The following is a 110,767-nucleotide window of genomic DNA, read 5'->3' as shown; positions in this document are numbered from 1 at the left end:
GGCGGTCGCGATTATGCCGACAGCCAGTTCAACCGCGCCGTCAAGGCCAAGCGCCAGCCGGGCTCCTCGTTCAAGCCCTTCGTCTACGCGACCGCGCTGGAAAAGGGCCTGACGCCGTTCACCGTCTTCAACGACGCACCGATCCGCATCGGTGACTGGACGCCGGAGAACTACGAGAAGAAATACAGCGGCCAGGTGACGCTGGCGACGGCATTGGCGAAATCGCTGAACACGGTTGCCGCCCAGCTGGTGATGTATGATGGCCCCGATCAGGTGATCAAGCTGGCACATCGTCTCGGTATCGAGTCCGAACTGCAGCCGAATGCCTCGATCGCGCTCGGCACCTCGGAAGTCTCGCTGATGGAACTGACCGGCGCCTATGCCGCCTTCATGAATGGCGGCTACAAGGCGACGCCGCATGTGATCCGCCGGGTGACGACGGCCGACGGCAGCAAGGTTCTCTACGAAAACACCTATGACAGCCCGCCGCGCGTGCTGTCCGAAGCGATCGCCGCCAACATGAACGCCATGATGATGGGCGTCATCGACCAGGGCACCGGCCGCAGCGCCAAGCTGCCGGGCTGGCAGGCGGCCGGCAAGACCGGCACCACGCAGAATTCCCGCGATGCGCTGTTCGTCGGCTTCACCAGCAACCTGACCACGGGCGTCTGGTTCGGCAATGATGACGGCAAGCCGATGAAGAAGGTGACGGGCGGTGGCCTCCCGGCCAAGGCCTGGCAGGAATATATGATCGCCGCCCACAAGGGCCTGTCGCCGGCGCCGCTGTTCGGCGGCGGCCAGTTCGTCAATCCCGGCGCGCCGGTCGATAACGGCCAGCCGATGGCGTCTGCCGATCCGAATGCGCCAGTTAACATGAACGGTAACATGAACGGCAACATGACCGGCACCGCCGGCGGCATGCAGCAGCCGGTCGAGGAGCCGAGCACCATCGGCAGCATCATATCCGGCGTTTTCGGTGGCTCGGGCGATGAGCAGAGCCGATATCCGCAGGCGCCGGTGCGCCCCGATCGCCAGCAGCTGGCGCCGTCCAATGGCGGTCCGGTGCCGCCGGCCGATGTCGCGGAAGACGATGGCTACGGCTATGGCAGCGCGCTGCCGCCCGGCGATATCGGCGGTGAGCAGCAGCAGGTGCAACCCCGTCCGAAGCGCACGACGCTTCTCGACCTGATCATGGGCCAATAAGCACTTAGTCGCGCAACAAAAAACGCAGCTTTTGGCCGACGACGAAAATTAATTGCTGTTGGCTTCTTTTGCTGGTTTTCAGGCCATTTCCCGCCTTGCAGTCGAGAAAACTGCTCCTTATATACGCCCCATCACCGCAATCACGATTGCGTTTAATCCGAAAGACCCATCCCGTAAGGGGCTGTCATTGAAATGCCTTCCCGGGGTTCAGACAGCTTGCTTCAAGGAGAGAATGACATGGCAAAAGTAATTGGTATCGACCTTGGAACGACGAATTCCTGCGTCGCAGTCATGGACGGCAAGGACGCGAAGGTCATTGAGAACGCCGAAGGCGCGCGCACGACGCCTTCGATCGTTGCGTTTTCCGAAGATGGCGAACGCCTCGTCGGCCAGCCTGCCAAGCGCCAGGCAGTCACCAACCCAACGGACACGCTGTTCGCAGTGAAGCGCCTCATCGGCCGCCGCTACGACGATCCGACCGTTGCCAAGGACAAGGGCCTCGTTCCCTTCGAAATCGTCAACGGCGACAATGGCGACGCCTGGGTCCAGGCACGCGGCAAGGGCTATTCCCCTGCACAGATCTCCGCGATGATCCTTCAGAAGATGAAGGAAACCGCTGAATCCTATCTCGGTGAAAAGGTCGAAAAGGCCGTCATCACCGTTCCGGCCTACTTCAACGACGCACAGCGCCAGGCAACCAAGGACGCAGGCCGCATCGCCGGCCTCGAAGTTCTACGCATCATCAACGAGCCGACGGCAGCCGCGCTCGCCTACGGTCTCGACAAGAAGGACGGCAAGACCATCGCCGTTTACGACTTGGGTGGCGGTACCTTCGATATCTCGATCCTCGAAATCGGCGACGGCGTCTTCGAAGTGAAGTCGACCAACGGCGACACCTTCCTCGGCGGTGAAGACTTCGACATGCGTCTGGTCGAATACCTCGTCGGCGAATTCAAGAAGGACAACGGCATCGACCTCAAGGGCGACAAGCTCGCTCTGCAGCGCCTCAAGGAAGCGGCTGAAAAGGCCAAGATCGAACTGTCCTCCGCACAGCAGACCGAAATCAACCTGCCGTTCATCACCGCTGATGCCACCGGCCCGAAGCACCTGACGCTGAAGCTGACCCGCGCCAAGCTCGAAAGCCTGGTCGACGATCTGGTCCAGCGCACCATTGCTCCGTGCAAGGCTGCTCTGAAGGACGCTGGCGTCACGCCTGCTGAAATCGATGAAGTGGTTCTCGTCGGCGGCATGAGCCGCATGCCGAAGGTCCAGGAAGTCGTCAAGCAGCTGTTCGGCAAGGAGCCTCACAAGGGCGTCAACCCTGACGAAGTCGTGGCACTCGGCGCCGCCATCCAGGCCGGCGTTCTGCAGGGCGACGTCAAGGACGTTCTGCTTCTCGACGTAACCCCGCTGTCTCTCGGCATCGAAACGCTGGGCGGCGTCTTCACCCGTCTGATCGAGCGTAACACCACGATCCCGACGAAGAAGTCGCAGAGCTTCTCGACCGCTGACGACAACCAGCAGGCCGTCACCATCCGCGTCTCGCAGGGCGAGCGCGAAATGGCTGCCGACAACAAGCTGCTCGGCCAGTTCGACCTCGTTGGCCTGCCGCCTGCACCGCGTGGCGTTCCGCAGATCGAAGTCACCTTCGATATCGACGCCAACGGCATCGTCCAGGTTTCGGCCAAGGACAAGGGCACCGGCAAGGAACAGCAGATCCGCATCCAGGCCTCCGGTGGTCTGTCTGACGCCGACATCGAAAAGATGGTCAAGGACGCCGAAGCCAATGCGGAAGCCGACAAGGCCCGTCGCGAAGGCGTTGAAGCCAAGAACCAGGCCGAAAGCCTCGTTCACTCCAGCGAGAAGTCGCTGAAGGAATATGGCGACAAGGTCACCGAAGCCGACCGCACCGCGATCTCCGATGCGATTGCCGCGCTGAAGTCTGCAACGGAAGCCTCCGAGCCGGACGCTGAAGACATCAAGGCGAAGACCCAGACCCTCATGGAAGTCTCCATGAAGCTTGGTCAGGCGATCTATGAAGCACAGCAGGCCGAAGCCGGCCCTGCCGATGCCTCTGCCGAAGCCGGTGACGACAATGTCGTCGATGCCGACTACGAAGAAGTCAAGGACGACGATCGCAAGAAGACCGCGTAAGCGGGCCGAAGCGCTCACGTTCGACACTGACATTCCGGCTGCTTACCATGGCAGCCGGAAATCCATTTCCGGGGTCTGATCCTTAATGGCAAAAGCCGATTTTTACGAAACGCTGGGTGTCGCCAAGACGGCGGACGAAAAAGAGCTGAAAAGCGCTTTCCGCAAGCTGGCGATGAAGTTCCATCCGGACAAGAATCCGGATGATCACACCGCCGAGCACAAGTTCAAGGAAATCAACGAAGCCTACGAGACGCTGAAGGATCCGCAAAAGCGCGCGGCCTATGACCGCTACGGTCATGCAGCATTCGAGCATGGCGGCATGGGCGGCGGTGGCGGCGGTTTTGCCGGCGGCGGCGGTTTCTCCGATATCTTCGAAGACATCTTTGGCGAGATGATGGGCGGCGGCCGGCAGCGGCAGCGCTCGGCAGGCGGTCGCGAACGCGGCGCCGATCTTCGCTACAACATGGAAATCTCGCTGGAAGAATCCTTCGCCGGCAAGACCGCGCAGATCCGCGTACCGACGTCGATCACCTGCGATGTCTGTTCCGGTTCCGGCGCCAAGCCCGGCACCCAGCCGAAGACCTGCGGCACCTGCCAGGGCTCCGGCCGCGTGCGCGCGGCACAAGGCTTCTTCTCCGTCGAACGCACCTGCCCGACCTGCCACGGCCGCGGCCAGATCATTCCCGACCCCTGCACCAAGTGCCAGGGCCAGGGCCGCGTCACCGAGGAGCGTTCGCTCTCCGTCAACATCCCGTCGGGCATCGAGGACGGCACCCGCATCCGTCTGCAGGGCGAAGGCGAAGCCGGCACCCGCGGTGGTCCGGCCGGCGATCTCTATATCTTCCTGTCGGTCAAGCCGCACGAGTTCTATCAGCGCGATGGCGCCGATCTCTATTGCGCCATCCCGATCTCGATGACGACCGCAGCGCTTGGCGGCACCTTCGACGTGGCGACGCTCGACGGCACCAAGTCGCGCGTCACCGTTCCCGAGGGCACCCAGGCCGGCAAGCAGTTCCGGCTGAAGGCCAAGGGCATGCCGGTGCTGCGCTCCAGCCAGACCGGCGATCTCTACATCCAGATCCAGATCGAGACGCCGCAGAAGCTTTCCAAGCGTCAGCGCGAGTTGCTGCAGGAGTTCGAGGAACTGTCTTCGAAAGAAAACAATCCGGAATCGACGGGCTTCTTTGCCCGCATGAAGGAATTCTTCGAAGGCTGATCGAGATCATCCATGGTTTTCAAGGGCCCGGTTGCTTGCAACCGGGCTTTTGTATTTTGCATAGGAATAAACCTATGTGTGGTTGCTTAAGAGACTCGACAATTGTATTTTTAATCTCTCTATTAGCGACGCAACATTCTGCCTGTATTGGGCTCCATAAAAAGACTAGACTTGCATTCCCCTTTGGTTAGCCAGTGCCGAGGTAAACTTGGAACGCCGTCTTGCAGCTATTCTCGCAGTGGATATCGTCGGCTACAGCCGGATGATGGGTGCCGACGAGCAGGGAACACTGGATGCGGTGAAGCTTTGCCGTAGCGAGATCGTCGATCCCCGCATCGCCCAGGGCCGCGGCCGCATCGTCAAGTTGACCGGCGACGGCATGCTGGTGGAGTTCTCCAGTATCGTCAACGCGGTGTCCTGTGCCCACCAGGTGCAGCAGGCGATGGCCGAGCGCAACAGGGCCGAGCCGGACGAGCGGCGCATCGAGTTTCGCATGGGTGTCCATCTCGGCGACGTGATCGTCGAGGAAGACGATATCTTCGGCGATGGCGTCAACGTCGCGGCGCGGCTGGAGGCGATCTCCGAGCCCGGCGGCGTGGCGCTCTCGGCCTCGGCGAGGGATCATGTCGGCACCAGGCTCGACCTGTCGTTTCAGGATCGCGGCATGTTCACGCTGAAGAATATCGAGCAGCCGGTCCGGGTCTATGCGATCTCGGCCAAGCGCGCCTTGCCGCTGAAGGTCAACGAGGCAGCCCTTGCCGCGGCCCGTGAAAAGCAGAAGCCGCTGGTGGCCGTGCTTCCCTTCACCAATATGAGCGGCGATCCCGAGCAGGAATATTTCTCCGACGGCATCACCGAGGATATCATCACCGACCTGTCGAAGATCTCCAATCTCTACGTCGTCGCCCGCAACACCGCCTTCACCTACAAGGGCAAGTCGGTGCAGGTAAAGCAGATTGCCGCCGAGCTCGGCGTCCATTTCGTGCTTCAGGGCAGCGTCCGCAAGGCCGGCCAGCGGGTGCGGATAACAGGGCAGCTGATCGACGCCCGCAATGGCACCCATCTCTGGGCCGACCGCTTCGATCGCGATCTCACCGATATCTTTGCGGTCCAGGACGAGATCACCCATGCGATCGTCGACCAGTTGAAGATCCAGCTCCTGCCGGAGGAGCAGAAGGCGATTGCCGCCGAGCCGACCACCAATGTCGAGGCCTACACCTATTACCTTCGCGGGCGGCAGTTCTCCCACAGCTTCACCCGGCATTACCTCTTGATGGCGCGGCGCATGTTCGCCACAGCCGTCGCGCTCGATCCCGATTACGCCCAGGCCTATGCCGGCATTGCCGATTGCGAATCGACGCTGCGCGACTGGCATGCCGGCGATTATACGCTGAAGGGCATTCTCGAGCTCACCGCCAAGGCCCTGGCGCTCGATCCCAACCTGGCCGAAGCGCATGCCTCGCGCGGCCTGGCGCTGCATCAGGATGGCCGCGACGACGAGGCCGTTGTCGAGTTCGAAAGGGCGCTGGAACTGGAGCCCGACCTCTATGAGGTGAACTTCCAGTACGGCCGCTTCCTGTTCATGCAGGGCAAGTTCGAGGGCGCCGTCACCTTCTTCACCCGCGCCACCGAGATCCGCCCGGATGACTACCTCTCGCCGATCCACCTCACCAGCGTCTGCCGCTCGCTGGGTCGCTCGCAGGAGCGGGAGCATTGGGCACGGGTCGGCATCGAGCGCGCCGAGCGGGCGCTGGAACTGCATCCCGAAAACTCCAGCCCGGCACACCGCGGCGCGCTGGCGCTGGCGCATATGGGCGAAACGGAGCGCGCCCGGGAATGGGCGAGGCGCGCGCAGGAGATCGATCCGGATGATGTCGTCGCCCAGTACAACATCGCCTGCGTCCATGCGCTCCTCAACGAACGCGAAGAAGCGCTGGATATGCTGGAGGCACTGCTGCCGCAATCATCCTGCTACCAGATCCTCTGGTTCAAGCATGATTCCGATCTCGATTCGATCCGCGACCATCCGCGCTTTCGCAGCATGCTCGACGCGATCGAGGCCTGCACCTTCCCGCAGGATGGCTTTCGCGTCGCCTCGCAGTAGCCCGTGGATGGCGCTCTGCGCCATTTTGAAACACCCGATATTAGCGATCTGTCTTATGTTAACGCACCTGATGGAAGCCGCTTTGCAGCGGCGGCAATTATATTCAATATGTTCGAAGGGGAATAAACACACACCGAGAGCAACTCCCATGACGGTAGCCGCCCTGCCTTTTCAGTCTGATGATGTCGATGTACTCGCCGGCGCGCTCTACACCTGGTGCGCAGAGCGCAATATCAAGCTCCGCAGCCAGCAGGGGCTGTCGATCGCCAGCATCGCGATCGATCTCTATCACGCCGGCCACCACACGCAGGATCAGCTGCTGGTCGCCCTGCACGATACCGAAATCCACTGAACGGACGTTATGCGCTAGGCTCTGCGTGATAGAGAGACGACGTCAGAGCCCGCGCATGTCTGCCTGTTTTCTCAGGCGTAGGCCTCGCCACTCATCAATGTCACGATGGTCTTGACCGCTTCCTTGCCCGCGGTCGAGCGCAGCTTGTCGTAGGTCACGGCTAGCTCGTAGGCCTCCGCACTCAGGCCCGGCCGCGCCGTCGTATCGGCACCTTCGAACAACGCCGAAATATCGACGCCGAGAAAAACCGCGATCTGGTGAAGCTTGCTTGCCGAGACGCGGTTGGTGCCTTTTTCATACTTCTGGATCTGCTGGAATGTCAGTCCAAGTGCGTCGCCCAGTTCCAGTTGGGAGATCCGTCGTTTCGCGCGCAACGTTCGGACGTTCTGGCCGACAATAATATCCACCGGATCGGGCAATTCTAATGTTTCCTTTTGAGGCAATAAATTATGAAAATCACTATGCAGAGGTTTGAGAATATCTCAACCCAAGAGTTGCAAATTTCAACTGGCTTTTTCGCCAGTTTTGGGCGTTTCCCAAAAATATAAAATACGAAATATACCTTAACGTGCATAAAGAACATCGCTCTATTTTATGTGCGTGCTTCAGCGTTACTAGGAAAATCCACGAACCGATCTGGATAGACATCGGCGGCGATATGTCGATCTCGCAAGGCAGCGCAGGCTTGACCAACAGCCCGCGACATCCTATTTTAGAATTATTCTAAAATGAGGCTCATATGCTGAATCGGCTTTTCAGATCCCCCAAACGTTCCTTCGACAGCCTGTCCGAGCAGGAAATCCTGGCGCTCGCCATCGGCTCCGAGGAGGACGATGCCCGCATCTACCTGGCCTATGCCGACCGGCTGCGCGGCGACTATCCGGCATCGGCAAAGGTCTTCGAAGACATGGCCGAAGTTGAAAACACCCACCGCAGCTCGCTGATCGCTCTTTACCGGGAACGCTTCGGCGAGCGCATCGCCTTGATCCGCCGCGAGCATGTCCAGGGTTTTTATGACCGCAAGCCGGACTGGCTGCGCGCCAACCTGCCGCTGGAAAAGATCCGCAACGAGGCCGAAGCCATGGAGCAACAGGCCTATCGCTTCTACATCGAAGCGGCCGGCCGTGTCAGCGACGCCAGGACCCGCCAGCTGCTCGGCGATCTCGCTCTGGCCGAGCAGGGCCATGAGGACATCACCCGCATGCTCGGCGAGAAGCATGCGCCGGAAGAGGTCCGCGAGGAGGAGGACCAGAAGCAACGCCGGCAATTCGTCCTGACCTACGTGCAGCCCGGCCTTGCCGGCCTGATGGATGGCTCGGTCTCGACGCTTGCCCCGATCTTCGCCGCCGCCTTCGCCACCCAGGACACCTGGCAGACCTTCCTCGTTGGCCTCTCGGCCTCCGTTGGCGCCGGCATCTCCATGGGCTTCACCGAAGCTGCCCACGATGACGGCAAGATCTCCGGACGCGGCTCGCCGATCAAGCGCGGCCTCTCCTGCGGCATCATGACGGCGCTCGGCGGCCTCGGCCACACGTTGCCCTATCTGATCGCCGATTTCTGGACGGCAACGACGCTGGCCGTCATCATCGCCGTCTTCGAACTCTGGGCCATCGCCTTCATCCAGAACCGCTTCATGGAAACCCCCTTCCTGCGCGCCGCCTTCCAGGTCGTCGTCGGCGGCGGCCTGGTGCTCGGCGCCGGGATATTGATCGGCAGTGGGTGAGGTGGCGATCGCTGCGGTCGCAGGGGGGCGCCCAGCTGGCGAGGCTGTAGATTTGCTTGCGGCTATGGAGATCTGGCTCGTTCAGATATCAGAATATCAAGTAAAAGGGGAAGACGCGAGACGCTAAAGTTCAGGCTCCATGAGCAAGGAACGCACTCGCTGCAGCCATTCTTGGCCGCTCAGTCCGTCAGTTTGGTAATAGTATTCACATCCCCAAGCCGTCAAAAGCTCTTCAATTTTCGATGCGTCTCCCGTGAATAGCTGCAATATGTGGTCAATCTCAGCGATCGTGACTTCAATCCGTTTGACAGGCTCCGTTCGCTGGAAAGCCGAAATGACCTCCGCGTCGTTGGCTCCCTCCACATCCCAGTCTTGATGGAAATATCCGCCCAGCAAATGCTCTAAATTCTCGAAGTTCTTGGCCACAAAAATGGGAATCCTTCGCGTATGACCTGAGCTCAAAGTGCGTTTCGAGCAAAAGGCCGTAGGGACTTTTGGTTCCTGAAGACCGCTTGCGTGTTCTGGGTCATCCATAGCCTGCGCGCTCCGGGAGTTACGCCCTCCCTCGGCGAGTACGCAGTCGCTCGCATTCAATTAGGTCCATACGCTTGACCGCTGTGACGTTCACAGCGGTAAGGGAGTCGTTGGGGTTTGCGCGAGAGAGAGGACAAGCTACTTCAGCGCGCCGACCAGCACGTCGCGGCCGTTTTCGATGGTGACCCAGCGGCCGGCATTGGCGCTCGACTGGCGCTTGATGAAGGAATAGTTGGTGTCGAACCATGGCTTGACTGTCGATGCCAGGTTGTCGAGCACGAAGTCGCCCCGGGTGGTGCGCAGCGTCAGGATCGCATGACCTTCGCCATCGGGCTTGCGCACGACGGTCATCAGCAGGTTGGCCGGCGAAAAGCCGCGCTGGATCAGGATGCGGCGCTTCAGCAATGCGAAGTCTTCGCAGTCGCCGGCGGTGGTCGGATAGGCCCAGACCTCGTCCTTGCCGTAGATTTCCTTGTCGGTCATCGGCGTGATCGTGGTGTTGACGACATTGTTGACGAAGCGGACAAGTTCCCACTTGGCATCGGTCATATCGACGGAATTGACGTTGCGGTTTGCGCCGCATTCGTTGCGATGGCTCTGGCAGAATTCGTAATGGCCGATCGGCTGAGACGTGGCGGCGCCGGTGACCATCGACAGGGTGTTGGTCGCGGCCGGCGTTGCGGCAGTCGACATCGCAAACGTGGCCATCATGGCCAACAGGAAACCCTTGATCCGCACGCCCAGTATCCTTGCATCGCCCTTTATTTATTAACAAAAAGTTAACGGAGAGGGGCGCGCAGAGTCAATCACTACTTATGAGGAGGGGGTGAGAAGCGGTGAACATAGTTAAAATGCGTTAGGACTTTTCAGCCGCGATCAACGCTGCGCTCGCCATATGCCAGGCAATAGGCGAGCCAACGGTTTGAAATCGCTTGAAAATCAGGCAGCGTTCGCGCGGTGTACCGTCCGGGCGTCAGCGAACAAGCGTTTTGACGGCCAGAAGCATGCGCTCGATATCCTGCGGGCGCGACAGCCGGTGGTCTCCATCACGAATAAATGTCAGCACCACGTCGTCGGCCGGAAGGTGCTCGATCAGTTTCATGGCGTGCTGGTATGGCACATCCGGGTCCTTCATCCCCTGCAGGATATGAACCGGGCACCCGGTCTCGATCATCCCGGTCAGCACCCGGTTCTGCCGGCCGTCCTCGATCAGCGCCCGGGTGAAGATGTTCGGCTCCGGGCTGTAGTCGGAGTGCTCCTCGAAGAAACCGCGCTCGGCAAGCGAGGCCTGTTCCGTCTGCGTCAGGTTCGGCTCGATCAACTCATAGGTGAAGTCGGGCGCCGGCGCGATCAGCACCATTCCATCGAGTCTGGGGCCCTCGAGTCTGGGCCCCTCGAGTCTGGGGCCCTCAAGTTTGGGGCCCTCAAGTTTAGGCCCCTCAAGTTCGGGTGCGCCTGCCGCCCTGGCCGCCAGTTCCTGCGCCAGCCTGAGCGCGATCCAGCCGCCCATCGACGATCCGACGAGGACGACGCGCGCGGGCGCCAGATGCAGAAGCACGGCCAGCGCCTCCTCGAGCCAGCGCGAAATCGTCCCGTCCCGAAAGACGCCGCCGGAAAGGCCGTGGCCGGAATAGTCGAGACGGATGCAGGCAAGCCCCTCTTCCGCCGCCATCCGGTCGAGTTCGACCGCCTTGCTGCCGCTCATGTCGGATCGGTACCCGGATAACCAAACGAGCGTCGGCGCGCTGGCGCCCTTCGTGCCGCAGCGATTGATATAGGCGATCTCGCGCGCGGCGGCGCCATCGCCGACGGTCAGGAATTGATGCTCGGGGGCGGGATTGGCGTCGGACATGGCGGAACTCCGTTTGTTTTCGCCTATAAAACAGATTCTTGAGAGGCTGACAGCAGGTGATTTTTCCGCTAAAGCGTGCTAATGACTTGGCTGCAGCGATGGCGAAACTAGGTTTGTCCTCCTTATATAGAGGCGACCCGCTGCAGCAATCCGAAACAACGCGAGGAGAATACGACCATTCGCAGACCTTTTAAAACCGACGCGCCCGTGAAGGATGGGCCGCGCTCGAACCGGGACATTCGCATTCCCAAGATTCAGCTGATCGATGCTGAAGGACAGAATTTAGGCGTCGTGGCGACCGACGAGGCATTGAAGATGGCGGAAGACGCCGGCCTCGATCTGGTGGAAATTTCCCCGAATGCCGAACCGCCTGTGTGCAAGATCCTCGATCTGGGCAAGCTGAAATACGCGAACCAGAAGAAGGCCGCCGAGGCGCGCAAGAAGCAGAAGATCGTCGAAGTCAAAGAAATCAAGATGCGCCCGAACATCGACACCCATGACTATGAGGTGAAGATGAAGGCGATGGGTCGCTTCTTCGAAGAAGGCGACAAGGTAAAGGTGACGCTGAAGTTCCGTGGCCGCGAAATGGCCCACCAGGAACTCGGCATGAAGCTTTTGCAGCAGGTCAAGGCCGACACGTTGGAATATGCCAAGGTCGAAGCCGAGCCGAAGCTTGAAGGCCGCCAGATGATGATGGTTCTCGCGCCGAAGTAACGCGCGCCCGTCCTCAGTGCATCAAAGCCGTCCGCAAGGGCGGCTTTTGTATTTTGTGCCATGCCGGTTTCACGCGGTTTAGGCGCGACCAGGCGGCAAAGATGCTGCCTGCGACCGTCGATCGAGAATCCTTGCTCCGCCCCGTTGCACTTTTGTGACGCTGCGGTTATAAGCGCGCGTCCGAACTGACCGGCAGGGCATGCCGTGGCAGTTTCGAATGCTTGCGGAACGGTTCATCACCGGAGCCGCAGATCAACAACAAACGCTCCCGCACTTGTTGCGACGACCGGGAAACCGGGCATCGCGAGAAGGCTTCTTTTGAAGCGAGTCTTCTGAAAGGCGGTCGGGGGATCAGAAATGGAGTAGCAAAATGCCCAAGATGAAGACGAAGTCCTCTGCCAAGAAGCGGTTCAAGATCACCGCAACCGGCAAGGTCAAGGCCGCCGCTGCTGGCAAGCGCCACGGCATGATCAAGCGCAGCAACAAGTTCATTCGCGATGCACGCGGTACCATGGTTCTGGCGAAGCCGGACGGTATCAAGGTCATCAAGAACTATTTGCCGAACGGTCGCTAAGACCCTTCGCCCGCTGTATATTAAGGAGATCATGACATGGCACGCGTAAAAAGAGGCGTTACCGCCCACGCCAAGCACAAGAAGGTTCTGAAGCAGGCCAAGGGCTTCTACGGCCGCCGCAAGAACACCATCCGCGCCGCAAAGGCTGCGGTTGACCGCTCCAAGCAGTACGCTTACCGCGACCGCAAGATCAACAAGCGCAACTTCCGCGCTCTGTGGATCCAGCGCATCAACGCTGCTGTCCGCGAATTCGGCCTCACCTACGGCCGCTTCATCGACGGCCTGAACAAGGCTGGCATCGAAGTTGACCGTAAGGTTCTGTCCGACATGGCAATCCATGAGCCGGAAGCATTCGGTGCCCTCGTTGCAGCCTCCAAGAAGGCTCTCGAGTACCTGAAGGATGCCGGCACGAAGAACGAGTTTGAAGCAGCGGTCAACTAAGCCGGCGCTCTCAGAACATTCGCTTCGATGATTTGAAACCCGCGCTGGCCAGGCTTGCGCGGGTTTTTTCGTTTTGACCAGGATGAGGACGCCAGGACCATGGCGAACGATTTCGACAATCTGTCGGCCGATCAGGACCTGCTCCGAGATCGGGGCTTGCGCGAAGAGGACGTTCCGGTCCTGCTCGCAGCGCTGCTCAGCGGCTCCAAGCGGGTCGAGCGCGTGGCCCTGTCGAGCGGCGCGGTCTGGATCAAGCGCTATGGCACGGAGAGCGCGCCGCGCTGGGTGGCGCTGCAGCGCATGCTCGCCAATCTGATCCGCGCGCCCTTCCTGCGCCCGTCGCCGCTCTTGGCCGATGAAGGCATGGCGGCGCGGGAAATCCGCCGTATCGGCCAGTTCGCGGCAAAGGACGTACCGACCGCCCGCGTCATCTATTCCTCCGGTGCTGCCGTGGTCTTCAGTGATGCCGGCGATACCGTTGACAGCCAGCTTTGGGCGGTCCGCGAGCAGGATCCGCAAGCCCATGACGACATGCTGGTGCATTGCGCCGCCGATCTCGGCCGGCTGCATCAAAAGGGCCTGTGTCACGGCCGGCCCTATCCACGCGACATGTTCCTGAAGGATGGTCGCATCGGCTTCATGGATTTCGAGGAAGAGCCGGACAGGGTGATGCCGCTGGAAGTGGCGCAGGCGCGTGATATCTGGCTGCTGTTCCTGCAGGTGGCGACCCGTGCCAAGCTCGGCAAAAAGACCCATGACCGGGCCTACAATGCCTGGGCCGAAACCGCGCCGCCGCAGGCGATTGCCGAACTGCGCAAGCTTACCGGCTTCCTCGGGGCGTTTTTGTCAACTGCCCGGTTGATTGGCCGCCTGCACATGGGTAGTGATCTGCGACGTTTCATCGTGGCGACCAGCTATCTCAAGCATGTTTCGTGAACAATCGACAAGACTGACGCATTTCAAAGACCGACGCCCCTAAGGCAGGAAAACATGACCGAACTCGCAACTCTGGAAAAGCAACTCCTGTCCGACGTCGCAGCCGCGACAGACGAACCCGCCATCGAGGCGGTGCGCGTCGCAGCGCTCGGCAAGAAGGGCTCGGTGTCCGAACTGTTGAAGACGCTCGGCGCCATGTCGCCGGAAGAGCGCCAGACCCGCGGGGCGCAGATCAACGCGCTGAAAACAGTGGTGACCGAGGCGATCAATGCCCGCAAGGCGGACCTCAAGAAGGCGGCAATCGATGCCCGGCTGAAGGCCGAGACCGTCGATGTGTCGCTGCCGGTGCGCTCGTCGCCAGCCGAGCGCGGCCGCATCCACCCGATCAGCCAGATCGTCGACGAGATCACCGCGATCTTCGGCGATATGGGCTTCTCGATCGCCGAGGGTCCCGACGTCGAGACCGACTATTATAACTTCACGGCGCTGAACTTCCCCGAAGGCCACCCGGCCCGCGAGATGCACGACACCTTCTTCTTCAACCCGGATGAGAATGGCGAGCGCAAGGTTCTGCGCACCCATACCTCGCCGGTGCAGGTGCGCACCATGGAAGCCCAGAAGCCGCCGATCCGCATCATCATCCCCGGCAAGACCTACCGCCAGGACAGCGACGCCACCCATTCGCCGATGTTCCATCAGGTCGAGGGCCTGGTCGTCGACAAGAAGGCCAATGTCGCCAATATCCGCTGGGTGCTGGAAGAATTCTGCAAGACCTTCTTCGAGGTCGACAGCGTCACGATGCGCTTCCGCCCGTCCTTCTTCCCGTTCACCGAGCCATCCTTCGAAGTCGACATCCAGTGCGACCGCACCGGCCCGATCGTCAAGTTCGGCGAAGGCACCGACTGGATGGAGATCCTCGGCTGCGGCATGGTGCACCCGAACGTGCTGCGCGCGGGCGGGCTCGATCCGGACGAATATCAGGGCTTTGCCTGGGGCATGGGGCTCGACCGCATCGCCATGCTGAAATACGGCATGCCCGACCTGCGCGACTTCTTCAACGCCGACGTCCGCTGGATGACCCATTACGGCTTCCGCCCGCTCGATATGCCGACGCTGTTCGGCGGGTTGAGCGCCTAAGACGATGCCGACCTTGCTGATCTGGCATGGCTACAAGTTCAGGTTCTACGCACTGGACGTAGGCGAACCACCGCATGTCCATATCGTCAAGGATGGAAAGTCCCTGAAGGTCTGGTTGAAGAGTTTGGAAGTCGCGCAGAACAAAGGGTATACTGATCAGGAAATCGGCAGGCTACTCACGGTGGCATCTGAGCATCGTGACGAATGGGATGACTTCTTTGGCCTTTGAAACCGACGAAATGAAACCAGTCCGCGCTTGGTGCGCCGACGGCGAAGTCTACGTTGCTCTCGCTGACGGCCGCGTCATCGCAACGCCGCTTTGGTGGTATCCCTTTCTTTCGGAACTCGACGCTGGCGAACTGAACGACATCGAACTGATGTACGAAGGAATTTGGTGGACCGCGATCGACGAGGGTATTTCGGTTAAAAGCATGTTCCTGGGCATCAAGGCTCCCGGCGCGACGGCCCCGGAAAAAGCTGCCTGACCGACCAATTGATGATTTTTGAGACGAGAACAACACAATGAAATTCACACTCTCCTGGCTCAAGGATCACCTTGAAACCGAAGCCACCCTCGATGAAATCTGCGTGCGCCTGACCGAGATCGGTCTTGAGGTCGAGGATGTCGATGACAAGGCGGCGTTCAAGCCCTTCGTCATTGCCAAGATCCTCACCGCCGAAAAGCACCCGCAGGCCGATCGGCTCAAGGTTCTCTCGGTTGACACGGGCAAGGGCGCCCCCGTCCAGGTCGTCTGCGGCGCACCCAATGCGCGCGCCGGCCTGATCGGCGCCTTCGCGGCACCCGGCGTCTACGTTCCCGGCATCGACGTGACGCTCGCCGTCGGCAACATCCGTGGCGTCGAGAGCCACGGCATGATGTGCTCGGAAAAGGAACTGCAGATCTCCGACAGCCATGACGGCATCATCGATCTGCCCGAGGATGCACCTGTCGGCGAGAGCTATGCCGCTTACGCCCATCTTGACGATCCGGTCATCGAGATCAACCTGACGCCGAACCGCCCGGATTGCACCTCGATCTACGGCATCGCCCGCGATCTCGCCGCATCCGGCCTCGGCACGCTGAAGACGATGGCCAAGCCGACCTTCACTGTCGAAGGAGAAACCACCACCAGAGTGACGCTCGATCTCGACGACGCAAAGCTCTGCCCCGGCTTTGCGCTCCGCCTCGTGCGCGGCGTCAAAAACGGCCCGAGCCCGAAATGGGTGCAGCAGCGCCTGCTCGCCATCGGCCTGCGCCCGATCAACGCACTCGTCGATATCACCAATTACATGACCTTCGACCAGGGGCGGCCGATGCACGTCTTCGACGCCGCCAAGGTCAACGGCAACCTCACGGTTCGCCGCGCGAAAGACGGCGAGACGGTGCTGGCGCTCGACCAGCGCGAATACAAGCTCGGTCCCGGCAATGTCGTCATCGCCGACGACAACGGCATCGAATCGATCGGCGGCATCATGGGCGGCGAGCATTCCGGCTGCGATGAAAACACCACCGACGTGCTGATTGAATCGGCTCTCTGGGACCCGATGAACATCGCCAAGTCCGGCCGCGGCCTCGGCATCATCACCGATGCCCGCTACCGCTTCGAACGCGGCGTCGATCCCGAATACATGATCCCCGGCCTCGAGCGCACCACCGAACTGGTGCTCGAATTCTGCGGCGGCACAGCTGCCAAGGCGGAAGTCGTCGGCTACAAGGGCTACGAGCCGAAGATCGTCGATTTCCCCTTCTCGGAGGTCAAGCGCCTGACAGGCCTCGAGGTCTCCACGCAGGAGAGCATCGAGATCCTGAAACGCCTCGGCTTCAAGGTCACCGGTTCCGGTGCCAATGCTGACGAACGCGTCTCGGTCGCGGTTCCCTCCTGGCGTCCCGATGTCGATGGCAAGGCCGATCTCGTCGAAGAAGTCATGCGCATCCACGGCGTCGACAACATCAAGCCGGCGCCGCTGGAAAGCCATGTCGCCATCAACGGCAAGATCCTGACGACGCTGCAGATCCGCACCCGCACCGCCAAGCGGGCACTGGCCTCGCGCGGCATGCTGGAAGCGGTCAACTGGTCGTTCATCTCCGAAGATCAGGCCAAGCTGTTTGGCGGCGGCGCGCCGTCGCTGAAGCTTGCCAATCCGATCGCATCAGACATGTCGGACATGCGCCCGTCGCTGCTGCCGGGCCTGCTGACCGCCGCCCAGCGCAATGCCGACAAGGGTTTTGGCGACGTCGCCATCTTCGAAGTCTCCGGCACCTATGAGAACGACAGGCCGGAAGGCCAGCGCCGCGTTGCCGGCGGCATCCGTCGCGGCACCGCTTCGATGAACGGGTCCGGCCGCATGTGGTCGAACGCGGCCAAGGGCGGCGGCAAGCCGGTCGATGTCTTCGACGCCAAGGCCGATGCGCTGGCCGTGATCGAAGCCTGCGGCCTGCCGATGACCAATATCCAGGTCGAGCAGGGCGGCCCCGAATGGTACCACCCCGGCCGTTCCGGCACCATCAAGATGGGCCCGAAGGTCGTGCTCGGCTATTTCGGCGAGTTCCATCCCTCGACGCTGGAGGCGCTCGACGTTTCCGGTGCGCTCTGCGGCTTCGAAGTCTATGTCGATGCCATGCCCGAGCCGAAGAAGAAGGCCACCCGCACCAAGCCGGCGCTGGAACTTTCGCAGTTCCAGGCGGTCAAGCGCGACTTCGCCTTTGTCGTCGACAAGGCGGTCGAAGCCGGCGCCATCATCAAGGCGGCGTCCGGTGCAGACCGCAAGCTCGTCGCAGGCGTCAACGTCTTCGATATCTTCGAGGGTGCGTCGGTTGGCGAAGGCAAGAAGTCGGTGGCCATCGAAGTGCAGATCCAGCCGGTCGAGCGCACGCTGACCGACGAGGATTTCGAGGCGCTGACCCAGAAGATCGTCGCCAACGTCACCAAGGTCACCGGCGGCGCCCTGCGCGGCTGAGGATAGCGAGGCAGGCCGGCGCGAAGGTCGCCGGCTTGGAGCGCCGTCTTCGGTGGGGGTATGTGATTCAGCGGGCTCGCCGACAAACGCCTGCCTTGCGTCCATTGCAGCCGTTCGTTCACAGGAAGTGAGCGGAAGAACAGCCACGTTTTTCGGCCTAACGTGCTGAAAAATGTGAGCAAGCAGCTTGCTGATGGCATGGGTCGGGCCTGCGCAATTCGCAATGAGCCGCCGAGACGCGTCCAACGGAAGCAGAGAATATTTGAATTTTCGCTTGCGCTGCTGATCGGATGGTCGCAAAGGCATGTTGGAATGCGCCGCAGTGGCGTACAAACGACATCGACTTGTTAAAATCGGAAAACGAAGGCCTATTCATGCCCCCCAAGCTGTCTCTCGCGCGCGACCGAATTTCCGTACTTCTGCTGGAAGGCATCAACCAGAGCGCCGTGGACTATTTTTCGTCCTGTGGATACACCAACCTCGTGCATCTGCCGAAAGCACTGGATGACAAGGATCTCAAGAGCCATATCGCCGATGCGCATATCATCGGCATTCGCTCTCGGACGCAGCTGACAGAAGAGATTTTCGAATCCGCCAAGAAGCTGATTGCCGTCGGCTGTTTTTCCGTCGGCACCAACCAGGTCGATCTGGAAGCGGCACGCCGCCGCGGGATTCCGGTGTTCAACGCGCCCTATTCGAACACCCGCTCGGTGGCCGAGCTTGTGATCGGCGAGATCATCATGCTGACGCGGCAAATCTTTCCGCGTTCGGCCTCTGCGCATCAGGGCGGATGGGAGAAATCCGCAGAAGGCAGCCGCGAAGTCCGCGGAAAAACCCTCGGCATCGTCGGCTACGGCAATATCGGCTCGCAGCTGAGTGCCCTTGCGGAAAGCATGGGCATGGTGGTGCGCTATTTCGATCTGTCCGACAGGCTGCGCCGCGGCAATTCGGAATCCATGGCGTCGCTCGGCGAGCTTCTGGAAATCTCGGATTATGTGACGATGCACGTCCCGGAAACCGCATCGACGCACAACATGATCACCGAAGTCGAACTGCGCCGCATGAAGAAGGGCGCCATATTCATCAACAATTCCCGCGGCACCGTGGTCGATCTCGACGCGCTCGCCAAAGTCTTGAAAGAAGGCCACCTGGCCGGGGCTGCGGTCGATGTGTTCCCCAAGGAACCGGCATCGAACAAGGAGCGTTTCGAAACGCCGCTGCAGGGCCTGAGCAATGTCATCCTGACACCGCATATTGGCGGCTCGACGGAGGAAGCGCAGGAGCGCATCGGCGGCGAAGTCTCCAGAAAGCTGGTTGAATATTCCGACATCGGCTCGACGATGGGCGCCGTCAACTTTCCGCAGGTCCAGTTGCCTGAGCGCCCGAACGGTACGCGCTTCATCCACGTTCACGAAAACCGCCCCGGTATTCTCATCCAATTGAACGAGATCTTCTATTCGCGCGGGCTGAATATCGTCGCCGAATTCCTGCAGACCCATGGTGATACCGGCTATGTGGTCATCGAAGCCGAGGACGTATCCGAAGCGGCTGACGACATCCTTCAGGCGCTACGCGAGATACCGGGAACGATCAGAACGCGATTGGTCTACTGACGCATCCAGCAATGGTGCATCATCATTGAGATTGGCAGGCGTGTCACGGCGCCTGCCTTCTGCGCCACAGCGTCATCTTGCTTCGAAATCAGCGAAGAATATCTCCGTCCCGGCAGGAAAATGCTGAAACATGGCGCTATCGCCGCTCTGCGTCCGACGGTCGAAGCCTGGTGACAGGCCGCGCTGAGGGTGAGCCTGTCAGCCGCGAGACCGCGGCCTGTCTGCCATGACTGCGGGCGTCACTTCGCCGAAAATTTCACCGTTACTCCGCGCTGCCGAAAGTAGGCCTGCATCAGCTTCCTGCCGGAACGATTGTTCTGCACGAGCCTCGCGGGGTCGAAATCGGCCTCTTTCAAACCCTCCCGCGCCAACGCTGCCTTGAGGGTCGCGATATGCGCGTCGATATCGGCATTGTCTGCCTGGAGCGATTCGTAAATGCGGTTCGTTGCATCGGCTATGGTCGGTTCGCTCACGGTTGCACTCCTGTCGTTGCTTGGCTGGCGCTTACCACATTTTTCGGCTTGGCCCTATCGTTGGGACGAATGTCCACGACAATAAGTGACGATGGCGTGAAACGCGGCGGGCGCAGGCGCGGCACCGCAAGCACGCGTGCGGGACTTGGCGCGTGCGGCCAACACCGGATAGCATCTTCGCGCCAACAGGAGACATTGCGATAGCAAGTGGTCTTGATAGATTATTCTCATGACGCAAGACCATGAAGTTCCACTTGAGTTTCACATCGCCCGGACCTCCGGTTGGTCGGTGAACCATCGCGTGAATTCCGCGCTGCCCGGCTACCTCATCATCGCTTCAATCAAAGTAACGAATGAACTGAGCGATCTGTCTGCTGAGTCACTATGTTCAATGGGGACTGTGTTCGCGACGGTCCAGCGTGTACTGACGGCGCTTGGCGCGAGAAGAGTTTACATCGCTCGTTATGGTCACTCTCCTGGGTATCCGATCCATTTCCACGCGATCCCGATATATGGTTGGGTTGAAGACCTTTTCTGGCAGGATAACCGTTACCGGTTGCTCGAACAGTTTGCAGATGGTCCCGGAGAGACGCCGACTGACGGAGCGGAGCTAACCTTCTTTGTTTGGCGCGAATTCTGCGAACGGATTAATCCGCCCCCAATCACAGGGCCATCGGTGGCGGATACTATCGCGATCCTACGTCAAGCAATCCAATTTTGATGCGACCGGATGTCGGCAACGGGCCGAGAGCAGTCAGGCTGCCCCGCCATCAATGCCCCACACGGGTTCCCGCTTTGTCGCCCGCAGCCGGCCCGCCGGCCACAGCCTCACGCCGCCCGGTAGACCCGCGCCACCGCACCACCCGGAAAGGCCCTCGCACGTTCCAGCTTCAGAGACATCGGCGCGGCAAGCTCGGAGAACACAGGCAGGCCGTTGCCCAGCGCCACGGGATGCACCAGCAGCACGAACCGGTCGATCAGTCGCGCGGCAACCAGACTGCGGGCGAAGCGCGCACCGCCATGGGCGATGATCGGCTTTCCCCCTTGGGCTTTCAGTGCCGTGATTTCCGCCGCCAGCTCGCCGCTCGCCACATGGGTCTGCGCCCAGCTCCCGGCACCGGGCTGCAACGCCGCGGACGATGCGGTCCCGGTCCCGGCGCCGGCATCATCGCGCGCGGTCTTGACGCTCGTCAGGATCGCCTGCCCCTGACGCGAGAACACCGCCTTCGGGATCTCGTTCATCGGCGGCGCGAACATGTCGGTGGCGGTCGGCCAGTGGGCGGCCATGTCGCGGAAGGTGCGGCTGCCCATGATGTGCAGTCCGGCGGTCCACAGGGTCTCGACGCTCCAGGCCTTCGCCTCCGCATCGCCGCCGAACATCCATCTGTTTCGGCCCTCCAGATCGCTGACGAAACCGTCGATCGATATCGACATCTTCAAGATCAGCTCTCTCATGGCTTCCTCCTCGCTGCGATGCTCAACCAAGGACGGCCCGGATCGCCAGGTCCCGACAGTGCTTGCTCAATTTTCGTGATAGCCTTTGCCGTCGAGGGCGGTGTGGCAGAGGTGGCAAGCCAGGGCACAGTGCCAAAGCGCGCAGGCGCTGCGATGGCTTGTTGCCGCTGACCCCAGACTCTCCCCTCATTCTCGCCCTGTGGCGGGAACCCAGCGCATTCAAGTCCTTGAATGCGAAAGACCCTTTTCACCACGCAGACGCGTTTCGGCTGGATTCCCGTGACATCGCTCGGGCGTAGCCTGCGCACAGGTGGAAGAGGCACGGCCGAGGACACATCCAGTGCGCGCGATGCAAGACCTCATCGCCTATTCTCACGCGTGCAGATAGTACACCTTGTTGACGATCGTCCACCGCCCATCGATCTTCAGCATCGACAGGTAGTCGGTAAAGCGCATGCCGGCGAAGTCGTCGCTGACCCGCACGCTCGCCGCATCGCCGACGACATCAAGCGTCTGGATGTCCATGTGCGGCTGGGTGCCGGGCGGTGCCGAGCCCTCGGAGACGATCGCGGCGATGAATTCATCGCGCGTCGACCATTCCACGGTATTTTCATAGTGGCCGATGACAGCGCATTGCGGATGAAACGCCTTTCGCAAGGCCGCTTCATTGGCGAAGGTCATGCCTTCGACATAGAGATGCACCACTGCTTCGATCGCCTGCCGGTCACTCATGGTTTTCACCCTGCTCGCATCGATGCCGCATTATAGCGCCGGGCGGCAGGCCCGCAAGGCGCCCAAAGAGATGATCAGTGCCTGCTTGGAAAAAGTGCCGTCATCGCCGTGCCGAGCAGCTCTTCGGCATAACTCTGTGCGGTTGTGGAAGCCTCGTCAGAAAGGCCCATCTCAGTGCATTTGTTATCGACCGCGTCGCGGATCATATGCAGCACATTGCGGCCCATCGTACTGTCGTCGTCCCGGCCGGATGTGTCGAGAACCAAAGCCAGCGACGTCATCGCCACCACCTCCAGCACCAGCAGTCGCCCTTCCATTTCCGAGAGGCCGGCGCGGACTTTCTGTTGTTCGTCCCGTTTCGCGGCTGGCATTGTCGTTTCCTTCCTTTGCAACGGAAGGTTTACCTAGCGCTTCCACGTTGAATGAGAAGGTCTGGCCTGCCACAAAGCGGCCAGCCATCCGGGCGATCTCGTCCACCACCGCTGCATCAAGCGCAGCCTTATGCAGGTGCTGGTGGGCTGGTGCCCGCCATACCCCGGCCCATTCCTCTACTACCCCAGCCGCCGCCAGATGCGCCGGGCGCTCCGCGCCTTCATCGATGTCTTCAAATTTGCACCATAGCAGTTGACGGAATCGGGTTGCGCCGAGGTCATTTGCGCGAAAGGATCGGGCGTGGATGGAGGGCATAGCCGCATGAAAAAGCCGGGATCGATGAAGGGGCTGGAGGATCTCGGCCGGGTGCGGCTGTCGCAAAATTTCTTCCTGCGTGATTTCCTGCATTCCGAGATCGCCGATTTCTATCGTATCCCGAATATCCCCGATGACCCGGATCTCGCCATCGAGGCAGGCACGCGGCTGTGCGAGGAACTGCTGGAGCCGTTGCAGCAGGCATTCGGCCGCCTGCATATCCGCTCCGGCTATCGCTCCGCCGAGGTCAACCAGTTCGGCAACCGCAACAAGCTCAACTGCTCGACAAACGAAAGGACGGCGGCCGATCACATCTGGGATCGCCGCGACGCCGAAGGTTTTATCGGGGCGACGGCCTGCGTCGTCGTGCCCTGGCTGGTCGATCATTATCGGGACGAGCAGGATTGGCAGAGGCTGGCCTGGTGGATCCATGATCACCTGCCTTACGCCTCGCTCTGCTTTTTCCCGAAGCTGTGGGCCTTCAACATCCAGTGGCACGAGCGCCCGCGCCGGATCATCCAGAGCTATGTCAGTCCGCGCGGCATCCTCACCCGGCAGGGCATGGCCAACTGGGAGGGCGACCATTCACAATTCTATGGAGGCTTCCCGCCGCTCAGAAATTGATGCGGTAGCGGATATGGCCGTCGCTCTTGACGTAGCTGTCATAGAGCGCCTGGGCGCGCGTGTTGCTCTCGCTGGTGTGCCAGTAGAGCCGCGTCCAGCCCTCGGCCTTCGACAGCGCAACCAGATCGTCGAGCAGCGCCCGACCGACGCCCTTGCCGCGCGCTTCCGCATCGACATAGAGATCCTCGAGATAGCAGTCCTTGCCTGCAATCCAGGTGCCTTCATGGGTGAGATAGAGCGCAAAACCCATCAGTACCCCATCGACTTCGCCAACCCGCATTCCGATGGCCGACGCCGGATCGAAGACCCGGCGCCAGGTGTTGTCGGTGATATCGGGCGCGACGGTGACCTCGTAGAAGGCGAGATAGCCGTCCCAAAGCACGCGCCAGCGGGCTTCGTCGTCGGGTCTCGCTTCGCGGATGATCACGGTCATGCCTTGCTCCCTATCTTGGCCCTATCTTGGCCCCATGTTGGCGCCCCATCTTGGCGTGCTGTCAGGCGCCTGCCTTATCGAGCAGCGCCATCGCATCGTCTGACAGCGTGAGGCTTGCCGATTTCGTCAGGCTCTCGAGCTGCGACAGACTGGTAGCACTGGCAATCGGCGCCGTCACCGCCTTCTTGCGCAGCAGCCAGGCGAGCGAGATCTCCGCAGGCTTGGCGCCAGTTTCGGCCGAAACCGTGTCGAGGGCGGCGAGGATCTTCAGCCCCTTGTCGTCGAGGTAGCCGGCCGCCTTGCCGCCGCGCGCCTTGCCTTCGGTATCCGCCTTGCTGCGGTACTTGCCGGAGAGAAAGCCGGAGGCGAGGCTGTAATAGTTGATGACGCCGATATCCTCTTTGACGCAGAGGTCGGCCAGCGGCCCTTCGAACGTGGCGCGGTCGTAGAGATTGTATTCCGGCTGGATCACGTCGTAACGCGGCAGCCCGGCCTTTTCAGCGGCATCGAATGAGGCCTGCAACTGCGAGGCATCAAGGTTCGAGCAGCCGATGGCGCGGATCTTGCCCTGTTGTTTCAGCTTGGCGAAAGCGCCCAGCGTTTCTTCGTGCGGCGTCTCGGGGTCCGGCCAGTGCGAGAGGTAGAGATCGATATAGTCGGTCTGCAGCCGCTTCAGCGACGCCTCGACCGCCTGCAGGATATACTGCTCTTTCAGGCCCTTCTTGCCCGGTCCCATCTCGGAGCCGACCTTGGTGATGACAACCGCCTTGTCGCGGGAAATCTTCCCCTGCTTCAGCCACTTGCCGATGATCTCCTCGGAATCGCCGCCCTTGTTGCCGGGCACCCAGGCGGAATAGACGTCGGCGGTATCGATGGTGTTGAAGCCGGCATCGAAGAAGGCGTCGAGAATGCCGAACGAGGTCTTCTCGTCGGCCGTCCAGCCGAACACATTGCCGCCAAACACGATCGGCGCGACCGAAAGGCCGGTTTTTCCAAGACGACGCATCTCCATGATGCACTCCCTAAAATGTTGAATGGATTGAAATCGATGACACGGCAGAACGCCGCCACCCCTAACGTAGTGCGCTAACGGTCAGATGGAAACCAGCGCCGCGAATTGTGATCGTGCCATTGCGCCGCAGCCAAGCGCTCTCTAAGCTTGGCCAAAATCAGTCCCAAAAATCAATCTAGGAGAGGCTCAAGCCATGCTGCGTTTCGGTATCATCTCGACCGCCAAGATCGGCCGCGACCTTGTCGTTCCCGCCATTCAGGACGCGGAAAACTGTGTCGTCACCGCCATTGCCAGCCGCGACCTGTCGAAGGCCCGCGCCATGGCCGACCGCTTCTCGGTGCCGCACGCCTTCGGTTCCTACGAGGAAATGCTGGCCTCCGACCTGATCGACGCCGTCTATATTCCATTGCCGAGCTCGCAGCATGTCGAATGGTCGATCAAGGCGGCGGACGCCGGCAAGCATGTGCTTTGCGAAAAGCCGATCGCCCTGAAGGCCAATGAGATCGACAGCCTGATCGCCGCCCGCGACCGCAACAAGGTGCTGGTCACCGAAGCTTATATGGTCGCCTACACCCCCGTCTGGCACAAGGTCCGCGCGCTGATCGCCGACGGCTCCATCGGCACGCTGCAGCATGTCCAGGGCGCCTTCACCTATTTCAACCGCGACGCCAGCAACATGCGCAACATCCCCGCGCTCGGTGGCGGCGCCTTGCCCGATATCGGCGTCTACCCGACCATTGCCACCCGCTTTGCAACGGGCCAGGAGCCGCTGCGCGTCCAGGCGGTCACCCGCCGCGACCCGGAATTCGGCACAGACATCTATTCGAGCGTCAAAGCCGATTTCGGCGGCTTCGAGCTGAGCTTCTATATCGCCACCCAGCTGGCCAACCGCCAGCTCATGGTGTTCCACGGCACCGATGGTTTCATCGAGGTGAAGTCGCCGTTCAATGCCGATCGCTGGGGTGCCGAGGAGATCGAGCTGACCAATCGCGGCCACAACCAGTCCACCATCTTCCGCTTCCCGGACAGCCGCCAGTACAAGCGCGAGGTCGAGGCGTTTGCCCGCGCGGCGATGGGAGAGGACCAGGAGATCGTCACGCTGGAAAGCTCGAAGCTCAGCCAGGCGTTCATCGACGCCATCTATCGCGCCAGTGAAAAGGACGGCTGGGAGACGGTCTGACTATTTGTCGCGGAAGACGAAGCGCGAATATCCGAAGAAGCTGAGGAACATCGACGCGGCGGTGGCAAACACCATCGCCGCCAGCGGCTGCAGGTCAGGAATGGCGAGCAGCAGCGCCGCGTAGAGCCCGTAATTGACCAGCGCCGCGGTGATGCCGACCGAGCCATAGCGAAACCCTTCCACGGCAACCGAATGGCTCGACCGACCGAAGGTGAAAGTGCGGTTGAAGGCCCATGTGGTGGCCATGGCAAGCGCGATCGCAATCAGCCGTGCCAGGAATGGACCGAGTGGCGTCGTGTGCAGCAGCAGCGCCAGGATGCCAGCATCGACGACAAAGCCGAGCCCGCCGGCGATGGCGAATCGGATCAGCTTTTTCACGCGGCACCGGCGCGGGGCAGCTGGTGCTGGCGCACGTCGATCTCTTCGACATCAGACGCGAATCCATCGTTGAGAAGATGCGGCGCCTGAAGGCCCATATAGTGGATGCGCAGCTGTTCAGCCCGCGAGCGCGCCACGGAGTCGAGGATCACGCCGGCGGTGAACATCATGAACGCGATCATCATCAGCGTCACCGACAGCACCCATGTCGGCATCCGGCTAACCAGGCCGGTGTGAAAATATTCGAGCAGGACAGGGGTCATGAAGCCGAGGCTGAGCGCCATGAATGTGCCGGTGACGATCCCGAAGAAGGCAAACGGTCGCGTTTCCTTCATCAGCATCGCAAACATCCAGAGGATCTTGGCGCCGTCCTTGAAGGTCGAGAGCTTCGAATGCGAGCCCTCCGGCCGGCGGCCGTAATCGAGCTCGAGTTCGCTCACCGGCAGCTTCAGCCGCGAGGCGTGCACCGACATCTCGGTCTCGATCTCGAAGCCGGCGGACACTGCCGGAAAGCTCTTGACGAAGCGGCGCGAGAACACCCGGTAGCCGGAGAAGATATCGGTGAAATCGGTGCCGAAGATACTGCGGTAGAGGATGTTGAAAATCCGGTTGCCGAAGGCATGGCCCTGCCGGCCGGCGTCGTCGTGCACGCCGCGGCGGGTGCCGACCACCATGTCGGCGCGCTCGCAAAGCAGCGTGCGGATCAGTTCCTCGCCGTCTTCGGGCGCATAGGTGCCGTCGCCATCGGCCATGATGTAGATGTCGGCCTCGATATCGGAAAACATCCGCCGCACCACATGGCCCTTGCCCTGCCGTCGTTCGCGCACCACGTGGGCACCGGCCAGCATCGCGTGAAGTGCTGTGCCATCGGTGGAGTTGTTGTCGTAGACATGGATCTGCGCGCCGGGCAGCGTCGCCCTGAAGCCACGCACCACGGCGCCGATCGTCGCCGCCTCGTTGTAGCAGGGCAGCAAGACGGCAATGGTCAGATTGTCGATACGCGATCCGGTCATGATCACACCTGTCAGGAAGAAGTTGCGCCAACTCTAAAGGATGGCCGTTAACAACGTCCTATGCGGCCGGCCGGGAACCACGGCAGAGGCCGCGCAAACGGGAATCACGCTTTACGCTTTCTTGATATGCCCGTCGTAAGCTCTCGCCGCATTCAATGATGAGATATGCTTCATGGCGACTGTTGCCCCGATGATTGGCGAAACAACATCCATGTCTGTACGCCAAAGGCTGCAGACGGCCATGGCAAGGCTCTGGCCTTCTGTCATCGGCTACAGCCTGTTGCTGATGATCGCGATCGTCGCGTTGAAGATCCCCGATGCCAAGGACTATGTCGGCGCCGATAATGACGACGGCATGCGCCTCGTCGAGGTGCGCGATTTCCTCAACGGCCAGGGCTGGTTCGACCTCATGCAGTATCGCATGGGCCTCGGCCAGGGCACGCTGATGCACTGGTCGCGGCTGATCGATCTGCCGATCGCCACGCTGATCAGGTTCTTCGGTCTATTCCTGGCGCCGCAGCGCGCCGAAGCTGCAGCGCTGCTGATCTGGCCTTTCTCGCTGATCATCCCGAGCCTCTGGGGCATGGGCCTCGCCGGCCGGCGCGTCGGCGGCGTCTTCGGCATGCACATCGCATTGGGGCTGGCGAGCTTCCTGCTCGTCACCAGCAACCGCTTCCTGCCGGGTTCGATCGATCATCACAACGCCCAGTTTGCCCTGGTGGCAATCATGACCGCGATGCTGCTCGATGAGGATCACAAGCCGCTGAGCTACGCGATTGCCGCCTTCTGCGCAGCGCTGGCCATTGCCATCGGCGCCGAAACCACGCCTTTCGTCGCCGGCGTCTGCCTGGTTGTCTCTCTCGCATGGGCCTGGGATGGCGAGACATTTGCGCCCGCCGCCAAGGCTTTCGGCCTGACGCTGGCGCTGTCGATCAGCCTGTTCTTCTTCGGCACCGTGCCGCCGCGGCTTTACGCATCGGTCACCTGCGACAACCTCTCGCTTGGCTATTACAGCCTGGCGGCGATCGGCGGTGGCCTTCTGTTGTTTGCCGCAGCCTTTGCCAGCCGCGCCAGCCGTCTTGTCCGCTTCGGTGCATTGGCAGGCGTTGGCGCCGCAGTGCTCGCCTCTGCCCTCATCATCGCGCCGCAGTGCCTGCACAATCCGCTGGCCGATCTCGATCCGATGCTGATCGAGCTGTGGCTGAACAAGGTTCAGGAAGCGCAATCGATTTTCGTGGCCAATCGTGACGACCCCTATACCACAGGGTTTTTCTACGCGACCGGCGTGTTTGCCATCGCCGTCTGCCTCTTCCGCCTCGTCTATGCCGACCGGGTCCGCATCCATCTGATCCTGCTGTTCCTGCTGCTGATCAGCTGGTCTATCGCGGCGATACAGATCCGCGGCGCGATGTTCTCCAATCTTCTCGCCGTCTTCCCGCTGGCGCTGCTGATCATCGATATCCGCCGTGTCTCCAATGCCGATAGCGACAATGGCGCGGCGGCCCTCAGCTACATCCTGACGGTTCTCCTCAGCGTCGCCGCTGTCTGGGGGCTGGTCGGTGGCTTTATTGGCGCGCATCTGAACAGCAGCCTCGCCGCGGCGCAGGCACAGGCGAAGGACAAGCCGAGCTGCGCATCGCGCGAGATGATCGCACCATTGGCAGCGCTGCCGCCCGGTCTTGTCGCCGCACCGTCCGAGATGGGTGTCTCGATCCTGCGCTTCACCGACAATCGCATTCTGGCTGCCCCATACCATCGCAATCAGGGTGGAATGCTGACGGAAATGCATATCGGCCTTGCCGATCCCGCCGAGGCCGAGGCCTTTCTGCGCGGCACAGGTGTGACGGTGCTGGCCTTCTGCAAGGATTTCTCGCAGACACTCCAGATCGCCAAGCTCAAGCCCGATGGCCTCTACGCACAGCTGGAAAAGGGCGACGTGCCGTCCTATCTGAAGCCGCTGCCGAAGCCCGATGGCGCGCCGGTCCAGTTCTTCCGCTACGTCCCGTCTGGCAGCTGACCGTCAGACCAGTCCGACGATAGCGGCGGCGGTCGTCCCGGTCGCCAGCACGCGCGATACCCGCACCGGCAACAGCGCGCCATCGGCCACCGCCTCGAACGTCAGCGCCACGCCGGAGACCATCTCCACGGCGAGGCTGCCACCACTGCCGACAAACAGCGCCCGCGTGGTTTCCGGCAGCAGCAGCGTATCGTCGGGGACAATGGCAAAGCCGGAACTGGCGGGACCGGTGAGGGAAGGGGCGTGCGAGGCAAAACGATCGGACATGGGAACTCCTTGGGTTGTCCCGACATGATCGCGTTGAATGGGGAAACGGGGAAAATTGACGGAGGTATGTTGCTATTGCGTGCGCGAATTACTCAGTTAAGATGTTGAAAAATATGTGTAGTTATGGATGCATGTACCGCTTTGGCGAAATTAACATGTCCCCACACGCCGCTGCTGATATCCGAGCGATGGTCCTTTAGCCAACAATCGTTCCTTGATGAAACGCAATTCGCCAGCTGCCGCGTTCGCGTCGCCAAAGCGTGACCCGGCGCGTCGTACGATTGGGCTCACTCAGTGTGTAGGAAACCAGGAAAAGTGACTCTGCCAGGCATTGGATCGAGAAGTTCCGGCACGGCCACTCATGTGGCTCGGGCGCATTGTAGCGTTCGAGTAGGCTGGCAATGACGAATTCTCGTGTGTAGATCTGCCCACTGGCCCCGATCTCCCAGAAATCCTCGCAGGTCATCTGCTCCAGCGCTACGCAATCTGTACCAAACTGCCGACGATGAAAGATCGGTTCGCGCTCTTTCAATTCATTCAGTATCTGCTCAAGCGCATCGGCGTCCATTCGATGACTTTCTGCTGAAATTGATTGCGCCCGAAGATATTACGATCGAACTGACGATCTCGAAACTATCCCTGAGCCTCGCAAAATAACGCCGTCGCTTCAATGCGTAAAGCATAGGCTTAGTCAATATTCTCAAGCCATGTTCCTCCCCACCCACAGGGCTGCACTTGCCCTCGTCTTCGGCTAGAATTGTGCCATGAGCAGCATCTTCGACAATGATTCGCAAAGCAATCTCACCGAATATTCGGTGTCCGAGCTCTCCGGTTCGATCAAGCGGACCGTCGAGACGGCGTTCGATCAGGTCAGGGTGCGCGGCGAGATTTCCGGCTATCGCGGGCCGCACTCGTCCGGTCATGCCTATTTCTCGCTGAAGGACGACCGCTCCCGCATCGATGCGGTGATCTGGAAGGGCACGTTTTCGAAGCTGAAGTTCCGCCCGGAAGAGGGCATGGAGGTGATCGCGACAGGCAAGGTGACGACGTTCCCCGGCTCGTCGAAATACCAGATCGTCATCGAAACGCTGGAGCCCGCCGGCGCCGGCGCGCTGATGGCGCTGATCGAGGAGCGCAAGCGCAAGCTCGGCGCCGAAGGCCTGTTCGATCCCGCCCGCAAGCGGCCGCTGCCCTTCATGCCGAAGGTGATCGGCGTCGTGACCTCTCCGACCGGCGCCGTCATCCGCGACATTCTCCACCGCATCGCCGATCGATTTCCCGTTCACGTCATCGTCTGGCCGGTCAAGGTGCAGGGCGAGGGCTCCGGCGAAGAGGTGGCCAACGCCATCCGCGGCTTCAACGCCTTCGAGCCTGCCGGCGCGCCCAATGGCGCAATGCCGCGCCCCGACGTGCTGATCGTCGCCCGCGGCGGCGGCAGTCTCGAGGATCTCTGGAGCTTCAACGACGAGATCGTCGTGCGCGCCGCCGCCGAAAGCCGCATACCGCTGATCTCCGCCGTCGGCCACGAGACAGACTGGACGCTGATCGATTATGCCGCCGACGTCCGCGCCCCGACCCCCACAGGCGCTGCCGAAATGGCCGTGCCGGTGAAGGCGGAGCTGGAAGCGCAGCTTTCGACGCTGGGCGCCCGCCTGCAGGGCAGCACGCTCAGGCAGATGGACTATCGCCGGCAATCGGTGCGCGCGCTGATGCGCGCGCTGCCCTCGCTCGACCAGCTGCTGGCGCTGCCGCGCCGCCGCTTCGACGAGGCTGCGTCCGGCCTTGGCCGCGGGCTCGAGCTCAACACCCTCAACAAGCGCCGCAGCTTCGAAAGGACCGCAGCGCATCTGCGCCCCGACATGCTGTCGAACCGCATCGCCGAACGCCGCCAGATGCTGGCCGAGCGGATGACCCGGGCCGAGCGCACCGTCGAGCGGTTGATCGATCGCTCGAAATCGCGCGTCGGCCGCGCCGACGCCGTCTTCGCCTCGCTGCCATCGCGGCTGAAAACCCAGACCGCCCGCATGCGCGAGCGCCTCGCCAACCTGTCGCGCAACGCCGACACCGCCGTCCGCCACCAGCTGACACGGGCCCGCGGCGATCTCCTGGCCCAGGAACGCATCCTGCAATCGCTGTCCTACAAGAACGTGCTGAAGCGCGGCTATGCCGTCATCCGCGACGAGGACGACCGCCCGGTCTCGGCGGCGGCGATGGTGTCTTCGGGATCAGGCATCTCGATCGAGTTCTCCGACGGCCGCATCGGCGCTATCACCACCGAGGGCGGCGAGCCGCCGGCCGGTGCGAAAAAGCGGGGCGTAAAGCCTGCCGAGCCCGGCGCGCCACCCAAGCAGGGCAGTCTGTTCTGAAGTGTGATCGGGGGCCTCCGAAGTGCCTGTTTAAAAACGCACTTCGACACGCTATCTAGACCGATAGACGCAGCGGCGAGGCCCGGGTTTTCGGGCCGTCATCGGCCTGTACGAGGCGGCGCAAGCCGTGCTTTTGGAGAGAATGCAATGAAGAGACTGTCGCTTACCCTTGTGTCCATCGGGATGATGGTCGGCGTGTCGTCCGCCCCGGTGCTCGCCGAACAGTCGCGGCTGTCGGAGGTTATTTTCGGCAAGGCCTACAATGACGGCGTCACGGCGATCCGCATCACCCATTGGTCGCGGCGCGACCAGCAGCTGCCGCTGTCGGTGATGTACCCGATGGCCTCGACCATCCGCGCCGCACAGTCCAAGGTCCGCGGCGACCGGCATCTGATGCAGGCGATCGCCGATCGCGGCATCGCACTTCACAATGTCGTCGAAGTGCAGACCGCGCTCAACGGCGGCCACGTCATCTATTACCGCTGACCTCGATGCGGCTGGAGCGGCTCCGGCCGTGATCACTCGAATGCGGCGAGGAACTTTCGCAGCAGCGCATCGAGCGCCGTCTTCTCATCCTCGTCGAGCGTTGCCGTCAGCCGCTTCTGATTGGCGACATGGGCGCCGACCGCCTCGTCGATCACGGCCAGTCCCTTCTCCGTCAGCGCGATCAGCACGCTGCGGCGATCCTCCGGGTTGACCACGCGCGCCACGAAGCCCGATTTCTCCAGCTGGTCGATCCGGTTGGTCATCGTTCCCGAACTCACCATCGTCATCTCGAGCAGATCACCCGGCGACATAAGGTAAGGCTGGCCGGAGCGCCGCAGCGTCGCCAGCACGTCGAAGGCCGATGAGGAGAGGCCATGGCTCTGCAGCACCTGCTCCACCTCGCGGGCGAGATGCGTCGTCAGCCGCCCCATGCGGCCGAGAAGGCCCATCGCCTCGGTGTCGAGATCCGGCCGCTCCTTGGCCCATTGCGATAATATCCTATCGACGCGATCCATGTGCACTCTCTCCTGAATTGTCAGGTTTGCCCAAAAACTATCTTGACGTCAAGATAAAGAGGTGTAGGTTTTGTTTATCTTGAGGTAGAGATAATTCAGATGAACAAGAATCCGAGCCACATCACCGATGTGCTGATCACAGCACTTGCCCCGGCCGTCTGGGGCAGCACCTATTTCGTCACCACTGCTTTCCTGCCGCACGGCTATCCGCTGACCGTCGCCCTGCTGCGGGCGCTGCCGGCCGGTCTGCTGTTGTTGGCGATCGTCCGCAAGCTGCCGGAGGGCATCTGGTGGTTTCGCGCCTTCGTGCTCGGGGCGCTGAATTTCTCGTTTTTCTGGGCGATGTTGTTCGTCTCCGCCTATCGCCTGCCGGGCGGCGTCGCCGCCACCGTCGGCGCCATCCAGCCGCTGATCGTCATCGTGCTGTCGCGCGTCGTACTGGGGAGACCGATCCGCGCCCTGGCTGTCGGGGCAGGCGCCATCGGCATGGCCGGGGTCGCACTTCTGGTACTGTCGCCGAGTGCCGCACTTGATCCTGTCGGCATCGCCGCCGGTCTCGCCGGCGCCGTCTCGATGGCCTTCGGCACGGTGCTGTCGCGCCGCTGGACGCCCCCGGTCTCCAGCCTCACCTTCACCGCCTGGCAGCTGACGGCGGGCGGCCTGCTGCTGTTGCCGATAGCGCTGCTGCTGGAACCGGCACTGCCGGTACCGACCATCGCCAATGTGCTCGGCATCGCCTATCTCGGCCTGATCGGCGCCGCTCTGACCTACATGCTCTGGTTCCGCGGCCTTGCCCGCATCGAGCCATCGGCGGCCTCGTCTCTTGGCTTCCTCAGCCCGGTCGTTGCCACGCTGCTTGGCTGGCTGGCGCTCGGCCAGAGCCTGACGCCCGCGCAGTTGTGCGGTTTCGCAATGGTGCTCGCGAGCGTCTGGTTCAGTCAGCGGGTGGCGATGCCACCCGCCACAACGGCTATCAGGCCCACTCGCCCTGACGCATCACCGCAACCGTCGACCCATCGGGCTTGATGCCGTCGATATCGACCTTGTTGGAGCCGATCATCCAGTCGATATGGATCAGGCTGGAATTGCCGCCCTGCGCCTTGATCTGTTCCTGGCTGAGCTTGGCGCCATCGAGGAAGCACTTCGAATAGCACTGGCCGAGCGCGATATGGCAGGAGGCATTTTCGTCGAACAGCGTGTTGTAGAACAGGATGCCGCTGGCCGAGATCGGCGAGGAATGCGGCACCAGCGCCACTTCGCCGAGCCGGCGCGCCCCTTCGTCGGTATCCAGCACCTTGTTCAGCACCTCTTCGCCGCGCGAGGCCTTTGCCTCGACGATCCGGCCCGCCTCGAAGCGCACCTGGATATTGTCGATCAGCGTGCCTTGGTGCGACAGCGGCTTGGTGCTCGACACATGGCCATCGACGCGCAGCGCATGCGGCGTGGTGAACACCTCCTCGGTCGGAATGTTTGGGTTGCAGGTGACGCCGTTCTTGGCGGTCGAGGCGCCGCCATGCCATTCGTGGCCATCGGCAAGCCCAACCCTGAGATCGGTGCCCGGCCCCTTGAAATGCAGCGCCGAGAAGCGCTGGCCGTTCAGCCAGCCGGAGCGCTTGGCGAGGTTGGCATTGTGCTCGGCCCAGGCGGCGATCGGGTCTTCCACATCGACGCGCGAGGCGGCAAAGATCGCCTTGGCCAGCCGCGCAACCGCAATCGGCTCGGGATCGCCGGGGAATACCAGCTTCGCCCAGGCCGGGTTCGGGTAGGAGACGATGTTCCAGTTGATGTCGAAATTGGAGATCTTCTCCAGCGCCGGCTTGTAGGCGGCCGACATCGCCCGGTTGGCGCGGCTGACCTTCGACGGGTCCTGCTCGGACAGCATCATCGGATTGTCGCCGGCCACGGCAAGCCGCGCGGCGCCATTCTCGTAGGCCTTGGCCATGCCCTCGTAGAGCCAGCCGGAGGCGCGGTCGAAACTCTGGTCGTTGGCATATTGATAGCGTGCCAGCGTCGATTCCTCGTCGGAATAAAACGCGCTGACAATCCCGGCACCGGCCATATAGGCATGCTTGGTGATCTGCCGCACCAAGGGCAGGGCGACGACGGGGGCGGTGATCACCAGATCCTGGCCGCTCTGCAGCTGCAGCCCGACCTTGATGGCGACCTCGGCCAGCTTGTCGAGCTTGATGGGGTCCACGGCGTTTTCGCCCTGCGGCATGTAGTTCATGATCGATCACCTTCTGAAACGAACGGACAGGGCGCCAGACTTAGACCCGTTTGCGGCGAAATTGAAGCTTCACCCTTGCCAATCTCTCCTGCCGCATAGTCAAATGCTCAAGGCGCTATCGGGGAGGGGCAGGAAGGGATGAGGTGGAAAGGTTGACGCAAAATCCTGGACCGGCCGCCTGATCAGGCGACCAGCGGTGCCGCCGTCGCCTTCAGCACCTCAAGCGCATCCTTCGGATCGAGCCGCACCTGCAGCCCGCGCTGGCCGCCGTTCATGTAGACCAGCGGCTCGCTGAGCGCGGCTTCCTCGATCGCCGTGGGCACCAGCTTCTTCTGGCCGAACGGGCTGATGCCGCCGACATGGTAGCCGGTCAGCCGCTCCGCATCGGCAGGCTTCATCATATACGCCGACTTGCCGCCGAAGGCGCTGGCCAGCTTCTTCATGCTCACTTCGTGGTCGGACGGCACGACGACGCAGACCGGCTTGCCGTCCACCTCGGCCATCAGCGTCTTCAGCACCCGGTGCGGCGCCTCGCCGATCGCCTCGGCCGCCTGCAGCCCGATGCGCTCGGCATTCGGGTCGTAATCATAGGTATGGACGGTGAAATCGACACCGGCCTTGGAGAGGATCTGCGTGGCGCGCGTGGTCTTCGACATCGGATCAGCCCTTGAAGACACTGCCGTAAATCTCGGGCTTGAAACCGACCAGCAGCTTGCCGTCGGCCTCGACCACCGGACGCTTGATCATCGACGGCTGCTCCAGCATCAGCGCGATCGCCTTCTCGGCGTCGAGGTCGGCGCGGGCATCATCCGGCAGCTTGCGGAAGGTGGTGCCGGCGCGGTTCAGCACCGTCTCCCAGCCCGCTTCCCTGGTCCACGCCTCCAGATGCGCCCGGTCGATGCCTGAGGCCTTGTAGTCGTGAAAGGCGTAGGCGACGTCGTGCTCTTCGAGCCAGTTGCGCGCCTTCTTCATCGTGTCGCAGTTCTTGATGCCATAGACGGTGACGGTCATTCAGTTCTCCCACTCAGTTCTCGAGGGCTCCGGGCTTGCGCGCCGCCTTGCTCGCGCTCGCGCAGGCAATCTTCATCAGGTCGGCACGCCGGCGCACCAGCCGCTCCGAGCTGCGGGTAACGATCAGGCCTGCCTGCGGGGCGCGCACCTCGACGGTGCCGTCAGCCATGCCCGGGCGGGTGATGATCGTCGCCAGCAATTCGCCTTCGCCGACCTTCTCGCCGATATTGCGATGGAATAGCACCGTGCCGGCTTCGGGCGCCCGGATCATCTCGATATTGTCGAGCGGCACCGCAGGTCCCGTGAACGGGCCGAGCGCCACGGCTGTCTCGATCGCGCCGCGGCTGGCGAGGAACTTGAACAGCCCCGCCGCATCCTTCTTCGCCATCTCGGGATAGACGTCGCGGCCGCCACGCAGCTCGACGGTCACCGACAGCTTGCCGGGCAGCAGCGCCTTCTTATCGCCTGCCACTTCATGCTTCCAGGCATAGCCGACCGCTTCCTCGAAGGCCGAGCTTTCGCCGTCAGACAACAGCACCGCTTCCATGTCGAGCGCCGATGCCAGATCGGCCGCCTCCGGCCAGAAGGCATCGTCGATATAGGCATATTGCAGCGATTCATCGTCGCAATGCAGGTCGATCACCAGATCGCAGCCGAGCGCCATATGCATCAGCTGCCGCTTCAGCCTGTCGACCACGCCGTATTGGTCGAGGTTCTCGACCAGCCCGTCGCGCTCCCTGACCGAGATCAGCGGGAAATCGCGGTTGAAATTGGTGCGGGTGCCGAGATCGAAGCGGCCCTGCAGCTCGCCGAAATGCGATTGCGCCGCGCCGATCGGGTTGGCATGCGGCACGATGGTGATATCACCCAGGATCTGGCCGGCCTTCTCGGCCTCGCGCAGCATCTCGCAGAGAAAATGAATGAGCGCAGTGCCCGGCAGCTCGTTGGCATGCAGCGCCGCCTGGATATAGACCTTCGGCACCTTCGGATCGCTGCCCTTGAAGCGCAGCACCGGCAACCGCCACTCGATACCCGCCGTATCGCCGGAAAGGATGATCTCGGACGTCTCCATGTCAGTCTCCGCTGCCGCTGTCGTTGCAGGAGCTTTAAGCGACTTCCGGCTGTCGAGGCAAGCGCGTTATCCACGCACCTGAGCGGCCAGCGGCCAGCGTGCGGCAAGGATCGCCGCGCCGGATCTCTCTTGGCGCCCATCGACACCACGCAGCAACCCGTCATGCACTCCAATACAGGCTTCGATCGCCTTCATATCCGGCAAAATCGCGAAAAACGGCGCTTCTTTGCCAAATCTTGACGATTGCTGAGTCATGCTCGGCAAAGCGAAGTCGAAGGATGATTGCGTGTTCTGTTCATGCATGACCATCTCCGGACCGGTCGCCCCGCCTCTCACTCTCCAGGGAATGAGCGGATGGTAGCAGCTGGCGAGTGGAAATCAAGAACAAAAGAAGAACGTATAATCGTCGCTGCATCCGGCTCTGGAGTTCTGTCATGCGTATCCTGATGGCCTGTGCCGCCTTTCCCCCCTTCATCGATGGCGGTGGTCCAATCTCGGCGATGATGATCGCCAAGCTGCTGCTTGCCGCCGGCCACGATCTCGAAGTGGTCAATGTCTCCGGCGAAGACAAGCACGAGATCTATGACGGCGTGCCGGTGCACCGGCTGAAGACGCTGAATATCGACTGGAACTACCGCCTGCCGCGGCCGGGCTGGAAGAAGCTGATCTGGCATGCGCTGGAGAATTTCAATCCGCGCGCTTACGTCGTCATGCGCCGCGAGATCCGCCGCTTCAAGCCGGATATCGTGCTGACCGACAGCATCGAAAACATCAACGTCGCCACCTGGGCCGCCGCCAAGAGCTCTGGCGTGCCGGTCTGTCACATCCTGCGCAGCGCCTTCCTGCTTTGCTGGAAGGCCAGCATGCGCCGCGGCGACGACAATTGCGTGCGGGCCTGTTCCTCCTGCCAGGCCTCGTCCTACGGCAAGAAGGTGTTGTCGCGCTATGTCGATGCTGTCATCGGCGAGACCGATTTCATCATCGGCCGTCACACCGAGCACGACTATTTCCCCAATGCCAGCACCCACCGCGTGCTGGGCGCCGTGCCGCCGGTTGTCGGTAGCGCACCGCGCGCAGCCCCGACCGGCCCGATGCGCTTCGGCTTCATCGGCGTTCACGATCCGGTCAAGGGTCTCGACACGCTGGCGCTCGCCGCCCACCGGCTGGTCAACAATCCCGATGTCCGCTTTGCCATCGCCGGCAACTCGAAGAGCGATTACTCCAAATCACTGCCGCAAAAGTTTCCGGCTGAAAACACCAAATTCCTCGGCTGGACCAAGCCTGACGATTTCTTCCCGCAGATCGACGTGCTGGTCGTCCCCTCGCTGTTTCGCGAGCCCTTCGGCCGGGTGGTGATCGAGGCCTTCGCGCAAGGGGTGCCCGTCATCGGCGCCCGCTCCGGCGGTATTCCCGAATCGATCGATCCCGGCAGCGACGGCTATCTGTTCGATCCGGGCGATGACGTGGGGCTGGCCAAACAGATCGCCGAGATGGCCGCCAACCCGCAGGCGATCCCGGCCTTGTCGCGCGCAGCACTGGAAGCAGCCGGACGCTACGAACCACAAAAGATCGCTGCCGGCTACCAGGCGGTCTTCGCCAGGCTGCGGCCCGATCTCGTCAAGCCCGCAGGCGAGAGCGCGGCAAAAGAACCGGCACGCACGCCGGAAACACCCCGCGTCGCGCAAGAAACGGGTTGAATTCGCGACGCCACTGCACGATTCTCATGGCATGCCCATTCGAAAAGGTCTGATCCTTCGAGGGCAATGAGGTCGGAGGCACATCATGGGACAGGCAGCGCACCACTATCTGGTTTTCGACACAGCAGGCGGCTTCTGCGGCATTGCCTGGAACGCCATCGGCATCACCCGCTTCCAGCTGCCGACAAACAGCGCAGCCGAAACCGAGCGGCTTTTGCTGCGCCGCATTCCCGGCGCCGAGCCGGCCCAGCCAACGCCCGAAGTCGCTGACGCCGTGGCTGCCGTCAAACGCTATTTCGCCGGCGAACCGATCGATTTCTCCGCCATCACGCTCGATCTCGACGGCCAGGACGCCTTCTTCCGCGAAATCTACACCGCCGCCCGCCGGATCGGCTGGGGTGACACCACCACCTATGGCGCGCTCGCCAAACAGCTCGGCCGCGGCCCGCAAGCCGCCCGCGAGGTCGGCCAGGCGATGGCCAAGAACCCGGTCGCGCTGATCATCCCCTGCCACCGCGTTCTCGCCGCCGGCAACAAGCTCGGCGGCTTCTCGGCGCCGGGCGGAGCGGTATCGAAAGCGCGGATGCTGGAACTGGAGGGCGTCTCGCTGGCGCCACCGCAGCCGGCGCAGCAGTCGTTGTTCTAGCTCAGGTCGCGCAAAGCTGTGCAGCGGTTTTGCGTTGACGACATTCTAAAAACAAAGGCTTGAATCCTGAAAGCGTATCCGCGGGATGGCAACATTTTTGTCACGCCTCGCGGACGAAACGATAGCCAGCGGCATGGGCTGCCTTCAGAACCTTGCGATCGAAAGTGACGAACCCGTTGCAATGGCGGGTCCTGATAAGATGCAGCGCATCTGCGAAATCCATGCCCTTCTCGACAAGGTCGAACGCCGCTGCGATGAGATCGGTGTCTTCCATCGTCACCGTCGGCATGCCTGAGAAAACCCGCAACGATTGGATGATTGCTGTTCTGCCGAAACGGAAGGTTGTCCGCAGGACCCACGCAACCTCCATGACAACGGTCACGGTGACAAAAACATCCTGTCCGTCAATGATGTCACGGGCGCGCAGCGCCTGCTGGGGATGATCGCCTGTGAGGTAGCGAATGATCAGGTTCGTGTCGATCGCGATCATGTGTCGGGATCGGTACTGCGCTTGTAGCGGCGGTTGGCCTCGGCCAGAACCCCGGCGTCCATTTCCTCAAGCGTCTTTGGTTCGCCGTTGTAGGGCAATATACCAAAGGCGGCACCTTGCGCTGTCGGCGCAAAGGCAGGCGCCTGTCTCAGAAGCACGCCGTCAGGCGTCTCCTCGACGATCAGGCGCGTGCCGGGTTCCCAGTCCCGCCTTTGGCGAATTGCCTTCGGCAGAATAACCTGTCCCTTGGTCGATACGGTCGTAACGAGATCTTCGGTGAGGGCCATCTGCCTGAACTCCAAAGGTAAGACGGATGTAAGATAATCCGTCTCCCCCCTGCGTTCAAGCGTCCTGCCTTATTCCCACTCGATCGTGCCGGGCGGCTTGCTGGTCACGTCGTAGACCACGCGGTTGATGCCGCGGACTTCGTTGATGATCCGGGTCGCGGCGCGGCCGAGGAATTCCATGTCGTAGTGGTAGAAATCAGCCGTCATCCCATCGACAGAGGTCACGGCGCGCAGCGCGCAGACGAATTCGTAGGTGCGGCCGTCGCCCATGACACCGACGGTCTGCACCGGCAGCAGCACGGCAAACGCCTGCCAGATGGCGTCGTAGAGACCGGCCTTGCGGATTTCGTCGAGATAGATCGCGTCGGCTTCGCGCAGAATCTCCAGCTTTTCGCGGGTGATGCCGCCCGGGCAGCGGATCGCGAGACCAGGACCCGGGAAGGGGTGACGGCCAATGAACGAGTCGGGCAGGCCGAGCTCCTTGCCGAGCACGCGCACTTCGTCCTTGAACAGCTCGCGCAGCGGCTCGACGAGCTGCATGTTCATGCGCTCCGGCAGGCCGCCGACATTGTGGTGCGACTTGATCGTCACCGACGGACCGCCGGTGAAGGAAACGCTCTCGATCACGTCGGGATAGAGCGTGCCCTGGCCGAGGAATTCGGCACCGCCGAGCTTTTTGGCTTCTTCCTCGAAGGTCTCGATGAACAGCCGGCCGATGATCTTGCGCTTGGTTTCCGGATCGGAGACGCCTTCGAGTTCGCCGATGAACTTGTCGGCGGCATCGACGTGGATCAGGTGCAGATTGTAGTGTTCGCGGAACATGGCGACAACGTTCGCCGCCTCATCCTTGCGCATCAGGCCGTGGTCGACGAGCACGCAGGTCAGTCTGTCGCCGATCGCCTCGTGGATCAGAAGTGCCGCGACAGAGCTATCGACGCCACCGGAGAGCGCGCAGAGAACGCGCTTGTCGCCGACCTGTTCGCGGATCGTATCGACCGCCTTCTGGCGGTAGGCCGACATCGACCAGTCGCCCTTGATGCCGGCGATGTTGTGAATGAAGTTGCCGATCAGCTTGGCGCCATCAGGCGTGTGCACCACCTCTGGGTGGAACTGCACCGCGTAATATTTGCGCTTTTCGTCGGCGATGAAGGCGTAGGGCGCGTTCGGCGATGTCGCCACGACCTTGAAACCGTCAGGCAGTGCCGTGACGCGGTCGCCATGGCTCATCCATACCTGATGGCGCGAGCCCTTCGACCAGAGGCCGTCGAACAGCTTGCTGTCTTCATCGACTTCGAGGAAGGCGCGGCCGAATTCGCGGTGATGGCCGCTCTCGACCTTGCCGCCCAGCTGCATGCACATCGTCTGCTGGCCGTAGCAGATGCCGAACACCGGCAGGCCGCTGTCGAAGATCACCTGCGGCGCGCGCGGCGAGTTTTCATCGACCGTCGAAGCCGGGCCGCCGGACAGGATCACGGCTTTCGGCTTCAGGCGGTGAAAACCCTCTTCGGCGGACTGGAAGGGAACGATCTCGCAGTAGACGCCGGCCTCGCGCACGCGGCGCGCGATCAGCTGGGTTACCTGGCTGCCGAAATCGACGATGAGAACGCTGTCGGGATGTGCTGTCTGGGTCATGGCGAGCATTTAATGAAAAGCACCCGGTCTTGCAATGCGGGAAATCTGCAGCAGTGGCATTTTATTGCATTGATTGTCCCTGTTTTGCAGGGGCTGGAGCGATTTCAGAACCAGAAGACCCCGTCTTCCAGCGCCGTGAACAGGCTGTCGGTGGCGTCCGACAGCTTGCGGTCGATCACATGCAGATACTCGGTCCAGCCGGAAATATGCTGCAGCTCCTCGACGCCGTCGGAAATTCCACGTAGCCCGATCAGCGGCAGCTTGTAGGTCTGGCAGACGCGCAGGATGGAGAACGTTTCCATATCCACCATGTCGGCGTCGATGCCCGCATAGGCCGCACCCGAGACGACATTGCCGCCGGTCGAAAGGCTGGCTTCGGCAACACCAGGAATGCGCAGCGGCAGGTCGATGACCGCAGGCAGATCGAGAAACGGCGTCCGGCCCTTCTCGAAACCAAGCGGCGAGGCGTCCATGTCGCGATAGGAGACCGACGTGACCTGATAGACCTCCGTCTGCTCCAGCCTGGCCGAGCCGGCAGACCCGAGCGAAACCACCAGCTGCGGCAGGTCGCCGGCATGCTCCAGCGCGGCCAGCGTCCGGGTCAGCACGATGGCTGCCTCGACAGGGCCGACGCCTGTTATCAAGGGCTCGAAGCGCGAGCGCAGGAAGGGACCGTATTCGGCCTCGGCGGCCATCACGAACAGGATGGATTTGCCGGCAACCGATTTCAGCTCGAACGTCATCCGGTAATTCCTTCTCTGCCGCGTATGATCATCATCGTGCTGGTCATCGAGGCGATCAGCTTGGCGGGGCCGTCGCTGATCGCGTAGCCGCGACCATCGGCAACGATGATGTTGCTGCCGGGCTTGGTGATCTCGCTGCGAAACAGGAAGCGCTCGCCGCGCCCGGGAGACAAAAGGTTCACCTTGAACTCGATCGTCAGCACCGAGGCGTCAGGGTCGATGACGGTATAGGCGGCAAAGCCGCAGGCGGAATCGAGCGCCGCCGAAATGATCCCGGCATGCAGAATGCCGTGCTGCTGGGTCAGCTTCACGTCGAACGGCAGCTCGATCTCGACGATCGCCCGCTCGACGCGCGTCAGCTCGGCGCCGATCGTGTGCAGCGCCGCCTGGCGCGCGAAATTGGTCTGGATGCGGTCGCGAAAATCGCCGCTGTCGATGTCGGTCATCTGTCTGTCCCCGTGCGAGCGCGAAAGTGCCACGGCATGCCGGATCAGACAAGCGCAACTGATTGGCCGGCGGCACAATTCCGGCCTCAACCTCGGCGCCGGGAAATGCTAGAGCCGAACCACCGGGATTGTGGAGGGTGATGTGTCGAAGACAACGCTGTCGGTGAGGGATTATGTCGCAGCCGATTGCGACGCGACCATCGCGATTTTCCTGGCGGCGATCCGCGAGGTGGCTTCGAGGGATTATACGCCGGACGAGATCGAGGCCTGGGCGCAGGTCGAGGATCGCAACGCCTGGGCCACGCGCCGCGCCAGCCGGCCGACCTTTGTCGCCGAATGGGAAGGCGTCCCGATCGGCTTTTCCGATCTTGAAGCGGACGGCCATCTCGACATGATGTTCGTCCATCCGGCCTATCAGGGCGTCGGCGCTGCCAGCCTGCTGTTTGCCAAGGTCGAAGACGAAGCGCGCAAGCAGGGGTTGGGCCGGATTTTCACCGAAGCGAGCCTCACGGCACGACCCTTCTTCGAGCGCCGCGGCTTCACGGTCATCGCCCGCCAGAGCGTCGAGAAGCGCGGCCAGCGGCTGACCAATGTCCGCATGGAGAAATATCTCTGACGGGCCGCTGCGTCGCTCAGTTCAGGTAGACGATCGAGCCGTTGAGCAGTGTCGCGAACGACACCCAGGCGAGGTAGGGCAGGAACAGCCACGCCGCGATCCGGTCTGCGTTCCAGCGGTTGGCGATGAAGGCGAGGATCAGCACCCAGAGCACCAGGATGATCGCCAGCGCCACCGGCGGCATCTGCAGGCCGAAGAAGAATGGAGACCATAGGAAATTCACCACCATCTGCCCGGCCCAGATCAGCATGCCGACAGAGAGGTGTCCGCGCACCCAGGTCCGTGCGCCGGCGATGCCGATCAGCACGTAGAGGATCGACCAGGCGGGGCCGAAGATCCAGTTCGGCGGATTGAACGGCGGCTTGGCCAGCGATTGATACCATTCGCCGGGAAGATTGTTGACGCCGATGGCGAGGCCGCCACCGAGCGCGATGGCGATGAAGACGATGTAGGTCAGGACTTTGCTCATGCTCCTGACATAGGGCACCGAAGCGCGCCGCGCCAGACTGTATCCCATGCGATTTAACCGCGCCGGATCATCATCGCCATTGCCGGTCTTGCCGTTCCGCCTATGATTGAGAGAGCAGACTTTGTCCCTCATCGGGCCCGGCATTGGAATCGGCAGGCATGGCAACCATCACCCAGTCTTCGGCCCGCTATGAGGTGTGGCTCCGCAGCCGGCTCGGCGCCGATCTTGTCGAGGAAGACCTGACCCGCAAGCACATGAAGATGCGCGCGAACAGCTTCGCCTTCCTGCGCGCCACCTACTGGCGCTTTGCCGAAACCATCTTCGATATCTGTCCGGATTTCGCCAATGCACCGCAGCTCCTGGCGATCGGCGATACCCATCTGGAAAATTTCGGCACCTGGCGCGATGTCGAGGGGCGGCTGGTCTGGGGTGCCAATGATTTCGACGATGCGGCGGTGATGCCATACGCGCTGGATCTGATCCGCCTGGCCGCAAGCGCGCTGCTTGCTTTGACGGACAGCGGCCCGCCGGCTGAGACGGTGGTCGGCGCGATCCTGACAGGCTATCTCAGGGGCATCCAGACGCCGATGCCGGTCATTCTCGAACGCGATCACAAGACGCTGCGCAATGCGCTGATCCTGCCGGACGGCGAGCGACGGAAATTCTGGGAGAAGTTCGCGGCCCTGCCTGTCGGCACCAGGCCCGCGCCGGCAGCCTATGCCGAGGCGCTGCAGGCGTCGCTGCCTGACGGTTGCGCCGCCTATGTGCCAAGGCCGCGCACGGCCGGAACCGGCAGCCTCGGCCGTCCGCGCTTCATCGCCTACACCGATTGGCAGGGCGGGCCGATGCTGCGCGAAGCCAAGGCGATGCTGCAATCGGCCTGGTCGCTCGCCCATGCGCCGGATGATCACGCGGTTCACGCAACCGAGATCGCGGATGGCCGCATGCGCTGCGCCGATCCGCACTACAAGCTGATAGGGTCCGTGCTGGTGCGGCGGCTCTCGCCGAGCAGCACCAAGATCGAGATCGATCGCAATCCCGAGCTGCTGCTGTCGCCTGAGATGCTCGACCTGATGGGCTTCGAGATCGGCAATTGCCACGTAAACGACCCGGCGGCCGGGTTGTCGATCATCAGGGATATCAAGGCGCGCAAGGCGGACTGGCTGGCGACTGCCGCAAAGGCGGTCGCTGCAGCCGTCAGCGCCGAACAGAAGGCATGGTCACACGCGTCGTGACGCGCCGATCCGGACGATGTGCTGGTCCCAGGCGACGTCGCTGCGGCGCCCGAGAAAATCACCGTCATAGGACGATACCGCAAAGCCCGACTTGTCCGCGGCAATGCCCGCCGCATCGGGCACGGTCTCCTCGCGCAGCACCCGGCCGCTCCTCGCATCGATCGTCACCGAGACGCCGCCCTTGGGCGAGGTCACGCCCACCAGCCCGTCCTTGCGGTTGACGGCGATGGCGCCGACATAGTTGGCGAGCCGTCGCGTTGTCTCTTCCGGCAAATCGACGAAACTGATGTCCTCGCCCTTGGCAAACGAACCGACCAGCGGCGGCAGGTCGTTGCGATGGCCCTCGTACTGGCAGGCAAACCAGATACGGCCGCTGTCGTCGATATCGACATGCCGGGTCGAGACCTGCGCCCATTGCGCCGGCAGGGCGTGCTTCTCGACCAGCGCGCCGCTGGCGGCATCGATCAGGGTGAGCGATGGCTGCATGGCGGCAAGGTTGAGCTTGGTGCGGCCGAAATCCGGATGGGTCTCGATGCCGCCATTGGCAACGATCAGCATCTTGCCGTCGTCGGACGCCGTCATGTCGTGCGGGCCGACGCCGAAGGTCTCGAATTCGCCGATCCGCTGGAAGCGATTGGTCCCGTCATAGAGCCCGATCATGCCGCGATTGGCATCGAAATCGTTCTCGCTGGCATAGAGAATGCGGCCATCGGGCGAGAAGACGCCGTGGCCGTAGAAGTGCCGGTTGTCCGCTGCGGTGATGACGATCGGCTTGGCCTTGCCGCGCGGATCGAAGATCATCGCATAGGTGCCGGGGCGGCGCGCGAAGGCGACGGTCCTGCCGGTGGCCGCGCTGAAGGCCATGCCGTGCGAGCGGGCAGGCAGCGCCAGCTGATCGACGATCTCGCCGCGCTCGGTCACCGTCGCCACCGCGTAGTCGCCGTTCGGCTGTCGCATGCCGGATGCATAGACCGCATCGGCGCGCTCCAGCGCCATCAGCGCCCGCGGCTGCAGGGCCGCCAGGAATGTCAGCCCGGCCGCCTTGACGAAACTGCGCCGGTCGATCGCCGCACTCCTGATCATCGGATCAATCGCCGTCGGAGAAGGAGAAGCCGGCAGAGAGGCCGATCGCTGCGCCATACTCGTCGCTGATCGTCGTCACCAGCTCGCGGGTATCGGCCAGCAACTGGTCCAGCTTGGCCTTTTCGGCAGCGCTGGTCGCCACTTCGATGTCGGGATTGAGCTTCGGTACCGTCTCCAGCAGCGCCTTCAGCTTGGCGTCGATCTCGTCGGCAACCGGCTTCTTGTCTGGCGGCAGCAGGTCGGCCATTTTGGCCTTCTGCCAGAGGGTGCGCAATCCTTCCAGATTGGCGGTCATCGACTTCCAGGTGTTCTTCGAGCGCCAGTAGATCGCCATCCGCGGGCGCGGCGTCGTATCCTTGCCCTTGTAGAACTGCTCCAGCCGCTGGTCGCGGACGTTTTCGGCGCCGTGCACGAGAATGCCGAGCAGGGCCGTCGCCGCTTCCTTGTTGTCCATGAAATCGGGGCTCTGCGGGCCGGGATGCTTCCAGCTGCCCTGGATGCCGTCGGGCTTTTCCCAGGCGGCGACGACTTCGCCGGCCTCGCGCTGGATATTGCCGGCAACGGCTGCGCCGTAGAGGCAGCGGAAGCTGTTCTTCTGCGCGGTCAGATCCTCGGACCCGGCGCCGTAAAGCACATATTCCAGTGCCGTCAGCCCCTGCAGCGCCACGCTCTTGGCGGCGATCGCATCGACGGTGGTGTCCTTCGGATCGGCCTTGGCAATCAGCGTCTGCACCTGCCGCAGGCCAACGCCCTTGCGATCGGGGTAGAACAGGATGTGTTCGAACAGGTTGTCCTGAATGACCGGGCCGGTCTGGACGATCTCGATGATCGACCAGTAGCGGATGATGTCGTCGAAGGCCGATTTCGCCTTGTCGAGGCTCTGTGGCGTGCCGCCCTCGCACAGATCCTTCATGGCCGTCGTCAGTTTCGCTGCCGATTGCTGGGCATTGCGATAGCCCGGACGGATCACCTCATCGACGGCGCGCTGCATCACGGCAGGCACGGCATCTTCGTTCAATCCCGTCTTTGGTGCGGCGTCTTGGGCAACGGCGGAGGAAGCAAGGGCAAAGGAAAGAACGAGAGGGTACCAAAGGCGCATCAAAGAGACTCCAGAAATGTAATCAGTGCCTGCCTACTATCCTTAGGCAGGGATGCAAATGCGTCACGCGACTTTTGTGCTTCGCCGCCATGCCAGAGGATTGCCTCGGTGAGGTTTTTGGCCCTGCCGTCATGAAGGAAGAAGCTGTGTCCGCTGACAGTCTGAGTGAGACCTATACCCCATAGCGGCGGCGTGCGCCATTCACGTCCGCTTGCAAGTCCGACCTGTTGTCCATCGGCCAGGCCCTCGCCCAGATCGTGCAGCAGGAAGTCGGAATAGGGCCAGATCAGCTGGAAAGCCTGCGCCTTGTCGAGGCTGTCGCGGCGGGTGACGAACTTCGGCACATGGCAGGCAGTGCAGCCGCTCTGATAAAATATCTGCTTGCCCTTCAGCGTCTCGGGAAAGCTTGCCTTGCGCCGTGCCGGCACCGCAAGGTTGGCCGAATAGAAGGTTACCAGATCAAGGATCGGCCCCGGTGCTTCCTCGTTGCCGATACGTTTCTGCACCCCGGTCGGCATCTTCCGGCACCTGATTTCGCCCTCGGTGCAATCGCCATGCGCATCCGGCCGGTCCGGCGTCGAGATGCCGATATCGTTGGAAAAGGCATCGGCGGTCTGGTCGCGCACGCTGGCATTCTGCGCCTTCCAGCCGAACCGGCCGAGCGCGGTTCTGCCGGTGCGGTGATCGCGCACGATCGCCGCCTTGCCATGAATGCCGTCGCCGTCGGTGTCATCAGGATCGGCATGCGCCAGAATATCGGCTTCCGGAATGGCCTCGATCAGCCCCAGTCCGATCATCGCAGGTGCTACCCGCGGCGAGAGCGTCGTCGCCGGATCGAGCGGCCCGTAGCCGGGATTGGTCACCGAATAGCTCGGCCGGCGCAGCGACACGGTTTCTCCGCCGGCAAGCGTCACCGGCTCCTCGGTGTAGCGGATTGCCATCTTGCCCTCGGAGGGAAGGCCGGGCACCGCCAGATCCTGCAGCTGGTGGCCATAGATGGGATCGGGAAAGTTGACGATCTCGGCACTGGCGATTGCGCGTTCCTCGTCAGGCGTCGCGGCCGGACGCGACAGCCGCAGGAACATCGACGTGGCGCTGACCCCGCCTTCCGGCGGCTTGCCGCGGCCGTCCTTGAGATGACAGCTCATGCAGGAGCGCGCATTGAACAGTGGTCCGAGACCATCCGACGCCTGCGTCGAGGAGGGGGCGGAAACCCAGAGTTTCTTGAACAGCGCATTGCCGAGCCGGAACGGTTGCTCCTCCTCGAAGGGGATGGTTGCCGAGATATGCGAAAAGGAATCCTCGGTGACCGGATCGATCGAGGTGGCACCGCCCGCCTGCATCGCTTCGTATTGTTCGGCCCTGGAAAAATCGGTGGTCGGCCGCGTCACCTCGGCGACACGCCTGGCGTCGGCATCGGTGAGGTCGGTTCGCCTGGTCGGCAGATCGAAACCGGCGGCAAAGGCGACGGAGAAACCGGCAATCGCGGCGCAGAATGCTGCGCTGATGAGAAGACGGCGAGCCGGGAGAGGCGACATTTCAGGGTTCGGGCCGCCTCCTTGTCGAAGCGGCCCGCCTTTTCACTTATTTGAAGACCGCGCTAGGATTATCCAAGCTGTCGGAACCTTCAAGCTTTACCGTGCCGAGATCAAGTGCTGCGATCACGCGCTGCACCGACTTGGTCTGGTCCACGAGGCCGTCGATGGCAGCCTGGACAACAGCGTTGCCCTTCTTGTTGCCTTCGGCGATCATCTGGTCGTACTTCTCGACGTTCTGGCCGCGCTTGGCCATGACGTTCATTGCCTTGAGCGTCGTGTCGAGCTTGCCCGTCATTTCCTTGTCGAGCTTCTTGTCCTTGGCGGCAACGAGATCGTGCAGCGAAGGCCCCTTCATCTTCGTGCCGTCAGCGCGGGTGTAGTTGCCCGTGTAGGCGGCAGCGATGCCGATCGCATCGTTGAGGTGGGAGTTGTAGGTATTGTCGGAGAAGCAATCATGCTCTTCCTCAGGATCGTGCAGCACCAGGCCGAGCTTCATGCGCTCGCCGGCCAGTTCGCCGTAGGAGAGCGAGCCCATGCCGGTCAGGATGGCAACGAGGCCAGCCTTCGGATCGGCTTCGACATGCTTGGTGGCTTCGCCGCCGGGTGCCCAGTTGTCGGTCATTTCCTGCAGGTCGGACACCAGCAGCGTCGAGGCAGACTTCAGATATTCGGCGCGGCGGTCGCAATTGCCGTGCGTGCAATTCTTGAGATCATAGTCGGTGGCCGGGCGGTTGCCCGCACCCGGGCCGGTGCCGTTCAGGTCCTGGCCCCAGAGCAGGAACTCGATGGCGTGGTAGCCGGTCGCAACATTGGCTTCAACGCCGCCGGCTTCCGCCAGCGTGCCGGAGAGGAACTCGGGCGTCAGCTTCGAAGCATCGACATCCTTGCCGTCGATCTTGATCGTCTTGTTGGCAATGACGTTGGCGACATAAAGCGCGTTCTCGTCGCTCTCGGTGCCGTAGGAGGTATCGACATAGTCGATCAGCCCTTCGTCGAGCGGCCAGGCATTCACCTTGCCTTCCCAATCGTCAACGATCGGGTTGCCGAAACGATAGACCTCGGTCTGCTGGTAGGGAACGCGGGCCTTGATCCAGGCAGCGCGGGCGGCAGCCAGCGTCTCGTCGGTCGGCGCCTTCAGGAATGCGTCGATGGCAACGTCGAGGGTCTTTGCCGTGGTCAGCGCGTCTTCATACTTGGCATGTCCGACTTCGGTGTAATATTTGACGACGGCAGCAGCGTCCGGTGCCGCGTAAGCGGGAATGGCAGACAAAGCGGTTGGGGCCACCGCCAGCGCCAGGGCTGCGCAAAAATGCTTGTTGAGCTTCATGGGATCCTCTCCTGTGACGGACGTTCCGTCTGAAGTCCGGCGAAGGTTTCTTCGCCCAAAAGCAAACTTGTGTCAAACACTCTAGTTTGGAATGGTTTTAAGGAAGGAAATGCGCATAAAGCCGCCGGATCGGATTCGATTTGCTTGGAAAAGCGGCAGTAAATGAGTAATCACTGTGCAGCTGCTCAAACATTGTCCGGATCGACCGCCCATGCGCCGACATCTCAAGCATTTCATCCACCGGCACGAGCCGAAGGGAACCGTTCATCTGCATCTGAAATCCGGCATCGGTGCCATGATCGGCATGGCATCGGTCGGCGCCTTGACGCTATTCACCGGAATCCCGCTGCTGATCGCGCCCTTCGGCGCCACGGCTGTGCTGATCTTCGGCCAACCGAAAAGCCCGCTGGCGCAGCCGGCCAATGTCATTGGCGGTTATCTGCTGGCTGCCATGATCGGCGGCCTCGCCGTATTCCTGTTTCCCGGCCTCTGGTGGGTGGCCGCCGTCGCGGTGGGTCTGACCATTGCCGTCATGCTGATCCTGCGCGTGACCCATCCGCCGGCCGGTGCCGTTCCGCTGGTGGCGTTCAGCTCGCATCTCGGCGGCCCGACGCTGTTCATGGTCGTCGGGTTCGGGAGCGTGCTGCTGATCGCGATTGCCGTGCTGCATCACCTCGTCCCGCCGCGGCATCAATATCCGCTGCGGGCGCCGCACTGATCAGCCAGTCATCTCAGCCCTTGCGCTGCATCCGGCAGAAGAAGAAGCCGTCGGTATCGGTGGACGCCGGCGTCAGCGTCACGGTCTTGCCGTCGGATGACCGCGGTCGCGGGCTGTCCTTGCCGAACAGCTGATCCCAGCCGGTGAGTGCGCTGGCGATTTCGAATTCCGGATTGGCAGCCGTAAACGCACGGACCTGCTCTTCGTTTTCCTGCGGCAGAACCGAGCAGGTGACGTAGATCAGCTCGCCGCCGCGGCGCACATAGGCGCTGGCCTGCGTCAACGCGCCCTGCTGCTGCGCAGTGCGCTCGTCGAGGTTCTTGGCGGTCAGGCGCCATTTGGTATCGGGGCGGCGGCGCCACGTGCCGGTGCCGGTGCAGGGCGCATCGACCAGAACCTTGTCGCAGCGCTCCTGCAGGCTCTCGAGCGCTTTCGCGTTGTCGTGCACCTGAACGTTGCGGGTGCCTGCCCGCTTCAGGCGCTCGATGATCGGCGCCAGCCGCTTGCGGTCGGCGTCGTAGGCGTGAACCTGGCCCTTGTTGTGCATCGCAGCCGACATGGCGAGCGTCTTGCCGCCGCCGCCTGCGCAATAGTCGAGAACCTGGTCGCCCTCTGTCGGCAGCACGAGATCGGCAACGATCTGCGATCCCTCGTCCTGAACCTCGAACCAGCCTTTTTGGAACGAAAGCTCGGCTGTCACGTTGGGTAGACGGGACGCACCTTCGCCGGCGGCAATCCGGATGCCGTATCGTGCGATCTTCGCGTCCTGCGCGCCGGACCGGTCCAGCGCCTTGACGGCCTTTTCGCGGGTGGCCTTCAGGATGTTGGCGCGCAGATCGAGCGTCGGCCGTGTGGCGAGCGCCTGCGCCTCGGCAAGCCAGCTATCGCCGAAGGCGTTTTCGAAGGTTGACTGTACCCACTCGGGAATGTCGCCCTGGATATGGGAAGGAGCATCGGAAAGAGTGCGGGACTGGAAGGCGGCAAGCGCCGTGTCGGAAAGAGCAGGCGGCGCGAACTTGTCATCGACAAGCTCGGCGGCAAGCGTCTCGGGCGTAAAGCCCCATTGGCGGAACATGACGGCATGGGCAATCGCCGATGCGCTGTCATCGTCCATCAGCCAGGCGTGCGACAGGCGCATGCGCAACGCGTCGTAGACGATGTTGCCGATCGCTGCACGATCGCCGGAGCCGGCGAAGCGGTGCGCGAGGCCCCAGTCCTTGAGCGCATCGGCGACAGGCCGTCTGCGGGCATCGATATCGTCCAGTACCGAAATTGCCCCTTCGAGCCTACCGCCCAATCGCATTCACAAAGCTCCTATCGCCGGATTAAAGCCGGTTATCGAAAACCGGTGGTCTGAAAAGACCTATGGCTTGTGAACGATCCGCAGGAAGCGCGACAGACGCAGCAGATGGTACACAAGTCTCAACCGCGTGGTATCCGCGATTGGCGGCAAGAGCAAGCGGTGCGTATCGATGCGGCTTAGCTGATCACTTCGTAGCAGACCTTGGCGGTGCCGCTGCTGACCATGCCGATATTGCTCGCTGCAGCACGGGAAAGATCAAGAACGCGGCCGCGGATGAAAGGACCGCGATCGTTGATGCGCACGACGACGCTGCGGCCGTTGTTGCGGTTGGTGACCTTGACCTTGGTGCCGAAGGCAAGCGAGCGGTGCGCGGCAGTATTGATGGTGGGGTTCATGCGTTCCCCGGAAGCGGTTTTGGAGTGCAGTGCGTACCACGAAGCACCACCACAACCATTTGCAGCAAAACCTTCCATCGGAAGGATGGTAGAACAGGCTGCTATAGTTGCGACAGCGATAATAGAACGGCTGATTTTCTTCAAAACGGGGTGTCCCTCGACTATTGAACTTACGCCTTGCGGGCGGCGGGGGCTTAAATCCGTCCAAAAGTGGCGAAAAAGTGCCGTTCATAATCACGGAATGTTACCGACTGAAATATTTGTGATGAGCCGACGAATGATTCGTTTGGGCGTCAAGCCGCTTGCGATAAAAAAAGCGCAATGGAATCAAGTCAAATTAGAACATTTTTTGCGAGGAGCTGTTAGCGCAACGTGAGATCACAAAATTAACGAAAATAATTTTGCGCGGGCGCCATAATTCATGCCCCATTTGGGCAATTTCGAAGGCTAGATGCCCAAATTTTGCGACAAGTTTTAACGAAAAGGCCGTTTGGTAGGAATTTCCTACCAATTCATCGTATGCGATACGAATAACATTGCGGCCGTTTTGGTTAGCCGCGCCACCGATCATTCTGCAACAATTGCGCGAGTGACGGCGGATAGGTCGGAAATGCGAAGGCAAAGCCCGTCGCCTTCAGCTTGGCATTCGAGACCCTTTTGTTCTCGCCATAGAAGGAGCGTGCCATCGGCGTCAGTTCTGCCGTTTCGAATGCCTGTTCCGGTGGTGGCTCGATGCCCATCAGCCGCGCCGCTTCGACGATCACGTCCTGCGGCGGGCCGGGCAGATCGTCGGTGACATTATAGATGCCGCCCAGTTTGCGCTCGGCAAGGAAGCGGGTGCTGGCGCCGATATCCTCGACGCGGATGCGATTGAACACCTGATCCTTCTTGATCAGCCGCCGCGCCGTGCCACGCGCCAGATTGCAGAACGCATTGCGCCCGGGACCATAAATGCCCGAAAGCCGCAACACAGCAGCCGGAACACCGAGGCGTTCACCGATCTCCATCCACGCCGCTTCCGCCTCAAGCCGCTCTTTCGAACGGCCCGAGACCGGAACGCAGACCACGTCCTCGCCCACCCAGTTGCCGTTGTGGTTGCCATAGACGCCGACGGTCGAGAGATAGCCGATCCACGACAGCTGCGGCATCATTTCGGAAATGCGCGCGTCGGCCAGCCTCAACAGCGGATCGCCGGCATCGCGCGGCGCGATCGATTGCACCAGATGCGTTGCGGATTGCATGGCGTCGCGCAGCGTGTCGTCGAGATGCTCGCCGTCGAAGACGAAAGCCTCGATGCCCTGCGCCCGCAATGCCGCAGCCTTGTCCTCGGAGCGGGTGGTGCCTGAAACGCGAAAACCGTCGGCCAGAAACGCCTTGGCGATCGCCGTACCAGAGTAACCGCAGCCGAAAATCACCAGATGCATCACGCAGCTCCCGCCAGTCTCCACTCGTTCAGCACATCGCTGTCCGACTCATCCTTCGGCCTTTGTGCCGCAAACCGCGCGAATTCGCCAGCCTCCAGCAACCGCGACAGCGCCCAGATCGCCATGGCCCGCACCACGGGCGAGGGATCGGCCGTGAGCGTGCGACATTGATCGACAAACCCGGCATCGCCGGAATTGCCGGCCGCGATCAGCACATTGCGGACAAACCGGTCGCGGCCGATCCGCTTCACCGGCGAGCCGCTGAAGAAGGTGCGGAAGGTCGGATCGTCGAGCCTGAGCAGGTCGGCGATGGCAGGCTCCTTCAGATCGTCGCGCGCCTGCAGCTTCATCTCCGAGGCGGCGCGGGCAAACTTGTTCCACGGGCAGGCCGCAAGACAGTCGTCGCAGCCATAGATCCGGTTGCCGATCAGCGGCCGGATCTCGGGATCGATCGGGCCCTTGTGCTCAATCGTCAGGTAGGAAATGCAGCGCCGCGCATCGATCTGGTAAGGTGCCGGAAAGGCATCGGTCGGGCAGGCGTCGAGACAGGCTCGGCACGAACCGCAGTGATCGATATCGGGCGTATCTATAGAGAGATCGGCGGTGGTGAACATCGAGCCGAGAAACAGCCAGGAGCCATGCACGCGGCTGACCAGATTGGTGTGCTTGCCCTGCCAGCCGAGGCCTGCCGCCGCCGCCAGCGGCTTTTCCATCACCGGTGCCGTATCGACGAAGACTTTGACATCGGCGCCTGCTCTGGCGGCAAACCGCGTGGCAATCTCCTTCAGCCGTCCCTTGATGACGTCGTGATAGTCGCGATTGCGGGCATAGACGGAGATCGCGGCCTTGTCGGGCTTGTCGAGAATGCCGCGCGGGTCCTCGTCGGGAGCGTAGTTCAGCGCGAAGACGACGACCGATTGCACATCGCTCCACAGCGTCCGTGGATCGCCGCGCCGCTCGCGGGTCTCGGCCATCCACTCCATCGTTCCGTGTCGCTCGGCATCGATGAATTCCCCGAGCCGGTCCTTCGCGTCTGGAATGCTGTCCGGCCGGGTGATCCGACAGAGGTCGAAGCCGAGCGCCTGCGCTTGCGCCTTGACGAAGGCGGTCAGCGTTTCGCGGCGCTTCTGGTCTTTGGCTTCCATCGTCCGTTCGGGCATCGAGGGCCCTCGTCAGAAATCCAGGTCGGCGTAATGGGAAACCGGCGTCAGGCCGCGCACGCGCTCGGTCAGCATCGGCCGGAACGATGGTCGCGACTTCAGCCGCTGGTACCAGTCCTTGACGACAGGTGCTTCCGACCAGTCGATCTCGCCGAGATAGTCGAGGATCGAGATCGAGGCGGCTGCCGCCAGATCCGCATAGCTCATCCGCTCGCCGGCCAGCCACTGGCGCGAACCGGCAAGCCAGGTCAGATACTTCATGTGCTGGCGGATATTGGCGCGCGCCGTGCGCAGGATCTTCGAATCCGGTGCCCCGCCGCCCTGATCGGCGGTCATCTGCAGCTTGTAGACGCGCTCGCGCGCCAGCGGCCGGGTGACGTCGGTTTCCATCTTGACCATGAACCACTCCGTCAGCCGGCGGATTTCCGCGCGCTGGAACGGGTCTTCGGCCAGCAGCCGCCGGTCGCGCTTCAACACGCCATGGGTCTCGTCGAGATATTCGGAGATGACCGTTGCGCCGCAGAGTGCGCGCATGCTGTCATCGACATAGACGGGCAGCGTGCCGGCCGGGTTGAGCGCCAGAAAATCGCGGCGCTTCTCCCAGGTCTGCTCTTCGATCAGGTCTGCCTGGTAGCCATACTCCGTCAGGATCAACCGGACGAAGCGTGATGCGGATGACATGGGGTGATGATAGAGCGTGGGCATCGAGACTCGGATTTTTGAAGGGTGGGGTGCACGTCGCAGGGACGCGATGATTATAGCGCCCTAGTCATGACTCATTCGTTGAAGCTATAGAAGTTTGGCCCTTCCAACACAAGCGAATCGGGCCGTACAACCCATGACAAAGGAAATGGACGCGATTGACGATTATCAAGAGCCGCTCCGCAACTCTCATCATGCCTTTGTCAGGTGAACAGGAATGCCGTTTCCCCCAGCGGCATCAGCGCAATTCAGGTCCGACCGAACCCCAAAGCGGAGACAATTGATGGATTATATAAACGCGATCATTCTAGGCATCGTCGAAGGCATCACCGAGTTTCTGCCGATCTCGAGCACCGGCCACCTGATCATTGCCGAGCAATGGCTCGGCCACCGCTCCGACATGTTCAACATCGTCATCCAGGCCGGCGCCATCCTCGCCGTCACCTTCATCTACTGGCGCCGCCTGCTCGATCTCGTGCTCGGCTGGCGTGATCCGAAGAACCGTGCCTACATCGGCAAGCTGATGGTCGCCTTCCTGATTACCGCCGTCCTCGGTCTGATCGTCAAGAAACTCGGCTTCGAACTGCCGGAAACGGCAACGCCGATCGCCTGGGCGCTGATCATCGGTGGCTTCTGGATGATGGCGGCCGAATGGTTCGCCGCCCGTCGCCCGCCGCACAAGGAAATCACCTGGCTGGTCGCCATCCTGGTCGGTATCGCCCAGGTCATCGCCGGCGTTTTCCCGGGCACCTCGCGCTCCGGCGCCACCATTTTTGTCGCCATGCTGGCCGGCACCGGCAACCGCGCCTCGGCCACCGAATTCGCCTTCCTGGTCGGCATCCCCACCATGTATGCGGCAAGCGCCTATGAGTTGCTGAAGACCTTCAAGGATGGCGGCGCGGCAAACGAGGACTGGACGGCCCTCGGCATCGCTTTCGTCGTCTCCACCATCGTCGCCTTCGTCGCCGTCAAATGGTTGCTCACCTATATCCAGAGCAACCGCTTCACGGTGTTTGCGATCTATCGCATCATTCTCGGTGTGATTTTGCTCGGCCTTGCCGCCACAGGCATGATTGCCTGATTGGCGCTGGACCGCTGTGCTCGTCACAGCGGTCCAGCGCACTGAAGTCGCCCAGCGCAGCAGAGGCTTTTCACCGCATAGACGCGCCATGTCTGGCTTCCCGCCACAGGTGCGAGAATGAGGGCGATGGCGATGCTGTGATGGAAGGGTCTGCCCGCAGACAGAACCGGCGCCAAGACGCCGGTTTTTTGTTACTGGGGGATCGAGCCGGTTTCGCAGGGATCTACGCCATAGGCTGGCGAGCATTCGCCCTTCACGGCGGCGACCGAACCAGGTGCCATGAAGGAGCCGGCCAGAATAACCAGCGCCGCACACGCAAAAAGAAGCGCGATTGACCTACCCATCAAAGAAACCTTTCAAGTCGTTAAGCGCGCCAGTGTGAGGCGCTGAGTCCAAGCACAGACGCGCGGGGTGTGTAGTCAGAGGAATGACAAATAGCAATAAACGTTCCGGCTAAATTTCCTGTTAATTCCGCTAAATTTTCCATGCGACTTTTATGCAACGTCCGAGCGGCCAAAACGGCCAAAAGCTCAACGATTCCGCCTATTTTTTCATCGGTAGTTCCTAATGAACAAAGCCGCCCGCGGACTCCGCGAGCGGCTTTGTCGATCAGATATTCAGCCGCAGATCAGGCGGCTTTGCCGGTGCCGGTATACTGGCCGTGCGGGCGGAAATGCACGAGGTAGGAATCGAGCACCGAGCTCACCATCGTTGGCATGATGCCGAGGCCCTTCAGCGTCCGGCCTTCGGCCTCGGCTTCCTTGGAAACCACATTGTCCTTCTTCAGCAGGCGAACCTGATCGGCGGTGATCGGCGGTGCGATCAGCGGGATCATCGATGCAACGCTGCCGAGCAGCGACGCAACGCCGAAGGGCAACGATACAAACCTGTTGGTGCGCGCCGTCGATTTCAGCATGGCCTCGAGACATTCGCGGAAGGTCAGCACTTCGGGGCCGCCGAGTTCATAGATCTTGCCGCCTGCAACCTGGCCGTCGACAGCCTTGGCCACGGCTTCCGCCACGTCGATGACGTAGACCGGCTGCAGCTTGGTCTTGCCGCCGCCGATCAGCGGCAGCACGGGGGCCGTGCGGGCCATGCCGGCGAACTTGTTGAAGAAGTTGTCCTCGGGGCCGAACACGATCGACGGGCGATAGATGATGGCGTCAGGCACGATCGAGTGGATCGCCGCCTCGGCGCGGCCCTTGGTGCGGGCATAGCTGCTATCGGATGTGCCGTTGGCGCCGATCGCCGACAGGTGGATCAGCTTGGCGCCGACGCCACGGGCAGCTTCCGCAACCGCGCGGCCGCCGAATTCCTGGACCGCCTCGAACGAGTTGCGGCCGGCCTCGAACAGGATGCCGACGCAGTTGACGACGTAGGACGCACCCTCGACGGCACTATCGACCGAGTTGCGATAGCGCAGGTTCGCCTGCACGAAGGAAATCTGGCCGACATTGCCGAGCGGCTGCAGGAAGCCTGCGAGATCGGGACGGCGCACGGCAACGCGGATGCGGTAGCCGCGCTTTGCCAGCGCCCGAACGACATGCCTGCCGACGAAGCCGGAGCCTCCGAACACGGTGACGAGCGGCGGCAGGTTGGCAAGTGTCATGGCAGGTTCCTCGGGAAGCTGATTTGGATGGCGGGTATTTCGTCTTAGCCCAATCGGGGTGCGACGAAAAGACCTATCGCACCAACGATCTCGGGACTTTGATCTGGCTCAAACGCCCTCGACGACGACCATTTCGGCATCGGCGACTTCCTGGCGGATCTTCGCCGCGATCTGGTATTCCGGCGAGTTGTAGCAATCGACCGCATGCTGCATCGACGGGAACTCGATGACGACATTGCGTGCCCGCGCCTTGCCCTCGAGCTCGGTCAGCGGACCGCCGCGGGCGAGAAAATTGGCACCGTACTTTTCGAAGGCGGGCTTGGCGGCAGCCACGTAATCCTTGTAGCGCTCGGCGTCGCGCACATCGACGCGGGCGATCCAGTATCCCTTGGCCATGACTTTTCCTCCGTAGACAGCTTGATGTTTGATTAGCGGTTGGCAGGCCAGAGCGCGCTGACCATTTCGTCGAGAATGGCCTTGGCCGCCTGCTTCGGGTCATCAGCCTTGACGATCGGGCGGCTGACGACGAGATGCGTCGATCCGGCTTTCAACGCGTCGTAGGGCGTCATCACCCGCTTCTGGTCGCCACGGTCGCTGCCGGTTGGCCGAATGCCCGGCGTGACGATCGCCATGTCGGGACCGACCACTTCGCGAACGGCCTGGGACTCTTCGGCCGAGCAGACGATGCCGCCCATGCCGGCTGCGCGGGCCTGTTCGGCGCGGCGTAGCACCAGCGAGCGCGGATCGCCGCTATAGCCTGCTTCCGCCAGATCGGCCTCGTCCATCGAGGTCAGCACGGTGACGCCGAGCAGGCAGAGGCCCGATCCCCTGGCGGCTTCGACGGCGGCCCGCATCGCTTTTGGATAGGCGTGCAGCGTCAGCATCGACATGCCCATCTTGGCGATGTTCTCGACGCCGGAGGCGACCGTGTTGTCGATGTCGAGCAGCTTCATGTCGAGGAAGATCTTCTTGCCGTCCCTGGCGAGGTCGCGGGCAAATTCCAGCCCGCCGGCAAAAACCAGCTGGTAGCCGATCTTGTAGAAGGAGACACTGTCGCCAAGCGTCGAGACCATCTTTTCGGCCTCGCCAAGCGTTGGAACATCCAGTCCGACGATCAGCCGCTCGCGTGCGTCCATCTCACATCCATCCTTGCCAGTCTTCGATAGGGGTCCACTCGCATGATAGCCGCCGATCTGCAAGACGGAAACCATAGAGATTGCCGCCACCCGCCGGCTGGTCGCGGTCCCGCCCGATCGGCCGGCCCTGCAGATGGCATTTCAGCAGCGTCCCGACGCCGCCATGGCCGACGAAGGCGATCGGCTGGCTGGCATCGTGGCCGGCAAGAATATGCTCGACCGCGGAGACGATCCGCCGCTGCGCATCGATCGCCCGCTCCCAGCCGCGAAAGCTTTGATCCGGATTGGCAAAGAACCAGTCTGCCGCCTTCTCGAATTCCGGCGGTGGCAGGAAGCCGGTGGCGGAGCGATCATTCTCGTGCATGCCCTCGACGATCTCGGCTTCGATGCCGGAGGCGGCAGCAAGGATCGCGGCGGTTTCGATCGCCTTGGTCTCGTCGCTGGAGATGATCCGCTTCAGCTGTGCCGCCCAGGGGCCTGTTGCAGCCTGCCGGGTGCGGCTGGCGCCAAGCTCCGACAATCCCCATTTCGGCACGGGGATATCGGCATCGATCTTCACCTGCGGGTGGGTGATGTAGAGGCCGAACATCTCAGCCGCGCCGGTAAATCCACAGATGCGCCGGCGGAATGTTGCGGACGATGAAGTCGAAATGCTGGATGTGGTAGCGATCCGGCCGGGCAATGATCGGCGACACCACCCCATAGGAGATCTGGATCAATGGCCGGCCGAGTGGGAGGCGGTCCAGCACGCTTTCCAGCATGGCGATGCGCGCCTGCATCGGGAAGTTCAGCAGCGGTACCGCTGAAACCACGGAATCGAACTTCTGCCCTTCCATATGGGCAAGCGTCTTTTCGAGGTTGAAGGCATCGCCATTGATGAAGTTGACGCCCGGGTAAAGCCGAACCAGATGCTCGTAGAAATCCGTCGAATACTCGATCGCCACCAGCTTTTCCGGCTTCACGCCGCGGTTGAGAATGGCCTTGGTGATGGCGCCCGTTCCCGGCCCGAGTTCCAGAACCGGCAGGCCCGAATTCGGATTGACGATGCTCGCCATTTTCCGCGCCGTGATCGACGAGGTCGGGACGATGGAGCCGACGGTCTTCGGCCCCTGCATCATGCCCTTGAAGAAGCGGATTTCCTCGTCGAACTTCTTGCCCAGACGTTCCTTCAGGCGCAAAGCCATACCGTTCTCCTTCGTGCAGCAAATGCTGCATGCTTATGTGCAGGCAAACGGCGCTAAAACAAGGCCAAGCGTCGCAATCGACAAAGTATGAACGGCAAAAGCGACGCGCTAGACGCGCATCGGCATCAGCACGTAGAGCGCATCGTCACCGGCCGTGTCGCGGATCAGCGTCGGCGAACCGGCGTCGGCCAACAGGAAGATCGCCTGATCGCCGGAAAGCTGCGCAGTGATGTCGAGCAGGTACTTGGCATTGAAGCCGATTTCCATGGCGTCGGTGTCGTAGCCGACAGCCACTTCTTCCGTTGCACTGCCCGAGTCTGGGTTGTTGACGGTGAGCAGCAGCTGTCCGTCGGACAGTGCCAGCTTAACGGCGCGGCCACGCTCGGACGAGATCGTCGATACGCGGTCGACAGCCTGTGCGAAGCTGGTGCAATCGACGCGCATTTCCTTGTCGTTGTTGGCAGGAATGACGCGCTGGTAATCGGGGAAGGTGCCGTCGATCAGCTTCGAGGTCATCACGATATTGCCGATCGACAGGCGGATCTTGGCGTCCGACACTTCGACGGTAACCATCGCTTCGGGATTATCGACCAGCTTCTGCAACTCGCCGACCGTCTTGCGCGGAATGATGATGCCGGGCATGCCCTCGGAGCCCGACGGCGCCTTGACGTCGGCGCGGGCAAGGCGGTGGCCGTCGGTGGCCACGGCGCGCAGCTTCAGGTCGCCTTCGCTTTCGATCGTGTGGAAGAAGATGCCGTTCAGATAGTAGCGGGTCTCTTCGGTCGAGATCGCGAACTGGGTGCGATCGATCAACATCTTCAGGTCCGTCGCCTTCAGCTTGAAGGTGTGGCTGAAGGTGCCGGCGGTCAGGTCAGGAAAGTCGGATTCCGGCAGGCACTGCAGCGAGAACTTCGAACGGCCGGACTGCACCGTCATCGATCCGCCGTCGGTGCTGGTGGCAAGCAGCACTTCCGAGCCGTCGGCAAGCTTGCGCACGATGTCGTAGAGCAGATGCGCGGGAACAGTGGTGGCGCCTGCCTGCTCGACATTGGCCGGCGTCGCTTCCGTCACTTCGAGATCGAGGTCGGTCGCCTTCATGTCGAGGTTCTGGCCCTCGGCGCGCAGCAGGATGTTGGACAGGATCGGTATGGTGTTGCGGCGTTCGACCACGCGGTGAACGTGGTTCAGCGACTTCAAAAGGTTGGACCGCTCAATAGTAATACGCATGGGATGCTACCGCTTTCGACCGTTACTGCCCGGGCGCGAACCCCGCGCCCCTGGAATGCCTTTGCCCAGAACCTGGGACCGGATGAGTGGACCGGCAAAATGGCAGAATTTAGCGACCGAATGCAAGAGGCGCGAAGGCGCGCGCCCCTGCAATTGGCGATTTCGCTGCAGATGCTAACAGAAATCGCAGCCCGCGCCGAAGTCCTGCCCCTTGCTGAAGAGCATGGGCTCGCCCATAAAGGCCGGAAGCCAGAAAGGGCACACATATCTTGAAGAATGACGACGCGACACCCGATGGCGGCCGGCAGCGCAGCTTCCGCCTGCACAACATGGCCGTTCCCGCCCGCCCGCAGGAGCCGGGGCTCTATCTCGTCGCCACGCCGATCGGAAATCTCGGCGATATTACCCTGCGCGCGCTGGAAACCCTGGCTGGCGCCGATGTGCTCGCCTGCGAGGACACCCGCGTCACCCGCGTCCTGCTCGATCGCTACGGCATCCAGAACCGCCCCTACGCCTACCACGAACACAATGCCGACGAGGCTGGCCCACGGCTGCTCGCAGCGCTCGAACAGGGCAAGTCCGTGGCGCTGGTCTCCGATGCCGGGACTCCTTTGGTCTCCGATCCCGGCTACCGGCTGGCGCAGTCGGCGATCGAGGCCGGCTATCGTGTCATTCCCATTCCCGGCGCCTCGGCGCCGCTGGCAGCCCTTGTCGGTTCCGGCCTGCCCAACGACGCCTTCCTGTTCGCCGGCTTCTTGCCGACCAAGGACAAGGCCCGCCGCGACCGGCTGTCGGAATTTGCCGCAGCCCCCGCAACGCTGATGTTCTTCGAATCCCCGCACCGCATCGGCGCCACCCTCATTGCCGCGGCAGACGTGCTCGGCGGCGATCGACAGGCATCCGTCTGCCGCGAACTGACCAAGACCTACGAGGAGTTCCGCAGAGGCACGCTGGCCGAACTCGCCGCGCATTACGCCGAGGTCGATAACGTCAAGGGCGAGATCGTGCTTGTGGTCGGCCCACCGCCGGAGCGTCCCGTCGAGCAGGCCGACGTCGATGCCATCCTCGCCGACCTCTCGCAGTCCATGCCGACCGCCAAGGCCGCAGCCGAAGCCGCCCGCATGACCGGTCTCCCCCGCAAGGAACTCTACCAGCGCCTGCTCGACAGGAAGGCCGGCGATGGCCGATAGGGACGCTGCCAGCAATCGCCGCAAGGCGCTGCGTCGGGGCCATCTCTCCGAATATCTGGCTGCTCTCTATCTGTTCCTCAAAGGCTATCGCATCGTCGCCCTGCGCTATCGAACAAGGCTTGGCGAGATCGACATCATCGCCCGCAAAGGCGATCTCGCCGTCTTCGTCGAGGTCAAGGCAAGGCGCAATGAAGCCAGCGCCGTCGATGCCGTTTCCCATGCCGCGCAGACGCGCATCCGCAACGCCAGCGACCTCTGGCTGGCCCGCCAGCGCGACCAGGCCGGTCTGTCGCAACGCTACGACATCGTTGCCATCGTGCCCGGGAAATGGCCACGGCATCTGCCCGATGCCTTCTGAAGCACGTCCTTAGCTGGGTAAGCCTGCCGAAAATTTGTAATCCGGCTGTCATGAAACCGTTACTGAGGTGTCACAATAGCCCTCTATTGCGTCCTCACCCCAACAATGGTGGAGAGGTTTTTCATGTTCAAGAAGATTTCATTGGCTGCCGCTGCAGTCGTTTTGTCTGCTTCCACGTCTTTTGCCGCAACCGAGATCAGCTGGTGGCACGCCATGGGTGGCGAGAACGGCAAGAAGCTCGAAGAGATCGCCCAGAAGTTCAACGACAGCCAGACCGAATACCACGTCACGCCGGTCTTCAAGGGTACCTATCCTGAAACCCTGACGGCTGCCATTGCCGCCTTCCGCGCCGGCCAGCAGCCTGCAATCGTTCAGGTCTTCGAAGTCGGCACCGGCACGATGATGGCCGCCAAGGGCGCCGTTTACCCGGTCTACAAGCTGATGAAGGACGAAGGCGAAGCCTGGGATCCGTCGAAGTTCCTGGCCCCAGTCGTCGGCTATTATTCCGATCCGGAAGGCAACATCCTGTCGATGCCTTTCAACTCCTCCACCCCGATCCTCTATTACAACAAGGACGTCTTCAAGAAGGCTGGCCTTGATCCTGAAGTCGCTCCGAAGACCTGGGCTGAGCTTGCCACCATGGGCAAGAAGATCGTCGACAGCGGTGCTGCCAAGTGCGGCTTCACCATGTCCTACGGCGCAACCTGGGTTGGCCTGGAAAACTACTCGGCTATCCAGAACCTGCCTTACGGCACGCTGCAGAACGGCTTCGGCGGCATGAACTCGGAATTCACCTTCAACGGTCCGAACCAGGTCAAGTTCTGGGACAATCTGAAGAAGTGGCAGGATGAAGGCGTCTACAAGTATGGCGGCCCGAGCGCCGGTGCTGACGCTGCGCCGATGTTCTACGCGCAACAGTGCGCCGTCTACATGAACTCGTCTGCTTCGCGTTCCGGCGTCATCAACAACGCCAAGGGCTTCGAAGTCGGCTTCGCACCGATGCCTTACGACGACACCGTCACCAACGACCCGAAGAACTCGATCATCGGCGGCGCCACCCTCTGGGTGCTGAACGGCCAGAAGGACAAGGCAGTCTACAAGGGCGTTGCCAAGTTCTTCACCTACCTGTCGCAGCCGGAAGTCCAGGCTGACTGGCACCAGTTCACCGGCTACCTGCCGATCACCAATGCCACCTACGAGCTTGGCCAGAAGCAGGGCTTCTACGCCAAGAACCCGGGTTCCGACATTGCCATCAAGCAGATCATGCGCGGCACGCCGACCGACAACTCCAAGGGCGTTCGCTTCGGCAACCTCACGCAGATCCGTGATGTTCTCGACCAGCAGCTGGAAGCCGTTCTCACCGGCAAGAAGACCGGCCAGCAGGCTCTCGACGATGGCGCAAAGCTCGGCAATGCCAAGCTGCGCGAATTCGAAGCCGCGAACTCCACCAACTAAGAACCGCTCACTCCATCAGCCCTCTCCGGTCAGCCGGGGAGGGCGTTTTTCTTGAGGGGTCTCGCCTTGCAAACCAAGCGCACTGTCTTCAAAAGCCGTTTCCTGCCTTACGCCCTGCTGGCGCCGCAGCTGATCATCACGATCATCTTCTTCGTCTGGCCGGCCTGTCAGGCCGTGTGGCAATCCTTCCTGCGCCAGGACCCCTTCGGTCTGAAGGACACCTTCGTCGGGCTGGCAAACTACGCGCAGTTGCTGCACGATCCCGATTACCTGAATTCTCTGAGCGTCACCCTGGTGTTCTCGATCGGCGTCACCGTGCTGTCGATGGGCCTCTCGCTGTTGTTCGCAGTCTGCGTCAACCGGGTCCTGCGCTCGCAGCGCTTCTACACGACGCTGCTCGTCTGGCCCTATGCCGTGGCGCCAGCCGCGTCCGGCTTGCTCTGGTGGTTCATGTTCAACCCGAGCGTCGGCATCATTCCCTACGGCCTGGGTTTCCTCGGCTACAACTGGGACCACCGTCTCAATCCGAACAACGCCATGGTGCTGATCATCATTGCCGCGGCCTGGAAGCAGATTTCCTATAATTTCCTGTTCTTCGTCGCCGGCCTGCAATCCGTGCCGCATTCGCTGACGGAAGCCGCCGCCATCGATGGTGCCGGTCCGGTCAAGCGCTTCTGGACCATCGTCTTCCCGCTGCTGTCGCCCACAACCTTCTTCCTGGCGGTCATCAACATCACCTATGCGATGTTCGATACCTTCCCGATCATCGACGCGGCCACCTCGGGCGGTCCGTCGCAGTCCACCAACATCCTTGTCTACAAGGTTTATGCCGACGGTTTCGTCGGTCTCAACCTCGGCCCGTCGGCCGCGCAATCGGTCGTGCTGATGCTGATCGTGGTCATCCTGACCGTCATCCAGTTCCGCTGGATCGAGAAAAAAGTGCAGTATTGAAGCGAGAACCAGCCATGGTCGAAAACCGCCCCTTCCTGAACTTCCTCACCCATTTCGTGCTGATTTTCGGCATCGCTATGGTGGTGTTCCCCGTCTATCTCGCCTTCATCGCCTCGACGCGGGGATCGTCGGACTTCCTGACCGGTGTCGTGCCGCTGACGCCCGGTCATCAGATGCTGGAGAATTACGGCACGCTGCTCGGTGCCGGCGCATCGACCGCCGGCGCGCCGCCCTTCCTGCTGATGCTTGCCAACAGCCTGGTCATGGCCATCCTCGTTGCCGTCGGCAAGATCGCCATCTCGATCATCTCGGCCTTTGCCATCGTCTATTTCCGCTTCCCCTTCAGGACGGTCGCCTTCTGGGTCATCTTCATGACGCTGATGCTGCCGATCGAGGTGCGCATCCTGCCGACCTACAAGGTCGTCGCCGATCTCGGCCTGCTGAACTCCTATTCCGGTCTCGTCATCCCGGTGATCGCATCCGCCACCGCCACCTTCCTGTTCCGCCAGTTCTTCCTGACCATTCCCGAAGAGATGATGGAAGCGTCGCGCGTCGATGGTGCCGGCCCGCTGAAATTCTTCTGGGATATCCTGCTGCCGCTGTCGCGCACCAATATCGCAGCCCTCTTCATCATCATGTTCATCTACGGCTGGAACCAGTACCTCTGGCCGATGCTGATCACCACCGAGCCGGGCTATTACACCGTCGTCATGGGCATCAAGCGGCTGGCCGCTGTGCTCGACGGCGACACCCAATGGAACCTCGTGATGGCAGGCGTCATCCTGGCGGCCCTCCCGCCGGTTCTGGTCATCATTTTCATGCAGCGCCTTTTCGTCAAAGGCCTGGTCGAGACGGAGAAATAACAATGGCTTCCATCGACGTCGACAATGTCGGCAAGATCTACACCGGCGGCGTTCGCGCTGTCTCCGATATCAGCCTCACCATCGCCGACGGTGAGTTCATCGTCCTGGTCGGCCCCTCCGGCTGCGGCAAGTCCACTTTGCTGCGCATGGTCGCCGGCCTGGAAAGCATCTCCGAGGGCCAGGTGAAGATCGGCAACCGCGTCGTCAACGACGTCGAGCCGGCCGATCGTGATATCGCCATGGTGTTCCAGAACTACGCGCTCTATCCGCATATGAGCGTCCGCCAGAACCTCGAATACGGCCTGAAGAACCGCAGGACCCCGAAGGCCGAGATCGATGCCCGCGTTACGGAAGCCGCCCGCATGCTCGAGATCGGCGACTATCTCGAGCGCAAGCCGAAGGCGCTCTCCGGCGGTCAGCGCCAGCGCGTCGCCATGGGCCGCGCCATCGTCCGCAAACCGGCCGTCTTCCTGTTCGACGAGCCGCTGTCGAACCTCGACGCCAAGTTGCGCGTCTCCATGCGCGGCGAGATCAAGCGCCTGCAGCGCCGCCTCGGCACCACCTCGCTCTACGTCACTCACGACCAGCTCGAAGCGATGACGCTGGCCGATCGCCTTGTCGTCCTCAACGGCGGCCGGATCGAGCAGGTCGGCTCGCCGCTCGAAGTCTACCACCGCCCGGCTTCCGTCTTCGTCGCCAGCTTCATCGGCTCTCCCGCCATGAACCTGCTGAAGGGCGAACTGCACGGCGACAAGCTGGCGCTCGGCCCGAGCCTCATCGATCTTGCCGGTCATGCCCCGACCTCAGGTGCTGTGACGATCGGCATTCGCGCCGAAGACCTGCGCCTCGCCGGCCCGAACGAGTATGCCCTGCCTGTCACCGTCGATTATGTCGAGGAACTCGGCGCGCAACGACTGGTGCATGGCACGCTGGGCGATCAGCAGATCACTGCAGTGCTCTCGCCAGAGAACGATATCCCCGCGCAATTGCGCCTGACCATCCTGCCGGAAAAGCTGCATTTCTTTGCAATCGACACCGGAAAGCGCATCGCCAGCGCCCTTTCCAAGGCAAGCGAGCCGGCCGCAGCACTGCAGCCCGTTCACTAATGCTGTGCTGGAATATCAGGGCATTCGCTACAACTTTAGCGAATGCCTGAACCGCTCCGTTACGCTTCTTTGCTATTCCCGATCATCGGGGAATATCGAGAGCAGGGGGTTCTCATGGCATCTTTACATCTCATGTTGGCAAGTGCGATGGCGATTGCTTCGCGCTCACTGCCTGAACTGGTCTCCATGCCGCGCGGCAAATCCTTCGTGGCGCATGCGAGCGACCTTGTTCCGATGACGTCGACGCCGATCAATCCGGACTGGATCGTCAACGGCGAACCGCAGGCTCGCACCGGCGAACATTCGCGCGGTCACGACGACGCCGCGCTCACCGCCATATGGGATTGCACTGCCGGCGAGTTCCGCTGGTTCTTCGGCTGGGACGAGACGGTGATGATCCTCGACGGCGAAGTCCATATCACCGCCGATGACGGCACCGAGCGCATGCTGCGCGCCGGCGATGTCGCCTTCTTTGCCGGCGGCACCTGGGCCAGCTGGCGCGTTGACAATTATGTCCGCAAGGTCGCCTTCCTGCGCAAGCCTTTCCCCAAGCCGGTGGCGCTCGCCTATCGCCTGCGCAACCTGCTGCGCTCCAACAGCCAACAGGGAATTGCGGCTTAAAACGCCGGCCGGCAGCCGATACGAAAGCCGTGGATTGACCGTTGCGTTCGAGACCTCTGCGCCCTACATCTGTCCGGCATTAGCTAAGGGACGGTAATGGCCAAGATCAAGAACGTAGCGGTCCAGATGGACCATGTCGCCTCCATCAATATTGCTGGCGATTCCACCTTTGCCATGAGCCTCGAGGCACAGACCCGCGGCTACAAGCTGTTCCATTACACCCCCGATCGCCTGAGCTTCCGCGATGGCAAGCTCTACGCCTCCGTCGAACCGATGACGCTGCGCGATATCAAGGGCGACCACTTCGAGCTCGGCGCCCCCGAGCGCGTCGATCTCCAGACCATGGACGTCGTGCTGCTGCGCCAGGACCCGCCCTTCGACATGTCCTACATCACCTCGACGCATCTGCTCGAGCGCATCCACCCGAAGACGCTCGTGGTCAACGACCCGGCCTGGGTGCGCAATTCGCCGGAGAAGATCTTCGTCACCGAATTCGCCGACCTGATGCCGAAGACGCTGATCACCAGGGATGCCGGCGAGATCCGCCGCTTCCGCGAGGAGATGGGCGACATCATCCTGAAACCGCTCTACGGCAATGGCGGCGCCGGTGTCTTCCATTCCACCAAGGACGACCGCAACCTGTCGTCGCTGCTCGAAATGTTCGGCCAGCTGTTCCGCGAGCCCTTCATCGCCCAGCAATATCTGCCTGACGTCCGCAAGGGCGACAAGCGCATCATCCTCGTTGACGGCGAGCCGGTCGGCGCCATCAACCGCGTTCCGGCCGAGCACGACAGCCGCTCCAACATGCATGTCGGCGGCCGCGCCGAGGCGACCGAACTGACATCACGCGAAAAGGAAATCTGCGCCCGCATCGGCCCGTCGCTGCGCGAACGCGGCTTCCTGCTCGTCGGCATCGACGTCATCGGCGACTACATGACCGAGATCAACGTCACCTCGCCGACAGGCATCCGCGAAGTCAAGAAGTTCGGCGGCGCCGATATCGCCAGCCTGCTCTGGGACGCCATCGAGCGCAAGCGCGCTTAAAGCCCAATTTCCCTGGACATGGCCTGTCTGGCCTTTGTTCTCGCAATACAACCCGCTGCAACCAACTTGCAGCGGGGACGCGCAATTGTTCATTTATTGTTCTTGTTTCATTCTGTTTTCTATGCCAGATTGCAATCCGCGACGATGTTAGGTCGCAGATTGCGGTGCAAAGGGTTGCATCACAGGGGATCTGGGCATGGTGGCACGCGTCAGCACGGTTGCATTCCAGGGCATTGAAGGCCTTCCCGTCGAAGTCCAGGTGATGGTCGCACCCGGCAAGGTCGTCACCCAGATCGTCGGGCTCCCGGACAAGGCGGTGGCCGAAAGCCGCGAGCGCGTCCACGCAGCCCTCCACGCCTCGGGTCTGGCGCTCCCCGCCAAGCGCATCACCGTCAACCTCGCCCCCGCGGATCTGCCGAAAGAAGGCAGCCACTTCGATTTGCCCATCGCGCTGGGCCTGATGGCCGCACTCGGCGCCATTCCTGCCGATGCGCTGGCCGGTTATGTCGTCATCGGCGAACTCAATCTCGACGGCACCATCGCTGCCGTCACCGGCGCGCTGCCGGCGGCGATCGGCGCCAACGCCATGGGCAAGGGCCTGATCTGCCCGGCCGACAGCGGCCCGGAAGCCGCCTGGGCCGGCGCCGAGCTCGATATCCTCGCCCCGCGCAGCCTGATCGCGCTGGCCAATCATTTTCGCGGCACCCAGGTTTTGACCCGCCCCGAACCCTCGATCCGCGCCGTCGCCGCCAATCTGCCTGACCTCGCCGACATCAAGGGTCAGGAGAGCGCCAAGCGGGCGCTGGAAGTGGCAGCGGCCGGCGGCCATAATCTGTTGATGGTCGGACCCCCGGGCTCCGGTAAATCGATGCTGGCCTCCCGCCTGCCATCGATCCTGCCGCCGCTATCGGCAGCAGAGCTCTTGGAAGTCTCGATGATCCACTCGATCGCTGGCCAGCTCTCCGGCGGCAAGCTGTCCGATCGCCGGCCGTTCCGCACCCCGCACCACTCCGCCACCATGGCGGCGATGGTTGGCGGCGGTTTTCGCGCGCGGCCGGGGGAGGCGTCGCTTGCCCATCATGGCGTCCTCTTCCTCGACGAGTTTCCGGAATTTTCGCCGCAGGCGCTCGATGCGCTGCGCCAGCCGCTCGAAACCGGCGAATGCATCATTGCCCGCGCCAATCACCGCGTCACCTATCCCGCCACCATCCAGCTGGTCGCCGCCATGAACCCCTGCCGCTGCGGCATGGCCGGAGAGCCCGGCCACAGCTGTGCCCGGGGCCCGCGCTGCATGAGTGATTATCAGGCCCGCATTTCCGGCCCGCTGATGGACCGCATCGATATCCGCGTCGATGTCCCCGCCGTCTCCGCCTTCGATCTGATCCGCCCGGCGCCGGCTGAAAGAAGCGTCGACATCGCCCGCCGCGTGGCGCGGGCCCGCGAACTGCAGCAGGACCGTTTTCTTGCCGCCGGTCTCGGCAGCATCGGCACCAACGCCCGCTGCTCGACATCGATGATCGAAACCTACGCCGCCCCCGACGCTGCGGGCCTGCAACTGCTCCGCGACGCCGCCGAAAAGATGAAGTTCTCCGCCCGCGGCTACCACCGCGTCCTCAAGGTCGCCCGCACGCTCGCCGATCTCGACGCCCAGGAAACCGTCGGCCGCATCCACCTGGCCGAGGCGATCTCCTACCGCATGGCCGGCGAGCGGCTGACGGCGGCGGCGTGAAATGAAAAGGGGCGCCGAAGCGCCCCGTGAACATGCAACTGGTGAGATCCTTCAGCCACCCAATCCTTCGAACAGCGCGGTCGAGAGATAGCGCTCGGCGAACGACGGAATGATCACCACGATGGTCTTGCCGGCATTCTCCTCGCGGCTGCCGATCTTGATCGCCGCGGCCAGCGCCGCACCTGAGGAGATGCCGACAGGCACACCTTCGAGCCGCGCCACGTGGCGGGCCATTTCCAGTGCCTCGGCGCTGTTGATGGTGACGATCTCGTCATAGATGTGGGTGTCGAGAATGGCGGGCGCGAAGCCGGCGCCGATGCCCTGGATCTTGTGCGGACCGGGCTGGCCTCCCGAGAGAACCGGCGATTCTTCCGGCTCGACGGCGATCACCTGGATGCTGGCTTTCTTCGACTTCAGCACCTGGCCGGTGCCGGTGATCGTGCCGCCGGTGCCGATGCCGGAAACGAGAATATCGACCGTGCCGTCGGTATCGTTCCAGATCTCCTCGGCCGTCGTCTTGCGGTGGATCTCGGGATTGGCTGGGTTTTCGAACTGCTGCGGAATGATCGCGTCAGGCAGCGTTGCGGCCAGTTCCTCGGCCTTGGCGATCGCCCCCTTCATCCCCTTCGGCCCTTCGGTCAGCACCAGCTCGGCGCCGAGCAGCGCCAGCATCTTGCGGCGCTCGACCGACATCGTCTCCGGCATGGTGAGGATCAGCTTGTAGCCCTTGGCGGCGGCAGCAAAGGCCAGCGCGATACCGGTGTTGCCCGAGGTCGGCTCGATCAGCGTCGTTTTGCCGGGCGAAATCTTCCCCTGTGCTTCAAGCGACTCGATCATCGCCACGCCGATACGGTCCTTCACCGAGCCGATCGGGTTGAAGAACTCGAGCTTGGCCAAGAGATTGGCCTTCACGCCCTTTTCCTTGGCCAGCTTGTCCAGGCGAACAAGGGGGGTGTCGCCAATCGTTTCCGTGATCGAGGAGTAGATGCGGCCGCGGCCCGGTTTCTTCGACATGATAGGCTCCCTTGATGAAATATGCTCAGAGAATAGGGTCAAAGCCGGGTGACGACCAGAGTAGCTTCACCCGTGAAAGCCCGGCTTCAGAGAAAAAAGCCTTTGAAATCGGCAGTTTGCCGAATGAATTTTTCAGGCGGCGCGGGTGGCGATGAAGGCGGCGGTTCCGGCCAGAATGCTCGCCGCCACCCGGTTCAGTGCCTGCAATGCGCGCGGCTGCTTCAGCAGGATACGCGCCCGCGAGGCCAGCATCATGTAGGGGATCAGCACCACCAGCAGCACGACGAAGGTGGTGACCAGCAGGATGCCGTATTCGCGCAGCCCGATGCTGTCGATATCGATCAGCGTCGGCACCAGCGCCACGTAGAACAGCATGGTCTTCGGGTTTCCCAGCGTCACCAGCAGGCCGGAGAGAAAGCTCATGCCGATGCTGCTGGATTTCTTCGCGGCGATATCCTGCGGCAGCAGGCCTGCGGTCCAGAGCTTGTAGGCGATGTAGCCGAGATAGAGCGCGCCTGCGATCTTGATGACAACGAACACTTCGGTAAAGGTCTGCGCCACGAAGGCCAGCCCAAGGATGACGGCCGTCAGATAGGTCATGTCGCCGAGCACCAGCCCGAGGCCCATGAAGAAGGTCTCGCGGAAATTCGACCCCAGTGCCCGGGCAACGATCGCGGTGATCCCGGGTCCCGGAATGGCGGCCGCGATGAACAGCGCCGCCGCATAGGCGAAAAGAGCGGTAAACGACATGCGGGCCTCCCGGTTTTGGCCGATCTCTACGCCTGCGGCACTGACGTTTCAAGAGCGATGCCGGCTGCCGTTGGCAATGGGCGTTCCGTCGCAGGCTTCGGCTATTGACGGTTCGGCTTGCGGTTCTAGTTCACAGGGCGATGGCAGTCGTCCGGTGCCACGCAGCCCCCATACCGGAGCCGGACGCATCTGCCGCAGCCGGGAAGACGCCGGCCCGATGGAAACCACGCCATGCCCGGCAAGACGCCCGGCCAAGGAGAAACTGATGAGCCCGAACCCCGTCGAAAAGCGCAAGATCGCCGCACTCGCTACCCCGACCGACCTGAAAAGCAACGCCATTCCCGATATCTCGGGCGCGCTGGCCGCATTGCTGGCCGATGTCTTCGCGCTCTATATCAAGACCAAGAATTTCCACTGGCACATGTCCGGCCCGCATTTCCGTGATTATCACCTGCTGCTCGATGAACAGAGCGAGCAGATCTTCGCGATGACCGACGCGGTGGCCGAGCGCGCCCGCAAGATCGGCGGCACGACGCTGCGCTCGATCGGCCATATCGGCCGCCTGCAGCGCATCAACGACAATGATGCCGATTACGTCACGCCCGAGGACATGCTGGCCGAGCTGCGTGATGACAACAAGCAGCTGATCTCGCTGCTGCGCGAGACCCACGACGTCTGCTCCGAACACAACGATGTCGCCACCACCAGCCTGCTGGAAAACTGGATCGACGAGGCCGAGCGCCGCCACTGGTTCCTGTTCGAAATGACCCGCCCGGCGAAGTAGGGCCCTTCGGCTCTGAAATGCTTGAGGTTCGGACGCCCCGCAGCCGCGCGGGCGTCCATCCAAGGTTCATCCCCGCCGCCGCTAGTAGAATGACGATAGCGCCGACGATTTGCAGCGGCTGCAGCGCATGCCCGAAGGCCAGCCGGTCGACGATAATCGCGGCAATCGGATAGATGAAGGATAGCGCCCCTGTCAGATGGATCGGCAGCTTCTGGATCGCGCCGTAGAGCAGCACATACATCAGCCCGGTATGGACAACGCCCATGGTGGCGAGCAGCGACCACGTCTGGCCGTCGTCAGGCATGGCGGAAAAATCGGTGATCGGCAGCAGCATCAGAACGCCCGTCGAAACCTGGATCAGCGCGATCAGATGCGGCGGCGTGCCCTTCAGCCATTTGGCGGCCAGTGCTGCCAGCGCATAGAAGAACGCCGCACCCAGCGCCATGGCGATGCCGGTGCCATAGCCGCCCGCCGCTTCCGTGGTCGCAGGCTTGCCCTCGACGATCGCAAGCATCCCGGCAAAGGCCAGCGTCAGCCACAACAGCTTGGGCGCGGTGATCCGCTCGCCGAGAAACACCGCGCCAAGCGCCAGCAGCATGAACGGCTGGGTGTTGTAGACGGTGGTGGCGACCGAGATCGAGGCATGCCCATAGGCGCCGAACAGCAGCAGCCAGTTGAGCACGATGGCAACACCGCCGAGCACGGCGATCACGAACGACTTCAGGCTGATCGTCCCCGGTCTGAGCAGCCCCATCACGGCGCAGACCGCGGCCAGGCTGATTGCCCCGAACAGGCAGCGCCAGAACACCACGCCGCTGACCGGCTGGCCCGACATCACCACGAACCAGCCGATCGTTCCCGATATCAGCATCGCCGCCGTCATCTGCACTGTGCCGCTGCGGATCTCGCTCTGCATCGTTATCTCCATGGTTGGGGCATGCAGAATATTGCGACGCTCGTGGATTTTATATAGGTATGGAAAGAGGATTGCCTCAGATGACCTAAGATCGGGAGGGAATATGGCGGTCTTTCCTAATAATGATATCGACGCCATCGATCGCCGAATCCTTGACGCCCTTGCTGGCGACGGGCGCATGTCGCTGAAGGAACTGGCGCAGGCGGCCGGCCTGTCGTCGCCCAGTGCCGCCGAGCGCCTGCGCCGGTTGGAGGAGCGCGGCGTCATCACCGCCTTCACCATCGCGGTCGACCCCGCCGCACTCGGCTATCCCCTGCAGGCGATCGTCCGCATCCGGCCGCTGCCGGGACAGTTGCACGTCGTCGAGCGGCTCATTCAGGAGACGCCCGAATTCGTCGAATGCGACAAGGTCACCGGCGACGATTGCTTCATCGCCCGGCTGGTCGTGCCCTCGATGGGGGAACTCGATGCCATTCTCGACCGGATCGTAGAAAGGGCGGAAACCAACACCTCGATGATCAAGGCATCGCCGGTCAAACGCCGGCTGCCGCCCCTGTCTCGATAGTGAGACGTCTCGATAGTGAGACGTCGCGCCCTGAAGGAGAGTTTCCGATGCGAAGCCTGTCGTTATATCTGGGGCTGGCCGTACTGGCGGTCGCCATCTCCGCCGCGGAATTGAAAGCCGAGCCGCTCACCGAAACGCTGGTCTTCATCCGCCACGGCGAAAAGCCGCAAGCCGGCCTTGGCCAGCTGAGCTGTAAGGGCCTCAACCGAGCGCTGGCACTGCCTGCTGTCATCAAGGCCGGCTTCGGCAAGCCGGATGCGATCTTCGCGCCCGATCCATCCGTCCGCAAGGAAGACGGCGGCACGTCCTATGATTACATCCGGCCGCTCGCCACCGTCGAACCCACCGCCATCGCCTTCGGCCTGCCCGTCGATACCAGCTTCGGCTACGAGGATATCGCCGGCCTGCAGGCCGCACTCGGCAAACCGGAATATTGGAAAGCCACGGTGCTGATCGCCTGGGAGCACAGGCAGATCACCGTGCTGTCGCGGCAGATCCTTGGCGCCAATGGCGGCGATGCCGATCAGGTGCCGAAATGGAAGGGCAAGGATTTCGACAGCATCTCGGTCATCCGCATCGTCAGGGATGGCGACAAGACCACGGCGAGCTTCGAGCGCCGCAAGGAGATGCTGGATGGCCAATCGGACACGTGCCCCGGCGCTACGAAATAGCGGCTAGAAATCCGCCATCGGCGACAGCATCGCCGGCGCGTCGAGTATGGTCGGACCGTCAGTCTTGATCATGAACCGCGTCCCGCCCTCCAGCGACCGCGGTTCGCCGTGCCAGCCGAGCTTGTCGGGCGCAAACAGCACCTCGACCGTAGCGGGCGCGATCCCGAGCCCGTCGAGGATGGCACCAAGCGATGGAATGCGTGCCGCGACGACGTCGGACAGCAGGAAGGCACCGCCATCGGTCAGCTTCCAGGCAATCACCGCCTTCTCGTCCTCGAGCCAGCTGAGTTTCACATCCGGGTCGAACTGCGTGTTGATCAGGAACATCGGCGCGCTCTGGCAAACCGCCAGCCTGTCCGAAACCGGCGTTCGTGTCTTGAGCGCCGCCTGCAGCAGGCCAAGATCGTCGGCGTTCCACGGATCAAGCCGCCGCGGCAGGGCAGTCGTCGCCTGCGGGGCAGGGGCAGCGCCGGTATAAAGATGCATCGGCAGCGAGACGAAACCGTATTTCTCGTAGAGCCCGGGCTTGTCGGTATAGAGCACGATCGCCTCGAAACCCTCAGCCGCGCACCAGTCGAGCGCCTTGCCGGTCAAGTCGCGATAAAGCCCGCGCTCGCGCCATTCCGGCCGCACCGCGCCGGATTGAAAGGCGGCGGCATTCACCTTGCGGCCATTGATCATCATCGGCATGGCAAAGGCCGAGATATTGGCAACCAGCGTGCCCGCCCTGTCGAACCAGCCGAACGGCATGCTGGTCGGATCGGCCCCGCCAGGCCGCCGCAGCGGGTCGAGATCGATGCCGAACGTATCGGAAAGCAGCGAGACCAGCGCGGTCCACGCTGCAGGGTCTGCAAAATAATCCTGGCGGAACGTCAGCCCGGTATATCCAGCAGACGCCGCACTCATACCCCGGTCGAGCCGAAGCCGCCGGCACCGCGGGCGGTGGCGCTTGTCTCGGTGATCTCGGTGATCCGCGCCTGGATGGCCGGCGCAATCACCATCTGGGCGATGCGCATGCCGCGGCTGATCTCGAACGGTTCGTCGCTAAGATTGATCAGCAGCACCTTCACTTCGCCGCGATAATCGCTGTCGATCGTGCCCGGCGTGTTGAGGCAGGTGATGCCGTTCTTGAAGGCAAGGCCGGAGCGCGGGCGGATCTGCCCCTCATATCCCTCGGGGATCTCGAAGATCAGCCCTGTCGGCACCAGGGCGCGCTTGCCGGGGGCAAGCACCATCGGCGTGCCGTCCTCGACGGCGGCGCGCAGGTCCATGCCGGCAGCGCCCTTGCTTTCGTAGGCGGGCAGTTCCAGCCCCTCGCTATGGGCGAGGCGGATGAGATTGAGCCTCGGAGAGGCTGTAGCGTGAATATTCATGCCCCTATTAGCCAAGTCGGGATTGTCAGGGTCAAACACGAATTGAAAGTTATCCACGGAGTCGTTAGATACGCGACAACTCGAAGGATTGAAAATCATGGCTGAAAGTCTCGCCGAGGCGGTTTCCCGCCGCCGCACATTCGCTATTATCGCTCACCCGGATGCGGGCAAGACGACGCTCACCGAAAAGCTGCTGCTGTTCGGCGGTGCCATCCAGCTCGCCGGTGAAGTCAAGGCGAAGAAGGATCGCATCCAGACCCGTTCGGACTGGATGAAGATCGAGCGCGAGCGCGGCATCTCGGTCGTCACTTCGGTGATGACCTTCGAATATGCCGACAAGGTCTTCAACATTCTCGATACGCCCGGTCACGAAGACTTCGCCGACGATACCTACCGTACACTGACCGCGGTCGACGCGGCCATCATGGTCATCGATGCCGCCAAGGGTATCGAGCCACGGACGCTGAAGCTGTTTGAAGTCTGCCGCATGCGCGACATTCCGATCATCACCTTCATCAACAAGATGGACCGTGAAAGCCGCGATGTCTTCGAAATTCTCGATGAGGTCGAGGAAAAGCTGGCGCTCGATACCGCCCCGATCACCTGGCCGATCGGCCGCTCCAAGAGCTTCTGCGGCACTTACCACCTCGCCGGAAACCGGGTGCGCGGATCGGACAAGGAGGATGCGATCGAAGTCAATGGCCCACAGGCCGTGGCCGATCGCCTTCCGGAAAACGAACGCGCGGCTTTCATCGACGAAGTCGAGCTTGCAAAGGAGGCATGCCGCCCATTCGATCGCGAGGCATTTCTGGAAGGCCATATGACGCCGGTGTTTTTCGGTTCGGCGCTGCGCAATCTGGGTGTCCGCGATCTGATCAATGCGCTGGCCGATTTTGCGCCGCCGCCGCGTGACCAGGTGGCCGATACCAGGACCGTGCATGCCACCGACGAGAAGATGACGGCCTTCGTCTTCAAGATCCAGGCCAACATGGACCCGAACCACCGCGACCGCATCGCCTTTGCCCGCATCTGCTCCGGCAAGCTCGAGCGCGGCATGAAGGCGCGTCTGGCCCGCACCGGCAAGCAGCTTGGCCTCACCGCCCCGCAGTTCTTCTTCGCCTCGCAGCGCCAGCTGGCCGACACCGCCTATGCCGGCGATGTCGTCGGCATTCCGAACCACGGCACCCTGCGCATCGGCGATACGCTGACCGAAGGCGAAAACCTGGTGTTCCAGGGCGTGCCGAACTTCTCGCCGGAAATTCTCCGCCGCGTCCGTCTCGAAGATGCGATGAAGGCAAAGAAGCTCAAGGAAGCGCTGCAGCAGATGGCCGAGGAAGGCGTCGTGCAGCTGTTCTCTCCCGAGGATGGTTCGCCGGCGATCGTCGGCGTCGTCGGCGCCCTGCAGCTCGACGTTCTGAAGGAACGCCTGCAGGCGGAATACGGCCTGCCGGTATCGTTCGAAATGTCGCGCTTCTCCGTCTGCCGCTGGATCTCGTCCGATCAGCCGGCCGAACTCGACAAGTTCGTCACCGTCAAGCGCGGCGATATCGCCCGCGATCTCGATGGCGATCCGGTGTTTTTGGCGCAGGACAGCTTCTCGCTGCGCTACGAGTCGGAACGCTTCCCCGCCATCAAGATGGTTGCCATCAAGGAATATCACGTCGCCAAGGCGGCGTGATATGTCATCGGGCGGACCCGCTGCCCGAACATCGGCGGTTGCTCTCCAACCGGCGAACGTGCTGAAGGATGGCGTCCGGCCTGCGGCGGCCGCCTGCTTGCGATCACGAGCGCGGCTGACACGGCAATGAAGGCCAGGATCAGTCCACCGACAGCGATCATCGCCTGAACGCGTATCGCCCGGCCCGAAATCGTATCGGCCGCGATCTCACTCCCCGCGCGGATACCGCTGGTTTTCCTCCAGCACGTTGAGATCCATGTGGTTGCGCATGTAGCGCTCCGATGCCTTCTGCAGCGGCTGGTAGTCCCACGGATAATAGGCGCCGTTGCGCAACGCCTCGTAGACCACCCATCGCCGCGCCTGGCTTTCGCGCACGGCGGCGTCGAAGCTCGCAAGGTTCCAGCGCTTGTCGGCCTGCGCCGTCAGCGCCGCCAGCGTCTCGGCATAGGCGGGATCGGTTGCCAGATTGTTGAGCTCCCTGGGGTCGGCGTCGAGATCGAACAGCAGTGCCGGGTCCTTGTCGCAGAGCGTCAGCTTGAAGCGCCCGTCGCGCAGGCCGACCAGCGGCGCCTCGGAGCCCTCCGCCGCGTATTCCATCGGCACCGGTCCACGCCCGCCCGTGCCCGTCGCCAGCGGCGTCAGATCCTCGCCGTCGGTCCATGGCGCAAGCTTGGTGATGTCGATGCCGGCAAGCGCTGCCAGCGTCGGCGTCACGTCGAGGGTCGAGACCGGTTGGCTGATCAGCGCTGGTTCCCAGCCGGGCGCGCAGATCGACAGCGGCACCCGCGCCGCGCCGTCGAAGAAGCACATCTTGAACCACAGCCCGCGCTCGCCCAGCATGTCGCCGTGATCTGAGACGAACAGGATGACGGTATCCTCGCTCATCCGCCCGCGCTCCAGCACGTCGAGCAGTTCGCCGACCTTCTCGTCGACATAGGAGATGTTGGCGAAATAGCCGCGGCGTGCCCGGCGCACCTGCTCGGGCGTGATCTCGAAGGCATCGTAGTCGCAGGCCTTCAGCAGCCGCTGCGAATGCTGGTCCTGTTCGTCGAACGGGATCGGCCCGATCTCCGGGTCGAGATGCGGGCAATCCTCGTAGAGGTCCCAGAACTTGCGGCGCGCCACATAGGGGTCGTGTGGATGGGTGAAGCTGACCGTCAGGCACCACGGACGATCGTCCTGGCGGCGCGACAGGTCATAGAGCTTGCGGGTGGCGTTGAAGGCGACCTCGTCGTCATATTCCATCTGGTTGGTGATCTCGGCCACACCTGCGCCCGTCACCGAGCCGAGATTGTGGTACCACCAGTCGATCCGCTCGCCGGGCTTGGTGTAGTCAGGCGTCCAGCCGAAATCGGCCGGGTAGATATCGGTGGTCAGCCGTTCCTCGAAGCCGTGCAGCTGGTCCGGGCCGACGAAATGCATCTTGCCTGATAGCGCCGTGTGATAGCCGGCCGCCCGCAGGTGGTGCGCAAAGGTCGGGATGTCGGAGGCGAATTCCGCGGCGTTGTCGTAGACGCGGGTGCGGCTCGGCAACTGACCGGACATGAAGGAAGCCCGCGCCGGCGCGCAGAGCGGGCTTGCCGTATAGGTGTTGGCAAAGCGCACGGAGCGCTTCGCCAGGGCTTTCAGATGCGGCGCGTGAAGAAACTCGGCCGGCCCATCGGGAAACAGCGTCCCGTTATACTGGTCGACCATCAGGATGAGGAAATTCGGGCGCGCCATGCTGTCTGTGTCCTTGAGATATTAGAGGCCGAGGGCGCCCTTAACTGCGTCCGCGGCAGGCTTGCCGTCAAGCGTGGTGACGCCGGAAAGCCAGGGGTCCACCGCCTTCGGATTGGCCTTCAGCCAGGCCGTTGCTGCAGCCTTCGGGTCCTCGCCGCCGAGGATCGAGCCCATCAGCGCGTTTTCCATACCGATCTCGAATTTCAGGTTCTTCACCAGCGCCGCCGCATTCGGGCACTTCTCCGACCAGCCGGTGCGCGCCAGCGTATAGACCTCGGCGCCGCCGAAATTGGCACCGAAATAGGCGTCACCACCGGAGAGGTAGGAGATCGAAAACGTCTCGTTCATCGGATGCGGCGCCCAGGCGAGGAACACCACGGCGCCCTTGTCCTTCGACGCACGCTCGACCTGCGCCAGCATCGCCTGCTCGCCCGATTCCACCAGCTTCCAGTCCTTGAGGCCGAAGTCGTTGGCGTCGATCATCTTCTGGATATTGCCGTTGGCAGGGGCACCCGGCTCGATGCCGTAGATCTTGTGGTCGAACTCGTCGCCATGCTTCTGCAGGTCGGCGAAATCCTTGACGCCCTTGTCTGCGACATAGCTCGGCACGGCCAGCGTGAACTTGGCGCCTTCGAGGTTCTTGTTCATCACCTCGATCGCCTTGGCGGCGGTCAGGTCGTCGATGAAGGCCTTCTGCGCCGGCATCCAGTTGCCGAGGAAGACGTCGATCTCGCCGTTCTTCATCGACTGGTAGCCGATCGGCACCGACAGCGTCTTGATGTCTGGCTCGTAGCCGAGCGCCGTCATGATCACCGACGTGACGCCGTTGGTGGCGGTGATGTCGGTCCAGCCCGGATCGGACATGCGGATCACCTTGCACGATGCATCATCGGCAGCAGCGGCAGAGCCGACGGCCAGCGCCGAGAGCATGACACCGGCAGCAAGACGGCGGATTGCAGAAATTCCTGTCATCGCAGTTCCCCTTTTTTGTCATTTGATAGTTTTATTGAACAACACTAGGCTTGCTGCTGTGAAGGCGGCTTTTTTCGATGGTTCCCAAAAGGATTTTTTATGGCAGAGCGGCCGATCGACCTGGGCTGGATGCGCATCTTCGCCGAGATCGGCAGGATGGGCAGCCTGTCGTCCGCAGCCGCTTCGCTGGGTCTCACCCAGCCGGCCGTCAGCTACCAGATCCGCAGGCTCGAGGAGCAGATCGGCGTCACCCTCCTGACCCGCAAGCACCGCGGCGTCGAACTGACCGCCGAGGGCCAGCGGCTGTTCGATATCGTCGCCCGCAGCGTCGATGACATCGACCAAGTGACACGCCGCCTGCGCAGCGAGGTCGAGCGCCCATCGATCCGGCTGCACACCGATTACGCCTTCTCGTCGCTGTGGCTGATCCCGCGCATGCACGCCTTCCGGCTGCTCTATCCCGACATGGATATCCAGATCATCGCCACCCAGCGGATGGAGCGTGACCGTTCGGGCGAGGGCGACGTGTCGGTGGTTTTCGGCAGCCGCGCCGATTTCGGCCGCGATGCCAGGCTGCTGCTGCCGGAAAAGGTGGCGCCGGTCTGCAGCCCCGGCTTTCTCGAGCGCAACGGCCCGTTCGCGGCGCCCGCCGATCTCGCCCGCAGCCGTCTCGTTCACCTCGATACCGCGGCTCCATCGCCGTGGTTCGATTGGCGCAGCTATTTTTCGGAGTTCGGCGTCGGCCGTGAAGCCTATGCCGGGCAGGGGGATCTGAGCTTCAACACCTATTCGCTGGTGGTGCAGGCAGCGCTTGGCGAGCAGGGACTGGCGCTCGGCTGGATGGGGTTGGTCGACACGCTGCTTGCGACCGGCATCCTCTCGGTTGCCGGCCCGATGATCGAGGCGCCCGACCGCGGCTACTGGCTGCTGCAGCCGAAAAGCCGCACGCCGCAAAGCGAGCAGCTCTCCGCCTGGATGCTGGCGGAAGCCGGCGTCTGATCTTTTTGGCTCAGGCCGCCAGATCCTGCAGGAAGTCGTCGCACCAACGCGAGACGTCGTGGACGAGCAGATAATCCATCATCCGCTGCCAGCGCTCCTTGCGCTCTTCCAGCGGCATGTTCAGCGCCCGCGCCAGCGTATTGGCCGTTCCCTCGATGTCATAGGGATTGACCAGCAGCGCCCCCTTCAGCTCGCGGGCGGCACCGGCAAAACGTGAGAGAACCAGCACGCCCGGATCGTCGGGGTCCTGCGCGGCGACATATTCCTTGGCCACAAGGTTCATGCCATCGCGAAGGGGGGTCACCAGCCCGACCTTGGCCAGACGATAGAGACCGGCAAGGATCGGCCGGCTCAGCGAGCGGTTGATATAGCGGATCGGCACCCAATCGACGGTGCCGAGCGCGCCGTTGACGCGGCCGGCCTGCTCGGCGACGGTGCGCTGCATCTGCTCGTATTCAGGCACTTCCGAGCGCGATTTCGGCGTCACCTGCAGATAGGTGACGCTGCGCTGATGGGCTGGGTTGTTGAGCACGAAGCGCTCGAAGGCGTCGATGCGCTGGGTGAGACCCTTGGAATAGTCGAGCCGATCGACGCCGATGATCAGGTCGCGGTCGAGAATGCTTTCCTTGGCCTTGGTCACCATCGCATGGCTGACCGCCTTGCGGGCAAACTTGGCGAATGCCGCCGTCTCGATGCCGATGCCATAGACGCCGCCCTTGAAAATCTTGTCGCCGGAGTTGAAACGCCCGTCGCCGAGCGCGTCGCCCATCTCCTCGCGGCGCAGGCAGCCGGCGAAATTCTCGAGATCGTGGTCCGTCTGGAAGCCGACCAGATCATAGGCGGCAAGCCCGCGCATGATCTCCTCATGCACCGGCATGCTGAACAGCACGTCGGCGGGCGGCCACGGGATATGGTGGAAGAAGCCGATCTTGTTCTTCACGCCCATCTGCCGCAGTTCGGCAGCCAGCGGGATCAGGTGATAATCGTGAATCCAGATGGTGTCGTCGGGCTCCAGCATCGGCGCCAGCCGATGCGCGAAGAAGCGGTTGACGCGGAAGTAGCCGGTCATTTCCTTGCGCCCGTATTCTGCCAGATCCAGACGATAGTGGCAGATCGGCCAGAGCACCCGGTTGGCAAAACCGAAATAATACTCCTCGACATCCTTCTCGGTGAGGTCGGTGAGCGCGTAGGTGATCTTGCCCTCTTCCTGAATGTGCAAAGGACCTGGCTCGGTCTCGCCGCTCGATTTGCCGGACCAGCCCATCCAGATGCCGCCGCGCTGCTGCAGCGCTGCCTGCAGCGCCACGGCAAGACCGCCGGCCGCCGCTGCACCACCCTTTTCGGGAACGGGGACACGGTTCGAAACAATCACAAGACGGCTCACGCAATATTCCTTTCAACAACGGCAGTACGCAAAAAATACAGATAACAGTGGGGCGCTGATCAGGCGGCGAGATGCGCGATCAGTTCCCGCAGGGCAACGGAAGTTGGCATCGTCAGTTGTGCGGCAGTGCCGGAAAGCGGCGCCCCGACCCGGATCGAATAGCCACCCAGCCGGTTGGCGACATGAAACATCGCCTCGTCGGTAATGTCGTCGCCGATCGCGATCGGCCGGCGGCCGACAAATGGCGCTTGCGACAGGAAGGTCTCGACCGCGTGGCCCTTGTCTGCGCTGGCAGGACGGATTTCCAGAACCATCTTGCCGCGCTGCAACGTCCAGTTTTCACCGGCTTTCGCCAGAAACGCTTCCATCAATGGTTCGAGCTCCACCTGGCGCTTCGGTGCCAGCCGGTAGTGGGCGGCAACCGCGGCACCCTTGTCCTCGATCAGCACGCCGGCGAAACCTTCGGTCGCCTTGCGAAGGTCGGTCTTCAGCTTTTCGAATGGGACGGTCGTCTTCGCCTTGATGATCCCGCCATCCGGCCGGCGCAGCTCTGCACCATGGAGACCGGCGATCGGAAACTGGTAGGGAGCAAACAGCTGGTCGGCATAGCCGAGCGCCCGGCCGGTCACCAGTGCCACGGCGCCGTCGAGTTTGCGCGATAGCGCATCGAGTTGCTGCGGCAGCGCCGGCGGGACCATGATCCCGTCGGGCGTATCGGCAAGATCGAGCAGCGTGCCGTCGATATCGAGGAACAGTGCGCACTCGGCGGCTGAGGACCGGAGCAGGTTGAACAGGAAAGATGTCCCTGAGGCCTGCTGCGGCTTCGGGGATCTGGATGGCTGCGTTTGATAGGACATGTGGTCTAAATATGGCAGAAAACCCATCCGGCAACCCCAAAACGTCATCCGGCAGAGTCCGGTGGGAGCTGAAAGCGTGGCGTCCCGCTGCTCAATCCGCTGGCGTTGCTGGTGGGTGGGCCGCGTAGAACGTCTTTGCATCGCGGGTGAAAAGGGCGCCCTGGTCGGCCCTGGTATAGAACATATGGCCGCCCTGATAGACGTTCAAGCCGACCCGGCCACCGGCAAGCGATGCCGGCAGGTGATCGACCACATAGCGGCTGACGCCATACGGCGTGACGAGGTCGCTGTAGCCATGCGCGATCAGCAATCGAAAGCTCGGCGTTGCCGCCAGCAGCTCTCTGATATCGTCGGTAACGCTGGCCTGCAGTCGCGATCCGGCCTGGCGCCCGCCCCATTCCCATTGCCTGTTCACATCGCTGTCGAGCAGCGTGTAGGTCATCTCGGTCCTGAAGCCGAGCTCGTTGCGGGCGTAATCGGCAAAGGCGCCGCCATAGGCCCGGGTGAAGCCATCGAGAATGGCATCGTCACCGCGCGCGGTATTGCTCTCCGGATAAGCGTCAGGGGTGGTGAAGGCGGCGTCGTAAGGGCTGGCGACCAGACCGTCACCCTTGCCCACCTGCTTGGCAAAGGCATTGCCGAGAAAGCCGCGGTTCTGTTTCACCACGTCCTCGCTGATGCCTGTCATCGCCGCCAGCCTGGAGTAGAACGCCTTGGCCGCATCGCCCGTGGGCGCAGCTCCCGCCAGTGTCGTCAGATAGTCACCAAGCGCGAAACGCTCTGCCTCACGCTGCTTCGTCTCGTCAAACGCCTTCTGCCGGTCCATCTCGGCGGCGGCAAGCGACGGCAGCTCCAGCGCCGCACCCAGCGCAAACTCGTCCGCCCCGAACATCAGCTGCCCCTCGATCAGCGGCGACAGCATGATGGCACCGGAAACGATGATCCCCTGGCTGTCCTTCAGCGCGCTGGCCACCTTGGCCGCGCGAAAACCGCCATAGCTCTCGCCGAGCAGATATTTCGGAGAACCGGCGCGATTGTTGTGCGCCACGTAAAGTGCAATCGCCTTGGCGATGCTCTCTGCGTCCGAGTTCACATTGTAATATTTGGCCGCATCATCGGCCTTTACGGTCCGGCTCCAGCCGGTGCCGATCGGGTCGATCAGCACGAGGTCGGTGAAATCGAGCCAGCTATGCGGATTGTCGATCAGCTTGGCGCCGGCCCCATCATCGCCCTTCGGCCCGAAATCGACGATCCTTGGCCCGACGAGGCCGAGATGCAGAAAAGCCGATGCCGCACCCGGGCCGCCGTTGAATGCAAAGGTCAGCGGCCGGCCCGTCCCGCCGTCCTTCTTCACATAGGCCGTGTAGAAGATCGCCGCCGTCTGCGCACCATCCTGGCCGAACATGGCAAGCGTTCCGGCGGTCGCGGTGTAGGCGATCTTGCGCCCGTCGATCGTCATCTCGTGCTCGGTCACCGAATCCGCCGGCAGCAGTTTCAGCACCCCTTCGCGCTGGTTGACAGGGGCCCCGCCGCCGGAAGCAGCTGTTACGCCCCGAGTGGTCGCGCCGCTGTCGGCGGCTGGCGCGTTGCTCTGCGCATTCGACAGCGATGGGGTCAAGGCTGCGAGCAAGGCTGCAGTCAGGATGGCGGACCGAAAACGCACGACTGTTCCTCCGACAGAGTTCGTCATTTCGCTCAGCCTAGCATCAGCCGCTTGGCTGACGGTATCAAGAGATGGTGATAGCCGTCTTAGCTGGCCTTCTCGACGGTACGCGCATTCACATGCAGCGCCCGTCCGGCATTCCAGCCATTGATCGCGGCACCTGTTCCAATTGCGACGAACAGCACCGCGCACCAGGCGAAGCTGCCGGTCCAGCTGCGGATCAGCCCGACGATCAGCGGCCCGATTGCCGCAAGCAGATAGCCGACGCATTGCGCCATGCCGGAGAGATGCGCCGCCACATGCTGGTCGCGAGACCGCAGCACGATCGTCGTCATCGCCGCCGCAATCAGCCCGCCCTGTCCGACCCCCTGCAGCACGGCCCAGAACCACACGGTCGACAGCGGCGCAAACAGCAGCCCGAGCAGCGCCACGACCGCGATGCAGCAGAGAGCCGCGTTGATGACGCGCTGGTCCTTGCCACGCACCGCAATCTGCGGCGCAACGAGGCAGGACGCGGCCTGCACCATCACCGATACGGAGACGATGGCGCCGGCGGTGACGCCATCGAGACCGCGCTCGCGGAGGATCGGTACCAGCCAGCCGAAGATGCAATAGGCCAGCGCCGACTGCAGCCCCATGAACAGCGTCACCTGCCACGCCAGCCGATCCCGCCAGAGCCCCTCGACCGAAAAGCCGCTGCGCTTGACCTGGCTTTTCATCGACAGCACCTGCGGCAGCCAGATCAGCCCGACGATGAGGGCAGGCAGTGCCCAGACGGCCAGTGCCGCCGCCATCGAGCCGCCGAACGCCTTTTCCAGTGGCAGCGTAAAGCCCGCCGCCCCCGCGGCACCGGCGCAGAGCGCCATCGTGTAGAAACCGGTCATCAGCGCCGCACGATCGGCGAAGTCGCGCTTCACCAGGCCGGGCAGCAGGACATTGCCGACCGCGATACAGGCACCGGCCAGGGCCGAGCCGAAGAACAGCAGCGGAATGGAGGACAGGCCGCGCATCGCCGTGCCGAGCGCCAGAAGCAGCAGCACGCCAAGCAGTGCGCGCTCGGCACCGATACGCTGCGCAAGCTTCGGTGCCAGCGGCGAGAAGGCGCCGAGGCAGACCACGGGCAGCGTCGTCAGCAGGCTGGCGCCCAGCGCCGAGAGCCCCAGTTCACTGCGGATTTCCGGCAGCAGCGCCGAGGCGCTCGAAAACAGCGGCCGCAGGTTGAAGGCGATCAGCACCAGGCTGACGCCGAGCACGATCCGCCCCACGGCGCTCTTGCCCGATGGTGGCTGCGGCTGCGGCACGCTGTCGGCTTCGGCGTCTATCAACTGTTCGTCGGCCCGGTCGTAGATATGCGCGGCGTCTTGCAAAGGCGAAGTCATGAAAGGATCATCCGGTCGAGGGCTGTGATAACGGGGGCCATGAAGCGGCGCACCGCGGCATCGGCTGTTTCGGGGTTGCCGGTGGCAATGGCGTCGATGATATCGGCATGCGCCTGCATGTCGGGCTCGGGAATATCCTCCCCAAGCGTCGCCTCGATCGTCTCGGCGATCGAGGCGGAGAAGAAGTCGTAGATCTCGATCATCGCCCGGTTGCCGGAAGCGGCAATGACCGCCTTGTGAAAGGCAAGGTCGCGGCTGATGAAGGCAGCCTTGTCGCCGCCCGCGAAATTGCCGCGCTCGGCAAGCAGCGTGCGCAATGTCACAAGCGCCTGCGGGGCATGGCGGATGGCCGCCAGCCGCGCCGCCTCGACATCGAGCGCACAGCGCGCTTCGAACAGATCGCGTAAGCCCGCCCGCCGCGCCATGGTCAACGGCAGTGCGGCATCGGTGGTCGACAGCACATAGGTTCCGGATCCCTGCCGGGTTTCCAGCAGCCCCTGGGACGCGAGCACGCGCACCGCCTCGCGAACGGTGCCGCGGCTGACCGACAGCATTGCGGAAAGCGTCGCCTCGTTCGGCAGCTTGTCGCCGACCGCCCAGCGCTTGGCAAGGATATCGGCACGAATCGCCTCAGCAGCGGTCTCCGCAAGATTGGTTTTGGAAAGGGGCTGCATCACTATCTCATAAAGTCATCAGATGACTTTATGATTATTCTGCAAACTGCGTTTCGTCAATCGATGGGCCGAACGCAAACGGCCACAAAAGGAAAAGGGCCGCACGAAGCGACCCTTTCCATGAGTTTTGGCCTGTAATTCGGCCGGACCGCTTTGGCGATCCCAGGAAGGCGGGTTTCAGAGCGAGGGCTGCCTCGCCTTCATCACCACTTCCATGCCCGTTACGAGGTCCGAAATCTCATTAGACATTGGATCACCTTCCTTTCGTTCTGTTGTCGATGAGTAAAAGGTATGACGATTCGCACGAGATGCAAGATCGAATCGTCAAATTCTGGAAATTGCAACCTTTGGGTGATAATCGTTCTGTCGTGAGTGGCAAAGCAGCGTCCGTCGCGCCAGCCGACGGGATCGGGGAAGATGGGCAATTCCGACCGCGGCGATCGGCCTCGCCATCTCACAAGGAGGTGAGCTATGTGGTTTCCACTTAGCATCACGTTTAGGGTAAGAAAAACCCGGACCAGCTGGTTGCTGGAGGTCCGGGTCAATTTCTTCACCTAAGCAAGCGGGAGGCAGGCTGGAACCTGCCTCCTACTCCTGCAACATAGGCCATTCCGGCGTTTCTATCAAGGCTTGCTGCTCAGTGCGCGGCCTTGATGAACGTGCCGTTCTGCAACTCCCGCATGGCCTGATTGATTTCCTCACGGGAATTCATCACGATCGGCCCATGCCAGGCGACGGGCTCCTCGATCGGCTTGCCGGAGACCAGCAGGAAACGGATGCCCTGTTCGCCAGCCTGCACGGTTACCTCGTCGCCGCTGTCGAAAACCACGAGCGTGCGGTTGCCGGACATGTCGCGAATGTTCAACTCCTCGCCGTTGACTTCCTTCTCTACACGCACGCCGAGCGGCATCGACGCATCGCGGAAGGTGCCGGAGCCTGCAAAGATGTAAGCAAAGGCATTGCGGTAGGTATCGACAGGCAGCCGTTTCTTCTTGCCCGGCGGCACCGAGACGTCGAGATAGACAGGCTCCGCTGCGATGCCGTCCACCGGCCCCGCCTTGCCCCAGAAGTCACCACAGATGATCCGTACCGCGGTTCCGTCATCATCGATGACGACAGGAATGTCTGTCGATTTGACGTCCTGATAGCGCGGTGCCGTCATCTTCAACGACGATGGCAGGTTGGCCCACAGCTGGAAGCCATGCATTCGCCCGGCAAAATCGCCCTTCGGCATTTCCTGGTGCATGATGCCGCTGCCGGCCGTCATCCACTGGATATCGCCGGCGCCGAGCAGGCCGCGGTTACCCAGGCTGTCGCCATGCTCAACGGTACCGGCCAGCACATAGGTGATGGTCTCGATGCCGCGATGCGGATGCCAGGGGAAACCGCGACTGTACTCGGCCGGATTGTCATTGCGGAAATCGTCCATCATCAGGAACGGATCCGTCAGCGACGGATCGCCGAAACCGAAGACACGATGCAGCTTGACGCCCGCACCTTCCATGGTCGGCGTGGCAGTGCTGACATGCTTTACAGGGCGGATCGACATGGCATCCTCTCGAAGGTTTGACGTTGGATCGGACTATAGTCGCCCCGGCCCAACCCGCGAAGGTCGCCGCTGAAAACGCACTGTTCACAAAAGAAAATGCTGCATTGCGGAAATTGATTGCCGTCAATGTCGGAAAACGTCATCTTCGACTTGCAAGCCATGCCGGTGTTTAGTTCTTATTAACCATCGGATTCGACAATCATCATTGCGTTTCGGCAATTTCCCGCTTCGGGTAAGGCGGGTCGCGGAGTGGAAAGAGCATGTGTCGCTGGGCAGCCTATCGCGGAAAACCCCTCTACCTTGAGGAGCTTGTCTCTTCGCCTGCGCACTCGCTGATCGAACAATCCCATTGCGCCACCCGCGCCAAGACCGCGACCAATGGCGATGGCTTCGGCATTGCCTGGTATGGCGACCATCCCGAGCCCGGCCGCTACCGCGACACGCTTCCCGCCTGGTCGGATTGCAATCTGAAGAGCCTGGCGCGGCAGATCAGTTCGCCATTGTTCCTCGCCCATGTCCGCGCTGCCACCGGCGGCGGCACAAGGCGGGATAACTGTCATCCCTTCGTCTTCGGCAACTGGTCGTTCATGCACAACGGCCAGATATCAGGCTTCGAGCGCCTGCGCCGGTCGATGGAGGCAATGCTCGACGACGACCTGTTCAACGCCCGCGGCGGCACCACCGATTCCGAACTGATGTTCATGCTGGCCTTGCAGTTCGGCCTGCGCCAGACACCGATCTCGGCGATGGCCGAAATGATCCGCTTCATCGAGGGGCTGGCCGAAAACATCCTCGGCTCGGCGCTGATCCGCTATACCGCCGCTTTTTCCGATGGCAAGACACTCTATGCCATCCGCTATGCGACCGATCGCAAGGCACCGACGCTCTATGCATCCCCAGTTGGCAACGGCTATTGCCTGGTGTCCGAGCCGCTCAACGACGATGTCGATGCCTGGGCGGAAATTCCAGATGGCAGCGCCGTCACTCTGACCGACAGGGGTCTTGATATCACCCCGTTCCGCCCGATGCCGGTGGCGGCAAAGGCCGAACCGATGGTCATCTCTGCCTGAGACGTTCGGCAATCAGCGCCGCCAACTTCGTCGCGACATCCTCTTTTGTCATATCGGGCCACTGCTCGATGCCGGCACGGCTGACGATCTTCACCCGGTTGCGCGCGCCGCCCATGATCCCGGTTGCCGGCGAAACGTCGTTGGCGACGATCATGTCGGCGCCCTTGCGCTCCAGCTTTGCCCGGGCATTGTTGTCGACGTCCTGCGTCTCCGCCGCAAAGCCGATCACCAGCTTCGGCCGCATCGTGTGATGGCCGATGGTTTTCAGAATGTCGGGGTTTTCGGTCAGCGCCAGTGTCGGAATGGATTCGCCCGGGTGCTTCTTGATCTTCTGGTCCGAGGCAGACGCCACGCGCCAGTCGGCGACGGCGGCGACCATCACAGCGATATCGGCGGGAAGCGCTGTCAGTACCGCATCGCGCATCTCGTCGGCGCGCTCCACATGAATGGTCTTGACGCCTGCCGGATCGGCAATCGTCACCGGACCTGACACCAGCGTCACATCGGCACCGAGCCGCGCCAGCGCCGCGGCGATCGCGTGACCCTGCCGGCCGGACGAGCGGTTGGCGATGTAGCGCACCGGGTCGATCGGCTCATGCGTCGGCCCGGAGGTGACGATCGCCTTGCGGCCGGCCAGCGGCTTCGGGCTGGTGTCGAGCAAAGTTTCGGCCGCAGCCACGATCTCCAGCGGCTCCGCCATGCGGCCGACACCGGCCTCCCGGCTTTCCGCCATTTCGCCCGCCATCGGCCCGATGAAGTGAATGCCGTCGCTCTTGAGTGTTGCGACGTTCCGTCTCGTCGCGGCATGCGCCCACATGTGCGGGTTCATCGCCGGCGCGATCAGCACAGGCCGGTCGGTGGCCAAAAGCGCGGTCGAGGCAAGATCATCGGCAAGCCCGTTCGCCATCTTCGCCATCAGGTCGGCGGTCGCAGGTGCAATCAGCACGAGGTCGCAATCGCGGGCCAGCCGGATATGGCCGACATCCTGCTCGTCCTGCCGCGAAAACAGATCGGTGAACACGTGATCGGCGGCAAGCGCGCCGACGGCAAGCGGTGTGATGAACTGCTGCGCTCCCGCAGTCATCACCGGCCGCACCGAGGCGCCGCGCTCGCGCAGTCGGCGGATCAGGTCGAGGCTTTTATAGGCCGCGATGCCGCCCGAGATGATGAGGAGGATGCGTTTGCCGCTGAGAACCATGACGCCTGTCCGTCGTAGAATTGACTGCCTAAGACCCTAAGCCTTTGGCGGATAATAAGCAATCGGCGCCGATCAGTCCGGCTGCCTGTCAGGCGTGTTGCTGCTGCCGGACACGGCTGAAGATCGCGATAGCCATGCCGACGCCGGCCAGTTGCAGCAGCGATCCGCCGGCCTCGGCAACCGTCGGAAGACGCTGCTCGAACACGAAGCCGAAGATCAGGCCGAATACTGTCTCGGCGACGATCAGCTGTGCTGCCAGCGCCAGCGGCAGCCGCTTGGAGGCAATCATCCACAGAAGCGTTGCCAGCCAGGCGCCGGCCAGCCCCATGATCAGCGACCACAAGATGAAACGCAGCAACTCGATATCGGTGTAGACGATCTGCGTGTTCAGCGAGGTCAGAGGGATCAGCACGAGGCTGCCAAGCCCGGCGCCGATGCCCTGCAAACCGGTCCATTGCAGGATGTCAGGTGCTTCGTCGGACTGCATGATGGCGGTGCTCGCCAGCCCGTAGATCACCCAGAGCACCAGCCCGATGGCGGCCGACGCAATGCCGTAGACGATCATTGCCCGGTCGCCGACGGGCGTCGAGGCAAAGACCGCGACATTCACCCAGGCGATCCCGATGGCGATCAGCACCAGCGGCAGAGCCAGCAGCCGCCACGACACCGACCGGTCGCGAAAATTGGCGATCAGCGCCAGGATCACAGGCATCGTGCCGATCACCAGCGGCGGAATGGCAGCACCGGAAAACCGCACGGCATAGGCCACGCTGATGAAATAGCCGACATAGCCGACGCCGCCGAGAAGCAGCGCCGTGATCACAGGGCGCAGCGCGATGCCACGCGGCCGGAACCGCGGATGGATCATCAACACAATGCTCGTCAGGGCAAACAGGCCGTAGCGGGTGACTGTCAGGTCGAGCGTCGTGAATGGCGCGATGGCGCGCGGCACGACGAAGGTCAGGCCCCACAGGGCGCAGGTGGCAATGCCGCAGAGGACACCGAACAGCATGGAGGTCTCCAGAACGGCAAGCCGCTCGACATGGAAGGGAATGGGGATGACCGAACAGGCCACAATTCCCACTATGGGGTAACGTCCGGCCAATCAAGCGTCCGGCTGCGACATGCCGCGGGTGGCAAGGGAACAGGCTTGGTGCGGTAGAAGACGCGCACCGACTATTTTGATCAGAAGTTGAGGTGGCCAAAGGTCGCATCTCCCGCTGTCTGCTTCCTAAGTCCATGACGGAATTGGGATAATCCGCCATGAGCGCAGATGCTTGCAGGCGTGACATTCGACATGCCCTATGGCATGCAGCTCACATGGGGATGATCAGAACCATATTGCGGGACAGGGTATCGACGAGCGCCATCACGCTGCTCGTCGCTTGCCTGTTGATGATCCAAGGTCTGCTCTCCGGCCAGGCGCAGGGCGCCATGGCTGTCATGGCCGTCGATCCCCTGCACTCGATCTGTTCGACGGCAGGAGAAATCTCCGCAGCGCAGGCCGAAAGTGACGACCATTCACACGGGTCCTCGCATGGCAAGGCCGCCGATTGCCCCTGCGGCACTCTCTGCCGCCTCGCGTCCCACGCAATGCCGGCAATTCTCGGCGCGGATGATAGCGTCGCCTACACCGCCGTCGAGACGGCCATCACAACTGCCTTCGCTCTCGAAACATCATTCACGCCGACACTGCGCGGCCGGATCGCCCAACCGCGCGCACCACCTTCGATCTCCTGACGTCTGATTGCCTGCGCGCGCTTGCGCCGGCCCCATTCTTTCATCGTTAGGAGACACTCATGTCCGATATGACCATCGGTCGGGAGAGCACCGGCGCTGCCGTGCGTTCCGCATCCGATTTTTACCGCGCCGTCTGGCGCTGGCATTTTTACGCCGGCCTGCTGGTCCTGCCCTTCCTGCTGTCGCTCGCCGTCACCGGCGCGCTCTATCTGTTCCGCGACGAGATCGACAATCTCGTCCATGCCGACCTGAAGCGGGTCGTCGCGTCGCAAACGGCAGCCGCGGTTTCGCCGTCCACGATGGTATCCGCAGCCCTTGCCGCATATCCGGGAACGGCCATCAAGTTCACCGATCCGTCGGATCCGCGGATGTCGGCGGAGATCACCATCAACACCGAAAGCCAGGGCAAGCTCGCCGTCTATGTCGATCCCTACACAGGCAAGGTTCTCGGATCGTTGCCGGATCGCGGCACCATCATGTGGACGGTGCGCTACATCCACAGCCTGAAATATTTCGGCTCCTTCGCCCGCTCGCTGATCGAGATTTCGGCCGGCTGGTCGATCCTGCTTGTCGGCACCGGCATCTATCTCTGGTGGCCGCGCAAGCAGACCGGCGGCGTGCTCAGCATCCGCGGCACGCCCAAACGTCGCGTCTTCTGGCGCGATACCCACGCCGTCACCGGCATCTTCGTCGGCGGCTTCATCGTCTTCCTAGCGGTCACCGGCATGCCCTGGTCGGGCGTCTGGGGCGCCAAGGTCAACGAGTGGGCCAATGGCAACAACTTCGGCTACCCCGCCGGCGTCCGCGTCGCGGTGCCCATGTCCGACGAGCATATCGACCACGTCGCCAAGACCACATGGTCGCTGGAGCAGGCGCAAATCCCGCAGTCACACGTTTCGCAGTCGCCGGAGCACCTGCATGGCGGAACTCTGATCGGCCTCGATCAGGCCGTCGCCACCTTCAACCAGCTCGGCCTGCACCACGGCTATGCGGTCAACATCCCTGTCGATGCGATGGGCGTCTACACCGGCTCCGTCTATCCCGATGATCTGCAGCAGCAGCGCGTCGTGCATCTGGATCAATATACCGGCAAGCCGCTGATCGACATGAGCTATGCCGATTACGGTCCGCTCGGCAAGGCGCTGGAATGGAGCGTCAACGTCCACATGGGCCAGGAATTCGGGCTGGCCAATCAGCTGGTACTGCTCGTCGTCTGCATGGCGATTGTCCTGCTCGTTGTCTCGGCTGGCGTCATGTGGTGGAAGCGGCGTCCCAAGGGATCGCTCGGCGTGCCGCCGATGCCTTCGGACAGGCGGGTGTTCCGCGGCCTGATCGCCATCCTCGTCATTGGCGGCATCATCTTCCCGCTGGTCGGCCTGTCGCTGGTGATCATGCTGGTACTGGACTGGATCTATATCAGGACCATGACACGGCGATCGGTCTGACGCCGACAGGAGGCATCCGCGAGGGATGCCTCCTGTCTCTTCTACGGGGTGCAGATGAAACCTGCACCTCAGAGATTGCTCATCCCGCCATCGATGACCAACTCGCTGCCGACGATATAGGTCGCCTCGTCGGAGGCGAGAAAGATGACGGTCTTGGCGACTTCGGCGGCGTCGCCGAACCGGCCGACCGGAATCTGCGACTGGATATGCGCGGTCATCGCCTTCGCATCCGCTTCCGAAGCGCCGAGCTTGCTGTAGAGCGGCGTGGCGATCGGGCCGGGGCTGACGGCATTGACGCGGATGCCGCGGCCGATGAGTTCGCCGGACAGCGTCTTGGCCATGGTGAGCAATGCGCCCTTGGTCAGCGAATAGACGCTGGAGTTCGGCATGCCGATATGGGCATTGATCGACGTGTTGAGCACGATGGCAGCCTGCTTCGAAAAGATCGGCAGCAGCGCCTGGATCAGGAAGAACGGCCCCTTCACATTGATCGCGATCGACTTGTCGAATGCCGCCTCTGTCCACTGTTCCAGCGGGCCGAACTCCGCCACGCCGGCGTTGACGAACAGAATGTCGAGATGGCCGAAGGCGTCCTTGATAGCGCTGGCGACGATCTGCTGGCCGGCCGCATTGCCGGCATCGGCCTGGATCACCAGTGCCTTGTCGCCAAGCTCGGAGCGGGCGGCCTCGACGCTTCCGGCGCTGCTGCCGGTGATGGCGACGCGGGCACCTTCGGCGATGAACTGCCGGGCGGTTTCAAGCCCGATGCCGCTGGTGCCGCCGGTGATGAGGGCTGTCTTGTTGCTGAGGCGTGACATTGACGTTGGTCCTTGCTGTGCGGGCGTCTTGCCCGGTGATATTGCTTAAGGCGGCTGTTGGATAGGATGCCTTGCGGCCGGTTCCCGATCACCCTCGTCAAAAGGAGAGGGTGATCTCAAACATGCTCAGGTGCGGGTGATCGAGGCGCCGCCATCGACCAGCGACGCCGTGCCGGTGACGAAGCTTGAATCGTCCGAAGCGAAATAGAGCACCGAGCGGGCCAGTTCATCCGGCGTGGCAACGCGCTTCAGCGCATGCAGGTTGGTGATGAAGCCCTGCTTGTCAGGCGTGTCGTTCATCTCGCGATACATGTCGGTATCGACAGCACCCGGCAGCACGGAGTTGACGCGCACGTTCTTCGAACCGAATTCGGCGGCCAGTGCCTGCGTCAAGCCGATCAGGCCGGACTTGCTGGCGGCATAGGCGGCAACGCCCGGGAAGGCGAAGCTGTAGCCGACGAAGGTCGAGGTGAAGATCACCGAGCCGCCGCCATTCTTCTCCATCTGGCCGATCTGGTGCTTGGCGGCCAGGAACGACGCCGTCAGGTTGATCGTCAACGCTTCGGCAAAGCCGGCTTCCGACACGCCGGTGCTGGGACCGGCCTCGCCGAGAATGCCAGCATTGTTGAAGGCGATGTCGAGCTTGCCGTAACGCTCGACGGCCGTGGCGACCAGTGCCTTGTGATAGTCTTCCGAGCGAACGTCGCCGGCAACGGCAACCGCGTCTCCACCGGCAGCCTTGATCTCTTCGACCAGGCTGTCGAGTTCGGCCTGGCGGCGGGCGCCGACCACCACCTTTGCGCCTTCGGCAGCAAACAGCTTGGCCGTTGCGCGGCCGATGCCGGCGCTGGCGCCGGTGATGATGGCGACTTTTCCATTCAAGCGGGTCATTCTTCCATCTCCGTTTTGGGTTGGGGTGGCGTCTGCCGCCCCGTTCGATGAGTGGAAGATGGCATTTTCCTTTCGTTCGGATTAGTCTCCAGATAGCGGAACTCGAATTCGGAAATACCGAACGATGATCAGGATTGAGGGCATAACGGCATTCGTCACGGTGGTGGCCTCAGGCTCCGTCAGCGAGGCCGCGCGGCGGCTGCGGCTGTCGAAGTCGGTGGTCAGCGAGCGGCTGGCCGAACTGGAGAAATCGCTGGGCGGCATATTGCTGCATCGCACCACGCGAAAGCTGACGCTGACCGAGGACGGCACCGCCTTCCTGCAGCGCGCCAGCCACATCATCCAGGAGATCGAGGATGCCGCAGCCGAGATGGCCGAGCGCCGTGGCTCGCTCTCCGGCCCGCTGCGGATCGCTGCCCCGGTCACCTTCGGACGCATGCATCTCGGCCCGGCTCTCTATCCGTTCCTGGCCGAGCATCCGGAGATCAAGCTGGTACTCGATATCGATGATCGCCGCGTCGATGTCTCCTCGGAAGGTTATGACGCGGTCGTGCGCAACGGCCCGATCGTCGATTCCCGGCTTGTCGTGTGGAAGCTCAGCCGCAGCCGGCGCATTCTGGTCGCCTCGCCGGAGTATCTCTCCCGCCATGGGCTGCCGGAGACACTGGCCGACCTCGATCACCACAAGGGGATCTTCTACACCAACCGCGGCGTCGCCGACTGGCGTTTCCAGACGCCGGATGGTGCGATCGTCGTCCGTGCCAGCCAGGTGCTGGGCATGAACAATGGCGACATGATCCGCGATGCCGCGGTCGCCGGTCTCGGCATCGCCCTGTTGCCCGCCTTCATCGCCGGCCCGGCCATCAGTGCGGGGCAATTGGTGGAGATCGATGTCGGCCACAAGCCGGAAGCCGAGTTCATCTACATGGCTCATCCGGAAGGCCGCAATCCCTCCGCCAAGCTGCGCGCCGTCGCCGATCACCTCAGGAAAACGTTTGGCGATCCGCCATACTGGGATCCGGTGGGTTAGTCACACAAGGCTCATCAGATTGGCCGCAACCCGCGAGCGCTGCGCCTTCAGCATCGCCAGTCCCAACCGCGCCACCAGCGGCGGCCCTTCGATCGGCCGGTAGGCGACGCCATCGAGCTTTAGATGCGCGATCGAGCCGGGCACGATCGATACGCCAAGATCGGCGGCCACCAGATTGACCACCGACGGGATCTGCGGCGCCTCCTGTGTCACGACAAGCTCGAAGCCGGCATCCCGGCAGCCGCGGACGATATCGTCGTAGAGGCTGAGGCCGACCATGCGCGGAAACAGGATGAAGGGTTGCCCTGAAAGCGCCGAGACCGGCACCGTCTTGAACTTCGCCAGCGCGTGATGCGCCGGCAACGCGATCAGCATCGGCTCGTCCGCCAGCCGTTTCAGGATCACGTCCTTCGGATCTTCGAGCCCCGGCCGGATGAAGGCGACATCGATCTCCTGGCGCACCAGCTTGTCCATCAGCCCGTTGCTGTTCATCTCGCTCAGCGACAGGCTGACATCGGGCCATTGTCCGCGAAATCGCCGGATCGTGCCGCTGACCGCGGTGTTGAACGCCGAGGATGCGGTAAAGCCGAGCGCCAGCCGCCCGGTCTCGCCGCGGGTCGCGCGCTGCGCCGCAAGCTTCGCCTTCTCGGCGGCGGCAATCGCGGCCCGCCCCTCGGGCAGGAAAGCGCTGCCCGCCTCCGTCAGCTCGGCGCCATGCGGCACCCGGTGAAACAGCGCCGCGCCGATCTCGTTTTCGAGGTCGCGGATCTGCTGGCTGAGCGGCGGCTGGCCGATGCCGAGCTTTGCCGCAGCGCGCGTGAAATTCCGCTCTTCGGCCACGGCGAGGAAATAGCGGATATGGCGCAGCTCCATCGGTATCTCCAAAACCTATCAATAATGCCAGTTTCATATATTGGACAAATGATGATGGCTTGGCTAGATCAAAAGGCGTGAAAGGTTGGTACCCCAAATGCCACGCGCCGCAGACAAGCAGTCAGACGTTCTCGAAGCCCAGTCCCGTCCAAATCTACAGGTCGTCAGGACCTTAGCCGAACCGCCGGAAAAGCAGTTTCTGCTGCGCGGCACGCCGGCTTACAGGCGCGCCAGCATCGCGCTTTTCCTGTCGGGCTTCGCCACCTTCTCGCTGCTTTATTGCGTGCAGCCGCTGATGCCGATCTTCGCCGCCGATTTCGGCGTCAGCCCGGCCGAAAGCTCGCTGTCGCTGTCGCTCTCGACCGGCCTGCTTGCGCTGGCGATCTTCTGCGCCGCCGCAGTCTCCGAAAGTTTTCGCCGTCGCAGCCTGATGTTCTGCTCGCTGCTCGGCGCAGCCATCTGCACTATTGCCTGCGCGCTGGTGCCGAGCTGGCATGCGCTGCTGGTCATCCGCGCGCTCGAGGGATTGCTGCTCGGCGGCGTTCCTGCGGTCGCCATGGCCTACCTGTCGGAAGAAATCGATCCCCGCGGCCTCGGCGCCTCGATGGGCCTCTACATCGCCGGCAACGCCTTCGGCGGCATGGCCGGACGCGTCGTCACCGGCATGCTGGCGGAGTTCTTCTCGTGGCGTGTGGCGCTGGGTACCCTCGGTGCCATCGGTCTTGCCGCGGCCATCGGCTTCTTCCTGCTCTTGCCGCCATCGCGCAATTTCACCCCGCGCAAGGGTTTCAACGCCCGCTTCCACATCAGCGCCTGGGTCGGCCACATCAGAAGTCCGGCTTTGCCGCTGCTGTTTGCCATCGGCTTTCTCGCCATGGGCACCTTCGTCACCGTCTATAACTACATCGGCTTTCGCCTCGTCCAGGCGCCCTACAGCCTGAACCAGACCGAGCTCGGGCTGATCTTCACGGTCTACGTCTTCGGGATTGCCGCCTCGTGGATTGCCGGCCTGCTCGGCGATCGCTTCGGCCACTTCGTCGTCCTGCCCTCGGGTATCGCATTGTCGGCGATCGGCGTGGCGATGACCCTGTCGGCCTCGTTGCCATTGATCATCCTCGGCATCGTGCTGCTGACCTCGGGCTTCTTCGTCGCCCACTCGGTCGCCAGCGCCCTTGTCGGCCGTCTTGCCCGCGGCACCAAGGGTCATGCCTCGGCGCTATACCTGCTCTCCTACTACCTCGGCTCCAGCGTCGCCGGCTCCGTCGGCGGCTATTTCTGGGGCGTGGATGGCTGGAATGCGGTGGTGATGTTCACGCTGACGCTGCTGGCGCTCGCCATGATCGCAGCCCTTGCAGCAGCACGGCTGGCACGCCGCTGAGAGGCGATGCCCGTCTTCATCCGATGATGATCTGTCGAATGCGTCCATGACGCGAAAGCCTGATGGCCGCCTCTCGAGAAGGCGGCCGATCGGTCAGGTGACCACCCAGGCAATATAAAGCAGTGTCAGCGCAATCACCCAGAGCGCAAGGCGCCCGGAGCGGCTGTGGCGGGCTTCCGACTTGCCGATCGCTTCGGCCGTATCGGCATCGAAACGCAGCCCGTTTTCGCTCATCCGCAGCAGTTCGTGGTGGAATTTCTCGGTCTTTGCGGCAATCTCGGGGGCAGCCTCGGCCAGCTTCAACGCGGCCTTCAGCCCGTCCTTGATATCGGTGGCGATGCGCTTGGGCCCGAGATTGTTGCGGATCCAATCGCCAACGACAGGTTCCGACGCCTTCCACATGTTGAAGCGCGGATTGAGGATACGGGCGACGCCTTCGACGACGACCATCGTCTTCTGCAGCATCACCAGCTCCGGCCGCGCCGCCATGTCGAACAGTTCGGTGACCTCGAACAGCAGCGTCAGCAGCTTGCCCATCGAGATCGTCTCGGCCGGCTGGCCGTGGATCGGCTCGCCGATCGCCCGGATCGCCTGCGCAAAGCTCTCGACATTGTGGTGGCCGGGCACATAGCCGGCCTCGAAATGCACTTCCGCCACGCGGATGTAATCGCGGGTGATGAAGCCGTAGAGGATCTCGGCAAGGAAGCGCCGCTCCTTCTTTCCGAGCCTACCGACGATCCCCATGTCGACGGCAACGATCATCCCCTTGGCATCGACGAACAGATTGCCCGGATGCATGTCGGCATGGAAGAAGCCGTCGCGCAACGTATGGCGCAGGAACGACTGGATCAGCGTATCGGCCAGCGCGTTGAGATCATGGCCGGCGGCCCTGAGGCCTTCGACATCGGACATCTTGACGCCGTCGATCCACTCCATGGTGATGACGTCGCGGCCGGTGCGTTCCCAGTCGACGGTCGGCACCCGGAAGCCCGGATCATCCTGCGTGTTCTCGGCAATCTCCGACAGCGCTGCCGCTTCCAGCCGCAGGTCCATTTCGACCTTGGTGGTCTGCTCCAGCGTCTTCGTCACCTCGACCGGCTTCAGGCGCCGGCTGGAGGGCATGAAGCGCTCCTGCAGATGGGCAACGAGATACATTGCCTCGATATCGTGGGTGAAGCGCTGGCGCACGCCGGGGCGCACAACCTTCACGGCAACCTTCTTGCGTCCCTGCGGGGTGTTCACCTCGGCCGGATGCACCTGCGCGATCGAGGCAGCCGCAATCGGCGCGCCGAAGTTCACGTAGAGATCGTCGATCGGCCGACCGAGCGAGCCGGTGATGCTGGCCTTGGCCGCAGCCTCCGGAAAGAATGCCATCTGGTCCTGAAGCTGCGACAGGTCATCGGCAAACTCGACGCCCACGACATCGGGGCGCGTCGCCAGAAACTGGCCGATCTTCACATAGGATGGCCCCAGCCGCTCGACGGCCTTGGCCAGCCGGTCGCTGCGCTTCTGGGTCTTCGCACGCCGGCGTGCAAACATCCCGATAAAGGATTTGGCGGCGGCGACGGAGGGTGGAAGATCGTCCGAGGGCAGCGCCGAAACGACACCCTCGCGCACCAGGATCCAGCCAACGCGGCAGAGCTGGAAATATGCCGAAACAGTGCTCATGCGCCGACCGCCCTCATTCCTGTGCTTGTCACAGGAATCCAGCCAAGGCGCGTCTGCGCCGTGCATGAATCATGCAGCCAAAAGGAGTCTTTCGCACGCCCGGACGGGAGTACGCTGGCTTCCTCTGACGAGCACAGGAATGACGGAGAAATGATGAGCTTGCGCATTCCGGCTTAGAGCTTCCAGCCGGAGTGGAGGGCGGCAATGCCGCCGGTATAGTTGGTGAACGAGACGCGTGAAAAACCGGCACCGCGGATCATCGCTGCGAAGTTCTCCTGGTTGGGGAACTTGCGGATGGATTCGACCAGGTACTGGTAGGGCTCGGCATCGCCGGTGATCGCCTTGCCGAACTTCGGAATGGCATTGAACGACCATGTCTCGTAGACGCGGTCGAGCAGCGGCATCTCGACTTCGGAAAACTCCAGCACCAGCAGCCGGCCGCCGCGCTTCAGCACGCGATAGGCTTCGCTGAGCGCCACGTCGATGCGCGGCACGTTGCGGATGCCGAAGGCGATGGTGTAGGCGTCGAAGCTGTTGTTTTCGAAGGGCAGGTCTTCGGCATTGGCCTCGACGAAGGTCAGATTGTCGGAAAGCTTCTTCTTGGCGGCGCGCTCGGCGCCGACGCCGAGCATCGAGCCGTTGATGTCGAGCACCGTCGCGTGCGCCTGCCGGCCGGAAGCCTCGACGATCTTGAAGGCGATGTCGCCGGTGCCGCCGGCAACGTCGAGCACCTTGTAGCCGGGCTCCTTGCGCGGGTTCAGCGCCGCGATCATCGCATCCTTCCAGACCCGGTGCATGCCAACCGACATCACGTCGTTCATGATGTCGTAGCGCTTGGCGACCTTGTGGAAGACGTCGTTGACCAGAGCCTGCTTTTCACCGCCCGCGACTTCGCGGAAGCCGTAGGATGTTTCCATGCCGCCGTCGGCGGAGGTGCGGCTGTCTGACATCGAACTGCTCCATATCTCTTAAATCAACGCGGCGACCATAGCGAAAGCAGGCCGTCGGCGCTATCTGTTGGCCACGGTCCGATCCGCGACACCTTGGCGCTATAGCGCACATCGCGGACGGTTGAAACATGTTAGATATAGATGGGTTAAGATGCCGGAATTGCCAGAAGTCGAAACCGTCAAACGCGGCCTCGCACCGACCATGGAAGGCGCGCTGATCACCCGGCTCGAGCTGCGCCGAGAGAATTTGCGCTTCCCGTTTCCCGACGCGTTCGGCGAAAAAACATCGGGGCGCAGGATCATTTCGCTGGGTCGCCGCGCCAAATATCTGCTGATCGATCTCGACGACGGCAACACCATCATCTCCCATCTCGGCATGTCCGGCTCCTTTCGCATCGAGGCCGGACCGCTGTCCGAAACGCAGCTTTCAGAAACACCCGGCGAGTTCCACCATCCGCGATCCAAGGATGAGAAGCACGACCACGCCATCTTCCATCTGGAGGGGCCGTCGGGCATCAGCCGCGTCATCTATAATGACCCGCGCCGCTTCGGCTTCATGGACATGGCCGAGCGCACCGCCCTCGATATCAATCCCTTCCTCTATGGCCTCGGCCCGGAGCCGACGGGCAACACGCTGAGCGCCGCCTATCTGGCTGAGCGCTTCGTCGGCAAGGCGCAGCCACTGAAGAGCGCATTGCTCGACCAGAAGAACATTGCCGGCCTCGGCAACATCTATGTCTGCGAGGCGCTGTGGCGTTCGCACCTGAAGCCGACGCGCGCCGCAGCCACCCTAGTCACCAAGACGGGCAAAACGACCAGGCAGATGGAGCTTCTGGTCTCGTCCATTCGCGAGGTCATCGCCGACGCGATCCTCGCCGGCGGCTCGTCATTGCGCGATCATATCCAGACGGATGGTTCACTCGGCTATTTCCAGCACTCCTTCTCTGTCTATGACAGGCAAGGCCAGCCTTGCCGTACACCGGGTTGCGGCGGTACGGTCGCCCGCATCGTTCAGGCAGGGCGCTCCACCTTCTATTGCCCCATCTGCCAGGCCTGACATTCGAACGGGAGGAATAACATGGCCTATGACACGCTGATCGTCGAAACCCGCGGGGCCGTCGGCCTCATCACCCTCAACCGTCCGCAGGCGCTGAACGCGCTGAACGCGACTGTGCTGAAGGAACTGCTGCAGGCCCATGCCGCATTCGAGGCCGACGATGCCATCGGTGCCATCGTGCTGAGAGGTTCCGAGCGCGCCTTTGCCGCCGGTGCCGATATCAAGGAGATGCAGCCGCTCGACTTCGCCGATGTCTATGGCCGCAATTTCCTCGGCGGCTGGGACGATGTCGCCCGCGTCCGCAAGCCCGTCATTGCCGCCGTCAGCGGTTTCGCGCTCGGCGGCGGCTGCGAACTGGCGATGATCTGCGACTTCATCATTGCCTCGGAGACCGCCAAGTTCGGCCAGCCGGAGATCACGCTGGGCATCATTCCGGGCATGGGCGGATCGCAGCGCCTCACGCGCGCCGTCGGCAAGGCCAAGGCCATGGACCTGATCCTCACCGGCCGGATGATGGATGCGGCGGAAGCGGAGCGTGCGGGGTTGGTATCGCGTGTGGTGGCGCCGGAGCGGCTTCTCGATGAAGCGCTGGAGGCGGCGGCAAAGATCGCCTCGCTGTCGCGCCCCTCGGTGCTGATGGCCAAGGAAGCGGTCAACAGGGCGCTGGAAACCACGCTGGAAGAAGGCCTGCGTTTCGAGCGCCGTCTGTTCCATAGTCTGTTTGCCACGGAAGACCAGAAAGAAGGGATGACAGCCTTCGTCGAAAAGCGTAAACCCGCCTTCAAGAACCGTTGAGCCCGAAGAGAAAAGGCGGCGGTTCCTTTAAAATGCGCGTTGACGCGGGTTGGCTTTAGGGTTATATGCCCGCCCAAGGTTCGGGAAGCCAGTCCGGTTTTCCGATAATGCTCCCGCATTGCTGTAGGAAGTGGTCGCAGGACCCGCGGCGGTAGCGGAGTTTGTTCGAATTCTTGAGAGAGGCATCCATGGCCAATACAACTTCGGCGAAAAAAGCGACCCGCAAGATCGCCCGCCGCACCGACGTCAACAAGGCTCGTCGTTCGCGCGTTCGCACGTTCGTTCGTCAGGTCGAAGAAGCACTCGCATCCGGTGATGCTGCCAAGGCCAAGGAAGCTTTCCTGGTCGCGCAGCCGGAACTGGCGCGCGCTGCAAGCAAGGGCGTTGTTCACGCCAACACGGCATCCCGCAAGGTCTCGCGCCTCGCAGCGCGTGTGAAGGCTCTCTCGGTCGCAGCGACCGCGTAATCTTCCGTTAAATAACCTTGTCATATGATTAGCCCGGCAACTTTGTCGGGCTTTTTCGATTCCGGTTGTTGGCCCGACTGTGGTAATTCGACAACGATTTTGTGTCTGCGGAATGACACGAAAAATACATATAAAACAACAGCTTGCATCAGGTTGCTCTCAACCCGAGAGACTCGGACCTTCCGTTGCGGACTCCAAATGGAGTCAAGCGCCTTTTTTCTTTTTTTCTTTTTATGCGTGTCAAAATTGTTGGTTTCGCGAATCTCCTTGATTCAAAAGCGATTCTTTTCTGGCTCTTGTGCACCGCCCTAAATCTGCCGCGGGAGTCAACCGGCTACGCTTAACTTTGCCGAAATATCACCGTTGATCTCCACCCCCGATCCTGCCTAAATGCCTCTCAACAAGGGGCTTGGACATCACCTGTTTTAAGGTTTGGTCTGAAACTGCCACGTCGGCAGGCTGATTGCTCTATGTCTCTTGTTACGGATGTTTCGACCTCCGGATTTTCACGCACTTGTGCAGATTGGACCGCGGCTGTGGCTGCCGCGGAACGAAATGCTTTGTGCGCTTTTTCAAAACATGCACGCGCTGCGTGCGGGTTTGGAAGAAGGAAGCATACGCAGGCAGGGCCAGCGCTCGGTGGACGAGGACCGAGCTTTGGTAGGAGACGGCAAGTACAGGACCGCATGAAGCGGATCGGCTTGCACTCCGACAGTCGCCTCTTGTTATGAGGCATGCGTTTTGAGTGAACCGGCCGGCAGCGGAGCATGAGGGTGCCTCTGCATGGTCATAAGCGGGGAAATGATCGGGCGACCAATATAGGGTCGGCCGATGGAACTATAAGGCGGCAATATGCACATGAATTCAATGGCGGCGAGTGCCTTGGACAGCTCGGACAAGGTATCTCAGGCGTTAGGCTCTATTTGCCCAGAAGCGGCGGGGGAAAAGGGAGACATGAAGAATGGCATACTTTTTGAGCGCGTTAGCGCACGCCTGAAGGCGCAGGTCGGTCCGGATGTCTACGCAAGCTGGTTTGCCCGGCTGAAGCTGCATTCCGTCTCCAAGAGCGTCGTCCGGCTGACAGTCCCGACGACCTTCCTGAAGTCCTGGATCAACAACCGATACCTCGACATGATCACCGGCATTTTCCAGGCGGAAGACGCTGAGATCCTCAAGGTGGAAATCCTGGTCCGCACTGCGACGCGGGCCGTGGTCAAGCCTGAAGAAACGGCGACCCAGGAGCCTGTTTCATCGGTCGCCCCGATGCGTCGCCCGGTCGCCCAGCAGGCCGGCCATATCGTTCAGCAGGCCGTATCGGCCGCTTCCGCAGCTCGTCCGGTCACATCGGGCCAGCCGCTGTTCGGTTCGCCGCTGGATAACCGTTTCACCTTCGACACCTTCGTCGAGGGCAGCTCCAACCGCGTGGCTCTCGCAGCCGCCAAGACCATTGCCGAAGCAGGCCAGGGCGCAGTGCGCTTCAATCCTCTCTTCGTCCATTCGACGGTCGGCCTCGGCAAGACCCACCTGCTGCAGGCAATCGCCAATGCAGCGGTGCAGAACCCGCGGCAGCTGCGCGTCGTCTATCTGACGGCGGAATACTTCATGTGGCGTTTCGCAACGGCGATCCGCGACAATGATGCCCTGACCCTGAAGGACTCGCTGCGCAACATCGACCTTCTGATCATCGACGACATGCAGTTCCTGCAGGGGAAGATGATCCAGCACGAGTTCTGCCATCTGCTCAACATGCTGCTCGACAGCGCCAAGCAGGTCGTCGTTGCCGCCGACCGTGCGCCGTGGGAGCTGGAATCGCTCGATCCGCGCGTCCGCTCGCGTCTGCAGGGTGGTGTGGCGATCGAACTCGACGGCCCGGATTACGAGATGCGTCTCGAAATCCTCAACCGTCGCCTGACCGTTGCCCGCACCGAGGATCCGTCGCTTGAGATCTCCACCGAGCTTCTCAACCACGTTGCCCGCAGCATCACCGCCAGCGGTCGCGAACTGGAAGGCGCCTTCAACCAGCTGCTGTTCCGTCGCTCCTTCGAGCCGAACCTGTCGATCGAGCGCGTGGACGAGCTTCTCGCCCATCTGGTCGGTTCCGGCGAGCCGCGCCGCGTGCGCATCGAAGACATCCAGCGCATCGTCGCCCGGCACTACAACGTGTCGCGTCAGGAACTGGTCTCGAACCGCCGCACGCGCGTCATCGTCAAGCCGCGCCAGATCGCCATGTATCTGGCCAAGACCCTGACGCCACGTTCCTTCCCGGAAATCGGCCGTCGTTTCGGCGGTCGTGACCACACGACCGTGCTGCATGCCGTGCGCAAGATCGAGGAACTGATTTCGGGAGACACCAAGCTCTCGCACGAGATCGAACTGCTGAAGCGCCTGATCAACGAATAGTCGGCGATCTCAGGATTGAATTCAACGGCTGGAAGCGATTCCGGCCGTTTTCTTTTATGCGGCATTTATTTTATACAGCGCGCAGACAAACACGCGGCGGGAGGAAATCGCCGCGCCTGGGAGGGAAAGAATGAGCTTCACGAAAATCGCAGTCCTCGGTCTCGGCAAGGTCGGGCGGCTGGCTGCAACGCTGTTGCATGAAGGCGGCTTCGAGGTAACGGGTGTCGATGCACACCTGCCGATCGGCGAGCTGCCGTTCAAATGCCACAGCGCCGATATCTCCGATCCTGCCATCATCGGCGAGCTGCTGTCCGGCGTCGAGGCGGTGCTGTCCTGCCTGCCCTATCATCTGAACATCGCGCTGGCCCGCGCCGCCCACACGGCCGGCATCCATTATTTCGATCTGACGGAAGATGTCACCACCACCAATTTCATCATCGAGCTGTCGAAGACCGCCCGCGGCCTGATGGCCCCGCAATGTGGCCTGGCGCCGGGCTTCGTCGGCATCGTCGGCTCCAGCCTTGCCGATGGCTTCGATCGTTGCCGCTCGATCCGCATGCGCGTCGGCGCCCTGCCGCAGCACCCGACCGGCCTGCTCGGCTATGCCTTCAACTGGTCGCCGGAAGGCGTCGTCAACGAGTACCTCAACGATTGCGAAGTGATCGAAGGCGGCGTGCGCAAGCTGGTGTCACCGATGGAGTGGCTGGAGACCATCTATGTCGAGGGCGTCAAGCTCGAGGCCTTCACCACCTCGGGTGGCCTCGGCACCATGTGCGACACCTTCCTCGGCAAGGTCGAGAACCTCGATTACAAGACCATGCGCTATCCCGGCCATATGGACCTGATGAATTTCTTCTTCCACGAGCTGCTGATGCGCGACAAGCGCAAGCTTGCCGGCGAGATCCTGACGGACGCCAAGCCGCCTGTCGATGACGACGTCGTCTATGTCCACGTCGCCGCCGAAGGCACCGAGCGTGGCAGCCTGCGCCGCAAGGAGTTCGTCCGCGCCTATTACCCGATCGAGATCGCGGGCGCCCGCCGCACGGCGATTGCCTGGACCACCTCGGCCTCCGTCGTCGCCACCATCGAGATGGTCCGCGATGGGTTGCTGCCCTCCACCGGTTTCCTGCATCAGGAGCATATTCCGCTCGACATGTTCCTGAAGACGCCAACCGGCAGCCTGTTCGATACCGGCGCTGCCCGCAGAGCCTGACAGCCAGGCGAAATGCTCCGATCCCGCTGCAGCCGCCGGCGGGATCGTTGCCGGAGCGCGGATATTCCGACGCTGGTTCCGCTGCGAATTACTGAGGGTTCCGCTGGCTCGGCAGCGCGCAGCGGCTGCCGCAGCTCGCAACGCCGGGAAGCATGTAGCGCAGACAGCAGACCTTGCGCCGCTGGATCATCTCGCCGCCTTCTTCCACTTGCCTGACGCTGCCGCAGAACGGATTGGGCCCGCCATCCGGCAGGCACCCGCGCACGAACAGCGGAAGATCCGGCGCCGAACGCCCGAGCCCTTCGGCATCGGTCAGTCGCAGCGTATAGTCGATATAGACGGCGGCATTGTTCCAGCAGAGTTTGGCCGAGATTCCGCAGGCCTTCAGGCGCATGACGGTCTCGTTCAGATGCGTTGAGAGCAGCGGGCTGATCATCGCGAAATCGTCGGTCTCGGTCGTCTCACCGATGATGCCGCGATTGATGACGCCGAAGGCGCGTGGCAGGCCGTCGTCTGTCAGCGCGATCGACATCTCCTCGAAGGCAATCGGGAGGACTTGGCCGGCGAGTCTGCGCGCCAGCAGATAGGGAATGGTCAGCCCGGCGAAATAGTAAAGCGACCACATGGAAACGACGGCCCGCCGGTCTTCCCCCCTGGAAACCGCGGCATAGCGATCGATCGCACGCTCGAAACCGCCCTCTGCAAAGAACAAGGGCAACGGAACGCTGCCCTCAAGCTCGTCCGCCAGCATCATCTTTTCGCGGCACCAGGCGTGGTCGCCGGAAAAAGCGTGGGACAGGC

General features: G+C 62.4%; 115 protein-coding genes and 2 pseudogenes (2 of these 117 running past the window's edge). 54 read left to right on the top strand and 63 right to left on the bottom strand.

Annotated features, from left to right (window positions below; all coding sequences use genetic code 11):
* The 5 genes from GVL52_RS12275 to GVL52_RS12255 form a co-directional block, all read left to right on the top strand.
* Positions 1-1,203: the final stretch of a transglycosylase domain-containing protein gene (locus GVL52_RS12275; RefSeq protein ID WP_160007358.1), read on the top strand. It extends 1,275 nt beyond the left edge of the window; 1,203 of the gene's 2,478 nt are visible here — the last part of the coding sequence; its start codon lies beyond the left edge, outside the window; the stop codon is at positions 1,201-1,203.
* 237 nt (positions 1,204-1,440) lie between these two features.
* Positions 1,441-3,357: a molecular chaperone DnaK gene (dnaK, locus tag GVL52_RS12270; RefSeq protein WP_160007356.1), complete on the top strand. Its 1,917-nt coding sequence runs from the start codon at positions 1,441-1,443 to the stop codon at positions 3,355-3,357.
* An 85-nt stretch (positions 3,358-3,442) separates the two neighbouring features.
* A complete protein-coding gene (gene dnaJ, locus GVL52_RS12265; protein WP_160007354.1) occupies positions 3,443-4,573 on the top strand; it encodes a molecular chaperone DnaJ in 1,131 nt (376 codons plus the stop codon).
* Positions 4,574-4,781: 208 nt separating this feature from the next.
* The gene (locus GVL52_RS12260) at positions 4,782-6,677 is read left to right on the top strand and encodes a tetratricopeptide repeat protein (RefSeq protein ID WP_160007352.1); all 1,896 of its coding nucleotides are present in this window, start codon (positions 4,782-4,784) and stop codon (positions 6,675-6,677) included.
* 148 nt (positions 6,678-6,825) lie between these two features.
* Positions 6,826-7,029 (top strand): hypothetical protein, encoded by a 204-nt coding sequence (locus GVL52_RS12255; RefSeq protein ID WP_160007350.1) that lies wholly within the window; start codon positions 6,826-6,828, stop codon positions 7,027-7,029.
* 71 nt (positions 7,030-7,100) lie between these two features.
* Here the strand turns inward: GVL52_RS12255 and GVL52_RS12250 are convergent, their stop codons facing one another.
* Entirely contained in the window at positions 7,101-7,448 is a 348-nt protein-coding gene (locus GVL52_RS12250) for a helix-turn-helix domain-containing protein (protein WP_160007348.1), read from the bottom strand.
* A 320-nt stretch (positions 7,449-7,768) separates the two neighbouring features.
* Here GVL52_RS12250 and mbfA point away from each other — a divergent pair, with 320 nt between their 5' ends.
* Positions 7,769-8,752 carry an iron exporter MbfA gene (gene mbfA / locus GVL52_RS12245; RefSeq protein ID WP_160007346.1) on the top strand — a complete coding sequence of 328 codons (984 nt, stop codon included), beginning with the start codon at positions 7,769-7,771 and terminating at the stop codon, positions 8,750-8,752.
* A 123-nt stretch (positions 8,753-8,875) separates the two neighbouring features.
* Here the strand turns inward: mbfA and GVL52_RS12240 are convergent, their stop codons facing one another.
* The 3 genes from GVL52_RS12240 to GVL52_RS12230 all read right to left on the bottom strand — a co-directional run bounded on the left by GVL52_RS12240 (position 8,876) and on the right by GVL52_RS12230 (position 11,138).
* Positions 8,876-9,178 (bottom strand): contact-dependent growth inhibition system immunity protein, encoded by a 303-nt coding sequence (locus GVL52_RS12240; protein ID WP_160007344.1) that lies wholly within the window; start codon positions 9,176-9,178, stop codon positions 8,876-8,878.
* Positions 9,179-9,424: 246 nt separating this feature from the next.
* A complete protein-coding gene (locus GVL52_RS12235) occupies positions 9,425-10,024 on the bottom strand; it encodes a transglutaminase-like cysteine peptidase (RefSeq protein ID WP_160007342.1) in 600 nt (199 codons plus the stop codon).
* 235 nt (positions 10,025-10,259) lie between these two features.
* A complete protein-coding gene (locus tag GVL52_RS12230) occupies positions 10,260-11,138 on the bottom strand; it encodes a carboxylesterase (RefSeq protein WP_160007340.1) in 879 nt (292 codons plus the stop codon).
* A 177-nt stretch (positions 11,139-11,315) separates the two neighbouring features.
* Between GVL52_RS12230 and infC the strand changes: the two genes are divergently transcribed.
* The 9 genes from infC to serA all read left to right on the top strand — a co-directional run bounded on the left by infC (position 11,316) and on the right by serA (position 19,511).
* Positions 11,316-11,852: a translation initiation factor IF-3 gene (gene infC / locus GVL52_RS12225; protein WP_160007436.1), complete on the top strand. Its 537-nt coding sequence runs from the start codon at positions 11,316-11,318 to the stop codon at positions 11,850-11,852.
* Between the two features lie 370 nt (positions 11,853-12,222).
* Positions 12,223-12,426: a 50S ribosomal protein L35 gene (gene rpmI / locus GVL52_RS12220; protein ID WP_160007338.1), complete on the top strand. Its 204-nt coding sequence runs from the start codon at positions 12,223-12,225 to the stop codon at positions 12,424-12,426.
* A gap of 36 nt (positions 12,427-12,462) precedes the next feature.
* On the top strand, positions 12,463-12,867 hold the full coding sequence (rplT, locus tag GVL52_RS12215) for a 50S ribosomal protein L20 (protein WP_018899276.1): 405 nt from the start codon (positions 12,463-12,465) through the stop codon (positions 12,865-12,867).
* A gap of 99 nt (positions 12,868-12,966) precedes the next feature.
* On the top strand, positions 12,967-13,803 hold the full coding sequence (locus tag GVL52_RS12210) for a serine/threonine protein phosphatase (RefSeq protein WP_160007336.1): 837 nt from the start codon (positions 12,967-12,969) through the stop codon (positions 13,801-13,803).
* Between the two features lie 54 nt (positions 13,804-13,857).
* Positions 13,858-14,940 (top strand): phenylalanine--tRNA ligase subunit alpha, encoded by a 1,083-nt coding sequence (pheS, locus tag GVL52_RS12205; RefSeq protein ID WP_160007334.1) that lies wholly within the window; start codon positions 13,858-13,860, stop codon positions 14,938-14,940.
* A gap of 4 nt (positions 14,941-14,944) precedes the next feature.
* The gene (locus tag GVL52_RS12200; protein ID WP_160007332.1) at positions 14,945-15,169 is read left to right on the top strand and encodes a DUF4160 domain-containing protein; all 225 of its coding nucleotides are present in this window, start codon (positions 14,945-14,947) and stop codon (positions 15,167-15,169) included.
* Positions 15,150-15,425 (top strand): DUF2442 domain-containing protein, encoded by a 276-nt coding sequence (locus tag GVL52_RS12195; protein WP_244619156.1) that lies wholly within the window; start codon positions 15,150-15,152, stop codon positions 15,423-15,425. The genes GVL52_RS12200 and GVL52_RS12195 overlap by 20 nt, the downstream gene beginning before the upstream one ends.
* Before the next feature lie 37 nt (positions 15,426-15,462).
* On the top strand, positions 15,463-17,898 hold the full coding sequence (gene pheT / locus GVL52_RS12190; protein ID WP_160007330.1) for a phenylalanine--tRNA ligase subunit beta: 2,436 nt from the start codon (positions 15,463-15,465) through the stop codon (positions 17,896-17,898).
* Positions 17,899-18,272: 374 nt separating this feature from the next.
* Positions 18,273-19,511 (top strand): phosphoglycerate dehydrogenase, encoded by a 1,239-nt coding sequence (gene serA / locus GVL52_RS12185; RefSeq protein ID WP_160007328.1) that lies wholly within the window; start codon positions 18,273-18,275, stop codon positions 19,509-19,511.
* Positions 19,512-19,750: 239 nt separating this feature from the next.
* On the opposite strand, the gene GVL52_RS12180 is transcribed toward serA, so the two are convergent.
* A complete protein-coding gene (locus tag GVL52_RS12180) occupies positions 19,751-19,984 on the bottom strand; it encodes a hypothetical protein (RefSeq protein ID WP_160007326.1) in 234 nt (77 codons plus the stop codon).
* A 229-nt stretch (positions 19,985-20,213) separates the two neighbouring features.
* On the opposite strand from GVL52_RS12180, the gene GVL52_RS12175 reads away from it, so the two are divergent.
* Positions 20,214-20,705: an HIT family protein gene (locus tag GVL52_RS12175; RefSeq protein ID WP_160007324.1), complete on the top strand. Its 492-nt coding sequence runs from the start codon at positions 20,214-20,216 to the stop codon at positions 20,703-20,705.
* Between the two features lie 107 nt (positions 20,706-20,812).
* Here the strand turns inward: GVL52_RS12175 and GVL52_RS12170 are convergent, their stop codons facing one another.
* From GVL52_RS12170 to GVL52_RS12160, 3 genes are all read right to left on the bottom strand, one after another.
* Positions 20,813-21,439, bottom strand: coding sequence for a dihydrofolate reductase family protein (locus GVL52_RS12170; protein WP_160007322.1), 627 nt, complete (start codon positions 21,437-21,439; stop codon positions 20,813-20,815).
* A gap of 372 nt (positions 21,440-21,811) precedes the next feature.
* Complete coding sequence (locus GVL52_RS12165; protein WP_160007320.1) at positions 21,812-22,171, bottom strand: nuclear transport factor 2 family protein; 360 nt, start codon at positions 22,169-22,171, stop codon at positions 21,812-21,814.
* 74 nt (positions 22,172-22,245) lie between these two features.
* Positions 22,246-22,542 (bottom strand): hypothetical protein, encoded by a 297-nt coding sequence (locus tag GVL52_RS12160; RefSeq protein WP_160007318.1) that lies wholly within the window; start codon positions 22,540-22,542, stop codon positions 22,246-22,248.
* 124 nt (positions 22,543-22,666) lie between these two features.
* Here GVL52_RS12160 and GVL52_RS30880 point away from each other — a divergent pair.
* Together GVL52_RS30880 and GVL52_RS12155 are read left to right on the top strand one after the other, a co-directional pair.
* A pseudogene (locus GVL52_RS30880) lies at positions 22,667-22,792 on the top strand (LysR family transcriptional regulator); the annotation flags it as partial.
* Positions 22,793-22,864: 72 nt separating this feature from the next.
* Positions 22,865-23,482 (top strand): hypothetical protein, encoded by a 618-nt coding sequence (locus tag GVL52_RS12155; protein WP_160007316.1) that lies wholly within the window; start codon positions 22,865-22,867, stop codon positions 23,480-23,482.
* On the opposite strand, the gene GVL52_RS12150 is transcribed toward GVL52_RS12155, so the two are convergent.
* Both GVL52_RS12150 and GVL52_RS12145 read right to left on the bottom strand, forming a co-directional pair.
* On the bottom strand, positions 23,472-23,915 hold the full coding sequence (locus GVL52_RS12150; RefSeq protein WP_160007314.1) for a GNAT family N-acetyltransferase: 444 nt from the start codon (positions 23,913-23,915) through the stop codon (positions 23,472-23,474). The two genes, GVL52_RS12155 and GVL52_RS12150, sit on opposite strands and share 11 nt — an antisense overlap.
* 61 nt (positions 23,916-23,976) lie before the next feature.
* Positions 23,977-24,927, bottom strand: a complete 951-nt coding sequence (locus GVL52_RS12145; RefSeq protein WP_160007312.1) for an aldo/keto reductase — start codon at positions 24,925-24,927, stop codon at positions 23,977-23,979.
* 193 nt (positions 24,928-25,120) lie between these two features.
* Here GVL52_RS12145 and GVL52_RS12140 point away from each other — a divergent pair, with 193 nt between their 5' ends.
* A complete protein-coding gene (locus GVL52_RS12140; protein ID WP_160007310.1) occupies positions 25,121-26,107 on the top strand; it encodes a Gfo/Idh/MocA family protein in 987 nt (328 codons plus the stop codon).
* Here GVL52_RS12140 and GVL52_RS12135 read toward each other — a convergent pair whose 3' ends face one another.
* On the bottom strand, positions 26,108-26,485 hold the full coding sequence (locus GVL52_RS12135; protein WP_160007308.1) for a GtrA family protein: 378 nt from the start codon (positions 26,483-26,485) through the stop codon (positions 26,108-26,110).
* A complete protein-coding gene (locus GVL52_RS12130; protein WP_160007306.1) occupies positions 26,482-27,498 on the bottom strand; it encodes a glycosyltransferase in 1,017 nt (338 codons plus the stop codon). The genes GVL52_RS12135 and GVL52_RS12130 overlap by 4 nt, the downstream gene beginning before the upstream one ends.
* 172 nt (positions 27,499-27,670) lie before the next feature.
* Here GVL52_RS12130 and GVL52_RS12125 point away from each other — a divergent pair, with 172 nt between their 5' ends.
* The gene (locus GVL52_RS12125; protein ID WP_160007304.1) at positions 27,671-29,515 is read left to right on the top strand and encodes a hypothetical protein; all 1,845 of its coding nucleotides are present in this window, start codon (positions 27,671-27,673) and stop codon (positions 29,513-29,515) included.
* 3 nt (positions 29,516-29,518) lie between these two features.
* On the opposite strand, the gene GVL52_RS12120 is transcribed toward GVL52_RS12125, so the two are convergent.
* Together GVL52_RS12120 and GVL52_RS12115 are read right to left on the bottom strand one after the other, a co-directional pair.
* Positions 29,519-29,782, bottom strand: coding sequence for a hypothetical protein (locus GVL52_RS12120; protein WP_160007302.1), 264 nt, complete (start codon positions 29,780-29,782; stop codon positions 29,519-29,521).
* Positions 29,783-29,978: 196 nt separating this feature from the next.
* Complete coding sequence (locus tag GVL52_RS12115) at positions 29,979-30,350, bottom strand: DUF4440 domain-containing protein (RefSeq protein ID WP_160007300.1); 372 nt, start codon at positions 30,348-30,350, stop codon at positions 29,979-29,981.
* Positions 30,351-30,546: 196 nt separating this feature from the next.
* Here GVL52_RS12115 and xseA point away from each other — a divergent pair, with 196 nt between their 5' ends.
* The gene (xseA, locus tag GVL52_RS12110; protein WP_160007298.1) at positions 30,547-32,148 is read left to right on the top strand and encodes an exodeoxyribonuclease VII large subunit; all 1,602 of its coding nucleotides are present in this window, start codon (positions 30,547-30,549) and stop codon (positions 32,146-32,148) included.
* A gap of 147 nt (positions 32,149-32,295) precedes the next feature.
* Entirely contained in the window at positions 32,296-32,634 is a 339-nt protein-coding gene (locus GVL52_RS12105) for a hypothetical protein (protein ID WP_160007296.1), read from the top strand.
* A 32-nt stretch (positions 32,635-32,666) separates the two neighbouring features.
* On the opposite strand, the gene GVL52_RS12100 is transcribed toward GVL52_RS12105, so the two are convergent.
* Positions 32,667-33,149, bottom strand: a complete 483-nt coding sequence (locus tag GVL52_RS12100) for a MarR family winged helix-turn-helix transcriptional regulator (protein ID WP_160007294.1) — start codon at positions 33,147-33,149, stop codon at positions 32,667-32,669.
* Between the two features lie 99 nt (positions 33,150-33,248).
* On the opposite strand from GVL52_RS12100, the gene GVL52_RS12095 reads away from it, so the two are divergent.
* On the top strand, positions 33,249-34,175 hold the full coding sequence (locus GVL52_RS12095; RefSeq protein ID WP_160007292.1) for an EamA family transporter: 927 nt from the start codon (positions 33,249-33,251) through the stop codon (positions 34,173-34,175).
* Here GVL52_RS12095 and GVL52_RS12090 read toward each other — a convergent pair.
* The 5 genes from GVL52_RS12090 to GVL52_RS12070 all read right to left on the bottom strand — a co-directional run bounded on the left by GVL52_RS12090 (position 34,123) and on the right by GVL52_RS12070 (position 37,762).
* The gene (locus GVL52_RS12090) at positions 34,123-35,376 is read right to left on the bottom strand and encodes an aminopeptidase (RefSeq protein WP_160007290.1); all 1,254 of its coding nucleotides are present in this window, start codon (positions 35,374-35,376) and stop codon (positions 34,123-34,125) included. The two genes, GVL52_RS12095 and GVL52_RS12090, sit on opposite strands and share 53 nt — an antisense overlap.
* Before the next feature lie 182 nt (positions 35,377-35,558).
* Entirely contained in the window at positions 35,559-36,032 is a 474-nt protein-coding gene (ybaK, locus tag GVL52_RS12085) for a Cys-tRNA(Pro) deacylase (RefSeq protein WP_160007288.1), read from the bottom strand.
* A 4-nt stretch (positions 36,033-36,036) separates the two neighbouring features.
* The gene (locus GVL52_RS12080) at positions 36,037-36,387 is read right to left on the bottom strand and encodes an ArsC family reductase (protein WP_160007286.1); all 351 of its coding nucleotides are present in this window, start codon (positions 36,385-36,387) and stop codon (positions 36,037-36,039) included.
* A 13-nt stretch (positions 36,388-36,400) separates the two neighbouring features.
* A complete protein-coding gene (locus GVL52_RS12075; protein ID WP_160007284.1) occupies positions 36,401-37,459 on the bottom strand; it encodes a succinylglutamate desuccinylase/aspartoacylase family protein in 1,059 nt (352 codons plus the stop codon).
* A 66-nt stretch (positions 37,460-37,525) separates the two neighbouring features.
* The gene (locus GVL52_RS12070) at positions 37,526-37,762 is read right to left on the bottom strand and encodes a hypothetical protein (protein ID WP_160007282.1); all 237 of its coding nucleotides are present in this window, start codon (positions 37,760-37,762) and stop codon (positions 37,526-37,528) included.
* Between the two features lie 131 nt (positions 37,763-37,893).
* Here GVL52_RS12070 and GVL52_RS12065 point away from each other — a divergent pair, with 131 nt between their 5' ends.
* Positions 37,894-39,156, top strand: coding sequence for a glycosyltransferase (locus tag GVL52_RS12065; RefSeq protein ID WP_244619155.1), 1,263 nt, complete (start codon positions 37,894-37,896; stop codon positions 39,154-39,156).
* Between the two features lie 85 nt (positions 39,157-39,241).
* On the top strand, positions 39,242-39,802 hold the full coding sequence (locus tag GVL52_RS12060) for a methylated-DNA--[protein]-cysteine S-methyltransferase (RefSeq protein WP_160007280.1): 561 nt from the start codon (positions 39,242-39,244) through the stop codon (positions 39,800-39,802).
* Positions 39,803-39,902: 100 nt separating this feature from the next.
* Here the strand turns inward: GVL52_RS12060 and GVL52_RS12055 are convergent, their stop codons facing one another.
* The 5 genes from GVL52_RS12055 to GVL52_RS12035 all read right to left on the bottom strand — a co-directional run bounded on the left by GVL52_RS12055 (position 39,903) and on the right by GVL52_RS12035 (position 43,400).
* The gene (locus GVL52_RS12055) at positions 39,903-40,292 is read right to left on the bottom strand and encodes a type II toxin-antitoxin system VapC family toxin (protein WP_160007278.1); all 390 of its coding nucleotides are present in this window, start codon (positions 40,290-40,292) and stop codon (positions 39,903-39,905) included.
* Complete coding sequence (locus GVL52_RS12050) at positions 40,289-40,579, bottom strand: AbrB/MazE/SpoVT family DNA-binding domain-containing protein (protein WP_160007276.1); 291 nt, start codon at positions 40,577-40,579, stop codon at positions 40,289-40,291. The genes GVL52_RS12055 and GVL52_RS12050 overlap by 4 nt, the downstream gene beginning before the upstream one ends.
* A 69-nt stretch (positions 40,580-40,648) precedes the next feature.
* Positions 40,649-42,211, bottom strand: coding sequence for a glutamine-hydrolyzing GMP synthase (gene guaA / locus GVL52_RS12045; RefSeq protein WP_160007274.1), 1,563 nt, complete (start codon positions 42,209-42,211; stop codon positions 40,649-40,651).
* A gap of 104 nt (positions 42,212-42,315) precedes the next feature.
* Positions 42,316-42,954 carry a 5'-methylthioadenosine/S-adenosylhomocysteine nucleosidase gene (locus GVL52_RS12040; protein ID WP_160007272.1) on the bottom strand — a complete coding sequence of 213 codons (639 nt, stop codon included), beginning with the start codon at positions 42,952-42,954 and terminating at the stop codon, positions 42,316-42,318.
* Entirely contained in the window at positions 42,951-43,400 is a 450-nt protein-coding gene (locus GVL52_RS12035; RefSeq protein ID WP_160007270.1) for a PaaI family thioesterase, read from the bottom strand. The genes GVL52_RS12040 and GVL52_RS12035 overlap by 4 nt, the downstream gene beginning before the upstream one ends.
* Before the next feature lie 142 nt (positions 43,401-43,542).
* Between GVL52_RS12035 and GVL52_RS12030 the strand changes: the two genes are divergently transcribed.
* Complete coding sequence (locus GVL52_RS12030; protein ID WP_244619154.1) at positions 43,543-44,016, top strand: GNAT family N-acetyltransferase; 474 nt, start codon at positions 43,543-43,545, stop codon at positions 44,014-44,016.
* A 16-nt stretch (positions 44,017-44,032) separates the two neighbouring features.
* Here the strand turns inward: GVL52_RS12030 and GVL52_RS12025 are convergent, their stop codons facing one another.
* Positions 44,033-44,485 (bottom strand): TspO/MBR family protein, encoded by a 453-nt coding sequence (locus tag GVL52_RS12025; RefSeq protein ID WP_160007430.1) that lies wholly within the window; start codon positions 44,483-44,485, stop codon positions 44,033-44,035.
* Between the two features lie 158 nt (positions 44,486-44,643).
* Between GVL52_RS12025 and GVL52_RS12020 the strand changes: the two genes are divergently transcribed.
* Positions 44,644-45,720 (top strand): DUF2252 family protein, encoded by a 1,077-nt coding sequence (locus tag GVL52_RS12020; RefSeq protein WP_160007268.1) that lies wholly within the window; start codon positions 44,644-44,646, stop codon positions 45,718-45,720.
* Here the strand turns inward: GVL52_RS12020 and GVL52_RS12015 are convergent.
* The 4 genes from GVL52_RS12015 to GVL52_RS12000 are packed head-to-tail and all read right to left on the bottom strand — an operon-like array spanning position 45,706 to position 50,767.
* On the bottom strand, positions 45,706-46,803 hold the full coding sequence (locus GVL52_RS12015) for a DUF1513 domain-containing protein (protein ID WP_160007266.1): 1,098 nt from the start codon (positions 46,801-46,803) through the stop codon (positions 45,706-45,708). The two genes, GVL52_RS12020 and GVL52_RS12015, sit on opposite strands and share 15 nt — an antisense overlap.
* Positions 46,804-46,807: 4 nt before the next feature.
* Positions 46,808-47,902, bottom strand: coding sequence for an imelysin family protein (locus tag GVL52_RS12010; protein ID WP_160007264.1), 1,095 nt, complete (start codon positions 47,900-47,902; stop codon positions 46,808-46,810).
* Positions 47,902-49,440 carry a di-heme oxidoredictase family protein gene (locus GVL52_RS12005; protein ID WP_160007262.1) on the bottom strand — a complete coding sequence of 513 codons (1,539 nt, stop codon included), beginning with the start codon at positions 49,438-49,440 and terminating at the stop codon, positions 47,902-47,904. Before GVL52_RS12005 ends, GVL52_RS12010 begins: the two co-directional genes overlap by 1 nt.
* 46 nt (positions 49,441-49,486) lie before the next feature.
* Entirely contained in the window at positions 49,487-50,767 is a 1,281-nt protein-coding gene (locus GVL52_RS12000; protein WP_160007260.1) for an imelysin family protein, read from the bottom strand.
* Between the two features lie 211 nt (positions 50,768-50,978).
* Here GVL52_RS12000 and GVL52_RS11995 point away from each other — a divergent pair, with 211 nt between their 5' ends.
* Complete coding sequence (locus GVL52_RS11995; protein ID WP_160007258.1) at positions 50,979-51,485, top strand: HPP family protein; 507 nt, start codon at positions 50,979-50,981, stop codon at positions 51,483-51,485.
* Between the two features lie 13 nt (positions 51,486-51,498).
* Here the strand turns inward: GVL52_RS11995 and GVL52_RS11990 are convergent, their stop codons facing one another.
* Both GVL52_RS11990 and GVL52_RS11985 read right to left on the bottom strand, forming a co-directional pair.
* On the bottom strand, positions 51,499-52,788 hold the full coding sequence (locus GVL52_RS11990; RefSeq protein WP_160007256.1) for an RsmB/NOP family class I SAM-dependent RNA methyltransferase: 1,290 nt from the start codon (positions 52,786-52,788) through the stop codon (positions 51,499-51,501).
* Between the two features lie 176 nt (positions 52,789-52,964).
* Positions 52,965-53,288, bottom strand: coding sequence for a septal ring lytic transglycosylase RlpA family protein (locus tag GVL52_RS11985; protein ID WP_244619159.1), 324 nt, complete (start codon positions 53,286-53,288; stop codon positions 52,965-52,967).
* Between GVL52_RS11985 and GVL52_RS30875 the strand changes: the two genes are divergently transcribed.
* Positions 53,182-53,559, top strand: coding sequence for a hypothetical protein (locus GVL52_RS30875; protein ID WP_244619162.1), 378 nt, complete (start codon positions 53,182-53,184; stop codon positions 53,557-53,559). The two genes, GVL52_RS11985 and GVL52_RS30875, sit on opposite strands and share 107 nt — an antisense overlap.
* A gap of 175 nt (positions 53,560-53,734) precedes the next feature.
* Here the strand turns inward: GVL52_RS30875 and GVL52_RS11980 are convergent, their stop codons facing one another.
* The 3 genes from GVL52_RS11980 to GVL52_RS11970 are packed head-to-tail and all read right to left on the bottom strand — an operon-like array spanning position 53,735 to position 56,472.
* Positions 53,735-54,607 carry an SDR family oxidoreductase gene (locus tag GVL52_RS11980; RefSeq protein ID WP_160007252.1) on the bottom strand — a complete coding sequence of 291 codons (873 nt, stop codon included), beginning with the start codon at positions 54,605-54,607 and terminating at the stop codon, positions 53,735-53,737.
* The gene (gene queG, locus GVL52_RS11975; RefSeq protein ID WP_160007249.1) at positions 54,607-55,767 is read right to left on the bottom strand and encodes a tRNA epoxyqueuosine(34) reductase QueG; all 1,161 of its coding nucleotides are present in this window, start codon (positions 55,765-55,767) and stop codon (positions 54,607-54,609) included. Before queG ends, GVL52_RS11980 begins: the two co-directional genes overlap by 1 nt.
* 12 nt (positions 55,768-55,779) lie before the next feature.
* Positions 55,780-56,472, bottom strand: a complete 693-nt coding sequence (locus tag GVL52_RS11970) for a glutathione S-transferase family protein (RefSeq protein ID WP_160007247.1) — start codon at positions 56,470-56,472, stop codon at positions 55,780-55,782.
* 280 nt (positions 56,473-56,752) lie between these two features.
* Between GVL52_RS11970 and GVL52_RS11965 the strand changes: the two genes are divergently transcribed.
* On the top strand, positions 56,753-57,550 hold the full coding sequence (locus GVL52_RS11965) for an undecaprenyl-diphosphate phosphatase (RefSeq protein ID WP_160007245.1): 798 nt from the start codon (positions 56,753-56,755) through the stop codon (positions 57,548-57,550).
* 191 nt (positions 57,551-57,741) lie between these two features.
* On the opposite strand, the gene GVL52_RS30390 is transcribed toward GVL52_RS11965, so the two are convergent.
* The 7 genes from GVL52_RS30390 to dnaN all read right to left on the bottom strand — a co-directional run bounded on the left by GVL52_RS30390 (position 57,742) and on the right by dnaN (position 62,706).
* Positions 57,742-57,894: a hypothetical protein gene (locus GVL52_RS30390; protein WP_200847808.1), complete on the bottom strand. Its 153-nt coding sequence runs from the start codon at positions 57,892-57,894 to the stop codon at positions 57,742-57,744.
* 284 nt (positions 57,895-58,178) lie between these two features.
* On the bottom strand, positions 58,179-59,159 hold the full coding sequence (locus GVL52_RS11960) for a complex I NDUFA9 subunit family protein (protein WP_160007243.1): 981 nt from the start codon (positions 59,157-59,159) through the stop codon (positions 58,179-58,181).
* Positions 59,160-59,267: 108 nt separating this feature from the next.
* The gene (locus tag GVL52_RS11955) at positions 59,268-59,555 is read right to left on the bottom strand and encodes a DUF1330 domain-containing protein (protein WP_160007241.1); all 288 of its coding nucleotides are present in this window, start codon (positions 59,553-59,555) and stop codon (positions 59,268-59,270) included.
* Between the two features lie 32 nt (positions 59,556-59,587).
* Positions 59,588-60,295, bottom strand: a complete 708-nt coding sequence (pyrF, locus tag GVL52_RS11950) for an orotidine-5'-phosphate decarboxylase (RefSeq protein WP_160007239.1) — start codon at positions 60,293-60,295, stop codon at positions 59,588-59,590.
* Position 60,296: 1 nt separating this feature from the next.
* Positions 60,297-60,884 (bottom strand): histidine phosphatase family protein, encoded by a 588-nt coding sequence (locus GVL52_RS11945; protein ID WP_160007237.1) that lies wholly within the window; start codon positions 60,882-60,884, stop codon positions 60,297-60,299.
* 1 nt (position 60,885) lies between these two features.
* A complete protein-coding gene (gene pmtA / locus GVL52_RS11940; RefSeq protein ID WP_160007235.1) occupies positions 60,886-61,479 on the bottom strand; it encodes a phospholipid N-methyltransferase PmtA in 594 nt (197 codons plus the stop codon).
* Positions 61,480-61,587: 108 nt separating this feature from the next.
* A complete protein-coding gene (dnaN, locus tag GVL52_RS11935) occupies positions 61,588-62,706 on the bottom strand; it encodes a DNA polymerase III subunit beta (protein WP_160007233.1) in 1,119 nt (372 codons plus the stop codon).
* A gap of 329 nt (positions 62,707-63,035) precedes the next feature.
* Here dnaN and rsmI point away from each other — a divergent pair, with 329 nt between their 5' ends.
* From rsmI to GVL52_RS11890, 9 genes are all read left to right on the top strand, one after another.
* Positions 63,036-63,896, top strand: coding sequence for a 16S rRNA (cytidine(1402)-2'-O)-methyltransferase (gene rsmI, locus GVL52_RS11930; protein WP_160007428.1), 861 nt, complete (start codon positions 63,036-63,038; stop codon positions 63,894-63,896).
* Positions 63,886-64,254: a YraN family protein gene (locus tag GVL52_RS11925; RefSeq protein WP_160007231.1), complete on the top strand. Its 369-nt coding sequence runs from the start codon at positions 63,886-63,888 to the stop codon at positions 64,252-64,254. The genes rsmI and GVL52_RS11925 overlap by 11 nt, the downstream gene beginning before the upstream one ends.
* Positions 64,255-64,377: 123 nt before the next feature.
* Positions 64,378-65,709, top strand: coding sequence for a sn-glycerol-3-phosphate ABC transporter substrate-binding protein UgpB (ugpB, locus tag GVL52_RS11920; RefSeq protein ID WP_160007229.1), 1,332 nt, complete (start codon positions 64,378-64,380; stop codon positions 65,707-65,709).
* A gap of 66 nt (positions 65,710-65,775) precedes the next feature.
* Entirely contained in the window at positions 65,776-66,660 is an 885-nt protein-coding gene (gene ugpA, locus GVL52_RS11915; RefSeq protein WP_160007227.1) for a sn-glycerol-3-phosphate ABC transporter permease UgpA, read from the top strand.
* Between the two features lie 14 nt (positions 66,661-66,674).
* Entirely contained in the window at positions 66,675-67,523 is an 849-nt protein-coding gene (gene ugpE, locus GVL52_RS11910; protein WP_160007225.1) for a sn-glycerol-3-phosphate ABC transporter permease UgpE, read from the top strand.
* 2 nt (positions 67,524-67,525) lie between these two features.
* On the top strand, positions 67,526-68,629 hold the full coding sequence (locus GVL52_RS11905; protein WP_160007223.1) for a sn-glycerol-3-phosphate import ATP-binding protein UgpC: 1,104 nt from the start codon (positions 67,526-67,528) through the stop codon (positions 68,627-68,629).
* A gap of 132 nt (positions 68,630-68,761) precedes the next feature.
* The gene (locus tag GVL52_RS11900; protein ID WP_160007426.1) at positions 68,762-69,250 is read left to right on the top strand and encodes a cupin domain-containing protein; all 489 of its coding nucleotides are present in this window, start codon (positions 68,762-68,764) and stop codon (positions 69,248-69,250) included.
* Positions 69,251-69,346: 96 nt separating this feature from the next.
* Positions 69,347-70,294, top strand: a complete 948-nt coding sequence (gshB, locus tag GVL52_RS11895; RefSeq protein ID WP_160007221.1) for a glutathione synthase — start codon at positions 69,347-69,349, stop codon at positions 70,292-70,294.
* Positions 70,295-70,490: 196 nt separating this feature from the next.
* On the top strand, positions 70,491-72,023 hold the full coding sequence (locus GVL52_RS11890) for a YifB family Mg chelatase-like AAA ATPase (protein ID WP_160007218.1): 1,533 nt from the start codon (positions 70,491-70,493) through the stop codon (positions 72,021-72,023).
* Positions 72,024-72,074: 51 nt separating this feature from the next.
* On the opposite strand, the gene cysK is transcribed toward GVL52_RS11890, so the two are convergent.
* Together cysK and GVL52_RS11880 are read right to left on the bottom strand one after the other, a co-directional pair.
* Positions 72,075-73,037 carry a cysteine synthase A gene (gene cysK / locus GVL52_RS11885; protein ID WP_160007216.1) on the bottom strand — a complete coding sequence of 321 codons (963 nt, stop codon included), beginning with the start codon at positions 73,035-73,037 and terminating at the stop codon, positions 72,075-72,077.
* 132 nt (positions 73,038-73,169) lie between these two features.
* Entirely contained in the window at positions 73,170-73,787 is a 618-nt protein-coding gene (locus tag GVL52_RS11880; protein ID WP_160007214.1) for a LysE family translocator, read from the bottom strand.
* A gap of 265 nt (positions 73,788-74,052) precedes the next feature.
* On the opposite strand from GVL52_RS11880, the gene GVL52_RS11875 reads away from it, so the two are divergent.
* Entirely contained in the window at positions 74,053-74,571 is a 519-nt protein-coding gene (locus tag GVL52_RS11875) for a Dps family protein (protein ID WP_160007424.1), read from the top strand.
* 49 nt (positions 74,572-74,620) lie between these two features.
* Here GVL52_RS11875 and GVL52_RS11870 read toward each other — a convergent pair.
* Positions 74,621-75,499 (bottom strand): annotated as a pseudogene (locus GVL52_RS11870) (DMT family transporter); the annotation flags it as partial.
* 91 nt (positions 75,500-75,590) lie between these two features.
* Between GVL52_RS11870 and GVL52_RS11865 the strand changes: the two are divergent.
* Together GVL52_RS11865 and GVL52_RS11860 are read left to right on the top strand one after the other, a co-directional pair.
* On the top strand, positions 75,591-76,052 hold the full coding sequence (locus GVL52_RS11865) for an Lrp/AsnC family transcriptional regulator (RefSeq protein WP_160007212.1): 462 nt from the start codon (positions 75,591-75,593) through the stop codon (positions 76,050-76,052).
* A 47-nt stretch (positions 76,053-76,099) separates the two neighbouring features.
* Positions 76,100-76,723 carry a hypothetical protein gene (locus tag GVL52_RS11860; RefSeq protein WP_160007210.1) on the top strand — a complete coding sequence of 208 codons (624 nt, stop codon included), beginning with the start codon at positions 76,100-76,102 and terminating at the stop codon, positions 76,721-76,723.
* Positions 76,724-76,726: 3 nt separating this feature from the next.
* Here GVL52_RS11860 and GVL52_RS11855 read toward each other — a convergent pair whose 3' ends face one another.
* A complete protein-coding gene (locus GVL52_RS11855) occupies positions 76,727-77,629 on the bottom strand; it encodes a GNAT family N-acetyltransferase (RefSeq protein ID WP_160007208.1) in 903 nt (300 codons plus the stop codon).
* Entirely contained in the window at positions 77,626-78,096 is a 471-nt protein-coding gene (gene dut, locus GVL52_RS11850; RefSeq protein ID WP_160007206.1) for a dUTP diphosphatase, read from the bottom strand. The genes GVL52_RS11855 and dut overlap by 4 nt, the downstream gene beginning before the upstream one ends.
* 97 nt (positions 78,097-78,193) lie before the next feature.
* Here dut and GVL52_RS11845 point away from each other — a divergent pair, with 97 nt between their 5' ends.
* Positions 78,194-79,774 carry a peptide chain release factor 3 gene (locus tag GVL52_RS11845; protein WP_160007204.1) on the top strand — a complete coding sequence of 527 codons (1,581 nt, stop codon included), beginning with the start codon at positions 78,194-78,196 and terminating at the stop codon, positions 79,772-79,774.
* Between the two features lie 207 nt (positions 79,775-79,981).
* Here GVL52_RS11845 and betC read toward each other — a convergent pair whose 3' ends face one another.
* On the bottom strand, positions 79,982-81,496 hold the full coding sequence (gene betC, locus GVL52_RS11840; protein WP_160007202.1) for a choline-sulfatase: 1,515 nt from the start codon (positions 81,494-81,496) through the stop codon (positions 79,982-79,984).
* 21 nt (positions 81,497-81,517) lie between these two features.
* Positions 81,518-82,468, bottom strand: coding sequence for a choline ABC transporter substrate-binding protein (gene choX / locus GVL52_RS11835; RefSeq protein WP_160007200.1), 951 nt, complete (start codon positions 82,466-82,468; stop codon positions 81,518-81,520).
* A gap of 99 nt (positions 82,469-82,567) precedes the next feature.
* Between choX and GVL52_RS11830 the strand changes: the two genes are divergently transcribed.
* Positions 82,568-83,467 carry a LysR family transcriptional regulator gene (locus tag GVL52_RS11830; protein WP_160007198.1) on the top strand — a complete coding sequence of 300 codons (900 nt, stop codon included), beginning with the start codon at positions 82,568-82,570 and terminating at the stop codon, positions 83,465-83,467.
* Positions 83,468-83,477: 10 nt separating this feature from the next.
* Here the strand turns inward: GVL52_RS11830 and otsA are convergent, their stop codons facing one another.
* The 6 genes from otsA to GVL52_RS11800 all read right to left on the bottom strand — a co-directional run bounded on the left by otsA (position 83,478) and on the right by GVL52_RS11800 (position 90,973).
* Positions 83,478-84,851, bottom strand: a complete 1,374-nt coding sequence (gene otsA / locus GVL52_RS11825; RefSeq protein WP_160007196.1) for an alpha,alpha-trehalose-phosphate synthase (UDP-forming) — start codon at positions 84,849-84,851, stop codon at positions 83,478-83,480.
* A gap of 59 nt (positions 84,852-84,910) precedes the next feature.
* On the bottom strand, positions 84,911-85,708 hold the full coding sequence (otsB, locus tag GVL52_RS11820) for a trehalose-phosphatase (RefSeq protein ID WP_160007194.1): 798 nt from the start codon (positions 85,706-85,708) through the stop codon (positions 84,911-84,913).
* Positions 85,709-85,799: 91 nt separating this feature from the next.
* Entirely contained in the window at positions 85,800-87,371 is a 1,572-nt protein-coding gene (locus tag GVL52_RS11815) for a S10 family peptidase (protein WP_160007192.1), read from the bottom strand.
* 86 nt (positions 87,372-87,457) lie between these two features.
* Positions 87,458-88,750: an MFS transporter gene (locus GVL52_RS11810; protein WP_160007190.1), complete on the bottom strand. Its 1,293-nt coding sequence runs from the start codon at positions 88,748-88,750 to the stop codon at positions 87,458-87,460.
* Positions 88,747-89,424: a FadR/GntR family transcriptional regulator gene (locus GVL52_RS11805; RefSeq protein WP_160007188.1), complete on the bottom strand. Its 678-nt coding sequence runs from the start codon at positions 89,422-89,424 to the stop codon at positions 88,747-88,749. The genes GVL52_RS11810 and GVL52_RS11805 overlap by 4 nt, the downstream gene beginning before the upstream one ends.
* 637 nt (positions 89,425-90,061) lie before the next feature.
* Positions 90,062-90,973 carry a pirin family protein gene (locus GVL52_RS11800; RefSeq protein ID WP_160007186.1) on the bottom strand — a complete coding sequence of 304 codons (912 nt, stop codon included), beginning with the start codon at positions 90,971-90,973 and terminating at the stop codon, positions 90,062-90,064.
* 260 nt (positions 90,974-91,233) lie between these two features.
* Here GVL52_RS11800 and GVL52_RS11795 point away from each other — a divergent pair, with 260 nt between their 5' ends.
* Positions 91,234-92,043, top strand: coding sequence for a class II glutamine amidotransferase (locus GVL52_RS11795; RefSeq protein ID WP_160007184.1), 810 nt, complete (start codon positions 91,234-91,236; stop codon positions 92,041-92,043).
* Here GVL52_RS11795 and coaBC read toward each other — a convergent pair.
* Both coaBC and GVL52_RS11785 read right to left on the bottom strand, forming a co-directional pair.
* The gene (gene coaBC, locus GVL52_RS11790) at positions 92,030-93,241 is read right to left on the bottom strand and encodes a bifunctional phosphopantothenoylcysteine decarboxylase/phosphopantothenate--cysteine ligase CoaBC (protein ID WP_160007182.1); all 1,212 of its coding nucleotides are present in this window, start codon (positions 93,239-93,241) and stop codon (positions 92,030-92,032) included. The genes GVL52_RS11795 and coaBC overlap by 14 nt on opposite strands.
* Before the next feature lie 88 nt (positions 93,242-93,329).
* The gene (locus GVL52_RS11785) at positions 93,330-94,346 is read right to left on the bottom strand and encodes a DMT family transporter (protein WP_244619153.1); all 1,017 of its coding nucleotides are present in this window, start codon (positions 94,344-94,346) and stop codon (positions 93,330-93,332) included.
* Between the two features lie 215 nt (positions 94,347-94,561).
* Here GVL52_RS11785 and GVL52_RS11780 point away from each other — a divergent pair, with 215 nt between their 5' ends.
* Both GVL52_RS11780 and GVL52_RS11775 read left to right on the top strand, forming a co-directional pair.
* A complete protein-coding gene (locus GVL52_RS11780; RefSeq protein WP_160007180.1) occupies positions 94,562-94,981 on the top strand; it encodes a DUF2946 domain-containing protein in 420 nt (139 codons plus the stop codon).
* A 59-nt stretch (positions 94,982-95,040) separates the two neighbouring features.
* Positions 95,041-96,426 carry a PepSY domain-containing protein gene (locus GVL52_RS11775; RefSeq protein WP_160007178.1) on the top strand — a complete coding sequence of 462 codons (1,386 nt, stop codon included), beginning with the start codon at positions 95,041-95,043 and terminating at the stop codon, positions 96,424-96,426.
* A 68-nt stretch (positions 96,427-96,494) separates the two neighbouring features.
* Here GVL52_RS11775 and GVL52_RS11770 read toward each other — a convergent pair whose 3' ends face one another.
* Together GVL52_RS11770 and GVL52_RS11765 are read right to left on the bottom strand one after the other, a co-directional pair.
* Complete coding sequence (locus GVL52_RS11770) at positions 96,495-97,244, bottom strand: SDR family oxidoreductase (RefSeq protein WP_160007176.1); 750 nt, start codon at positions 97,242-97,244, stop codon at positions 96,495-96,497.
* Between the two features lie 126 nt (positions 97,245-97,370).
* Positions 97,371-98,135: an SDR family oxidoreductase gene (locus GVL52_RS11765; RefSeq protein ID WP_160007174.1), complete on the bottom strand. Its 765-nt coding sequence runs from the start codon at positions 98,133-98,135 to the stop codon at positions 97,371-97,373.
* A 124-nt stretch (positions 98,136-98,259) separates the two neighbouring features.
* Between GVL52_RS11765 and GVL52_RS11760 the strand changes: the two genes are divergently transcribed.
* Entirely contained in the window at positions 98,260-99,165 is a 906-nt protein-coding gene (locus tag GVL52_RS11760) for a LysR family transcriptional regulator (protein WP_160007172.1), read from the top strand.
* Here the strand turns inward: GVL52_RS11760 and GVL52_RS11755 are convergent, their stop codons facing one another.
* Positions 99,166-100,038 (bottom strand): LysR family transcriptional regulator, encoded by an 873-nt coding sequence (locus GVL52_RS11755; protein ID WP_160007170.1) that lies wholly within the window; start codon positions 100,036-100,038, stop codon positions 99,166-99,168. It lies immediately after the preceding gene.
* Positions 100,039-100,135: 97 nt separating this feature from the next.
* Between GVL52_RS11755 and GVL52_RS11750 the strand changes: the two genes are divergently transcribed.
* On the top strand, positions 100,136-101,416 hold the full coding sequence (locus tag GVL52_RS11750; RefSeq protein WP_160007168.1) for an MFS transporter: 1,281 nt from the start codon (positions 100,136-100,138) through the stop codon (positions 101,414-101,416).
* 93 nt (positions 101,417-101,509) lie between these two features.
* On the opposite strand, the gene ubiB is transcribed toward GVL52_RS11750, so the two are convergent.
* On the bottom strand, positions 101,510-103,084 hold the full coding sequence (gene ubiB / locus GVL52_RS11745) for a 2-polyprenylphenol 6-hydroxylase (RefSeq protein WP_160007166.1): 1,575 nt from the start codon (positions 103,082-103,084) through the stop codon (positions 101,510-101,512).
* Between the two features lie 173 nt (positions 103,085-103,257).
* Positions 103,258-104,034 carry a bifunctional demethylmenaquinone methyltransferase/2-methoxy-6-polyprenyl-1,4-benzoquinol methylase UbiE gene (gene ubiE, locus GVL52_RS11740; RefSeq protein ID WP_160007164.1) on the bottom strand — a complete coding sequence of 259 codons (777 nt, stop codon included), beginning with the start codon at positions 104,032-104,034 and terminating at the stop codon, positions 103,258-103,260.
* Between the two features lie 151 nt (positions 104,035-104,185).
* Between ubiE and mutM the strand changes: the two genes are divergently transcribed.
* From mutM to GVL52_RS11715, 5 genes are all read left to right on the top strand, one after another.
* Positions 104,186-105,091, top strand: a complete 906-nt coding sequence (gene mutM, locus GVL52_RS11735; RefSeq protein WP_160007162.1) for a bifunctional DNA-formamidopyrimidine glycosylase/DNA-(apurinic or apyrimidinic site) lyase — start codon at positions 104,186-104,188, stop codon at positions 105,089-105,091.
* A 21-nt stretch (positions 105,092-105,112) separates the two neighbouring features.
* The gene (locus GVL52_RS11730) at positions 105,113-105,886 is read left to right on the top strand and encodes an enoyl-CoA hydratase (RefSeq protein WP_160007160.1); all 774 of its coding nucleotides are present in this window, start codon (positions 105,113-105,115) and stop codon (positions 105,884-105,886) included.
* A 188-nt stretch (positions 105,887-106,074) separates the two neighbouring features.
* Positions 106,075-106,353 (top strand): 30S ribosomal protein S20, encoded by a 279-nt coding sequence (rpsT, locus tag GVL52_RS11725; RefSeq protein ID WP_160007158.1) that lies wholly within the window; start codon positions 106,075-106,077, stop codon positions 106,351-106,353.
* 852 nt (positions 106,354-107,205) lie between these two features.
* Positions 107,206-108,753: a chromosomal replication initiator protein DnaA gene (gene dnaA / locus GVL52_RS11720; RefSeq protein WP_160007156.1), complete on the top strand. Its 1,548-nt coding sequence runs from the start codon at positions 107,206-107,208 to the stop codon at positions 108,751-108,753.
* A 130-nt stretch (positions 108,754-108,883) separates the two neighbouring features.
* Positions 108,884-109,966 carry a saccharopine dehydrogenase family protein gene (locus GVL52_RS11715; RefSeq protein ID WP_160007154.1) on the top strand — a complete coding sequence of 361 codons (1,083 nt, stop codon included), beginning with the start codon at positions 108,884-108,886 and terminating at the stop codon, positions 109,964-109,966.
* Between the two features lie 88 nt (positions 109,967-110,054).
* Here the strand turns inward: GVL52_RS11715 and fhuF are convergent, their stop codons facing one another.
* Positions 110,055-110,767: the 3' portion of a siderophore-iron reductase FhuF gene (fhuF, locus tag GVL52_RS11710; RefSeq protein ID WP_160007152.1), read on the bottom strand. Its footprint extends 52 nt past the window's final position; 713 of the gene's 765 nt are visible here — the last part of the coding sequence; its start codon lies beyond the right edge, outside the window; the stop codon is at positions 110,055-110,057.

It is taken from the genome of Rhizobium sp. 18055 (assembly GCF_902706285.1).
Taxonomy (GTDB): domain Bacteria; phylum Pseudomonadota; class Alphaproteobacteria; order Rhizobiales; family Rhizobiaceae; genus Rhizobium.
This window is presented reverse-complemented; position numbering and strand designations above follow the sequence as displayed.

Bases quoted from the DNA above. Each gene is read 5' to 3' on its own strand.
- dnaK (WP_160007356.1), top strand. From the start codon at position 1,441: ATGGCAAAAGTAATTGGTATCGACCTTGGAACGACGAATTCCTGCGTC.
- dnaJ (WP_160007354.1), top strand. From the start codon at position 3,443: ATGGCAAAAGCCGATTTTTACGAAACGCTGGGTGTCGCCAAGACGGCG.
- GVL52_RS12255 (WP_160007350.1), top strand. From the start codon at position 6,826: ATGACGGTAGCCGCCCTGCCTTTTCAGTCTGATGATGTCGATGTACTC.
- mbfA (WP_160007346.1), top strand. From the start codon at position 7,769: ATGCTGAATCGGCTTTTCAGATCCCCCAAACGTTCCTTCGACAGCCTG.
- GVL52_RS12230 (WP_160007340.1), bottom strand. From the start codon at position 11,138: ATGTCCGACGCCAATCCCGCCCCCGAGCATCAATTCCTGACCGTCGGC.
- rpmI (WP_160007338.1), top strand. From the start codon at position 12,223: ATGCCCAAGATGAAGACGAAGTCCTCTGCCAAGAAGCGGTTCAAGATC.
- rplT (WP_018899276.1), top strand. From the start codon at position 12,463: ATGGCACGCGTAAAAAGAGGCGTTACCGCCCACGCCAAGCACAAGAAG.
- GVL52_RS12210 (WP_160007336.1), top strand. From the start codon at position 12,967: ATGGCGAACGATTTCGACAATCTGTCGGCCGATCAGGACCTGCTCCGA.
- pheS (WP_160007334.1), top strand. From the start codon at position 13,858: ATGACCGAACTCGCAACTCTGGAAAAGCAACTCCTGTCCGACGTCGCA.
- GVL52_RS12200 (WP_160007332.1), top strand. From the start codon at position 14,945: ATGCCGACCTTGCTGATCTGGCATGGCTACAAGTTCAGGTTCTACGCA.
- GVL52_RS12195 (WP_244619156.1), top strand. From the start codon at position 15,150: ATGACTTCTTTGGCCTTTGAAACCGACGAAATGAAACCAGTCCGCGCT.
- pheT (WP_160007330.1), top strand. From the start codon at position 15,463: ATGAAATTCACACTCTCCTGGCTCAAGGATCACCTTGAAACCGAAGCC.
- serA (WP_160007328.1), top strand. From the start codon at position 18,273: ATGCCCCCCAAGCTGTCTCTCGCGCGCGACCGAATTTCCGTACTTCTG.
- GVL52_RS12175 (WP_160007324.1), top strand. From the start codon at position 20,214: ATGACGCAAGACCATGAAGTTCCACTTGAGTTTCACATCGCCCGGACC.
- GVL52_RS12170 (WP_160007322.1), bottom strand. From the start codon at position 21,439: ATGAGAGAGCTGATCTTGAAGATGTCGATATCGATCGACGGTTTCGTC.
- GVL52_RS12165 (WP_160007320.1), bottom strand. From the start codon at position 22,171: ATGAGTGACCGGCAGGCGATCGAAGCAGTGGTGCATCTCTATGTCGAA.
- GVL52_RS12160 (WP_160007318.1), bottom strand. From the start codon at position 22,542: ATGCCAGCCGCGAAACGGGACGAACAACAGAAAGTCCGCGCCGGCCTC.
- GVL52_RS12155 (WP_160007316.1), top strand. From the start codon at position 22,865: ATGAAAAAGCCGGGATCGATGAAGGGGCTGGAGGATCTCGGCCGGGTG.
- GVL52_RS12150 (WP_160007314.1), bottom strand. From the start codon at position 23,915: ATGACCGTGATCATCCGCGAAGCGAGACCCGACGACGAAGCCCGCTGG.
- GVL52_RS12145 (WP_160007312.1), bottom strand. From the start codon at position 24,927: ATGGAGATGCGTCGTCTTGGAAAAACCGGCCTTTCGGTCGCGCCGATC.
- GVL52_RS12140 (WP_160007310.1), top strand. From the start codon at position 25,121: ATGCTGCGTTTCGGTATCATCTCGACCGCCAAGATCGGCCGCGACCTT.
- GVL52_RS12130 (WP_160007306.1), bottom strand. From the start codon at position 27,498: ATGACCGGATCGCGTATCGACAATCTGACCATTGCCGTCTTGCTGCCC.
- GVL52_RS12125 (WP_160007304.1), top strand. From the start codon at position 27,671: ATGGCGACTGTTGCCCCGATGATTGGCGAAACAACATCCATGTCTGTA.
- GVL52_RS12120 (WP_160007302.1), bottom strand. From the start codon at position 29,782: ATGTCCGATCGTTTTGCCTCGCACGCCCCTTCCCTCACCGGTCCCGCC.
- GVL52_RS12115 (WP_160007300.1), bottom strand. From the start codon at position 30,350: ATGGACGCCGATGCGCTTGAGCAGATACTGAATGAATTGAAAGAGCGC.
- xseA (WP_160007298.1), top strand. From the start codon at position 30,547: ATGAGCAGCATCTTCGACAATGATTCGCAAAGCAATCTCACCGAATAT.
- GVL52_RS12105 (WP_160007296.1), top strand. From the start codon at position 32,296: ATGAAGAGACTGTCGCTTACCCTTGTGTCCATCGGGATGATGGTCGGC.
- GVL52_RS12100 (WP_160007294.1), bottom strand. From the start codon at position 33,149: ATGGATCGCGTCGATAGGATATTATCGCAATGGGCCAAGGAGCGGCCG.
- GVL52_RS12095 (WP_160007292.1), top strand. From the start codon at position 33,249: ATGAACAAGAATCCGAGCCACATCACCGATGTGCTGATCACAGCACTT.
- GVL52_RS12090 (WP_160007290.1), bottom strand. From the start codon at position 35,376: ATGAACTACATGCCGCAGGGCGAAAACGCCGTGGACCCCATCAAGCTC.
- ybaK (WP_160007288.1), bottom strand. From the start codon at position 36,032: ATGTCGAAGACCACGCGCGCCACGCAGATCCTCTCCAAGGCCGGTGTC.
- GVL52_RS12080 (WP_160007286.1), bottom strand. From the start codon at position 36,387: ATGACCGTCACCGTCTATGGCATCAAGAACTGCGACACGATGAAGAAG.
- GVL52_RS12075 (WP_160007284.1), bottom strand. From the start codon at position 37,459: ATGGAGACGTCCGAGATCATCCTTTCCGGCGATACGGCGGGTATCGAG.
- GVL52_RS12070 (WP_160007282.1), bottom strand. From the start codon at position 37,762: ATGCATGAACAGAACACGCAATCATCCTTCGACTTCGCTTTGCCGAGC.
- GVL52_RS12065 (WP_244619155.1), top strand. From the start codon at position 37,894: ATGCGTATCCTGATGGCCTGTGCCGCCTTTCCCCCCTTCATCGATGGC.
- GVL52_RS12060 (WP_160007280.1), top strand. From the start codon at position 39,242: ATGGGACAGGCAGCGCACCACTATCTGGTTTTCGACACAGCAGGCGGC.
- GVL52_RS12055 (WP_160007278.1), bottom strand. From the start codon at position 40,292: ATGATCGCGATCGACACGAACCTGATCATTCGCTACCTCACAGGCGAT.
- GVL52_RS12050 (WP_160007276.1), bottom strand. From the start codon at position 40,579: ATGGCCCTCACCGAAGATCTCGTTACGACCGTATCGACCAAGGGACAG.
- guaA (WP_160007274.1), bottom strand. From the start codon at position 42,211: ATGACCCAGACAGCACATCCCGACAGCGTTCTCATCGTCGATTTCGGC.
- GVL52_RS12040 (WP_160007272.1), bottom strand. From the start codon at position 42,954: ATGACGTTCGAGCTGAAATCGGTTGCCGGCAAATCCATCCTGTTCGTG.
- GVL52_RS12035 (WP_160007270.1), bottom strand. From the start codon at position 43,400: ATGACCGACATCGACAGCGGCGATTTTCGCGACCGCATCCAGACCAAT.
- GVL52_RS12025 (WP_160007430.1), bottom strand. From the start codon at position 44,485: ATGAGCAAAGTCCTGACCTACATCGTCTTCATCGCCATCGCGCTCGGT.
- GVL52_RS12020 (WP_160007268.1), top strand. From the start codon at position 44,644: ATGGCAACCATCACCCAGTCTTCGGCCCGCTATGAGGTGTGGCTCCGC.
- GVL52_RS12015 (WP_160007266.1), bottom strand. From the start codon at position 46,803: ATGATCAGGAGTGCGGCGATCGACCGGCGCAGTTTCGTCAAGGCGGCC.
- GVL52_RS12010 (WP_160007264.1), bottom strand. From the start codon at position 47,902: ATGCGCCTTTGGTACCCTCTCGTTCTTTCCTTTGCCCTTGCTTCCTCC.
- GVL52_RS12005 (WP_160007262.1), bottom strand. From the start codon at position 49,440: ATGTCGCCTCTCCCGGCTCGCCGTCTTCTCATCAGCGCAGCATTCTGC.
- GVL52_RS12000 (WP_160007260.1), bottom strand. From the start codon at position 50,767: ATGAAGCTCAACAAGCATTTTTGCGCAGCCCTGGCGCTGGCGGTGGCC.
- GVL52_RS11995 (WP_160007258.1), top strand. From the start codon at position 50,979: ATGCGCCGACATCTCAAGCATTTCATCCACCGGCACGAGCCGAAGGGA.
- GVL52_RS11990 (WP_160007256.1), bottom strand. From the start codon at position 52,788: ATGCGATTGGGCGGTAGGCTCGAAGGGGCAATTTCGGTACTGGACGAT.
- GVL52_RS30875 (WP_244619162.1), top strand. From the start codon at position 53,182: ATGCGTTCCCCGGAAGCGGTTTTGGAGTGCAGTGCGTACCACGAAGCA.
- GVL52_RS11980 (WP_160007252.1), bottom strand. From the start codon at position 54,607: ATGCATCTGGTGATTTTCGGCTGCGGTTACTCTGGTACGGCGATCGCC.
- queG (WP_160007249.1), bottom strand. From the start codon at position 55,767: ATGCCCGAACGGACGATGGAAGCCAAAGACCAGAAGCGCCGCGAAACG.
- GVL52_RS11970 (WP_160007247.1), bottom strand. From the start codon at position 56,472: ATGCCCACGCTCTATCATCACCCCATGTCATCCGCATCACGCTTCGTC.
- GVL52_RS11965 (WP_160007245.1), top strand. From the start codon at position 56,753: ATGGATTATATAAACGCGATCATTCTAGGCATCGTCGAAGGCATCACC.
- GVL52_RS30390 (WP_200847808.1), bottom strand. From the start codon at position 57,894: ATGGGTAGGTCAATCGCGCTTCTTTTTGCGTGTGCGGCGCTGGTTATT.
- GVL52_RS11960 (WP_160007243.1), bottom strand. From the start codon at position 59,159: ATGACACTTGCCAACCTGCCGCCGCTCGTCACCGTGTTCGGAGGCTCC.
- GVL52_RS11955 (WP_160007241.1), bottom strand. From the start codon at position 59,555: ATGGCCAAGGGATACTGGATCGCCCGCGTCGATGTGCGCGACGCCGAG.
- pyrF (WP_160007239.1), bottom strand. From the start codon at position 60,295: ATGGACGCACGCGAGCGGCTGATCGTCGGACTGGATGTTCCAACGCTT.
- GVL52_RS11945 (WP_160007237.1), bottom strand. From the start codon at position 60,884: ATGTTCGGCCTCTACATCACCCACCCGCAGGTGAAGATCGATGCCGAT.
- pmtA (WP_160007235.1), bottom strand. From the start codon at position 61,479: ATGGCTTTGCGCCTGAAGGAACGTCTGGGCAAGAAGTTCGACGAGGAA.
- dnaN (WP_160007233.1), bottom strand. From the start codon at position 62,706: ATGCGTATTACTATTGAGCGGTCCAACCTTTTGAAGTCGCTGAACCAC.
- rsmI (WP_160007428.1), top strand. From the start codon at position 63,036: ATGGCCGTTCCCGCCCGCCCGCAGGAGCCGGGGCTCTATCTCGTCGCC.
- GVL52_RS11925 (WP_160007231.1), top strand. From the start codon at position 63,886: ATGGCCGATAGGGACGCTGCCAGCAATCGCCGCAAGGCGCTGCGTCGG.
- ugpB (WP_160007229.1), top strand. From the start codon at position 64,378: ATGTTCAAGAAGATTTCATTGGCTGCCGCTGCAGTCGTTTTGTCTGCT.
- ugpE (WP_160007225.1), top strand. From the start codon at position 66,675: ATGGTCGAAAACCGCCCCTTCCTGAACTTCCTCACCCATTTCGTGCTG.
- GVL52_RS11905 (WP_160007223.1), top strand. From the start codon at position 67,526: ATGGCTTCCATCGACGTCGACAATGTCGGCAAGATCTACACCGGCGGC.
- GVL52_RS11900 (WP_160007426.1), top strand. From the start codon at position 68,762: ATGTTGGCAAGTGCGATGGCGATTGCTTCGCGCTCACTGCCTGAACTG.
- gshB (WP_160007221.1), top strand. From the start codon at position 69,347: ATGGCCAAGATCAAGAACGTAGCGGTCCAGATGGACCATGTCGCCTCC.
- GVL52_RS11890 (WP_160007218.1), top strand. From the start codon at position 70,491: ATGGTGGCACGCGTCAGCACGGTTGCATTCCAGGGCATTGAAGGCCTT.
- cysK (WP_160007216.1), bottom strand. From the start codon at position 73,037: ATGTCGAAGAAACCGGGCCGCGGCCGCATCTACTCCTCGATCACGGAA.
- GVL52_RS11880 (WP_160007214.1), bottom strand. From the start codon at position 73,787: ATGTCGTTTACCGCTCTTTTCGCCTATGCGGCGGCGCTGTTCATCGCG.
- GVL52_RS11875 (WP_160007424.1), top strand. From the start codon at position 74,053: ATGAGCCCGAACCCCGTCGAAAAGCGCAAGATCGCCGCACTCGCTACC.
- GVL52_RS11865 (WP_160007212.1), top strand. From the start codon at position 75,591: ATGGCGGTCTTTCCTAATAATGATATCGACGCCATCGATCGCCGAATC.
- GVL52_RS11860 (WP_160007210.1), top strand. From the start codon at position 76,100: ATGCGAAGCCTGTCGTTATATCTGGGGCTGGCCGTACTGGCGGTCGCC.
- GVL52_RS11855 (WP_160007208.1), bottom strand. From the start codon at position 77,629: ATGAGTGCGGCGTCTGCTGGATATACCGGGCTGACGTTCCGCCAGGAT.
- dut (WP_160007206.1), bottom strand. From the start codon at position 78,096: ATGAATATTCACGCTACAGCCTCTCCGAGGCTCAATCTCATCCGCCTC.
- GVL52_RS11845 (WP_160007204.1), top strand. From the start codon at position 78,194: ATGGCTGAAAGTCTCGCCGAGGCGGTTTCCCGCCGCCGCACATTCGCT.
- betC (WP_160007202.1), bottom strand. From the start codon at position 81,496: ATGGCGCGCCCGAATTTCCTCATCCTGATGGTCGACCAGTATAACGGG.
- choX (WP_160007200.1), bottom strand. From the start codon at position 82,468: ATGACAGGAATTTCTGCAATCCGCCGTCTTGCTGCCGGTGTCATGCTC.
- GVL52_RS11830 (WP_160007198.1), top strand. From the start codon at position 82,568: ATGGCAGAGCGGCCGATCGACCTGGGCTGGATGCGCATCTTCGCCGAG.
- otsB (WP_160007194.1), bottom strand. From the start codon at position 85,708: ATGTCCTATCAAACGCAGCCATCCAGATCCCCGAAGCCGCAGCAGGCC.
- GVL52_RS11810 (WP_160007190.1), bottom strand. From the start codon at position 88,750: ATGACTTCGCCTTTGCAAGACGCCGCGCATATCTACGACCGGGCCGAC.
- GVL52_RS11805 (WP_160007188.1), bottom strand. From the start codon at position 89,424: ATGCAGCCCCTTTCCAAAACCAATCTTGCGGAGACCGCTGCTGAGGCG.
- GVL52_RS11800 (WP_160007186.1), bottom strand. From the start codon at position 90,973: ATGTCGATCCGCCCTGTAAAGCATGTCAGCACTGCCACGCCGACCATG.
- GVL52_RS11795 (WP_160007184.1), top strand. From the start codon at position 91,234: ATGTGTCGCTGGGCAGCCTATCGCGGAAAACCCCTCTACCTTGAGGAG.
- coaBC (WP_160007182.1), bottom strand. From the start codon at position 93,241: ATGGTTCTCAGCGGCAAACGCATCCTCCTCATCATCTCGGGCGGCATC.
- GVL52_RS11780 (WP_160007180.1), top strand. From the start codon at position 94,562: ATGGGGATGATCAGAACCATATTGCGGGACAGGGTATCGACGAGCGCC.
- GVL52_RS11775 (WP_160007178.1), top strand. From the start codon at position 95,041: ATGTCCGATATGACCATCGGTCGGGAGAGCACCGGCGCTGCCGTGCGT.
- GVL52_RS11770 (WP_160007176.1), bottom strand. From the start codon at position 97,244: ATGTCACGCCTCAGCAACAAGACAGCCCTCATCACCGGCGGCACCAGC.
- GVL52_RS11765 (WP_160007174.1), bottom strand. From the start codon at position 98,135: ATGACCCGCTTGAATGGAAAAGTCGCCATCATCACCGGCGCCAGCGCC.
- GVL52_RS11760 (WP_160007172.1), top strand. From the start codon at position 98,260: ATGATCAGGATTGAGGGCATAACGGCATTCGTCACGGTGGTGGCCTCA.
- GVL52_RS11755 (WP_160007170.1), bottom strand. From the start codon at position 100,038: ATGGAGCTGCGCCATATCCGCTATTTCCTCGCCGTGGCCGAAGAGCGG.
- GVL52_RS11750 (WP_160007168.1), top strand. From the start codon at position 100,136: ATGCCACGCGCCGCAGACAAGCAGTCAGACGTTCTCGAAGCCCAGTCC.
- ubiB (WP_160007166.1), bottom strand. From the start codon at position 103,084: ATGAGCACTGTTTCGGCATATTTCCAGCTCTGCCGCGTTGGCTGGATC.
- ubiE (WP_160007164.1), bottom strand. From the start codon at position 104,034: ATGTCAGACAGCCGCACCTCCGCCGACGGCGGCATGGAAACATCCTAC.
- mutM (WP_160007162.1), top strand. From the start codon at position 104,186: ATGCCGGAATTGCCAGAAGTCGAAACCGTCAAACGCGGCCTCGCACCG.
- GVL52_RS11730 (WP_160007160.1), top strand. From the start codon at position 105,113: ATGGCCTATGACACGCTGATCGTCGAAACCCGCGGGGCCGTCGGCCTC.
- rpsT (WP_160007158.1), top strand. From the start codon at position 106,075: ATGGCCAATACAACTTCGGCGAAAAAAGCGACCCGCAAGATCGCCCGC.
- dnaA (WP_160007156.1), top strand. From the start codon at position 107,206: ATGCACATGAATTCAATGGCGGCGAGTGCCTTGGACAGCTCGGACAAG.
- GVL52_RS11715 (WP_160007154.1), top strand. From the start codon at position 108,884: ATGAGCTTCACGAAAATCGCAGTCCTCGGTCTCGGCAAGGTCGGGCGG.